The sequence below is a fragment of the Listeria weihenstephanensis genome, assembly GCF_003534205.1.
Taxonomy (GTDB): domain Bacteria; phylum Bacillota; class Bacilli; order Lactobacillales; family Listeriaceae; genus Listeria_A; species Listeria_A weihenstephanensis.
In genome coordinates this window covers 1,017,059-1,127,121 of record NZ_CP011102.1, presented here as the reverse complement: position 1 = coordinate 1,127,121, position 110,063 = coordinate 1,017,059, and the positions used below count along the sequence as shown (strand labels likewise).

The window sequence follows — 110,063 nt, the reverse complement described above, 5'->3', positions numbered from 1 at the left end:
ATGAAAATCGTGAATAAAGCCGCTGCCGCAACGATTTGCAATTGCGAAGATGTGAAGTAGGGGAATAAAATGAGTGCCACCGTCTGAATAATACCGCCACCGATCATCGATGTAATCGCATACTGTCCAATCGAAATCACAACCGAAAACAATAAAATCGTCTCATTCATCGGACGCATGAGCGGTAGATAGACATCCAATGCTAGCCGCAACCGCGTTCCACCCATCAAATAAACATACTGATTAATATCCTGATCAAGCGCCAAATAGGCATTCCGCGCAATCCTAATCGAATAAGGTAACGTCGGCAAAAGTTGAATCAAGACAACTCCTAACACTGTTTCCGTCAAATCCAAACGAATAAACCAAATATCCAGTCCCGCCGCAATAACAATGAGTGGCACAATCAGGGGTAGCTGCAAACAAACATCCAAAAACGCCAATTTCCGCCCCGTCGCCCGCGCTAAATAATACCCCACGTAATTTGCCACCAGCAAGTTAATCATCACAACAAAAATCGCGACCACAATCGTTGTTCCAATCGCCGACCTGAAATTCGAGTCCTCAAAAATACCAACTTCCCCGCCACGCCAAGCAACGATACCAAAAACAGCAATCATAATCACGTATTGTCCATAAATAAACTGCCTCATACTTGCCCACTTCCTTTACGCAAAAAGCTCCGATATCGTTGCACCGAAGCGAATAGAACAAACGCCAACAATAGTAAGAACACAGAAACCACAACCATCCAAAACATCGTTGCCACTTGCACACTCACATCCGTCGCGTAATATCCCTGATAAAATACCACACCTAGAAACGCCGGAAAACTGTTGCCCACCAAACTTGGAATTTCATACGCCGTCCAAATAAAAGCTAGCAAAATAATCATCAGTTCTGCCATTTGTGGCGCTATTTTTGGAAATTCAACATTCGCAAAAACGCGCCACGTCCCACCGCCAGACAATCGTACCAATTCCACCTCTGCAAAATCGATTTTTCGATATGTCGTCATCAGATAAAAAACAACAAATGGTACTTCTTTCAACAAATACGTGATCAAAATCTCCAGAGTCCCGTAAATTTTGTAATATTCGCCGATATACGGATAAATGAATGCAAAAACGAGATACACATAGAGCGCTACAACAAAATGTGGATAATAGAAACTCGTGTTTAACCGCGCCACGGATCGCATCACTTTAGGTTTGAGCAATACTTGCCGCACAATCAAGATACCAAGTCCAAGCGATAACAGTGTCGTAATCGCACTCACGCCCAACGAATACAAAACACTGGTGAAAATTCGCTTTTGACGGCTTACTTCCACAATTCCATCCCAATTTGCCCCTAAAAATCGCATTTTCCAAACGAGCAGTACAATCGCCATTAAGCTAACCGCGCCAAGCAACACCGGAATCAGCCACGCCACGCCTTTACGGATAGACATAATTGCTCCATTCCTTCTGAATCGCTTCTGCGGTCGTGTCTGGGAACTCATTCAACGCCTGCCAATCATTATAAAACTGATCTCCCGTCTCACCAGCCGTGTCAAATTTCGCCTGCCAGTCCTTTGTCATTTTATTCGTAAGTAGCGTCGTTCCATCGCCCCACACCGATGTTTTCAATTTCTCGGCTTGCGCTTCTTCCGACAATAAATAATTAATTACGACAAGCGATGCCGCTGGTTGTTGCGTATTAAAAGCTACCGAAAGATAATGCGCATTCGTCAAAGCCCCATTATCGAGTGAAAAAGTACGCGTCACAGCTGGAAATGTGCCATCTTCTATAAACGGCAACGCACGACGCTCATTAAAGCCCATCGTGAAATCAACCTGACCTTGCGCATACAACTGATCTAGCTCCTGCAACGTTTTCGGATACGTTTTCCCGTCACGCCACAAATATGGTCCAATCGATTCTAAATACGCATACGCCTTTTCACGATCCGCTTTTGTCGGCGCCTCAGTGAATTCTTTCCCTGGGTTTTGCGCGTAAATCACCTGTCTCACAAACGCATCTCCCGTGAAATCCGCCACATCTGGATACGTAAACCGTCCCGGATTCGCCTTCACCCAAGCCGTCAGTTCCGCCAAATTAAGTGGTGGTTTCGAAACTTTGTCCGCATTATATTGGAACACAAAAGACGTTTTTCCCCAAGGTGCTTCCATTTTATCGATCGCATTTCCCGCATCCTTTTCCGTCAAAAGTGGATCGACAAACTTCGCCACATTCGGAATCTGATCGGTAATTTCACCATAAAGCAGGCCACCATCCTTCGCCGTTTTGAAATTCTGACCATTAATCCAAACCACATCCACGCTACCATTTTTCTTCCCAGCCTGTTTCTCACTGCTCAGTTTCTGAATAAATTTCTCCGTATCCATCGGCACCCGTTTCAGCGTAATATCCTGCTCCTTTTTCAGTTTCGTCGCTACAAAATCATCGATGTAGGCGTTAATATTCTTGTCCCCGCCCCACATATAAAAATTCACCGTCTGACCTTTCGCGTCCTTTTTCAACTGCGCAAAATCCTGGCCCTTCACGCTGTCCGACGAACTATTATTCCCGCACGCCGCCAAAACTAACAATAATCCAAGCATTGCCATTAAGCCAAATCGCTTCATCCCAGTTCCCCTTCTTTCCAAATCGGTATCGCCAAAATAAACGTACTACCAACATTCAGCTCACTCTCCACACACAACGAACCACCGTGTAACTCTGCTAAATTTTTCGCAATATGAAGCCCAAGTCCTGAGCCACCATGCGCCAAATTCCGCGACTTCTCCACACGATACAACCGCTCAAAAATCCGCTCCTGCTCCGCCACTGAAATTCCCTGTCCATGATCCCGAATCCGAAACAAAATAGCGTCTTCCGTCCGCTTCACATCAATCTCAATCTCCGTTCCCACATCCGAAAACTTCAACGCGTTCTCCAGCAAATTATACAAAATCCGCGTCACAAACTTCTGATCCGCATACACAAACTGGCAGTCCGGCGCAATCGCCACATGCACGTCCCGATGCTCTCGCTTCAGTTGCACATCAAAAGCCCCCAAAACATCGACCAGCAACTGATCCAACCAAATCCGCGACCGCTCCAAAACTGGCTCCTTCTTATCAATTGCCGCGACATCCATCAACTCATCAACCAAATCCGTCAACCGCATCGTTTCCCGCTGAATTGTCCGCAAATATTGCTGCCTTTCCGCATCCGTTGCAATCATCCCATCTAAAAGTGCCTCCGAAAACGACCGAATCGATGCAATAGGCGTCTTAATATCATGCGACAAATTCGCAATTAACTCATTTCGCGCCATTTCCCCGTCCTTAATCTGCCGAAACATCTCGTCTAACCGCGCCGACATCTCATTAAAATCCTCCGCCAGCATCCGTGTTTCGAGTGGTCCCGTCACCTCGACCTTCCCAGAAAACTCACCTTGCGCGATTTTGCGACTTTCCTTTCCCAATTTATCAATCGACCGAAGTGCCGGCCGCATCAACAAATAATTAATCACAAAAGCAAGCGTACTCGCACCGAGCGTAATCAAAATCGTAAAAATCACGAACTGCGTGTTAAAAATCATCCGATATGCGCTAAACCCGAGCACAACCGTTACAATAATCACGCCAATCCCATAAGAAAGTAAAATAAGCGTCCGTAATTTCATGATTCCATCACCAACTCGAACTTGTAGCCAAGACCCCAAACAGTCTTAATAAAAACTGGTGCCTCGCCGTTCACCTGCAATTTCTCCCGTAAATGATGGATGTGCACATTAATTGTGTTCGCATCCCCATCGTACTCATAGCCCCAAACGCGCTCTAACAATTCCGATTTCGAGAAAACCCGTTTATTCTCACTCGCTAGAAGCCACAACAAATCGAATTCCTTAATCGTCAGCTCCAATTCCTGCCCAGAAACCGACGCCAATCGTTTCGCCTTATCCAGAAAAAGTGGTCCATGCGTCAGCGTCTCCGGTTCTACAAATTGCCGCGACCGCCGCAAAATATTTTTCACCCGAAGCACCAACTCGCGCGGGCTAAACGGTTTGGACATGTAATCATCCGCACCAAGCGTCAAGCCATACAATCGCTCTTTCTCCTGCGTTAAAGCACTCAAATACAAAAACGGCGTATCCTTTCCGCGCTCCTGCACCTCCATAATAAACGCATGCCCGTCCATTTTCGGCATCATAATATCCACGACCATCAAATCGACACGTTGCGCATCATACATCACAAGCGCCTCTTCGCCATTTTTCGCCGTCAAAACACGAAAGCCTTCCTTCTCCAAATAGCGCCGACACACATCAACTATCGTCTCCTCATCATCCACCAGTAAAATTGTGTTCATCCGCGCCTCACCTCACGTTTATTTTTTCTCAAATAGATACAAGAAATCCCCGTACCCCTTCTCTTTCATCTGTGCTTTCGGAATAAAATGGAGCGCCGCTGAGTTCATGCAATACCGCAAATGCGTTGGCTGCGGCCCGTCCGAAAAAACATGTCCCAAATGCGAATCCGCGTGCTTACTCCTGATCTCCGTCCGCTTTGTCACCAAGAAATTATCCTCTTTTTCATACACATTGTTCGGCACCAGAGGCTTTGTAAAACTCGGCCAACCCGTACCCGAATCAAATTTATCCGTCGAACTAAACAGCGGCTCACCAGAAACCAAATCTACATAAATTCCTTCCGCCTTATTCGCATCATATTTATTTTGGAAAGCCGTCTCTGTTTGACTTTCCTGCGTCACCCGGTACTGCTCGTCCGTCAACTTCGCCTTGATATCAGCCTTAGAATAACTCGCAGGATAGCTTGGCAAGTCCACTTCCTTATCCTTACCCCAATGTTTATTCAAAAAATCATCACGCCCAGAGCCATTTCGATAATACTCGTACCGTTTCGGATTTTTCTTATAATAATCTTGATGATACGTTTCCGCTTCATAAAAAGCGCCCGACGCTGCAATCGGCGTCACAACCTTACTAAATCGTCCAGTCTCCGCCAGCGCTTTCTTCGAGGCTTCCGCTTCCTTTTTCTGTTCGGCATTCACATAGAAAATCCCTGAACCATACTGCGTTCCACGATCAACAAACTGCCCCTGCGCATCCGTTGGGTCAATCTGATGCCAAAAGACGTCCAACAACTGCTCATACGAAATCAACTTCGGATCAAACTTAATCATCACCGCTTCCCGATGGCCCGTATTCCCACTTGAAACCTCATCATACGTCGGATTTAGCGTCTTGCCACCAGTATACCCCGAGATCACATCGTTGACCCCTTTTAACTTCTCGAATGGCGGTTCCATACACCAGAAACAACCACCCGCAAAAATCGCGATTTGCTGTCCTGAACCATCGTCCCCAATATTTTGATATAATATATTCTCGCTGCCATGCGATTTCGCGTCCTGATGCGAGACATACGCATAAACACCCCATGCGACGCCAAGCCCAGCGACCACAATAATTGTATTTCTCAACCATTTTTTCATTTTCGCCCGCCTCCAAATAATACGATAGTTTCCCAATAATATCTAATTCCCTGTTTTCGCTCATGAAAAACGATATTATCTCACAGCCCTATCATACTAAAAAGAAGTTTTAGAATACTTACCTAATTATTATGTAATTCTTAAGTTTAAAAACCACTTACCGATGAAGAAAATAGCTCACCTATATAATCCATTTCAAATGCTGACCAAAACCCCAACAAATTACCAGATATGTTATACTAATAATACTTTCTATATTAAAAGGAGGAACCTAATTATGGCGATTTTTTCAACGCAGTTTATGTCGCAATCGCTTGAATTGCGAACGTCTCTACAAGTTTTTATTCCAGACACAATCGATACAGAAAAGCCGCTGCGTTTACTCTATTTATTGCACGGTCTATCCGATGATGACTCCGCTTGGTTGCGCCAATCATCCATCGCTCGTTACGCCGAAAACCGCAATATCGCGATCGTGATGCCGCAAGTTCATCGCAGTTATTATACGGATATGCAAGTCGGTAACAACTATTGGACTTTTTTGAGTGAGGAGTTGCCGCGCCTTGTTCACAGCTGGTTCAAGTTGCCGACGGAGCCTGAAAATACATACGTTGCCGGACTTTCAATGGGTGGTTATGGCGCGCTGAAATGGGGGCTTCATTACCCTGAGAAATTTGCAGGCATGGCGTCCCTTTCTGGTGCGCTTGACATGGTCGCCTTGCGTGAAGCGAGACCAGAAATGGAGCCGGAGATGCTCGCCGTGTTTGGTCCAATTGCATCACATCGCGGTTCAGACAACGATTTGCTCGCTTTACTCGGCAAAGTCACCGCAAAACCACGCGTTTTACAACTTTGCGGCACGGAGGATTTCCTGTATGACAACAACCTCGGCTTTAAATCGCGGATGGAGCAGACAGATTTACCGTATATTTATAAAGAATCACCCGGCGAACATAACTGGGATTACTGGGATCGCGAAATTCAGACGGTACTCGACTGGATCGATCAAAAAGGAGATTTTGCATGACGAATACGAAAAAAAACGCCAGCATTTTATTTGGGCTTAGCGCTATCACGGCAATCGGTTTTATTGTGATGCTAATTGGTGTCGCAACGAACGCGAGCTTCATTAAAAACTTCGACAACTATTGGATCGACATTATCCGCGTCAACATCACGACGAGTAAGACGGATATCATTGCTTTCATTACCAACTTTGGCGGTGTTGCTGCGATTGTGATGATGACGATAGCACTTTTGCTGATATTCCTATTTCTAAAAAGGTACACGATCGCCATTTGGTTTGGCGGGGTTGTCCTCGTCGGCGGTGCGCTTTTACCGTGGATTATTAAACAAATCATTGCCCGTCCACGCCCAAGTGATATGCTGATTTCTCAAGGTGGTTGGAGTTTTCCAAGTGGTCACGCCACAGGTTCAACGGCGTTTTATGGTATGATCGCGGCACTTCTTATCATCACCGTATCAAAATTATGGCAGCGCATCCTGATTGGCCTTGTCGCCCTCGCGATCATTTTGACAATCATGTATACCCGCGTCTATCTCGGCGTCCATTACCCGTCCGACGTCACAGCTGGATTCTTGCTCGGCAGCACCGCCGTTCTTTGCGGGAGCGCGCTGTTCCTATTATATAGTCAATCTTGCCACCGCTATTTACTGGCGCGAAATTGGAAAGACGTTTACTTGAAAAAATAATCCGATTTATTCCTTTTTCACCGTTCGAAACTATGTAAAAATCGCCAAAATCATCTAAACAAAAAATTCTGGGAATCAATCTCCCAGAATTTTTTCATTTCTTCAAAGCCTCCAGTTTCTCACTAAGTTCATGCATTTCCTCTAAAAGCGGCTCCAATCGTTTCCCATAATCCGTCAGAGAATACTCCACACGTGGCGGAACCTCAGGATAAACCGTCCGCGACACAACCGATTCCTCTTCCAATTCCCGTAACTGCTTCGTCAAAACCTTCTGCGTAACCCCTGGAATCTCTCGCTTCAATTCACTGAACCGCAACGTCCCTTTATACATTAACTGCAAAATAATCGCGGTTTTCCATTTCCCCGTAAAAATCCCCATTGTACCATCCACTTTACATTTTTCCGGAATATTTCCCATCAAAAAAACCTCCTTAGTTTCCTCAAAGATACCATACCACCTCAAAGTGCGTACTTCACAATACTATTATATCACGTTATACTTACATTATATAAGTAACTAGCAAAGGAGAAGTTAAATATGAAATCATTCAGAATTAATCCAGATAACGGTATGGTAGTAGGTATCTTTACGCTCGGCGAACACGTATCCGATCCCCTCACTGGAAAAATAATTAGCGAGCAACAACGTATCTCAGAAATTATTGCAACCGCCAAAATGGCAGATCAGGCAGGACTCGACGTTTTTGGTCTCGGTGAAAGCCACCAAGCCAAATTCATCTCCTCCGCCAATCAAGTCATTCTAGGAGCGATTGCCCAAGCAACCAAAAATATCAAAATAACGAGTAGTGCAACTGTCCTAAGCACCGCCGATCCCGTTCGCGTTTACGAAGAATACGCCACACTCGATTTAATCTCAAGCGGACGCGCAGAAATCGTTGCTGGTCGCGCCTCACGTGTTGGCGCTTTCGAGTTACTCGGCTTCAACCTAAGAGACTACGAAGAACTTTTTGAAGAAAAAATGGAACTCCTCATCCAGTTAAACGAAGAAGAAAAGATCAACTGGAGCGGTCAATTCCGCGCACCACTAAACCAAGCAGAAATTTTTCCACAACCATTAAACGATAAAAAACTACCGATTTGGCGTGCTGTGGGTGGAGGTCCTGCTAGTGCCATTAAAGCCGCTAGACAAGGCGTACCAATGATGCTCTCGACGCTCGGTGGACCTGCCTATGCCTTTAGCCACGCGGTCAAAGCCTATCGCCAAACTCTAGCAGTATCCGGATTCGATCCGCTCGACTTCCCAATTGGAACGACCAGTTTAATGTACATCACCGAAAACTCCCAAGACGCGCTGCGAGAATTTTACCCTTACGCCAACCACATCATGGAGGAATTGCGCGGTACCGGCTACGCAAAATCACAATTTGCCGAATCGATCGACACCAAAAGCGCGATGCTACTCGGAAGTCCGCAACAACTCATCGAAAAAATACTGTACCAACACGAATTATACGGCCATCAACGCGTTCTAGGCCAAGTCGATATCGGCGGTATGCCACTCTCAAAAATCGAAAAAACGATCGACTTACTCGCGAATATCGTGGCTCCAGCTGTTAAAAAAGCTACGAAAATGGAGGTGAACAAAAAATGAAAATAGTTGGTATCTCAGGCGCCATTACCGGTTCAAAAACAAAAATCGCCGTCCAATTCGCGCTCGACCATATCCAAGCGAATCATCCAGGCGCCGAAACAGAGCTCATCGATCTAAGCCAAAACGAGATGATTTTCAGCGACGGTCGTGATTTTCGTGATTACACCGGTGACACCGCCAATGTGACTGCAACAATCATGGCCGCCGACGCGATTCTGATCGGCACACCAACCTATCAAGCATCCATTTCTGGCGCTTTAAAAAACGTCTTAGATTTACTTCCAGAACGCGCCTTCCAAGAAAAAAACGTTGCGATTATCACCACAGCTGGCTCACCAAAACATTACCTCGTCGCAGAACTGCAATTAAAACCAATCCTGGCCTATATGAAAGCTCGAATTGCGCAGAACTACGTGTTCATCGAAGAACGGCAATACGATCGCGGTCAAATTGTGGACGACGACGTAACACTCCGATTACAACGTTTGGCAGACGACCTCGTGTACGAAACCCAAGTACGCCAAGAAATCACCAAACAAAAAGACGCACGTTACGATTTTTAAATAAAAAGAGGCTATACAATCATATTCCACATCGGGATATAACTGTATAGCCTCGTTCTTTTCGTTATTTACGCTTATTTCTGGCACTCTGAATCAAGTTCCAGATAACTAAGATAAGAACGACTACCAATAAAATATTGATTAACGCTCCACCGATATGGAATATTAGTCCAATCACCCAAAAGGCGAAAAGAATAACAATGATTCCCCAAATAATACCTAACATCTATAAAACCTCCTTGCTTTGTGCTATCTATATCTTTACCACAATGAAAAAAGGTCAAACATCCGAGACTAGAAACTAATCACGATTTTCCCTTTAGCATGGTGTGTTTCGCTAAGAGCATGCGCGTCGTAAACACCTTGTGCGGAGAATGGGAATGTCGCGCCAACAATGGCCTTCACTTTGCCAGCTTCCATCAAACCAGCGAATGCTTGCAACTGCTCACCATTAGGCTCCAACCATATGCTCTTCGCAACCACATTTTTCGCTTTCGCAAGTTCTTGATCCGGTTCCGCAACGATCGAAATCAGACGTCCTGTGTTCTCTTTCAACACTTTGAAACTGTCCTTCTGAATGTCGCCACCCATCGTATCAAAAACCACATCCACATCCGTCAAAACATCCGCAAAATTTGTTGTTTTGTAGTCGATCACTTCATCCGCGCCAAGCTCTTTCAAAAAGTCCGCGTTTTTCTCGCTCGCCGTAGTAATAACATGCGCGCCTGCATTTTTAGCTAACTGAATCGCAAGCGTACCAACACCGCCAGCACCCGCATGAATCAGAACTTTTTCGCCTGCTTGCAAGTTCGCATGATCAAATAGCGCTTGCCAAGCCGTCAAACCGGCAAGTGGAATCGAAGCCGCTTCATCAAAGGACACATTGTCTGGAATTTTCGCAAGTAATGGCGCGTCAACTAATGCATATTCCGCGTACGTACCAAAGCGCGTCGTTTCAGGGCGCGCAAACACCTTGTCGCCAACTTTCCAATCCGTAACACCCTCGCCAACTTCCGAAATAACACCCGCTGCGTCCCATCCTAAAATAATCGGGAATGGCCAATCCATCATTTGTTTTAAGTATCCTTCGCGTAATTTCCAGTCAATCGGGTTAATCGAAGTCGCCTTCATTTCAACAACAACTTGATTTGCTTCCGGTTTTGGAGTCGCAACCTCTGCTTCTTTCAACATATCTTTACCACCATAATTTTCAATAATAACTGCTTTCATCATCCATTACCTCCTCTAAATTTAACGCGTAATATTCGCCGACATCCGTTCTAAAATATCCGCAAAACCCGCAAGTTCTTGTTTTGATAAATCCTCTAGTAACAGTCTCTGAAAAGCCTCTTTTTGCGCCGTTAGTTCAGTAAGCCTCGTTTCGCCAAGTGCCGTCAACCTGATAAAAGTTGCCCGACGATCTGGCGCCCGCTTCTCACGAATGAGCAAGCCATCCTCTTCCAGTTTGCGCAAATGCCTTGTAATCGCAGCAGCATCAAGATTTAGAGTCTGTTGCAGGGCCTGCTGATTTTGCTCGTTCTCACAAGATATTTGGTAAAGTAATTCCACTTTTGTCGCACTCATTCGCAATGTTGACTCGAATGTTTGGTTCATATTTTTGCATAAACTGTGCATTTTCGCGAGCAATATCGCGCGTTCCGAACAACCATCATCCATCTCAATCCCTCCGATCCACCAATTAATTGACCCATCAATTGATATATCAATTATCTTACTCTTTTAAATAAATTTGGCAAGGAATCTGCTCGAAAGGTATTTAGAACCGCATTATGGTATAATTTTTACAAAGTATGAGTTCAGAACAAAAAATGGGGGTGTGGGAAAATGACAACGCAAGATAAGACATTTATTTCACTTATTTCGACAATGGGACGCGTTTTGCTAACAGAGAGCGGCGAAGGCACCATTATGATAGAAGAACAGTTGCATCAAGTAGCCGCGCATTATGGCTATCACTTGAATATCTTATGCTTAAGTGAATATATCGAAATCACCATTTATCATGAGGAAGAGCATATTCACCATGCTATTATTCAAGCAACACCAGGAATCGCTTCTTTATCACGCATATCTTCCGTCAAAACATTGCTTCATGACATAGATAATGGCCTCACACTTGAAACGGCTGATGAAAAGATGCAAAAGATTTCGACGTCCCCGCCAATTTATCCTGATTGGTTACGCGTGATTGGCACCTCTTTTTTCGCGATGGGATTTGCGCCTCTTGTTATTGCAACATGGACAGAAGTCTGGATCAGTGGTGTTTTAGGCCTCATTTCGGGACTGATATGCGTCGTTTTAGAAAAAAATAGATTTGGCCTTTTCTTTCCACTTATCGCATCCTTTTTCGTAGGCGTTGTTAGTCTCACTGTTTTCCATGATACGGCGATTAGTTATGGACCAGTGTTTCTGATGATTCCAGCGCTGTTCATTTGTATTCCAGGAGATACGATGTCTGCTGCTGCCGGCGAGGTTTTTTATGGAAAATTAACAGCTGGGTCTGCTCGCTTAGTTTCTGCATTTATGTGCCTCCTCCAGATGGTGATTGGCATTTTGCTAGCGATTGAAGTGACTGGGGCAACCGTTCGAACGCTCGATAAAGGAGATATTTCAGGCACTTTTAATTCCTTCTATATTTTACTATTTGTCATCGTTTTCTGCCTAGGATTATGTTTAACATTTAACGTTCCAATGACCTATTTGAAGTGGTTATCGATTTTTGCAATCCTGACTCTTGTCATCCAATACGTCGTAGGTCAGTGGGCTGGTGATTTAATTGGCACCTTTGTTGCAGCGATTGCAGCTGGTGTTATGGCAAATATAGCCACAAAATCCCCTTCTCAACCGCCACGCGTCGTCCTTTTTATCAGTAGCTTCTTCATTTTAACAGTTGGAGCGAAAGGGATTGAAGGGCTATCAAGCATTATTGGCGGCTACGTCGTGGAAGGCTCGCGTGAAATTATGGCGATGATTATCCTCTTCCCGACCGTGACCATTGGCATAGCGATTGGCTACTTAATTTCGACACAAAAGAAACAATTACAACAAAAAAATTGAAAAACTGCTGTTCACCTGCCTTGTGATGATTATATAATGGAGATAGCTTCACAAAACAAGGTAAGAGGAGAGATTTAGAAAAATGAAAAAAGGCATCGGGATAATGCTTTTGGGCTTCGTACTACTTTTAGCTGCATGCGGAAGTAATGAAAAGCAAGCAGAAACCTCTGATAAATTAACGATTCAATTAGATGAGAAAAATGTAACGGCGGACGCAAATGATATTTTCACGGTTACAGGAAAAGCAACACCTGGCGCTACGATTAGTATCGGCGACGTTTCCGTGGATGCAAATAAAAAAGGCACATTCGAGTTAATGCACATCTATGAAAGCGATAAATCATATGAAATTGTGGCGAGTAAAAAAGACCTGACAGAGACCCGCGCAACCGTTCATGTGACGCAGCCGGCCGCAGTTAAAGAGGAGCAGAAAGAACAAGAGCAAGCCGCGAAAGACAAAGCTCAAAAAGAAGTAACGGAAAATGCGAAGCCAAACGCCGCCAAAATATCCTTTGCGATGTTGAACGGCAATCCTGATAAATACGCGCGAGAATCGTATTATTTAAAAGGACAAGTCGCAGAAGTCACTGATGGCGGCGCGACGAAATATTTGAAGGTAAATATGACGCAAGATGGTGGCACGTGGAAAGATACCGTGATGGTGATTTACACGGGGACTACAGAAGCTAAAAAAGGCGCTATCGTCGAGGTTTATGGGACGATTTATGGAACATATGCGTTTGATGACGCGAATGGTAAGACAATTGCGATGCCGGGGATTACGGCTAGTTCGATTAGTGTTTTAGAATAAGCACGTAGAAAAGGCATGTTCCCGATAAACGCGGAACATGCCTTTTCTATCAATTATGGAGCGTAGGGGGATCGAACCCCTGACCTCTACACTGCCAGAATTAAACATAGATATATTTTAGGAGGTTTTAGTAGCTTTTAATGTCTGTCTTATGCCATTTTCAATTTTACGATAGCTGTTAGTAATCGTTTAAAATCATTAAAAACTGTTTCGTTCTGCCCACGCTCTGCCCACGGAAAAGAGTAAAATAATGACCGCCAGCATTGGACGCTTGGCGGTCTTTCTTGTAGTTTAGATTAGCCGATTTCGATATCTAGAATGTCCCGAAATTCGATGACTTGCGAAACCCCATTTACATCTTTAAATTCTATCTCTTGTGTGGCTATTCTGATTTGTGTTGGTGATAAAATGCGCCATGCCTCTTCGCCCATTTCTGCAAAATAACGCGCATCCTCGAACGGCGCTAATGAATATAGCCCATGCCTGTACTGCTCAAAAACTTTGACTCGGCAAACCCAGTCACGTCTTAATGCATCTTTAATTGTCATCATGAAGTACTCTTTCTCTTGTATATCTATATCTCTTCTATGAACTAAATGTACAATATTCCTTGTTGCTGGCCTCGCCAACAACTGCTCTTGTAAATTCAATCTTTCCATAGTACTCACCTCTTGAAGCTATTATAGAACATTTGTTCGTATTTCGCAAATAAAAAAGACACCTAGCTAGCACTATAGGTGTCTTCTTGGAGTGTCTTCATGCAAAAGACCTTTCTATTATATCAAAAATAGACAAAATAAAAAAGCCCCTCAAATGAGAGGCTTTCGTCATATTATTTGATGTTAAACACTGAGGTTGTCAAGGTGCCTAACTTAGATGTATATGGGATTGGAAGGTTAGTCGCTTTATAAAACTCATAATAGATTCTATACTTTCCTGCCCCTTTCTTGAAGAAGTGCGTACTAAGAAGGAAATCCTCTACCCGCTCATGTGGCATGAGTCCGCCCTCGCTACCTTGTAGAACACAGGCGGTTTCCCAGATACCTTTCGTTTCGTTGAATTTCTCTGACTTGATTTTCGAATCGACGCCGAACGCGTTTTTGTTCTCAATGACGATCGTTACACCCCCATCAGTCTTTGGGAAATTATCTTTCGCTGGATTTACATAAATGTTCGATACGTTTTTACTTGCCATTTTACATTCCTCATTTCATTTGTTTTATTTATTTTTAAGCTCTACATATTTATCTGCTGCTGTGATGTAGAACGTTTTCCCCTTGCTGTTTTGAACCTTATACTGCGGGCTACCCGCAACATTGACTTTTGCCAATACAGTAGGGAATCCTAAGCCCTTACTAACTGTACCAACTACATCTCTGTCTGCCCAAGAGCCCTTACTGTAAAAGCGTAATTCACCAGTTTTGGAAACTAATTTTTTGCCTGTGTAAGAGGTAGCTCCTGGTGCTGTTGGTTTAGGTTTTACAGGAGCTGGACTAGGCTTATTTTGCGTCGTGTTCGGTAGCGCAATATTGAAGTAATCTAAAGCACCCCTTACGATAGCTTGAGCGATTAAGCTTTTCTTAGTGTTATATGCTGTCATGTCATCCTTGTTACTGATGAAGCACGTTTCTAAAAGCATAGCTGGAGCCTTCGTTTCTCGCAGAATACCGAGGCGGCCGTGCCTTGTTGATGTGTCTGGCTTGATTTCGCGGTCACGGAAGTAGTCATCTACGCGGTCATTGACTTTTTGGGCTAGACTCTTACTTGTTGGGCTGCCATCTGCGTAAAAACCTGTTGTTCCATTCGCTGTAGCCACCGCACTATCAAAATGAATCTCGATAACAGCATTGACCTTCTCATTATTTGCCTTCTTCGCATCTGCGCTGATATTACGCGCAACGTTCGAGGTGCGGTTATTGATGACCTTAATACCCAAAGAACGGGCGTATTTAGTCGCCTCAAGCATCAACTCCAGCGCCTTATCTGATTCCTTGCCATACGTGGAAGAAGCACCTGGATCAACCCCACCATGCCCTGCGAAAATTGCTAACTTCAATTCATTGATTTTCATATTTATTCGTCCTCCTTGCTATATTTTTTCTCGCGGTTCGTGAAGATTTCAAACACGCCTGTACCGCCCGCACCAGCTAACCCACCAGCCCAAGCCATTACGTAGGCGCTACCCGCCCCTGGTAAGCCGAGAGCGAGTAAGCCAAGGCCTACACCCAACACAATGGATGCGATAGGCAGCCACTTCTTGGGAATAACCCCCGTCTTCTTAATCGCCTGCACAACAAGCGGTACTACCATGGCCAAGAATGTCATATACGCTAAAAGCTCTTTTCCAAATTCCATTTTTCCATTCCTCATTTCTCTGCAATTTTTAGTAACACTTTATCGATTTTTCTGTCCATGTTCTCAACGGTTCGCCGATGAGCTTTGAGCCCTTCGATATAACGCTGCTGCTGTGCTGTTACTGTAACTAGGTTCTCATTGATGGTTTGACTTTTAGCCAGCGCAGTCTGCATACTTCGCATGTGCTCCTGGTGTTCAAGTCGCATATCCGCAATAAAAGCTTGCTGGCTTTCGATAATGGACTGTTTCGATTCTGCCCTTTCTTCTGCCTTAGTTAGCTGTCGTAGGAAGTGCCGAAACAGAATCCATAGGGCCCAGATAGATAGGACCATAAAAATTATCGTTAGGATATAGAACGCCCTATCATTCGTGACTGCCTCATCAACTAACTCCGTAACAATGTCCCCCAAGGTCCTCACCTCATCCCATAAAAAATAGCGCTATTCGGCGCTTTTGTTTTCTACCTCTTCCAATGAGGAGGCATGGTATTCGTCTAAGCCAGCCTGCACTTTGTCACGGAGCGACTTTGGCACGTCCTCAATTGTGCGACTGGATGCTTCATCGAGGATAGATTCAATAAACAGCTTCACAAGAGGGCTCATTCTAACTCACCTCCCAACCTTTCAATGATGATAGCCAGGTCCAGAATTGTGTCACGCAACTCCGCACTTTGTACCCTCATCGCCTCGTTCTCTAGCTTGAGTTTTTCAATATCAGTCTGTGAGTTTTTTTCATATTCCTTGATAACTAGCTGCCTTTGCCTCTCATCAACTAGAGCCTTGCCATCTACTATTTTCACAAAATCAAGCTTATTAAAATCCTCGGCCTTGGCTTCAATCTCCTGAAAGCCTTCCTGTTCTGATTGTGACCATGCCACTACATAACCTAGGCTATCCAGCAACACAAAATAAGAACTAAACATCACCCCACCCCCCAAATTTCTCTTAGACATTTCGACCTAAAATTAACGCCATCCAAAATACGCACATTATTCGAGCTACCCGATACAGCGTTTATCCCAACATAGATGTACTTATACATAACCTTTGTAGTATCCTCTACCGAAATAGTGACGGAATGCCCTTCGCCTGGATGGCTGATAATAAACTCCACTGGAATCGGATAAACCAGCCAACCCCAATTATCCGCCCCAGTCCCAACTGTGTAATGCGAAAACACTAAATACAGCATTTGATAATCATTTGTTTCCAAGTTTGGAAAGGTAAGCCTGTGCCCCTCATCCATATACATCCCGCCGCTCCAGAAACAGTCGGCACGCCTTGCTTTTTTCAGTACGTCAGTCAGACCCTTGCCCTCGTTCATGAGTCCAACACCTTTTTGATAAATTGGAACATGCTTCTTCACTGTGCCCATCGTTGTTGCATCGAGTACATTGACAGCTTTCAGCAGACACGTATATCCGTCTGTAATGGGCTGATATATTGTTTCAACAACAATATATTTCAGTGATGTGAGATCAAAGGTTTCATCCGATAAAACGCGTATGCACAGCCCTCCAGCAAAGACTACAGTGCCTGCTTTGACTGTGTAACTGTTTGTAGTACCCACTTGCGCTATCGTCCCGAAAAAGCCGTTTCCTGCGTTCCCGACCATCGCCCCTAGCTCGGAGCGCGTATCGATTGCCTCAATGTAGGCGTCGTTTGTATAATTGAATGTTTTAACTGCCATTTATTTATAACCTCCTTCTTTTAAATCCTTGAGCTTCGCTGTGAGCGAGCCCTTCTTTATGCCCGTTTCCAGATCGTACTTAGGTGATAGAATGCCCTTCTCTATGTTGACTGTATAGGCAGATACTAAGTCCTCTACAAGAGCGCCGTTCTGCATTCGGAAACTCACGTAATCTCCAACGTCATACTCCTCACCTAACTCTGCTACATGATTATCAAGTGTTGTGAACTTCACCGTATACTCAAATTGGAGCTCTTTCAGTTTTGCAATTGTACGCTGCACTAGCTCGGCATGGCTGATCGTCTCACGGATATCGTAGACGTAACAGCTCGCATAATCATTCGATACCCTGTTATCGATGAAATGGAAATCGCGAGCGTTGTCTTCACCTGCGCCAAGACCGAGTATCTGGTTGTATGCCTCTTTTGTACTCTTGATGACCTCGCCCTGCTTATGCGTGATGTCCGTGAGCAGCACAACGCTTTTTCTAAGGTCCCGCAAATACTTCCCCTCTATATAAACACGCCGATCCGATACGATGTAAATTTGATATGTCATATCATTAGAAATGCAATTCGCGCGATGGAAGGCGAAAGCGGTTTGCATCCGTGGCGATAGCGAGAATGTTGTCTTATCTGCGTCCAGCTTTGTGATGACCGTGGCAAGTGGGAAAGCCAGTTGTATCGTGTTTTTCAGGATAGCAAAAGAGCCGCCTGAGTAGACGGCCGAGCTCACCATATTGCGCTTGAGTAAATAGTTCATCTGCACTCTGTCCAACAAATAGCGGAGGTCGAAACCTGAATACGTGTAGGTGCCCTCTGACTCTTGCGTCTGTTTGACCACTCCGGAGAAAATAGGCTTTCGCTCATCCAGTATCGTGATGAAATCCTCTACCTCTACACTTGCCGATTTTGTTTTCAGATCGAACGCCTGCCAGTCCCAAACGTGAGCAGTGAATGAGCCAGCTGTAATACTAATGATGGTCTTCTGATTCAACATTTTATCGAATATCAGACATGTCAACATTAGGCGCTCACCCACGTTTCATATATCTCTACTTCAATAGAGCCCCGCAAGTTGGCGCTATCCACGCTAATCGTATACGGCGCACCTGGCATCAAATCAAAGAAAGGCGGGTCTGCTGTAAACAGGTCAAACAATGCAATTGCATTTACTCCATTCTTGCGGACGAACATATCAAAGTTGTCGATGACAAGCGTTTCACCTGTGTTGATATTGCCGTCGTATTTGATACGTTTCTGCTGTCCGGTCATCGTGTTTTTGATTGTCAGCGTGAAGGCTGATACTTCGCCGTTTATACGTATGATGAGCTTTGCAAAGTGGTTCCCACCGATGTTCGTTATCGTGCCGGAACCTGCTCTATAAGTCTGGCCATGTGTCCAAGGATGCGAATAAGGGTGCTTGTGTGATTGGTCAGAGCCTTCTAGGTTGATTCGCGTTGCCTTGGGCGCCATGGCAATCCAGGTCTTTGATATGCGGTCGAATGCAATTTTGATTTTCAACTCATCGCCATCCTCTTCAATCTCACCGAAATCGAACGACTTAATAAGCGCCCTGGAGAACATCTCTACATCCGAGGCATTCTTGTAAATGAGCATCCCATAGGCATCCACGCCTTGCTGCCGCATGAGCTGGTCGTAGTTCAAGATTCGCGTGACCTCTCGCTGATTCTCGTAGATGTCTCGATTGTTACCATGGATGCTCAATAGACTTAGCTCTCCCGAAAAATCAGGAATGACAAGCCTGGTATTTGTAACATATGTGTGGTCAGCGTAATTACTCTCTTCTATCGTGTTCTCATATGCAAACCCCATGCCCTCCAGGTTATAGAGGAACTGCTGGTACGGCATTGAGAAGTTGGCCTCTTCACCAGCGCTATTCCGATATGTGATTACTCGATACTCCGTCAATACCTATCACCTAGCCTTTCATCTACCACGTCGACGATTTTGTTGATGTCGGCCTCTTCGCGAATTGTCATCCCGAAAAATTGGAACTGGAGATAATTCTGAGTCGCATTGAAGTTCGTAGCCAACTCTTGCATTCTCTGCAATACAGGCATGCTTGGTGCACCGTTCACAGCATCAATCGCGTTCAGCGCCATATTGGCCGCATTGTCGATAGCTCCGTCTGCGTTGTCGTCGATACCGATTGCATAGCCATCTGAGAAATCCTTACCTTTTTTGATTAGCTCCTTGGCAGGTGAAGCTGATTTTTGTGCAGCCTTAACGGCAGAAATTGCATTGGTAACCATGTTGGCAGCTGTAGTTGCTGCTGCGCTTGCAACTGAATTTATCCCCGCTGAGAAACCCTGCCCGAAATTACGGCCTTCCTGTTCGGCCGACACTGAACCAGCACCAGATTTCGCATTACTTGCCAGCCCCTTACCTGCGGTATTGGCTGCACCTTTCTTAGAGTTTGCGCCATCAACAAAGGTCTGCGCATTACCTTTACCTTCGCCACTTAAGTTCGTCTTACTACCTTTTTTCTGCAACTCGCGCAAGCCAGTGAGGAACTGATTGACATTTATTTTTCCATTTTGGAAACCTGTGACAAGCCCATCAATGTTAGTCTTACCCACGCCTTTTATATCTACCTTAGTATCTGTTTTGATTTTTGATTTAAGCCCTGTAAGAAAAGTATTAACACCAGGAAGTCCTAAGTCCATCCCTTTTTTCAAAGTCCCTAAATCATCCTTACCAATTTTGCTAAGGTCCTTATCATAGATTTTATTCAGCTGTGTTTTGAATTTACCTTCAAGCTGGTTGATTGTAACTGCTCCTGAGTCCAATCCGTTTCTAAGCGTTGCGATATTGTCCTGGCCTATTTTGTTCAGGTCATTGCTATAGATGTTCAACATTGACGTTCCAAATTTTGCTTTTAGTTGGTCTAACGTGATGGCTCCAGCATCTAGCCCCTCGCGTAATGTGTCGACATCTTTCTTCCCTACATCCCCAAGGTCGTTAGTCGTTATGGCTTCCAGTTTGCTAGAAAAGAAATACTGGAGCATTGGAAGGGCATCCTCTCCGCCCTTCTTGATGGCTGCAAAAAACTCTTTCGCTGTCTTATTTCCATTCTTCCCGAGGTCGATTTTAGTATTGGATTCTAGGTCAAGCCCCCATTTTTTCGCAACTGCGGGAATATCTGCATTCTTCTCACTTAGCCCTTTTATGAACTTCTCACTAAGGCCCTTTGCTTGGACTGCAACCTGGTTTCCCGATGCGTCCACTGCGTCGACCATTCCCTGAGTATCGAGCTCAACCTGTTTTCTAGCCTGGTCTGCACTCAGCCCTGCCTCCATGTAGAACTTGATGAGGTTGTCCTTGAACTCCTTGATACTACCCTCCGCCTCTTTATTTCCCGAACTTAGACTCTTAATATATGTTTCATTTTTGCGTTTTATTTCTTCTTGCATGGAGACTTTTTCAACCCATGCTCTTTTTTCCTGAGACCACCATTTCCAGGTTCCATCAGCCTGTAGTTGTTTCATCCTGTCTATATCCATGCCAGATTCTAGGACTACCTCACCTGTGTTTTTAAAAGATTCCGCTAGACTTTTATTGGTATCAGAGAGTACTCTTTGAGATTTATAACTATTTTCTGCAAGAGTCTTTCCGTTCAGTGTCATGAGCTGATTATAGTTCTCCTGGCTTATGTGCCCCTCTGCCAGTGCTTTCTCTAAATCCTTCTTGGTGCTCTTGTAGTAATTTTCAGCCTCTTTAGTTGACTTATCGCGAGCTTTCTTTGCGGTCGCGAGCTGCTTATCATATGAAGACTTCGAAATAGTATCCTGATTTTGACTAGCTGCTTTGGCAATACGCTCTTGCTCTTTAACTGAGTTAGAAAATACTTTCAGTTGCTCATCAAGAAACAAGGTTGCTTCACTGTATCGCTTCTTATCTGCCTCTGTCATGCTGGCCAAGTTTCCATTGTATTTCGTTTTCAGGTCATTCATTGTTTGTACTGCGTCTTTGACTTTATTGATATTTTTATCAATCGAATCGTTGACCTCTTTTGTTGCCTTATCAGCTGTTTGCTTCCCGACTGCACCTGTCCCTTTGGTCAGAGTGTCAATCTCTGTATTCAGGCGGTTCTTATACTCTTCAAGGGCTACTATGGCCTTATCCGCCATACCTGAGTAAGCCTCAACTACTTCTGTAGACATCTGTTTCGCGTTCTCGACCGTGGCCGTTTTCATCAAAGCCATGTTGGTATGTGCGGTATCTTTCAACTTAACAAAAGACTCACCAGCTTTTCGAGTTCCAGCAGAAACACCCTCGCCGTACATAGCCGCGTTATCGATTGATTTCGTGAGCTCTGCGTCATGCCGTTTCTGTGCTGCGACCTGATATGCCCACGCGCCACCCAACGCTACAACACCCAATCCAATAGCTGCGATGGTTGCTGTTACAGGGTTTAGCGTCATCATCAATAAGCCCACACCAGCAACAACTGGCCCGATGGCTGCGGCGGTTCCTGCAATCCCCACAATGGCTTTTTTCGTACCATCGTCTAATGAAGTAAACCAGTCCGAAAATTCTTGTGACACCTCTGCAACATCCGATAACACAGGCCCCAACGCCGTTCCAATGTCTGCAATAGCATTCTCAAAGGCTCGCATAGCAACCTCTAGCTGATGATTGCTTTCGGCTGCGGAGTTTAATTTATCCAGCGCGCCCTTGGTGTCCATTAGCCCTGTTTGGGCGTCTGTCATGGCGTACACGGCTTTGTTTCCTAAGTCCTCGAACTTCGTACCGAATAGCGCTGTACCTAGCTGTGTGGCCTTTTGCTGGTCGTCCATGCCCTTCAAATCTTTACCTATGGCTTTGAACATTTCCGCAGCTGTCACTTTGCCGTTTTGGTACTCCTTAAACATCTTCTTGGTGGACCCTGACATCTGGCTCATTGCCTCAGTCGTTGATTTCGAACCGTCCTGAATACGGATGCCGAACTCTTTTACAAGGTCATTCACGTAATCCAGGTTATAGGCACCTTCTTTTGTACCAGCTTCCAAGATAGAAAACATCTCATCAATCGAAAAACCCGCTTGACTAAATAGCGGGGCATACTCGGAGATATTATCGAAAAGCTCATCGGAGAAATTGAGGCCATTCTGTGCACCCCAAGCAAGTTTCTGGAAGGCTTCTTCTGAGGATATTTTGAAGTTCTTCATCAAGCCATCGCCGCCACGTACAACCTCATTGACATCTGCGTCAAAGGTTGCTGCTAAGTTCATAGCTGTGACAGTTGCCTGCTTAAGTTCCTTGCCATCCAAGTCTCTCATTTTCAGCTTGACACGTGTCAGGGCGTCCGTGACTTCTTCTAATGATTCCCCATAGCCATCCACATAGATAGAGCGCGCTGTGGCCGATAGTCTGGCCGTTTCCTTCTCGGTAGTACCTAAGGAGCCTTTAATCTTACTTTGTGAATCTGCGACGTTCTGGGCTGCCTGAATCGATGCCGCACCCACGGCCAAAATCGGAACGGTAATCCCGGCAGTCATGCCCCCACCAACTTTAGCAACATTGGCGCCTGCCTCTTTTGTCTTCACGCCAAACACGCCTAAATCCTTATTGGTCTTCTCTAGCTCATTTCCAAAATTGGCATAGGCCGTTTTCGCTGACAGGAGTTCTTTCTCCAGCTCATCTACTTCCTGCGAGTTCTCACCGTATTCTTTTTTCGCGAGTTCCAGCTGGTGCTCTAGGTTCTTGACCTGGTCGGCTGTGTTGCCCATCTGACGGCCAAGAATAGCCTGGGATGCTTTCAACTTATCCGCCTCTTTGGCTCCATCGCCCATTGTGGCAATCTGTAACTCAAGCTCCTGGTCTAACCGTTCATTGGAACGCGTCAGCCTATCCTGCTCACCCTCCAACTTCGAAAGTTCTTGTCGACGTTTGGCCGAGGAGCTGTTCGCGTCGTTTTCCGACTGAGCCAACATATCCATTTTTCGGGCTGTATCTATTGTTTGATTAGCAAGTCGCTGCTCTGCAATCTGCAAATCTAGTAATTTCTTCTCTAAGTTTTGAGCCTCTTTGGAGTTCTCCCCGAAAGTCTGTTTTGCGTTATCGAGGTGCTGCTCTGTAGACTCAATTTTCTTGCCTGTCAGTTCTTGCTCTCTGGCCAGTTTGGCCATTTGGCTCTCTAGCTTCTCAGAAGCGGAGCCTGTCTCTTTTAGCTGTTCTTGTTCGAGTCGAAACTCTTTATTTAGTTTCGCAGTATCGGCGTTCATGGTTTTCATGGCTGCGCTATACTGCTGATTATCGACTTTAAATTTTATCTTCTTTTCGCTGTCTCTTGCCACTTATTTCGCCGCCTCTCTTTGCACATGCTGCTTCCACGCGTCTACTGCGATTTTATTTGCTACGTATCTAGGTAACGTAAAAAACGGACGGTTCCAGAAAATATCTTCGCTTATCCCAAAATAGTCAACGTAGTAACTGTACAAATCTTCTACGGTCTCAATCGTGACTTTTGGGAAAGCTACTTCCCCGAGCTAGTCCCTGTTTTCGGTATCTTCTTTATGAGTGTTTGTGAAAAAGCTCCGAACTCATCTACATTCTTTTTGACGATAGCCGCCCCAACAACAAGCGTAAGCTGTACATAATCAATCTGGTAGGACTTAATAAAAGTCTGATAATCTAAGTAATCTGTTTCGTTCGCCTCGCGATATGCGGCGTATAGGGTGTTTAGCTTAATTTTTAGCGGGATTTCACTCTCAACCGTTGCATTGATTATCTTGTCGAGAAAATCCTTATCCACAATGCCCTCGTCCTGCAATGTGAGGAATGTGGCAGCTGTGAGCTGTGTGTCAATATCAACCATGCCGTAGTTTTTCAATTCAATTTGAGCCATGTTGTTCTCCTCCTTTTCATAATAAAAGAGCCCCCAATTTTGAGGACTCTGATTTGCTATTCAGGTAAAAAATTCACGGGTACTTTAGCAGTCATCAAACTCTCACCTGATGCATTGAGCGCCGTTACTTGGTAGGTCCACGAGCTCCCTGCCGTTCCGGTTAAACTGTACGACGTGATAGATGTGGATTTCCATGGCACCATAGAACTATTTTGATAAAGCTTGTAGGATGTGGCCCCTGGAGAGGCTGCCCACGTTAGTTTTGCCGTGGTCTGTGTGATTTCACTAACCGCTAAATTCGTAGGTGTAACAGGCGCTCCTGCGGGTGCTGGTACGGTAACCGTAACGGAGCCGGGGTAGTAACTACCAACCTTCGACTCAACCAATACAATCGAACCCGAGATAATGCTGCTCGACGAAATAGAGAAGTACCCAGTTGCATCTGCCTGTGGTACAGAACGAGCGGTACCATCTACAGTTAGCCTCACATAACCACTTGGCTCGGTCATACCTGATACTATTCTGTCTACGCTGCTAATTGTGTTAAGTTCCAATCTGGGAAGTTCGATAGCCATAGGTGTTGGCATACCCTCGATAGTAGTAGGGTCTCCAGAGGATTTCCCATCCAGCGCTTTAAGTGTAAGCACGTTGTTGTACCCGCCTGTAATATAACTCGCCCCAACCTGGTACATATTTGCGTATGAGCCCGTTCGAGTCTCTGCACTTACTGCGGTTGTACCGATTAGAACATCCAGCGTCTCCATCACCGTTCCATTCCTGTTGTACAGAACAACCTTTACCACATCAGTTACTGCTTTTACAATATCTTTCGCGTAGTACCTGAAAGTGCCATCCTGATTCACTGGTACTTTTACTTTTTCAGTACCGTTCACAATGACGGATATTTGTTTTGCATAGTTTGTATTCATGATGCCTGGCATGTAGATACTGACTTCACCAGCTACAATCGTCCCTGTCGCTACATACTTATCACGATCATAAACGCGAACGTTTGTAACACTAGGTAGGCTCGGCCCTTTACCTTTTGCATTTGTTGTATCAGCCAAGTAGCGCTCCATCACCAGCATAGACAATCTTGTTTTTTGGCTAATTTCGTTAGATAGCTTACTCTCGACATTGTATTTCGAGACCGCTGTTACTCTAACTGTGTGGACCGTAGCCTCCAGCAATTTATCACTTGTAAATACGTTGCTTGTCGCTACCGCTGGAATTACTGCGCCATCTACATAGACATGATAAAAGGAAGCCCCTTGTACTAAGTCCCAGGTCCACGTGATAGTTTTATCCGTGAACTCCGAGACTTTTAAATTTTGGGGCTCAGCTGGGAAAGACGTAATCTTTTTTGACCATATCAGGGCTAAAGTCGGTATGCCATTTCTCGACTGTCTTCTTATCAATGACATCGTCAATCATCGCATCATAGCGAAGTTCTTTATTAGCATCTTTCATTGCCTTAACTGGGATTTCAATTTCCGCTACCTCCTCCGAGGCATTTTCTAGGCTCCATTTAATCCCACCAGTTACAGACATATTTGCAAAACCAAGCAATCGGCCGTTTCCATACATGTCTTGTTCCTCCGCAGTTAGCGCAAAATTCGCCGTTTTAGAGGACGATCCGTAAGCCCAAACGCCTTCCTTTAGGCCCTCCGTACTAAGGCCGTACAACTCACGTGCAGTCGCTAGATGAATATGCCCTGTGAGGGTCCCTTCCATCATTTCGGGCTTGCTAATCTCCTCTACTGGCACACCCTCAGATTTCCGTGTAATTGTTTTGATGGTTGCTTCACCTTCAAATTTCGAAAACTCACCGAAAAGTACACCAGGTGTTTTTACACCAGTCGCCGCGATGGGGTGCCAATGTACATTAGTAAAACCGTACGCAAAATATTCTTTTTTAGTTGTCATCTATTTTCGTCCTCCTTATAATTCGATTACCTCGTCTAGTGCTTCGCTTAGAGCATCTAATATGCGAGGGATTCGGTCGTCCATTCCATCATTAAAGAAATGATGAGCCAATGGGTTAGATGAGCCACGCCCCTCGTCAGGGAATGCAAGATATCCGAATGAGCCCTTCTTACCTGACGCGCCGCCTTTTGCTACAATTTCGAAGCCCAAGTTTTCCATACGCTTCATAAGCGGATTGGAATATCTGGCGTGCTTCTTCTCTCTGACGGCTTTTGCACCTCTTTGGCTCACAGGCATTCGCATGATGATCCCCTCAATAGCAAGGGCGGCTCCTTCCCTCTCCAATGACTGATTTATCGCTTTTTCAACATCCCCTGGAGACTCTGCTATCTTTTTCATCAGCAGCTCAAGATCCTTTGTATCTAGCTCAAACCTAACCATCGATAAAACTTCCTTTTTTGAAATACACTCTTGGTCTGGTAACCGTAATTTGATGTACCGTATACTCTTCCTTCGTGTCTTTGAACAGCAGTGTGTCCTCTGTTGCCTCTCTAATGTTTAGCTTCATCTCAATGAGCACATCCAAGATATCCTCTAATTCAGCTGCTGTCTCACTTGTACTAGGGAATACATAGGAGACAACCAACCGCTCGACGAAAGAAAAAGCACCTTCGCCTTTTTCCATCCCGTCGCGCTTGAACGCAAAAAAGTGGTATTTACTAGCCTTGATTTCCTCAACCGTTGGCCAGTTGCGAAATACCGCTACTCCTGCGCTTGCTAAGGTGTCATATATGAAATCGTCGGGTATGTTGGGTTTACGAAATGGCATTCTCAGCACCGCCTTTTTGCAGATACCAAAACAGCTTTGTTTTCTCCGCATCCCAGTCAAGGCTCACAACGTCGTACTCTTGCCCTTCGAGAATGACCTTCGCGGGTTTTGCTTTCCAAAAGTCAATCCCGTAAGGCGTTTTGATTTTTAAGTCGATAGATTCATTCTCACCCTCAGCTAGTGCGTAGTCGGAAGAGCGAGCCTCCATTAAAGCAAAGTAGCGAGTACCTACCTGCTTGAATACCTTCCCCACCACTTTCCCCTTGACGCGCTCCGTGATGATGTCTCCGTATGCCATGATGCCATCTTTATAAACTTCTGTCCTACTCTGATTTGCCATCGGCTACACCGCCTTTCAAACCCTCGGAAAGCTGGAATCGAAGCAAGCTGGATCTGTAATCCATCTCGAATAATGCAAGTGCCCCATTGCGATCATATCGAACTCGATTCTTTAACAGCGAGGTAGCCGTCCCTGGAGAATCGAAAGAAATAGACGTACCCGAGATATCTCTCAAATACGCCTTCGCTTCTTCTATTTGGCTATCCAGTGAAGGGTCATCCCAAGTTACAGCACACTCTTGCTTAACGTATGTTTTTAAATCAAACTCCGTCATTTTCAGCACCTTCAATCAGCGCAATCAGTTCCGCTTTCGTGGCCTTGACTGCGTAGGGGATTTCTCTCTCGTCCAGAATAGCTTTCAGTTCGCTATTTGTCATTGACTCTAAGCCAACCCCAGCTCTAAACGTCTGGGGTGCCTCAGGGTGTCTCTAATTCCTTGATTAGTGTTAGTAGAGGTTTCAAGTCTGTGATGTCAAATACTAGAAAAGATAAATTATCTTTAGGCCGTCCATTAGCCAGCTGACGCGCAGCGTATACTGTTTGGTCTTCTAAGAATCGATATTCTTTCGAAGACTCAATTTTTCCGGTTGTGCCAATTCCCATAAAGTAATCGGTCGGAACGCCGACAATCAGCTTGTTTTTATCCACATATCGGGATTGGATATCTGTGGCATTGATAGGCAGCGTTTGAACATACTGACCGTTTGCTGTCATGGTTGTAATCGCGCCGAAGAATTTCTCCCAGTACGTCAACGGATTCAATACAAACATGATGTTCGCCACTGCTCGCTTGCCGTCAAGTGTAAGGGGCGCCATGATTTTCTCACCCAGTGTTTGCGGTAGTAAATCGGTCAACGTAGTCGCGACCTTTTTCGGATATTCGCCTCCAACCACTGCACCGTCTAGGTTTCTATCCATACCGATAGGCATATCTTTTCCCGTACCTGTGACGATAGCCTTCTCCAAGCCAATCGCTAAAGACTCTGATAGTAGAGTGACGATAAACTTGTCAATCCATACAGGGCCAAGGTCTAGTGTAGAGTTGTATAACGGAACAAAGGCAGTTAGCTTTGCTTGCCCAACATCGATTTTATCGAATCCATTAGACAGCTCCTTCGTGATTGCAGCTGTTACATCAGACCACAAAGCGCCTTCCGCGTCTGCTTTGCGATACAGCCAGCGGGTAATACCTGTTGTGTTCACAAAATCGATAGCTGCAAGTAGTGGATGCTGCTCTTCTAGGTATTCAAAAATACGGTCATACACGGTTACCGGGATAACAACCTCCAGATTATCAAGAGCCTTGTTTTCAATAATTGTGTTGTAGAACTCTCGCTCTTGGGAGTTAAGCACTGTAAACCCTCGCTGCGCCATAACCTGGTCGTCAGTCATGCCTGCACGAGCCGCAGCTGCTGCTTCTGCTACAATTTGGTCTTGAAACCCTTGCGACCATTCGGCAAACGCCTCTGCTTGTGCCTTCGGGTCTTCCAGCGTCATGGCTCTATCGAGAACCGCTTGAAGCTTTTCCTTATTGTTTTTTACTTTATCTGGGTTTTTCATATTTTCATGTCCTCCTCATAGTAAAAAGGCAATCACTCAGACAATGCTTTGAGGGCATTGAAAAGCGGATTACCTTTTTCTTGTTTATTCGGTTGTTCTGGTTCAGGTGGTTCTGTCTTATTTTCTACGGGCTTCGGCTGCAATCTTGCAACTACTGCCTCCACAATTGCGTCAACATCTAACGCCTGCTGTTTTGATTCGGGTTTAGCAACAGCTGGCTCTAGTAATTGCTTAGGTACATTTCTGAATGTGTTTGTGATTGGGCTTCTGGCCATTGCTACCTGCTGGATTGGGTTAACTACATCAGTTATAAAGCCTTTTTCAAAAGCCTCTTGTCCTGTCATCCAGGTTTCTTCGGCCATCATTGCCGCAATCTCAGCCTCGTCCAAATTGGATTTAGATTTATAGGCGGCGATGATAGACTGCTTACTGGCATCTAGTGCTCGAATAGCGGATTCCAGGTCTGCCTTGTTTCCAAAAGCACCTCCAGCCGGGTCATGAATCATCATCTGAGCATTAGCAGGCATTTCGATTACATCACCTGCCATTGCAATCACCGAGGCAATAGAAGCAGCCATACCATCAATACGGACATGGATTTGCGCGCTGTGCCGTTTGAGCTGATTGTAAATTGCTTGGCCCTCGTATACGAACCCACCGTTTGAGTTGATATTGACATAAATTTTGTCTACATCACCCAGCGCATCTAGGTCCTTCTTAAAGTTGAAAGACGTAATATCCGAGTCAAACCAGTCATACCCATCCGCTACAATATCGCCGTAGATATCAATTTCGGCTGTATTATTTCCTTCGTCCTTCTTAAAGTTGAAACAAGAAAAAACGCGTTTTGTCATTCTTCATCACCTCCTTTCAGGTACTTCTCGATTTCAGCATAGTTCTTCGTGATGATATGCTCATCTGCCCAAGGCTCGTCGATGCGCTCTTTGCCAAGGAATTCCAGTACATCATTGACGCTAAACGCACCAATACGGACAAGAACCTCCATGCTGCCAGCGATATCTTTGTAATCAAAGGATTTAATTTTATCCGTTGATATCTTAATCCGGCTACCTGCCAGATACTCCTCTTTAGTGAACAGCTTACGGTTTAGCTCATTCTCAATCTGCTCTACAATCGGATTAATGCAGAACGTCAAAAAGTTATTTGTCAACTGCGAAATGTCCGCCACATCACCTTTTAACAAGCCACGAGGAATATGGAAAGCCATCGCTACTAAGTCAATGACATCATCAATGGCCGCCCTGATATCTCGGCTCGTAAATGCGTTCTTTGTGTCCGAGTTACTGAAATCATTTAAGGACAACCCTTCCTCCATCGTGACAACGGAATCGCCATCGGAGAAGAAGTTTTTAAAGCGGTTTGTCATGAGGTCATCGATTCGTTTATCACCCTCTGTAACGTCATTCTCCTCATCCTCTTCGTTTTCATACTTACTAAATTCCTGGTCAAAAAGTGCACTAATATTCAGCACTAGCTTTTTGGCGTTCTTGCGATTGTAGTTCTTAATGGAGCCAGATATGAGCTTGCCATAGCTATCATACAGCCCATCAATTGTTGTACGAATCTGCTTGTTATTGAGCTCTAAAAAAAGCACATCCTGCTCGTAGAAGGTGCGCTTAAAATTATAATTATTAGCCGCTACGTACTGGTAGCTGTTAGGTATTACAGCGTGCTTATTTCGCTGATATGAATCTGCTACAAGCATTTGCATATCGTCTGTTTGAATCACTAACGCGCCCTCATCGCTAAAGACAAGCTCGGAAACCAAGTCATTCAGAAAAGCCGTTTTTGACTGATTCTGGTTCGGTTGGATGTTGAGATTGTAGTACAGCTCACCCTTAATTGCCTTGCCTCTATCAAAGGTTTTGAACTCACAGCGTGCCAACGTCTTCGCGATTAGATTGACACTTGTTTGTACGGCTAGTTGTTTAAAAAAGATGTTTGCCGTAACTTCCTCGATTAAGTAATTCATCCGCTCTTTTTGCGCTGCTGCACTGTTCTTTTTACTTCCAGTACCTAGGCTTAGAAACATGTCTAATAGTCCCAATATCTCACCTCCTCACTAGTACGAATAACTGCGTGGCTTCCGCCTAATGCGCCGCACTTCTTTTAACTCACCATCTTGCGTTAGCGCGTGAATCAGCGCCATATACCCATCGTTCTTACGTTTCTCTGGGTCTATCTTTTCAAAGCTGACATTGCCTTTTGTGTCGATGTCTAGGTACGTGTTATTCGTGTACCAGCGCATCATCATGTCATCACCAAATACGAGCCGCTGCTTGGCAAAAAGCGAATCAACAAGCGGCAGAACTTTTGTATGAGTTGTCTTCCCATTTCGAACAATCCAAGGCTCAAATCCTCTCGACGAAATTTCTGGCTTGAGATATTGATACTTGTAATCATCCATACAAATCCGCTGAATGCGATACTTCTTAGCTTGGACCTCAAACCAATCTGCCACCACATCTGGCTCTATCGTCTCGCCGCGGATGATTGTGCATAATCCCTGCTCGACTGCTGCATCAATATCAAAGTTGAATTTCTGAACGACTAGCGCCGTCTCTGGGATGAACGTGTGGTGAATCCAGTAACGTTTATCGCCAACTTTGAACAATAGCCCCACTGCACAGAAATCACGAATACGAGCATAGTCAATCGCACCAATGCAGTTCATTCCGATAAGGTCTGGAAATTCTTGATTGGTTGCAAGTATATTCTCCCAAGTAGCAACCGCAGTCGCTAGGTTTTCGGTCGGACAGTTCATCCGCTTCGTCATAAACTCAACCATGAGCGAAGGCGTTACTTTTGCCGTCTCGTAATCTTGCTCTACTTGAGCTCGAAGGTCGCTGTTATAGCGCAACATCGGATTTGCCTTCTCCCAATTTTTCGGGTCATGCACTTCCTCAGGGTCATCAAGCCGACAAATGAAGGGGAAAAGTTTTGAGTTTGGAAGCTCCCCGCGAAGCACCATTCTAGCCCTGTCCTTGATATCGTCTAATACACTGCCTCGGACTTTCCCATCAGTCGTTAGGTAAAAGCGCCTAGCAAAAGGAACTTTCCCAAGCCCCGTTGTATGAACGTTAAAAGAGGCGTAGTTTTCGAAGGCATGTATCTCATCAAAGCCAACCGCGCCTGGCCGTCCTCCGTCCTTTGTTTTCGGATTAGAAGTTTTGAAGTTTATAGTAGAGCCGTTCTTTCTGTTCTGGATTTGCGTTTTACTCCACTCATACCGACTCTTCATAAAAGCTTTATTTTTATTTAGCATATGGCGGATATCTTCAAATGACGTCATCGCTTGTTTTTCCGATGTGGCTACGATATCAACATTGTAATTTTTCACACCATGATTCCCGGTTGTCAGCTCAAATGTGGCCTCCGATAGAATAGTGTTCTTCCCAAAGCCCCGCCCTGCATATATAAAAAACTCATTGAACATTAATTCCAAATTTCCATGCTCGTCTTTTTCAAACACATAAGTGATAAAAGCTAGCAGGAATTTCTGGAATGGTAGTTGTTTCAATTCAAAAAACCGCTCTGCATTTGCTAGGGCGGTGTCAATCCGTTTATTATCTACAAAAGCATTTGAGCTATCCAGTTTATTCCGCAAGAATGGCATGAGGTCTTTCATTTCCTGAGAGCTTAGAACTTCACCAGTGTCCACCATGGTCATCCATTCCGAAATGGCTGGATGGTACTTATACGGAATCATCTTCGTCGCCTCCAGCTGCCTCTGCATTTTCTGGATTCATCTGGAGGTATGCGAGAATACTAAGCAGCTGCTTGTTAACTTTCTGCTGTTCTGGAACAGAATCGTTTTTCTTCATGCCGTGCATTCCAGCAACTGCTACACCCCGGGCCGTGATATCCAGCTCCAGCTGAGAAGCCGTATCCCATAGTGCCATGTATTGCTCAACTATATCCAGGTAGGGCTCACGCTTAGCGTCCTGCTCCTCCAGATGTTTCAGGAGCGAGTTTCTAATTCGTCCGCGCCGCTGCTTGTAGCTCTGCGAATCTCTCAGTATTTCCCAGCTTTCAGTTTCTGCCATTTTTCTCACATCCTCTCACATGGAATCCTAGAAAGTTGGACACCCATGCCCCTTCCCCGTTGTTCGGTTTCCCAAAAACTTAGCCATCTGGTTTGACCGGGGGGTACCACCTAGCGCCAACCTACCAACGTTCTTCATTATCAAATTTCTTTTTCTGCTTCTGTAATTTTTCTGGATGCTCTCGGTTATGATGGACCTTGCAAACACAAAATAGATTGCTCAGTGTCAACGCTAGTTCTGGATAGTCACGCACTTCCTTGATGTGATGGACAGCTTCGCACTTACTGTGCTTACCTTCTGCCTTGCAAAGCTGGCACTCATTGTTGTCGCGTCGTCTAGCTTTTGCTCGTACATTCTTCCACGCCTTCGAGTTATAGAACCTAGTCATATCATCCAGCAATACCATCCGGATAATCTCAGCTGTTGTCATCTCATCACCTGCCCATAACAAAAGCCCAGCGCATAATTGCACCAGGCTTCTCACTTTGTTTTGTTTCGTTCTCTTATCTATCTCACCCTATCATAGTAACATGGATAGTGTCTCCAATTGGTCGCCAAAAAGTCGCATGGCTTATTTGCGTTGGAATATATCTTCTATCCCATCCATTCCAAACATAAGCACGCCCAACGTTTCACACGCCTTATTCACTTCCTTGTACACATAGCTTCGGTCTATATTGTACTTCTCACTGATTAATTCTACCGTAATCTTTTGGGGATTTAGATACATATCCTTAACTATCCGGATGCGTCGCATGTCTTCCTCGGTGCCTTCGTTGCAAGACTTCTCGTAGGTATACAGCACTGCATCCACGAACTTCATCATCGCCTCAGTCTTGACTTCTGTTTCAGTTAGCCCTTTGATGTCTAACGCTCTACCGCCTATGAGTTCCAGGAATGGCTCTAGGATATGCAGGTCCTTCTCAATTTCATCACAGTACAGTTTCAGGTTGCGGTAGTTCTTTAACAGCAACTTAATGTTTCGCAAGCGCCAGTTATGGTCTTTCTTCTTCTGCCCCTGCTGCATCTTGTTGTACTCTTCGGCCGCCGTCTTGGTTGCCATTGCCGTGATAATCTCTATCTGCTTTTTAGATAGCCCAACCGTTTTACCCACTCGCTCTCACTTCCTTCCTGTTACTGATTGCCCTCAACACGGTTGATGCTATCCTGTTCACTAAATCCGTTCGGGTATCTAAGTTTCAGCTTATCAAGATTCCGCTGCGCTATCTCTTCTAGGTCCACATCAATGCATACGGCCAGCTGTGACACATACCAAAGCACATCGCCTAGCTCTTTCGCTACTGCATCCTTATCCAACTTATGCCCATGAAACATATACTTCTTAACCAGGTCAGCCACTTCGCCAGCTTCACCCGTAACGCCTAGTGCAAAGTTTACCATCGCTGTATCATGGTGCCCCGTTGTCGTTCGCTTAGATAATTCCTGATATTCATTCAGACTCATTTGACTCATCCAACTCAATCCTTTCTTGTTCGGCTAATCGTTCCAACCACTTATTTATGGCGCTTTTATTTATGCTATAAAATTTCTGCACTTTTACACGGCTTGCGTTAAACGCTACTGCTATGTTTACCTGACTAAAGTCTAAGAACTTCAACTCCGCATAAATCTTACTGCTTAAATCCTTAATGCTATTGTGCCTGTGCCCAGCCTCATCGAGAAAGTACTCAGCTTTCAAATACGGATTCTTACTTACCCGTTCATCCTCCAGCTCCTTCAACTGCTCTCTCAACTCCTTACGCTCTGCTCTTGGCAACCTTGGGTCAAGCAACTGCTCAATCAGCTCTCTTTGACGCGCTTTATTCTCTGGTAGTATCAATGTTCCTAACCTCCTCTAAGCGGGCTTTGACCGCCTCGAGTAAGGCGTCTTGCCCTATTTTTTTATTACCTAATGCCAGAACCACTTTCTCGTCCAGTGTTCCTTTTGCAACGATGTGATGAATGATTACCGACTTATCCTGGCCTTGACGGAATAGCCGCGCATTGGCCTGCTGATATAGCTCTAAGCTCCACGTTAAGCCAAACCAGACGATAATATGCCCACCATCTTGCAAGTTGAGCCCATGCCCTGCACTTGCTGGATGTGCTAGCAAAACGCCAGTCTTGCCATCATTCCATTTCTTAATGCTCTTTGAATCTGTCAGCTTTTCAGGTTTATATTTTTTCAGGTACTTCATGATACGCGCCTCGTCATGCTTGTACGTGTAGAACACAAGAACGGGCTGCCCATTACTCTCCTCGATGATATCCGCTAAGGCTGCTAGCTTTCTGTCATGAATCTCTTGGTATTCTCCGAACTCGTCATAAATGGCGCCATTGCAAAGCTGTAACAGTTTATTGGACAATACAGCAGCCGAATCAGCCACTACATCCGCATGTTCTAACTCAATGATTAGCTCTTTTTCCAGCTCCGCATATTGCTGCTTTGCCTTCTTAGGTAGCTGAATAGCGATTGTATTATCTATCCGCTCCGGCATTTCCAGCCAATCCTCGGCTTTCATACTGACGCAAATATCGCTAATCCGTTTATGGATAGCAGCCTCTGCGCCTTCTCGCAATCGCCAGTCAAATATCACATGCCCATTCCGTGCACCCGGCGAAAAATAGCGGTCCTGATACATTCGCTTTGTTTTCCCTAATCGCTCGCCCTGGTCCAGTAGATACAGCTGTGGCCATAAATCAAGTAACGTGTTTGGTGCTGGTGTTCCAGTTAGCCCTACCAGCCGTTTAATCTTCGGCAGTACTTTGCGCAATGCCTTAAACCGTTGAGATTTATTATTTTTGAAGCTGGAAAACTCATCGACGACGACCATATCAAAATCCCAATGCTTTCCTAGTCGGTCCACTAACCAAGTAATATTTTCTCGATTTGTGACATAGATATCGGCTTGCTCGTCTAACGCTCGTTCTCGCTGCCTTTCCGTACCTAGAATCTTTGAAACTTGCAAGAACTGCGTATGAGCCCACTTTTCCGTTTCGCGGCTCCAGGTGTCTTCTGCAACGCGTAATGGCGCGATGACTAAGACCTTGCTGACCTCGAACTGGTTATACATCAATTCGACGATAGCTGTTAGGGTTGTGATAGTCTTCCCCATCCCCATATCGAGGAATAGGCCGCATTTGGGATGAATCAGCACATTTCGGATGGCAAAGTCCTGATAATCGTGCGCTACAAATATAATCGGCTTAAAGGGTACCATTATCAAATAGCTCCATCAGGTTATCGACTCGTTCTTTGCAATCTGCGACATAATGGAGTTGCCCTTTCTCGACAATCTGCTTCGTTCGCTTCTCTTGAAGTTTCCGCAGCTCCTTACCTGGCGCTTTCGTTTCGACAAATACGAGACGCCCGCCAAGCATCACAATCCTGTCTGGCACTCCGCGCGTTCCTGGACTTGTAAATTTCCAGCACAAGCCCTCTCGCTTTCGAACTTCTTTTCGAAGGTATTCCTCAATCTTTGACTCCCGCATCTTATCACCTCATTTTTCGATTTCACAATTCACAAGAGAAGTGTCAACAAAAAGCCCTCCGTTCTGCCTTATATACGCGTATAGGCGTACGCAGGCGTACATGTGCCTCGCGCATTACATAAATACACCTAAACTACTCTTATATATAGATATATTGTATCTTTGTTGACACTTAGGCTTGACACTTACGGGCTGTAGCCTTTTACCCGTCAACAAAAGGTGTCAACATAACGAAACTTTGTTGACAGTCAGATATTTCCTTATGTTGACACTTGGAGAGTTTGTTGACACCTTTGTTGACACCTAAATTTCACAATCTTCTTTAGTCAGTTAAAGGAATGCGGGTATAAGCTCGCTGCCTTCCGTACTGTTTTCCGAACCGTAAAAGGCCCTGATGGTCCTGCCAATTTTCGATATTTCGGAGTGCCTCATTGATTTCTCTGGCCTTCTGCTTGGTGAGCTGTTTGGCCTCACCGTCCATCATTTCGCACCATATTTCCATTGCACAGACCTTCTCACGTAGCACTAAATCCTCTCGCTCCACTTCGTCAAAGTCGTCTCCACGAAGGAAATTCTTGCGCTCTGCGATATTCTTGTCTGCCCAATCCGGCGGTATCGGTGTCTCCAGATATTCTCTGATAAGCCCCTCCAATATATTGGATTCTGTAAATTTGGCTTGCTGCGCTCTTGCTTGACTCTCTAACTCGCCCTGCAAATACAGCGTTTCGCCTTCCTGATATCGGACAAAAGCCTCTGCCCAAATCTGGTCCACCACGTCCTCTTTCAAGTCTGTAAAAACCGACTTTCTTCCATAGCCATATACCTCGATTGGCCAAAAACGTCTGTTTCCAGTTCCATCTCGCAAAAAGGTATTATCATTCGTCGTAGCTATGAAAATACACTGTCTAGGAAATCCCTGGACATTCTCACCATAGGCCACCCGGAAGCGGTCTTCCCTAGCCGATATAAACGCTTTGGCCTTTTCCACTTCCGTCTTATTCAAGGCGGATAATTCGCCTAACTCCATAATCCAGTAGCCTTGTAATAACTCATAGGCTGCTTTCCCATGTAAGTCCTCCAAACTGTCCGAATACCACTCTTTCCCTAACTTATCTAGCAATGTACTCTTACCAAGGCCTTGCTTTCCGGTCAATGTGAGAACCTGGTCGAATTTCGTACCCGGAACCACCACCCTGGCCACTGCGGCCGCAAACGTCTTCCTCGTCACAACCCTGGTATACTCGCTATCCTCCGCCCCTAGATAATCGATGATAACTGTATCAAGCCGCTCCTCACCATCCCATTCCAGCCCCTTCAAGTAATCCCTGACTGGGTGAAACCTTTGGCGATGCATCACTTCTCTTAGTGCATCCTTGATTTTATCCCGGCCACTTATGTCGTAGACCGTTTCTAGGTAGTTGCGTAGCGCGCTGTCATCTAAGTCCTTTTTCTCGTCTAGCTTCTTAATCTTGCGCCATGGCACATTGCCAAGTAGCGACATACGATAATTAAACTCGTTATAGCCGAATTTACCTTTGAGGTAAGGATCGTGCTCTAAGATCCGCAAAATATTAGGCGCAGATGATACCACTTTGCCGTTACGGTTGATACTGAGCTTTCGCATCCAGCTTTTATCGGCCTTTTCAGGCTCCTCTTCATCTTCGTCTAAGATGTCCGCGAAGTCTTCCAAAGCGCCTACTAGCGAGGTTTCGACTAAGTTCTCTTTGACGTTATCGTCATCTCGCGCAAAGTCCGCCATGGCCATAAAAGAAGGCAGCCGATTGACTGGCGTGTTTTCTGGGACATCGTCGTCCTGGGCACCAAATAAATGGATTCTCACCAGGTCAAATGCGTTCACCAGCTTTTCGGAAATCGGGTCCGTCCCATGATGTGAAAAGGCGAAAAGCCCATCTTCATATAGGACAAGGCCCCCGACAGTACTACCATCGACATAGGTGTAGCGCCCCTCCATAGCAGGCTCGTATTTGTCGGATAAAAAGGCCTCAATGGCATCCTGAATCATGTACGTCTTGCAGAAGGCCCCAACAATACCAGACTTGTCCAGCGGGTTTCCTTGCCTGTCAGCTAATCGCTTGCGTGACTTCTGCCGTCTGCTCGATTCTGGCCAAAATGACGGGTCAGTCCAGTCGTCGTACGTCGCCAGTACCTTGTCAGGGTCTAACCAAGCGCCATCTTGATACTGAAACTCGAAAGTGCCATCTTTGGACGTGCTCGGCCAGTACATCAGGCGGTGAGGCTGATAGGTCGTATCATCAAATACGTCGATATCCAAATCCGCCGCTATTCGTCTGCTCACTGCCTGGTACTCGTCAGGTGTTACCGCACGTAGCAAAGGAATGACAACCCGCAAACGAGGCTTATCTGGCGTGTGCTTATGCGTCGAATACACGGCACAGGCGAAATCATAGAACAGTTCAATCTCTTCCCATAAACCAGGTTTTGCGAAATCCGCGTCCAACGTTATCAGCTGCCGCCATTTCACATTTTCAGCTTTCCGCCTACCTTTCAGCAGCGTACCACCAACAAATCCGCCGATATCCTTAATCTTGGCTTGCTCCGTCTTCGGCATGTTCAGGTACTCGTCGAAGGTTTCGGCTGTCCTGGTTGTCTGGCTGATTTTCTCCAATACTTTGAACCATGATGTTTCTTTGTTCTTCCACGCTTTCTCTTTCCGACTTTTCCCAACGGCTAAAGTGAGCTTGCCATCCGTGGAGATAGCAATATCTTTCGCATTCAAGTGCTAACCTCCTTCCCTGTAAATTAACGTTGTTGTGTTATTTTGTTACTACTGCACTAGCACCTTGGATTTCCACCCAGCCATGTTTTTGGCGAGCTTCCATTTCCATCTGCTTCAATAGTTCAGGAGTGATTGATTTGGAAATTGTCTCATTAGCTTTCGCTTCGGCTTCTGCCTCAATTTGCTTTTTGTCGGCTTCCCCGTTTGCCTGAATGACTTTTCGCTCAGCGTCGATTTTGTCATTTTCCAGCTCCAGCTTTTTCTTCGAGTTTTCTTGGGACACTTTGACACGGTCGTCAATCGCCTCTTGTGTTTTCTTGTCTGCTTTCGGCGCTCCAAGTGTTGTATCAGATACCAAGAAGCCTAATTTTTCGACATTGGTTGCAAAGTCTTTTTGGATATTCTGCGAGGCTTCCGTTGCATCCTCCCCGTAGATATCTAATAGGTTGTATTTGCTCACAACCCGGCGCGTTGTTTCTAGTAGACGGCGCTCCATATAGCCTTTCTCCAGCTCCTCGACTGGAACGCTGCCGAATGTTTTATAAATATCAGTCGCTTGCGCTGCATCAATCTTGTAGCTGTATGACAGGTCCAAATTGATGTTTTTCCCATCTTTCGTTGATACCACCAGATTTTTCGCATCCACTGTACGCAGTTTCGTCGGGTACTCGTTGACCTTGTCCAGCAAACCGACCATATGCCAACCCTGGCCAAGTGCCTCCTCTTTAATCCCGCCATTTGGCGAGTAGACGATACCCACATTTCCGTTGTCCACTTTCGTCAAACACATCACCAAACCAATTGCCCCAACAACTACCACTACACCCGCAACAACCGCTCCTACTACACCTTTACTCATCAATACCAGTCCTCCTCATTATTTTCAATGTCGTCTTTCACTTTGTCTTTTCTCCCAATGACAAACTTGCCAATTTTACCGAACAGTGGACTTAGCAGCGACCAGATAAACACAAGCAGCCCTGCCGCAATTAGCCCGATATAAAACCACTTCATTTCGAGCCGCCAAGCCCAAGCAGGTCCTTATTGATGCTCGTGGTCGTTAGCTCATGCTTCACCTCTGGCTCAATGCCGGACAGGTCAAACCCGATTTCCTCCATGAGGACCATTGTCTTCTTGATAGAGGTAGATTGTTTCACCATCGATTCAACCTTTTCAAATTCTCCAATAATAAGGGAGTGCTCAGATTTGTAATCATGCTTCATTGCGTTTAGCTCCTCGAAATCTTGACCAATATAGCTAGAGAACTGGCGCACTTTCCAATCTTCAAAGTCCTCGACAATACTGTCATAGGAAGCATCTTTCAAATCACAATAATTTACTGGTATGACTTCCAGCACCTCAACTGCAAGCTGCCTATTTTCGAGCAAGTTGTCATGTATCGTGCCTAGCAACTCCTCCAGTTGATGCTCATCAATTATTTTCTGGAAGGCCTTGCGCTTCCTCTCATCGTAGGCTTTTTCAAATTCCGTAACTCGTGCGGCCCTAACTTTCGCAATCACGTCATACAGTTGCGATTTTTTAATTCCCGCCATTCTCCTCAATCCCTTCTAACTTAGTTGATTCCAGCCGTTCCAGCTCAGCGCGATAGTGGAAGGCCGCGCTATAAGACACAAGCGACCAGCCCTCACTCTCGTACTTCCGAATTTCCGCCCAGAACGCCTTATATTTTGCTTTCCGCTTCACCTTACTTAGCGGGATTCCTGCAACCATTGACACCTTGAGCGTTTTGTCCATTTAGCTCACCACTTCGTCTTCCTTGAATAGCTCATCTACATCCTTGCGCGCCACCTTAGTCGCATCGAAAGCCACATCATCAACGAACACGTCCCACTCTGGTGGTACGGCAACACGCTTGCCATCCGACACACGCTCAAACAGGTACATTGTAGGCGCCCAACCAGGCTCACTCCATATACACTCTTCTACAAATCGATATTTCCCTTTGATTGTCATAACTCGGGTTCCTCCTCATCATTTCTACTTTTTAACGCTGCCCCGCATTTAGGGCAGAAATTCATTTTCACAGCGGTCATCCCCCAGTCGCAGCTGACAACCAGGCTATCATCTCGAATAGCCACATAGCCCTCTACGTCCGGGCCCTCATCAAAAGTTGTGAGGATTTCCCAGTTATCTGTACAATATTCGCAGCCACTCACCTGTTATGCTCCTCTCTGAACAGCCGAACGCTATCACGACGCACCTCTCGCAATTTGGCCTTAAGTTCTGCCTTGCCATGCCCGTATTGGGTTTTACCATAGTTGTACTCAGGAAAATCCTTTACAATATCGTCCATCTCAAGAATCTCAATACAGCGTTTCATACTCAGAATAAGAGACAACTTTTTCTCCTGCTCGTTCATTTATGAGCACCTACTTCCAACTTGCCTAGCTTCTGCTCAAATTCCTTTTTTAGCAGTTTCAACCCCTGGCACTCAAGAGAAGTACGAAATACCAGCTCGCGCTTTGACGCCAGTAAGCTATCAATTCGCTCCAGCTCTTCTCTATAGTATTTTTTGGACATCTACTCCGCCTCCTTGGGTGAACGCATGAGCCCCTCCATATAGACCGTGCAAGCGATAGCTGCAATACTTTGATGAAATTTATAGGTGTGTCGTTTAGCCTCAACCACACCGATATCCGCCGCAATAGACTCATATAGTTCAAACGTGTCAATCTCAACACCGAAATACTGCTTATCAGTTTCCAAACGTTTCACGCCGTACTCGGACATTCCTCTGCGCAGCACTTCCACCAGCTCCGCGTTGCTTAAATCCGCAGATGGACCATAATTGACTGCAACAGTAGCAATCGCCACTTCCAGAGCTTCTACAATTTTACCTGCGGGCGCACCTGCCTCGAAGCCCACCGTTTCGCCTGCATGGTGTTTTAGTTTATAAATCATTTTTCCACCTCATTTTTCTTGAATGTTGGTATATACTAACTTGTAAATATTTGCTATGATATTACTAATACATAGCAAAGGAGTTTTTTTTATGTTCACTTCACTTAGAGTCCTTATTGGCTTGCATTTCCTAGTTGCTTCAATACTCACCGCTTTATATCTGATAAACACTCATCAGATAATCGCTTTTTTCACTACACTTCGGGAGTTTAGCCAAGAACAATACATAGGAATAGTTATTGTCATCCCTCTTTTTTACATAGGTATGTTTTTGCTTGCATATCCTAAATATGTGGACAATAATGCTTCAAAAGGTTACAAATTTGGCGAAATAAACTTAACAGTAATTATGCTAATCACTGTATTGATACTTTTGTTTTTTGCATCCACTTCACCAACATTTAAAATACAAGATTTAATCCCTGTACTAATTATGGCGACCACCTCACTTAGTATTATTACGCTACACATGGCTCTCGGAATTTCCAAATTTGCTTTCCAAGTATTTAGTAATTCCATAGATGACCCAAAAGACAGGTACACTATACTCCTCGGTATTTTCGCGACAATAATATCCCTTATAGCAATTTTCAAATAGCCTAATCTTTCATATAGAACACGGATGAAAAGCCATCGCCCTGTAAGGGCAAATCAGGCGCCCATGGAATCGGTTCAGCCAGTAAGGCGTTTAGCTTATCGACTGAACTTTCTTCCAGCGGTACCTCTGTGATGGCCTCATCGTGTACGTGCATAACCGTCTTGACACCAGCGTCCTCAATCCGCTGTAAGGCAATAGCAAGGCAGTCCCGAGCGATGGCTTGGACGATGTTCTCGACCAGCTTTCCGCCATACGTATGTTGTTTGTGCCAGCCTTTTTCGGAGGTTCCCATGTAGGCGATTTGGTCGCCATACTTGCCTGGAACTAACTGCGCTTTGAAGTAGGCGAGTCTTCGGCCTGACGGTAACTCAATAAACAAGATGCCAGCCTTATAATAGAAGGTAAGGCCTTTATAGTGCTGCGCTTTTCGTGTACCGATTGCAGCTTTAGCCTTGTTCTCTACGCCTCTCCAGAGCTTCGTAATCGCCGGACTGGCTTTCCGCCAAGCATCGACAATGCCTTGCAGCTCTTCCTCTTTCAGCCCCATATTTAGGGCACCCATGGCAATTAGTGCATTTACGCCGCCGTTATACCCTAGCGCCAATTCGGACACCTTGCCTTTTTGCCGTAGCTCTTTGTCCACCTCGTCCATCGGAATATGGAACATCTGCGAAGCCGAAGCCTCGTAGATTTTGCCATGCCCTCGAAATACATCTAGCCGCCATTGCTCACCTGCCAACCAGGCAATCACACGCGCCTCAATAGCGCTAAAGTCGGTAATATCGAATGTATGGCCATCTTCGGCAATAAACGCGGTACGGATGAGCTGAGAGAGTACATCGGGCACATTGCTGTATAGCATTCGGAACGTTGCATAATTGCCCATTTTCAAGTCTTCCCGTACCTCGGCTATATCTTTGATGTAGTTACGGGGTAGGTTCTGCACCTGTACCAGACGGCCAGCCCATCGGCCAGTACGATTCGCTCCATAGAACTGGAGCAAACCGCGTACCCGGCCATCTTTACACTGAGCATGTCGCATTTTCTCGTACTTTTTAACACTGGTTTTCGACATTTCCTGACGTAGCTTGAGCATTTCGCGCACTTCTGGCAGCAAAGACTTATCGGCTAACAGGTTGCTGATAGCTTCCTTATTAATACTCGTGACCTCGTAGCCTTTTTTGCCTAACCATTCTTTTAGCTGAGCAGGACTGTTCGGATTTGCAAGGCCTGTAAGCCTTTTTGCCTGGGCTACTAAAGTGCGCTGATACCACTCTTGGCAGGCAATCGCGTGATTGACCAGGTCAATATCGATTTTTACGCCTGCATCAACAATGCGCTGGTCCAGCTCCCAGTACTTTTGTTCATCGGGTGGGAACGGGAATCGCTCTAGCTTATTGCTGATAGCTCGCTCGACGACAACGTCTTGCACACAATACTCCATGAACATCTTCCACTTGTCTGGCGCATGTTCTGGATAGTTTCGGGTACGTCCCCCGTTTGCCTTCGTAGGCTTGCAAGGCATACAAAAGTAGCGGATGAGCGCCTTACCCTCTTTGTCCTTCCTTTGCTGTAAGTTGAGCGCCTCGGACATCGCGTCTAGACTGGCAGGCAATCCCAAAATGACTCCGTGAATCATCGTGCACCGCCATTGCTCCGGCGGCATTGCAACACCATAATACTTAGCCAGACAGGTTCGCTCAAAGTTGGCGTTTTGCGCTGTCTTGAGTACATCTGGATTCGTCAAATCGGCCAAGACTTCCTCTGGAATTTCGTCTATGGTGAGGTCAACAATTCCCACCTCGCCATCGTTATAGGCGTAACCTAGGAGAATGATTTCGAAATCCTCATCCTCCGTATAGGCATATACGCCGCAGTTGCGGATGTCCCGGCCTGAGTATGTTTCAATATCCAGTCTCAGGACTTTTCGACTCATAAGTCATCATCATCGTCAAAATCGTCGTCATCAATGAGGTCAGCAAAATCTTCTTTCGCACTAGTACGGGTACCACCAAGAGGTTCGCCGTCTTCTAGGAATAGAAGGTTATTCAAGCCTACTGCAATCCCTTTACTGCCATTGCTGTTATAAGCAAAAAGATTAACACTTGCACGACCGTAACAGCCAGAATAGAAATCCTCCTCATCCTCTAAAATCCTCCCTTGTTTGTTGATGACCTCAGGTGCTCGATTACTGTTTGCATTGAGGAAAAACGTATCTTCAAACTCTTCCTGTTCTTCGCGCTCGTCATCGCCATCACGCAGTGGCAGCTTCAAACTCTTAGGTGCTTTCTTACCGCCCCAGGTAGCAAGAGCGCGCTCGTCCTCTTTCAACTCTTCAATAGCCTTGTTGATAGCTTTGAGCGTCTTCTTGTCAGATTTATCAATGATGAGACAAACACTGTATTTCTTCGGCTGGCCCTCTTCACCGCTCCATGGTTCGAACACATGCGCATAACTAAATCTAACTTTCCCTGTTACTACTTTTGCCATTTCTTCATCGTCTCCTTTAGTTTTCTAAGTCGTCCGCAAAATCATCCGCTGCGGCTGACTTTAGACTGATTTCTCTTCTTTTATCTGATTCTACTGCGAGCGTTGGGCGACCTGGGGGCTTCACAATCAAGTCTCCCAGTATCATGACCACCCGCTTCTTGCCAACCATTTTCTCCAGGTCTCCGAGGCCTTTAAGTTTCTTGTTCATGAGGTCATCTTCGGAGTAACCTTCTAGCTCCAAGGCGCCCAGCACAGTCTCCTCATCCACGTATTTCCGGTTACTTTTGCCCTCTACTAACTTCCAGCCTGGGAATTTGATGCCTTTAGCCTCCGCCTCTTTTAGCGCGAACTTCTTGACATCATCCGCCCACTTACCCAGCTCTGCCGCTTGTTTCAGCACGGCCCCTATTTCTTCGGGCTGCATGAGTCGAGGGTCTTTGAAGTTGTACGTTGTAAAAGCAAGGTTAGCCTCCGCTCTGGCCTTGCAAATCGCTTTTGCCTTGCAGAAGGTACACCAGGAACCCGGTACCTGCTCGCCCTCGCCTTTATCGGCAAGTAGCGCGGCTGGTCTGACTACGTTATCCGCCCAATCGAGCAGGTCACTGACTTCCATCTCGAACTCGGTGATACTGTCCAGACGTGGCTGCACAATCGTCATTTTGACGGTATGCAAGTCATAGCCTAGCTCGAAAGCATTGTAGGCACCAAGCCCGTACAGCATGAGCTGGCTATTCTCCTCTGCGAAGACTGGGACACCCTTGCCATACTTCAAATCGACAATTTCCACAACGCCATTCCCGACGATGACCGCGTCACCTGTACCGAACCCCCCACGTGCCCAACCCGAATAGTCGAGACGCTGCTCAATGGAGAGTACAGCATCAGGGTCCGCAGCATGAGCCGCTTGGAACTTTTCAATCACAACAGTCGTATAGACTTCGACATGGTCAATCATCGTCTCGTCGTAGAGCTCGTGTTTTTTGAGCAGGTTCAGTTTCCGGATGTACTTCGCTTTGTCTATCTCACGGTTGAATCGTTGCAGAATGAGCTCACCGAAGCTATGCGCCAAGGTGCCCTCTCTTGCGAAGATACCGCCGCCCTCCTGCTCGGGGAACTTGGCTTCTAGGGATATGGAGGGCGTACAGTTTAGCCACCTGCTCGAGCCCGAGGCTGACAGCTTGGCGTGTACGTCTGGCATATTACAAGCCCAGTTCTTTGATTAGCGCTTTGATGTCATCAGCGAACGCTTCGTAATCGTCTTCGTCTAAGTCGCCCATTTTCTCAACGCCGTAGTTTTCGCGCAGGATGCCACGAATTTTACCACTTTGCTTCGCTCGGATGATAGGACGGGTTAAAGTACGGAGGGTATCTTCTGTATAGGCCTCGTCCTCATCATCGTCAGACTCGACTTTCGCTTTGTCCTTCTTTCCCGCAGCTTTGGATTTTGGTGGCGCTGCTTCCTCTACATCCTCATCCTCTGATTCAGCAGCGAGGCTTTCCAGCTTAGCGATGAACGGCGCATAGTCTTCTGGGTCAAGCTCTTTTAGCGTTTTTACCTTATACGACCGCATTGCTTTTTTAACGGCCGGATGCTTAGTGCCATTCTCAAACTCACGGATAGCGCGTTTCACGTCCACCAGCTCAAGCTCTTCCTGCTCGTCGTCCTCTTCGACTTCCTCCACGTCTGCCGTATCTGGCTCAGCGGAATCGGAAGCAGCCTCGGCCTTCTCGTATTCTACTTTCGCCTCCTCTGGCAAGGTTGGCGCTGTGCCCACTAGTACAGCTAGCGCTTTGTGGAATTCCTGTGCATCTTCTACCGACTCGATTTCAAAAAACATTTTCATTATTTCATTCCTCCATTTTTAATTAGTTTTACTTGATTTGCTGGGATATAGAACTCGTCGCCGCAAGGGTCTTGCAGTCGTAACAATATTGGTCTGTCTGACATTGGGGCCGTTGTAGTTTCAATAACGGTGCACTGCTGTCCTTCTGCGGTGTACTGCTCTGCTCCTGCGCGGTCTTGGATTTCGACGCTATCCCCTACTTTAATCGGCAAGTTTGTCACCTCGTTTTTCTACAGGGCAGATTAGTAAGGCCCTTTCTACCTCTTGGTCGTTCATATGCCCCATAGTTTCATAGATAGGCTGCATAAGACCTCTAAGGAGAACAATGTCGCCTACCTTGAAATCATTCAACCGGCGATTTTGACGACGAAAATGCATCGCCCGTTTATATAATTCAACCTCCCTAGATGTTGCGGGCTCAAGGGCTGCATCCACATTAGAATTGATATAGAACTGGTCATTGCTTACAAAATGGCGCTTCCCTCCATGAAAAACATCAGCTGCAATTCTACGACCCGCCACTTCGGTTATTAGGAAAATCCTTTTACCCGCTGAATAATACTGCCCAACCTCATATTTTGATTTAACGATGAAGTCTCCAGCTGCCAGCGCATAAATGTCTTTAGCAGTCAGGCCATTCGCCTCAAGCAGCTCCGACTCAATAAGTTTCGCTAAGATAGATACTTTTTCTAGCTCCGTTCCGCTAGTCCAGCCACCCCGCAGCGCCCAAATAATGCGCTCATTTAACTCTTGATTAATTTCTAATTTTTTCAAATCCTTCGCCTCCTCATCAAATTCAACTCTTTCACCGTCAACGTAAAACTCCATTTCAGGCGCTTCATATCCTTCGGGTATCAATCCCACCAACTCCTTTTCTCGGTTCATAATGGCGTATCGCAAGGCGTCTATAGCGTGGTCGCTTTCGGCTAGTGGGGATAACCCTGCTTGCCTCAACTTCTCTCGTTCTTCATTAGCCCACTTTCCATAAAACTGTACTTCGGCTGCGCTAAGTTTTAAATTAGCAAATGGATGGCCAACGATACGAGCTTTTATGGGGCTTGCTACTCCAAGGCTCGGGTCTGCTTTTTCCCAGCTAAGCGGTGGAAAAACCTCCTCATCTAGGGGGCATATCCTCTCGAAGTAGTCCGTATCGACAGTTACAGTTGGCTTACTTTCAGCAAAGTAGCGAGGCAGAATACTCTGACCAGGTCTATTCTCTATGTGAATATTAATAACGTCCCTAGCCATGCCTATCGCTCCTCTCCATACTCTTCCACAATACTGCCCCAATTTTCCGCAACGGTTTCCAGTAACGCCTTGTCTTTTGCACACTCGGCCTTGACCTCCTCCATCAGCCCTGTATCAATCAAAGGTTCGACGTGGCTGCGAATCAAAGCATCGATGACCTCAGGCTGTAAGGCATCAAGCTCCCAACTCTCATAGCCGAACTGTTTAATATACTCGCCAGCTCTTGAGTCGGTTAGCTTAGTTGGATTCGGTGGTGGGTTGTATAGCTCGATTTGATCCATGTTGAGCGCAATCCGCTTCACATCGGGATAGACTTCAAAGGTGTTAAGCCTGTCCTCGATATCTCGGCTCATGTCTTGCCCGCTGGGGTCATGATCTCCTAGGTGTAATATCGTGACATCTTTGCCCATCTTATAAGCATTACTTAAGCGCTGAGCTGCTTGCCACATAGCCGACTGGCTGACATAGCCCCGACATGAGAAGAAACGAACATCCATCTTATTCGCGATCTGGCCAACAATATCGACTAGTGCATCCTTCTCCACCCAAACCTCCACATGGTTGGGCTGGCCAACCCACGGATTCGTCTTATAGGAGTTAGATAAGGCATTCACGGAATCGTCTGGGCTGTGATCGTAGTTACGCCCCCTCAAGAATCGCGTTCGATCAACAATAGCGTACCAGTCAATTAAACCAGACAGTCGGGCGTTGCTGATTAGGGTCCCTAGGTTCTTATAGCTGCGCTCTTTGTTCTCGATAACATCACTTGCCACCAACTGATAATACACTTGGCGCAGCGTCAGCTCATAGCCTTTCTGGTGAAAATCCGCGATAATATGGTTGACCTTCTCAATCAGCGCCAGACTCTCAGGCTTGAACCGAGTTTCTTTGTACATGATTTTACTCATTTACTTCCCACCCCATTTCGTGTTAGAATGTGTTTAGGTATAGTTTTATGAGTGCTCGTTCTCGAAGTTGCCGCTTCGTGACGGGCTTTTTCTATGCTTTCAATTTGACCACCGCCCTTCATTTTCTTTCTTGCATCGTGGTAACCCACTTTATAACAGAATATTGCGAATACGGTTAACAGAAACCCCAAGAGCGCAAAGAACCGAACTACCTCAACATCACTCATTGCGGAACACCTCATTTTCGGATTGCTCCAGCTCGATTCCACCATCACTGATATGCCCAAACAAGAATTGTCGCGGCACACCCGTCTCCTTTGCAGCCCGTTCCAGCATATCGTGGAGCCCTGTTTCTAACGTGTCATGCTTCTCGACAATTTTGTCAATCTCCGCTCGGGACTTAAATGGAGTATTGGAGTCTAGTGCGATGAGGCGGTCAAGATACCACTGTGCTTTTTGCAAGTCCTCCAGTCCGTTCTTCATACCCTCCCGAGTAACATATTTGAAGATGTTGGCTTTAAGATAGCCACGGAACTCCTCCGGTGATAGCTTGGCCTGCATGAAATCGATGGTTTCAATGCCGCCTTGTTGATAATGTGCCGGATTAATGTTGTCCTTCATTGGTTTTTCGCTCCTCTCTTACTGCTTTGAACTGCGCAATGGCGTCTGAGTATTCTTTGAGAAATTGGGGGTTACATTTATGCACAACTTGCACGGTCTCCTCAAACTCCTCTAAGGTGCCCTCAAAGCAGCCACAACAAACCCTATTAGAGTAAGGGATATAAGTAGTTGTTCCGTTTCTGCTGCCTATCTCCTTAACCTGCACAAGGTCCAAATTTACAGCGCCCTCGATATCAGTGTCCCAGAATAATACATTGTCGCCAAAAGTCACTCCTGTAAAAATTGCACCAGTTAGAATTGAATCTGTAAAACTTACATTCTCAAGATGTCGATTGCTGAAATCTACCCCACTAAGGTCATAGCCATATAGGTCCCGGATTTGCATAAATCCCAATCCTAAGTCTAGCTTGAAATCAACTTCCTCTTGTGACAGTTTAATAGTACTCATACTCATTCTTCTCCTTTCCATACTTCGAGTTCTGCTTTTAGCGATTCATTTTGCAGCTCGAGCTCCAATATACGCGAACTTTGCTGGATGGCCAGCTCGGACATTGTGACTAACCAGGTCCCGTATTTTCGTGAAAACTCAACAGCCAACTCTTTTGTCATTGTCTTGCGGTTCCTTGTCTGAGAAGCAGAACGGAAAATTTGCAGTTCAAACTTAGCCTCTTTTAGTTTCTCAGACTGTACCTCCAACTCGATAATTCTTTCACCCGGTGAGTTCATTAGTCTCGTCCCCTATCTAGTAGTTTTACAGCAGTAGTTGGTATGGTCATAACCCCAGGAGCAAAAAGGTCTAATGGTCTAACAACAAGTGTATGCTCTCTGACCATCGCCACCTCTAACTCTGTGCCTTTTTCCACGGAGCGCCCTTTACCAAAGATTCGCTTCCCAACCGTGTCATGGGTCACTACAACATGGTCCTTGATTTTGATGTCTTCAAAAGTCGCCATATTAGCTCCCACCTTCCTGCAATAGTAGTAAGTTCTCCACATCACCGTCCCACTCCTCGAACTCACTGATGATTTGCTGATTGGTTCGGGCTTCCGCTGTGTATTTCTCGGCAACGGTCTCCTTGAAGTCTTGCACAGCCTCGGTGAGCGTTTCGAAAGTAGGCGAGTTGTCTATGTCTGCGTCACTTACTAGCGTATAACAGTAACCCTGCCCATCCTGCATAAATTCAACGGCAGTCCCTTCACTTAGCTCTTTTGTCATTATTGTCTTGAACAATCTTCTCACCTGCCTCACCCTTCACCCATTCATCAACTTGGGTTTTATTGAATAGCCGCAGTCTGCTGTTTATCTGCTTACTTGGCAATCCTGCGTAGTTCGCCCACTGGTAGATAGTAGCCCGCTTGACGCCTAGATAGTCGGCTACTTCTTGGGCTGACATGGTTTCTTTTACTTGGCTAGTTTCCATCTAGCTTCCCTCCTTCTGGTCAATTCCTAGCGCATTGGCCACTTGATTTTTGATTTCATCGGCTCGCTTGCCGCTTCGGTTGTCGTTCAAGATGTCGGATAAGTAAGCGGGTGAAATACCGATTGTTCGAGCGAGCTGTGCTTGACTAATTCCTCGCTGTACGAGTGCAATTGTTACTAGCTCCTTTAGTTGCTGGACTGGCATTTTAGAAGCACCTCCTTTCAGTTTGGTATTTGGCAATCCAGTACTACACTTCTTCTGAGCTCTTTTTAGTAGCATCTTCGGTAATCGAGCCAATACATCTCATGCCTTCCAGTCGAGCATATAAAGCGTGTGGGATTAATACTTTATTTTGCCTAATCCGTCCGCGGCTATTTTTGGTAGAGGTGAAGTAGACATGTACAGCATCATCGTACTTAACAATTTTTTCAACATCTTCCGCAAGTAAGTAGGTGTCCCAGTAATACCATGCATCATGTTCGAAAGTACCCGCCTCATTAAGTTCGTGTGTTTCTAAGTTAAGCACTTGGCTACCAACAATGTATTTACGAAATTCCTTATTGTATTTTGCTAATGGGATAAGATTGATTGTTTTAGTTGTCATATTAAAAACCTCCTACTTTCTATACTATCCGCTAATTTAATACGCTAATGTTGACTTTTTTTATTCTTTATTGTAGAATAAGTGCATAGCTAAAGAAGCCTACTACAATGCCGTCATTCGCTGGGGAGCGTGATTTTTGGCTGTTGTTTGTTGTGCCGTTAGCGTATTAAATCAGCTTATACGAGAATTATAGTATTCTTTATTGTAGAATGCAAGTGTTTTATCTACAAAAAAGAATAAAATTTTCTTTAAGCGTCCGAGGATGGTTGGTATGACTACATTTGAGCGCGTAAAAAAAATTTGTGAAGAACAAGGAATTTCGATATCTAGATTAGAGGAAGACCTAAATTTCGGTAAGAACTCCATGTATGCATGGAAGACAAAGACCCCTTCCGGTGAGAAACTAAGAAAAACAGCGGACTACCTGAATGTCTCGGTTGATTACCTATTAGGAAGAACAGACATAAAGAATCCGCTCCATGGACTAGAAGATGCTCAATTCCTTGATGTGGACGGACTAACGCCAGCTGACATCGCAAAAGTAGAGAGCATCGTGGAAGCATTAAAAGAAGCACAACGTAAAATAGATGAATTTGAGAAATGAGATGACTGAATGGGTATTGAAGAGCTTGACTATTTAAAGCACTACAAGCCTACCGAAACCGAGTTGCGCATGTCTGAGAGCCTAATCAGTCATGGTGTGACCAAGCCCGCGCATTTAGAAACAGAGAAGATTCAAATCGCATACAGGGTTTTAGTGATGGAGATGGACTTTCCATCCGCAAGTTTTGGAAGACTTGGGATTGTATTGAAGAAAGGCATCACGGGAGAACGATACAAAAATGATTTTTACCACGAGTTCGCGCATTGGCTTGGCCATAGCGGGAATCAATTACAGATGAGTAAACAGCAGAAGCTCGCACAGGAGATGCAGGCCGAGCAGATGAGCTTATACCTACGCATCCCTTATCATATGTTAAATTTGGTGGACTTTTCCTCTGAGGATTGTATAATAGAAATAGCTGACATTTTCGGTGTGCCTATCGAACTGGCAAAGCGGCGTTTGAAGAAGATAGAAGATAACGTGCTATGCCATTACGACAAGGACGCGGATTTGATACATGCGAATAAGATTATATGAGGGGGCGAATGAGGAATGAAAAAGGGAATTGGGGCATTGCTGTTAGGTTTGATTTTGTTACTAGCTGCTTGTGGGGATAACGAGGATGCGATTTCTGTAAAAGATACAGATATTAAAAATCCGTTCAAAAGTAGCACAGTGCAAGCTGACGAGTTTGGGAAATCTAGTTTAAAAGGAAATGTTTCCAGCGGGGCGAAAGTGACACTCGAGCGTAAGCCCGTTGAAGTGAACAAAGACGGGAGCTTTAAAGTAACCCTAGAAAACTATGAAGATGAGGAAGTTTACTACAGTGTGGAGGTTAATGAGGAGAACAGACACTGGAACTCTTTTTTAATTACTGTTGAGCCTAGTATCGCTAAAATAAAAGCGAACGATTCAGAGGAAGAAAAGGAACAGCAAGAGCTTGTTACAAAAGCCAAAGCCGCGCTAGCTAAGGCCGAGAAGTCTCTTAATCGTAATGACTTGGATAGTGCAACGTCCTTAGTTGACAAAATAGGTATGGGCTATTTGGATAATCTTTTGGAGCAAAGAGATGCCCTAGAGCTAAAAATCAAAGCAAAAGAAGACAAAGAGGCCAAGGCTAGCGAGATAGCCACTGCTAAAAATAATGCCTCAGAAATATCATATAATATGTTAAAGAAAAATGCTGATACCTATATGGGTAAACCATACTACGCTAAAGGTGAAGTCATCCAAGCCATTGAGGATGGGGGCACAACCCTGCTCCGTGTAAACATTACGCAGGGTGACTATGTTTGGGAGGACACTGTTGCGGTGATTTATGACGGCATCACAGACGCAGTAGAGGACGATATAATCGAAGTCTATGGTACTATCTACGGTAATTACTCGTATGATACTACAATAGGCGGCTCCGCTACTATACCAGGTATCACAGCAACATCGCTAACAGTGGTAAAATAACGCCAGAAAGCCCTTTTTCCTTGGGCTTTTGCGGTTTAATAACCGAACGTACGTACCCTTATTTGAAAGGAGGTGAAACAAAAATGACAAAGAAGCAACGATATTTTGGCAATATTGAGAAGCTAAAAACTGGTTGGAGGCTGAGCGTCACAGTCGGCTACAATGAGAATGGAAACCCTACCCGTGTACGACGTATGACAAAAACAAAGAGTGCTGTACAACGAGAAAAGGAACTAATGGCATTCATCGATGAGCTTGAAAATGGGGATTACGTACCACCTGCTACAATGACCTTTAAGCAGTTCATTGAGAATGAATATATTCCTAAACAAGCTACACAGCAGCAAGGAATCAAAACGCGCGAGATTAGAAATAGTCATTTCCAAAATCATATATTCCCAAGAATCGGGCATGTTCAGCTCTCCAAGCTGTCTACTTTGCAAATGGTGACTTTCCTGCATGACATACAACAAGAAGATGTTAGAGCAGATGAAGACGACAAGCGACCTCTCAGTACCAGCACTGTTTGCGATATTTTCAAGATGGTCAGAACAGCACTAGAAACAGCAAAGACCTGGGGTGTTATCAAGAGTAACCCCTGCACTGGCGTCCGACTCCCCTCAGAAAGAGCAAAAGCCCCTAGCTATTACACGCCGGAGGAGATTGATTTTATATATTCTAAGCTAGCAAAGGAGCCTTTAGATTTACAGGTAATGATTTGTATTGCGATATGTACAGGTTGCCGAGAGGGTGAGCTTGTAGCGCTGGAGCGAAAGCATCTATTGAAAGACAGACTTGCCATCAAATTCGAGAATAATATCATTGCACCTACTAAGTTGGGGGTACAGTTGAAAGAATCTACTAAGAACGAAATGACGGGTTCTGTGTCCATCCCTAAATGGCTCCTCGATATGATTACAGTATATTTATCCGACTATGATGATGTACGCGACGCTATCCAAATTGAAGAGAAATGGGCCTCGCATGAGTTCTTGTTTTATAATCACTTTAACGGGAAACCACTTCGACCCGATAGTGTCTATCAAAGATGGATTAGGTTCCTGGCAAGGTACAAAATTAGACATCTGAAATTCCATGCACTGCGGCATACTTCTGCTACACTACTCATAAAAGAAAATGTACATTTGAAAGTTATTCAGCAACGACTTCGGCACAAAAAACATGCTACAACTGCGGACATATATTCTCACGTTTTGGAGGAATCTGATGATAACGCAGCGAGCACCTTTAAAAAGCCTTTTTAGCATCTCTGCCCACGCTCTGCCCACGGAGCTAAATTCACTCCGTCAAGCGAAAATACTTAACAGCTACAAACCTCACTGTTGCAGCCTTTTATAAATGGAGCGTAGGGGGATCGAACCCCTGACCTCTACACTGCCAGCGTAGCGCTCTCCCAGCTGAGCTAACACCCCGTCACGATAGCAACATTGTATCACAGGGATTTTGAGAGTGTCAATTCTTTGCTCCATAGATTACATTTTTTTTGCCTTATGGACCATACTTCTCATTACAGAATTAAAACGCTTACTTTTACAGACAAAATTCATGCCCTCGATTAGTGCAATTCATTTTGTTAAGTTATATCAGAAAATGGTCGTGGCTATACGGGCAAAAAAGCTTAATCGCAACACCAATTTGGCATTTTGATTAAGCTTTGGATACCTATTAAATTCATTCTTTAAAAATAAGACCCTATTTATCATGCATCGCCTCATTTTTTATAGTAATACAATACGATTCGATTTTTTGAAGTAGGCCATTATCATTGAATGTATATATATCACACGCGTCAATAAAAGATACTTCATCCTTTTTTTCAAAAACCGCCAGTCCATTTATAACAACTTGATGATCTCCAATAATCCTATTTTTAACATTAAATGTTGTAGTGACTGAATTAAAATAGTTACTAGTTTCCTCACATTTTTGAATGACGCTTTCTATCCCTGTTATAGTGCTTTCACCGACAATATTCCATTCAATTGAATCAGACAAATATGAGTATGTTTCCTCGAAGCGCCCCATTGAAAATGATTCAGCAATTAATTCTTTATTCATCAGACACAACTCCTTTCTGCATTTGTTCTATACACTGGTTCCAATTTTTCCATTATGTTTCGAATTTACTTTTTTGATTATGAAAATAATGAAATACACTGCTACAAGAATCATGAAAAAGCTGTATAACATGGCTGACCAATGAATTGTAATACCTGTGTTCCCTTTGAAAGCTGCATCAATGAATCCACTTTTATTCTCAACATCATTACTCACCGTGATCCACCCCAAAGGCCCACCGAATTCATATAAGTAGCTTGCTCCTTTAGAACCATCGGCTATGGCATAAGTCACTGGAAAAATGAAGAGCGTTACTGGCATCAATATAAACGTTAGAAACAATACGTTGACAAATTTCTGGATTTTCTCCATACACATCCCCCTTAAATTCGATATTATTAATGCTATCATAGAAATCTAACTAAAACCACGAATCTTAGTCTTCTCACTTTTCTTCAGACTCATTTCAGCTCCAAATACAAAAAAGCTCGCAAACCTAGCGTAAACACCAGACTCACAAGCCTATTCAGACATTCTAATCGATTTCATATTCACACACGTTCACATGAATATCGGGGTTGCAACAATCCAAGATCGAACAACCCCAATGATGCGGCCGAGAGGACTTGAACCTCCACGGGTTTTACCCCACTAGGCCCTCAACCTGCTCTTTTTTTGAAATTAAGATACTGAGCTTATACCAATAGGTTTGGCTAAATGAGCTGAATTAGCAGTATAAGACTATATTAGATTGAGGTGGAGGTTTTGTCAACTTAACATTCACTAACTCCTGACATACAATACTAAACCAAGTTCATAATTCAAAAACATTACAGCCCAATTAAGTTCAAGCTTAGGAAATAGCTCGTTTATTGATTTCCTAAAAAATGCAAAGCCTAGATTAACTCACATACCATACAACGCCTTTGAGATTTAAAGGATATTATTCCAGCCGAAAACAAAAAAGTTATAAATTTGGTTCATTTTACTTGTATCTTGTCGAGCTAATACTATTCTATCTGAGCCCTAACATCATTTAATCTATCCCAAAGGAATGAAATTCTTCTCTCAGGCAGTTTCTCTGCAATATAATCAAAAAGCAAAGCGTCTTCTCTATGTTGATTTTTTTTATTTTTTTCTTGGCAAATACTATTTATATTTAAGAGCATTGCTCTAAATAAAAATTTTCCCTTTATTAATTTATGAAAATTAATTTCTCCTTCTTCACAAAATTTTTCTCGGAGTATACCAACTTCCTTATTATACTCAACCTTTTTATCAGCACATTTTTCCTGCACCTCTTTACACTTAGCATCTACCATAGCTAAATTAACTTTTGGCTCTAAGTTTTGAAAAAATCCATATGGATTTGAAGAACAATTTTCCGTTCCTAGATTATGTAGATGAGCTAGTCCAAAATTTAAAAATAATGGGGTCAAATCATCCACTACCTCCTGTAGCCAATCTTCCCAACGTAATTTATCCAAAATTTGTCTCTCTGTTAATTCTATTCTATATGTGTTTATTAAAGATATTGCAACTTCTTTATCTAAAAAATAATTCTCAATTGTATATCTAGTTAATTCTAATAAATTTAGGTTATCGACTAGTTTGCGCCCCTTTAAAAAATCGAAATCTCTATCAACAATAAATAAGCATTTATCCTTATATTGTTCACCTTCCTCATACCACTCCTTAAACTGTTTAATCACTGCACTTTTTGCACCTAATGGAAATACATATACATTCTCATTCTTAAACTTTCTTTTCACCAAGGTTCTATAAACATTTGGTGTCTTTTCATCCTCAACAAAAAGAGTGAAACTTGGGCGATTTGCGGTAGATCGTAAATAAAATTGAGCCAAATATGCACTGGGCTTTCTTACTGGAGGCGAATCACCCATGTTGAGATACCTCCATATTTGAGCATCTATCAGTGAAATTACCTATTATATCTGGGGAATGCGTAGCGACAATTATCTGCGTATCACTATTATATTTCATCAAGGACGGTAATAAATCTTCCTGCCACGAAATATGCATTGAAATCTCTGGTTCATCAACCAACAGAATATTACTTTCGTTTTTTTGTTGAATTACTATTAAAGCAAAGATGAAGAAAATAACTAACTGTTTTTCTCCCGAAGATAGGTGCTCTAATTCAAGCTTTTCTCCTGATTCATTACGAAACATAAGATGCTCCCCATCAAAAAATATTCTTTTATTAGTCTGCTTAAAAAATTGATTTATCACTTCTAATGTAGTTCTTTCCATTGCCTTCATATTCTCTATAGCAATTTTCATGCCCTTAACAGACTCAGCAACAGATTTAAGCCTTTCTATCTGCGTAAAAGCGACATAATGTAGTAGATATTCCTCTACATAACCCGAAGCCATAGTTTTATCTCTCGCAAATCTGCGGAAATATTCTCCTGTACGGTTATATGTTTCGAATAACTTATCTATGCTATGTCTCAAATTCTCAGATGGGCTCAGCTCTAGAATACTTTCTTTCAAATCGTCAATGTTATCTATAACTGGTATACTACTTAACTTAACACTGGTCAGTGGCTCAACTAAGCTAGCAAACATTTTATCTTCAATTTTCCTTTGGTTTCTCATTATGACCATTTGATTTCTTCTTTGAAATTTATCATAGTAGTCTTCGGCTAATATAACTGAATTTGAGATCTCACTACGATTTCTTCTTAAAGAATTTTCTCTACTTGGTCTGCGACGTAAGGTTTCACGCATCAAAATTTTTCTTGTTATAGGTATATATATGGAATTTAAATCCTTGCGCAAGATATCTAGAAAGTTATCATACGTCGATCCCCTATATGATAACTTTTCCTTCTCTATGTAGGAGTTTCGACCATAGTTTATTTCTAAATTATTATTTCCAGTTAAATCCTTTATAACCTCCACTGATTTCATTCTTTTTCCATCTTTTATAAATGTTAATTGAATGTCATCATAAATTACTACATATTCTAGTTCAAAAGACTGTATACTAAACTTTTTTAACTTCTCATACATTTGTATCTCAGCTTCAATTTTATCAAATTTATATTTAAAGATGCTTTCTAAATCACCACTTAATAGACAATGTATAATATCTAATATCGTCGTCTTTCCGCTACCATTTAACCCATACAAAATTGTTAAATCTGGCTTAAAGTTAATTAAATAATTTCTATTATATAAATTTCTAATTTCTAGTTTTTTTATAAACATTAGTATAACCTCCTATATATTCATTTCCATCAAGCAAACCTATATTATCCAGAACACATCTTAATTATCATATTTAATGTATTGCTTCATGTCCCTAAAATTATACTTACAAATAAACTTGCAACAACATACTTAATAGATAAATGTATATTTTGATTGTGCCTATATCCTATTCCAAATAATAATTATTTCTCACAACACCCGTAGTGCTTTCTTTACTTCATCTAGATTACCCTAATCTCTAAAAATTCCATTCCTGTCAAACGTTGTTTCTCAACTATTTCTTTAAATACTGCTGAAACAAACACAGGAATTTCCTGTCTGTTAGGTAGTTTAAATATGTTTTTCTCTACCAATCTATCACCATAAACAGCGTATTTTTGAATGGTGTAAACTGTTCCTGCTTTCTTCGTCACTGTCTCAAAATATTCTGATTCGGTAAGACATAATGCATCAACAGTCTCAATTATATTAGCAACATAATAGTTATTGAGTCTCGTACTAGTCGTTTTCTCTCTAATATTAACTGCAAAAAATTCCGCTTGAACCCCTAAATCTTCCATCACTTTTTTTAACTTACCAGAAACAACTAACCACCCCATATCATTAGCCAAATAATCCGTAGCTTGCTCTCCTTCCGTTACATCATAATAAAATTCAAAGTCTTCATTCCAACCATCAAATTTTTTCCCCATCTTCAAGTCATATTGCTGAATACCATAATCATTTTCATAATGGCAAACAATATCGTTGTCACCACTACTATCCATAAGTAATTTATAATATCTCACGTTTACTCCTCCTATTTTAAGTTCAACCAGTACTCTTTATATAGCATGTCTGGATTAACTCGAATCTTGAACTTCAATTCCTCATATAACTCTAAGAATAGCTCTCTATCACCTTGTGCGATTGCATCATACGTATTCAACTTATCTAGAACGTACTCATGATACGCGTTTGGATGCCTGCCCTGATGAGGTAATAATTCTTTATTCCAAGATTCATCTAAATCTAATCCATATTTTTTAGTCACATTTTCCATTTGATGAGTATAGGTCTTACTCTTATTTGTAGCATAATGATGCATCTGCATAGGCTTAACTTTAGGTATTAAATTAGCTTCAGCATTTTTTAAAACACCCTTCTCCTTTGATGCATACACATCAAAATTAGAACTCGCACGTGCTGCCTTGCTTGCCTCAATGTTCTTCAATACAACATCCTTATCAAACGATGCTGTTTTAACCGCTCCAAAACGCGTGGCAAAGCTCGAAACACCGAAAGCGCTACTTGCCAATACTAACAGATCAAAAGCTAACCTCGAGTCTGTCACGTGCTGGCCTGTTACCGCATCAATACCATACAACACGCGATATGATGAGCCCACAAGGAACAGCTCTCGGAAAGTCGATTCATTCTGCCAATAGATCATCTGCTCATTCACAAATCCAAGCGTAGCCGTCGTGTTCACTTGCCCATCATGCATTATAAATCCAGCACTATTCCCATTCGGAATCACAGGCGTCAAACCGATATCCTCGATTTCCTTTATTTTATCATCAATTGCTTGCTGACTGGCGTATAATCTAGAAAGTTCTTTAAAATTAGTTGGATTTAATTTATCCACACCATACGTTCCTGTCGCTCTATCAAAACGAATATTTTTCTGAATATCTCGCAAAGCTTGCTTAATATAATGCGCTAATTCTCCTAACTCTCTGAAAAAATTAGCATGGCTCCGCTCAAAATCAAGATATTTAGCCAAAATCTCCTCTTTTTTATGCGCTTCAAATATCTGCGTCGCGAGATAATTCAGCTCGGATGCTTTTTGCGTACCATTAATCGCGCTGAGTTCTGCGGTCAAATTCTCCATCCGATTCTCAAAACCATTAATTCTTTGATCTAAGTCATAAATACCGTCCGCGTCAAGCCTTGCGTTATGGGAAGTATCTACTTGGCTATGAAAATCCTGAATATACTGCTGTAGCTTGTCTTCACTCATTTTCAGCGCTTGTTTAATCGATCCACATAACTGGATATACGCGCCTGCATAATATTCTTTCGACGCCTGAATCGCTTCACCTGTTATCGATCCATCATTCAAATAGTTCGTCACCGCTTGTTTGACAGCCTCAATACGCGGTGTGATTTCTTGATTCGTTGCTCGGAGTTGGCTTCTGAAATGGGTTACTTCCGCAATATCAATACGCGTCATAGCAACAACTCCTTATGTATCCGTTTCTGCTCTTCCTCTAGCTGATAGACATTATTTTGTAGCCGTTGTTGTTCCTGCTGTAAAGCTTCTCGTGAGTCCTCCACCGTCCGCCGAAGTTGGCGCCAATTCTGATGCGCTATGTCTTCCGCTTCGTGCGCGACGCTTCTCCCGTGATTTCCTTGCCAAACTTCGTGAGCTTGCGCGACCAAATTCGACTTTTCTCGCTCCATATGAAATAATTCCGATTCCGCCGATTCTAACCGCACTTGTTTTTGCCGTATCGCATACAACGCATCTTCCTGTACTTCTTTCTCCCGCCTCATCCTTTGCAACTTCTGATGTAGCGCCTCCATTTTTTGATCCATCCTAGCGCACCTCCAAATGTAGCTTCTGCCCGACTTCTCTGTCTTTTTGCGCATAAGCCTCTCCAATTTGTTTAATACGCTTAGCATCCTCTTGCACAACGCTTTCAAAAGTCTCCACGCCATCCAGCAATTCTAGCAAACACTCCCGATATTGCAACATAGAATTACTCTGCGTGTAGCTCATATTACCATTTTTCATAGGGTGATATGCCATTCCCTGCACACTAGAACTCAAATCAGCCGCATGATTCATCATGGTATCTCTGTTCACACTAATTTTAGCCATTTCACTATCTCTCCTTTACCATATTAATATACCAAAAACAAACTAGGTATTTCTATTATAGCAAAAGTTCAAGAATACGTCAGGTAAATATTGATAAATCATACTAACAATTACATGATTATTTATATTCCTTTTGATTCACCTTGACCAACTAAATGAATTATCTCAACTATTCTCCAAATTTCTAGTTTATCTTGGTAAATGATCTGTTCATTCTTTGAATCAATACGCTGAATAATTTGTTTACCATCGTTATCCATATGCATGCAACCAATAATCATTTTATTATCAATAATAAACAAAGCTAGTTCATTGTTCAAAACACCTTGGAAAGGCTCCAATAATAGTAATGATATAGCTTTAAATGTATTTAATGTTGAATCAGACACTTCAAGCAACATAGCGTTCTTTGATACTGTATCCTGCTTGTACATTCGAAAATCGCTGGTTACTGCACTTAGTCTCATATCCACTATATTCTTATAGATAGGAACTTTAATTAGCGGGGCATCATCCTCGACAGATGGTAATGTAAAGTTTGCCAACTGCATTAATCTATCAAAATCTATATCATAACCCATAGCAATTCTTTTCAATGTCTCGACTGAAGGTTTAACATCTTTTTTCGTCTGTGGATCAAAGCCTTTTTCTAACTTACGTATGTAATTATGACTTAAGTCAATCTTTTTTCCTGCTTCTCTCAAAGATAAACCTAAGCTCTTTCTAACTTTAAATAACTCTGCCCCTAATTCAGTCATTTCGGCACCTCCGCTCACTTATCTTATGAATAAGTATAGCACATTATGTAACTCAGAGATTACATTTCATAAAAATATAATTGTAACCTATAGTTTACAAAAGGAATAATTTATCCTATAATTAAATAAGGGAGGGAGGGATTAGATGGATTCAAATATGAAAATACTACGAAAACAACTTGGATGGAGCCAGAGTCGTCTAGCAGAAGAATCAGGGGTTTCAAGAAGAACAATAAATTACATTGAAAATTACAAAATTAAGAATCCTAAAAAAGAAACGATGAGAGCAATATCGAATGCCCTTAAAGCTGACGTTGAAAAGTTATTTTTTGATAAATAATAAACTATAAAATTGCGGAAAGTAGGAGTTTATAAAATGGTTTTTATATTAAAATGTTTGGGAATTATTACTATAGGTTACAGTCTTTATTCGTTCTATAAAATATTGAAAGACAGAAATAAAAATATTAGCATAAAACAGCTTATACTAACATCGTGTATTCTTATTATTGGTATTTGGATCTTTCCTAGCATGAGTAATTCAGAAGCAAATGCTTGGTATTCAGAGAGTTTTTTTCCAGCCTATTCTGATTCTGTATCTGCGATGAAAAATTCACGTGATTCTGTTGCATCCTACGTTACATATACAGGCTGGGCTGATTCTGGCAAGTCAGAAGATCCTCTTTTTTCTAGTATCAGTTCTGAAAACTCTGTAACAATTGAGGCTAATTTAAAATCAAGTATGGCTAGTTTAAAGCAAAGCAAAAAACATCTAAAAAACATCAAAGCTCCTTGGTATCTTTCTAACCCCTATTTCAGTGGCGGAAACGCTATCATTAAGCAACAAATAAGAATATTAGATATCCAGATTAAAGATATCAAAAGTTATTTGAAAAAAGGAAATAATAATCTTGAGAATAGCTACGAACGAGGAGGTGAAATTGAGGAAATACAAAAAAATATTGATTCATTAATACTAGAGTATAATTTTCATTCTTAAGTGAAAAATTCTGGTAGACACCTTCAAAATGAGGTCAGCGTATCTCTAAGAGGGTGTTTTTTATCGTTCCCTAAAAACCATACTTAAGAACTATTCCGAGAAGTTTAGATCGAGTCAAAGTCGTTGTTGGAGTAATGAAAGTCAACAAAAATCATAAGTATAAAAACTTGAATTTTACCCACATTTATGGTATAATAGTCTCATTAGAAGTTTGAATATGAAGTCTTATTCCACCACCCTATAATTAATAATATTTAAGATATTAGGGTGGTAGAATAAAGGTAGATGTTACTTAATAAAGCTAAATAAATATGATTATAGAAAGAAGGTGATGCCTATGAGTAAATCATAGGAGGTATAAAAAGATGAATAACATGTTAAATATAATAATTGATAAGAAAAAGTATACTAATAAGCAAGAAGCAACCAAAGGTATTCCCGAACGCAGTAATAAAATGGTGAACTCCGATCCAGAATTTGTAACTATTCAAAATTTTTTTCAATTGGTGACTACCGGACATACATTTCTTCCATTCTTACTTAAAGAACGAGGAAGCAGAAAGTCAAATAACTTCTTATCAACAAAAATTATAGCTTTAGACTTTGATAATCCTGAAAAAGATGCTAATCTAACCAATAAATTAAAACAATTTGAGTTTACACAAAAAAACGCTTGTTTTATTTATTTTACTTTTAGTAGTACAGAAACGTGTCCAAGGGTAAGAATTATTTTCATTTTAGCTGACACTATACATTCAAAAGAAGACTATGAAAACATATATACAGAATTACTACATGAATATAAAATATTTTCTCCTGATAAATGTACTAATAATCTAACCCTTCCTTTTTTTGGCGGTTTATCTGGAACAGAAATAAATTTTGAAAATCTACTTGTACTCGATATTGCTAAAAATATAGAGGAAATAGCACCTAAAAGGGTGATCGTACACAAGATTACTTCCCCTCAGGCACACAGGGATGCCCCCTCTCTCAATCTATACACTGAAGAGTGCCAATTAATTAGAAATAATGACCCTAAAGCATTATTATTATTACTAGAAAAAAAGCATGGGCCTTTATATATTATCAACAAAGATTTAGATTCGAAAATAACTTTAGAGGAAAAGGTTGATTGTTTATCCATGTCACTATTACTAGGCATTAAAGACAATGAACGGAATAGCTTTATTGATATCTTACATGTTGAAAGTAATAAGAGTGCCTCAATTTTCAACCATAGCAACAATAATAGGCAGTTTTACAAGAGCTTTTCTTTAAACGAGACTCTTAATTTATTACAACTCATTAAACGTATAGGTGCTTTTAAAAATAAATCGGAGTTATTAAATTTTTTCGAAGAGATTACAAAAAAAGACATGAAAAATGCATATCAAAAAAAATTTATTACTCATATTGACAATATTTATAGTGATGTTAATAGCGAGTTGAATTCGACTGATTCTCAGTTAAATAAAATTTTTTCGAAACATAGACTTGAACCTCTTTTTCAATGCCTTATTGAGTTAGGATATGACTTCCTACCAGAGAAATCATTATGCCATAGTGGCTCAGAAACAGCAATATTCGCATCTACTCAGGTTATTCAAAAGAAAATGCGTGAATTAAATTTTTCAGGAGCAAATGATCCCAAAGGTATCAGGAAAAAAATAAATTTACTAGCTGAGTTGGGGCTAATTACAAAAAAATCATACTGTGATATGTCTGATCAGATAAGAGATCGCACTAAAAACACGGTTAAAGAGCAGTCCCATAATCTTAACAGAAGTGTCAGGCATAATAACCTCTTACAATTTAATACTTTTGATATAGAACGCATAAATTCTGGGATTAAGACTTATAATTCTAGAAAGAGCAAACATATTTCTTACAAAGAAAGTATATACTTGGAGGGCTCATTTTCGAATAAAGATATTTATCCACAGGAATATGACACTAAAAAAACGTCTAGTAATATCAAAATTATATTAGAAATCTTGATAAAGAAAAATAATGGATGTATGTTATTGAAAGATTTAGCTGTTGAATTAGCAATTCAGTCCAATAAAAACCCCCGCTCTTCCAAAGCAACAGAAAGAGTAAAATGCCTTGAATTACAACTTGCAAATGATTATGATGTTCATATCGATTATTTAAATGCTGATACAAAAGAAATGATATTAACAAGATTTAGAAAAAATTTCAATAGCACCCATCACAGAGTCGCAGTTATTTACAGCAATCAAGATAAATAAACTTTGGTAAAATAGTATCCATTCAGATCATCTCTAGCTTTGAATGGATACTATCTTTTATTTAACCCACCCCGTTGTTTCTCAACCGTATTTATCTGAATAATCCATGTTCATACTCCACCCCTTGTGTTTTTTTTACAGTAATTTTATAAAAGGCTTAGAATTAATTTGCATTTGAAATTCCACAAAAAAATCCCGTAAACCCTCTCATACCAGTAACTACAGGTGTTTCATTTAGTGATTTTTTCATCTTAACTACATTCTAATTATTCTAGTTTTTATACACTAACTAGTTTGAAAAAATATAAATGAAATAATTTGCTATCAATTCTAGATTATTTCATTTACTCACTAGCTAAATGAAACAGATATGTGATCTTTGTAACCAATATACTACAGCGCTATTTGCTCTCATTAAATTAATTATTTTTCTCCTTTAGGTTGGTTGTTTTTGAAAAAATATTTATAACCATGCAGTCTATATATCTTAAAATCGAGACACTAAATTTTATGTCACTAAATAGTCTGTTTTCCACTTGATATTGGTCTAATAGATAGTCTATAATAAAAGTATAGATTATTGTGTATTATAGACAGGAGATTGTTATTATGAAATTGGGTTACGCTCGGGTGAGCACTGTAGGACAAGATTTAGAAACTCAGAAAGAAAAATTGCTTAAACAGGGCATCGCTGAAGATTATTTATATATTGAAAAGAAAACAGGTACCACTACAAGAAACCGAGAAGCTTTAAAAGATTTAATCAAAAATTCACGTGAAGGCGATATTGTTTATATCACAAAAATAGACCGTTTAGCACGATCTATAATTGATTTAAATAATGTAATGAATGAATTTTTCGAAAAAGGAGTAACTGTTGTTTTTATAGATAATAATATGACCTTTAGTGCAGATGCTGAGAGCAATCCTATGCAGAAACTATTATTTAATGTTCTAGGTGCTTTTGCCGAATTTGAAAGAGATATGATTGTCAATCGGACGACTGAAGGGAAAATAAGAGCTCAACAAGCTGGGAAAAAGTTAGGTCGTAAAGGACAACCAGAAGAAAACATTAAACAAGCTTTACATTTGATGAATAATAGAGATTCAAACAACTTGTCTGTTTCAGATATTGTAAAGGCTACGGGTGTTCCTAAAGCTACTATATATAAAAAAATGTCTTCCAAATAATTCGTTAGAAAGCGCTTTATCATTGTGTATAAATATGGTATCATAGATTTATCACATATGGAGGTGGGACATTTATGAATTTTAAGATTTATGATTTGTATTCAGATTTAAAACCTAATGGAAAGGAAGAGCATCTTGTAAACCATTTAAACAAGTTAGATGTTTTTGATGCAGGTCATAATTTACGTTATTTAATCAACAATGATGTTTTTTATGAACGTGGAGTCTTGATGGGTAGCTTGGGTCAGGAATATGTAGCTTCATCAAATACAATTAAAAATAAGCAGTGGGTTCCTATAGATGGCATTGAACCCTTTGAAAGAACTATTTTTGCACTAGATTTTTCGTCGAATACTTTGCTTATACAAAATAGAAACTATTCTCAAAAAAATTTGAACACTGGTATTGCATACAGTAGAATTAACACTATCCTTACTGAAGCATGTAAAACTATCTTTAAAACCGACTTCATACCAATTGTTGTAAATATACCTGCTGGGAACGAAGTTTTCCTAAAATTCTTTGAACATTCTCGTGTTCTTGAACTGAAAGTTAGTAACTTAAATACTCGTCATGTACTACAAGGTGACAAGATTTCAAAAGATAAACAGTTCAATTCAGATCTTCTAAACTATTGGAATACTGAGGACAAAAACACTAACTTCCTCCATATCAAAGCTAGTGATGATGGTGAGTTAAATAATAATCCTTTTGCCTTACTTGCATCAAACTCACCTAATGCAAAAATTGACCGCATCAGTTATTACAATGAGAATGAGGGGAAAAGTATTCTTGTAGAACGAAATAAATTTGATAAGTTTGAAGTCCCTAAAGTTACAAAAGACGAGGAGTCAATAACGGTTTATGAAGCTACCATTGATGAAATAAATAACAGACGTGGATTTCTTCGTGCCGTGAAACAGGTTATTAAAGAATAGACATAATAAAAATAAGCAGAAATCTTTGTATACACCATTTTTATGGCTATATAAAAATTTCTGCTTTTCCATTTTGGATAAACTTAAAATAAATTACTGTAATCCTTTTTTAGTTTGGACTGTCCTTTCAGATCATTTCCCCATATCTGAACATATCGTTTCGTAACCTCTAAGGAGGAGTGCCCTAATAAAGTAGCTAGTGAAAAAGCATCCATACCTGCTAAAATTGCATTTTTTGCGTAAGTCCTCCTACAAACGTGAGGGCTTACTTGTTTTTGTATACCACAGAATCTTCCAGCGCCTCTCAAATTCTGCTGAAACGTATTTTTACTATATGGAAGCTGATCTCTATTAATAAAGACTCTGGTATGTGAAATATCTCCTCGTATTTTTAAATAGGAGTCTAATTTCCCCTTCATTCCCTTCGAAATATACACTATTCTCTGCTTAAGATTTTTTGATTCGACAACAACGATATAATCATTATGAATATCTTGTATATTAATACCAACTGCTTCCGAAATACGCACTCCCGTATCTAATAACAATTGGAAAATAACCAAATCTCGATAAGAACTAAACGTTTCTTTTTTCTTGAAATGGTTAGCTATTTTCTTAATTTCATCAGAATTTAAAGTCTCTCTTATTTCTTCTCTGACTCTTAATAAACTAAAATTTTCACAGGGGTTTACCTTTATAAAACCTTGCTGATAAAGATAGTTATAATACGCCTTAATAGCCTTTATTTTGCTATTAATTGTATTAATCCTCATAAACCCTTTCCAATACATAATCATGTCCTCAAGGTCTCTCTGCGACAGATGCATGATAGCCTTCTCAACATGAATATTACTTCTATCTCTTTTGAGAACATTAATTGCATCCACATAGTACTTAATAGTCGTTTCCCGTACATTTCTAATCCTTCTTGATCGTATAAATTCCTCTAATACAAAATTATCGTCAGGCACAATCGTTTGATAAACGATTGCCTTCTCTTCTGCACTTAATCGATTACTTCTTCTCATAAAAAAAATGACCTCCCCACTAGACTTACCCACTAGGTCAGAGACTCATTTAGCCTATCAAAAAAGCTTGCGGTCGTGGCGGAATTGGTATACGCGCAGGACTCACAAACTTATTGATATTACAGTATTCTTAATCCAAAATGATGCGGCCGAGAGGACTTGAACCTCCACGGGTTTTACCCCACTAGGCCCTCAACCTAGCGCGTCTGCCGATTCCGCCACGACCGCTCTATAACACGTTTATCTAGCGCTTATACACCTTATCTAAATTTCACGCGTAAGGCTATTATACCTAACGTGATTACCTACTGTCAAGCCTCTATTTTACAAATATAAGATGTTTCTCCACACCAAAATACGCAAGCGGAAAAACATCTTACATCAACGAACTTTTCTGTATCTTACTGCTTACTAATATCAAGAAACATCGGTTGTAGCCACTGTGGTCCATTAAATAATTCGCCATACTTCATAAATCCAAATGATTCATATTTCTCTATCACCTTATCAACATTAACGCTATCCAATATAACTATCTTTCCACCAACTATACCGCGAGCATTGTCAATCTCTTGTATCGCGTGGGTCAGCATATCGCTTGCACAGAATTCCTCCATACTACAACTATCATTCTTGGCTACTTGTGCTACTAGATAAGCAGGTATTTCTGTGGTATTCTTCGGACTTTTACTACTTGCAATTAATTTCTTCTTCACTGCTAATTCCAGTGCACCTATTTGAAGGACTTTTAAGGATATCGTTGAAAATCCCAGCCATTCTTCATTCAGCGTGTAAAGGTATGTCCTCGTCAGGTGGTGTAACTCACTATCAAAAGCCTTATCTCTTAAAAAAATGACCACATCTGTGTTCTTAATACAATTAAAAGAAGAATCAACCCTATTGATAAAGCGACGTTTAGCTTCTTTTTTAACGGCTTTACCATTTATTTCAGGTGATTCCTCTTTTATTACGTTCATTAGATCCATAATTATCTTAGTCAAGGGCTCTGTCCCATACTGCTTGTCTATGCTTTTCTCATCCAACTCGCCACAACTCTTTCTGTAGTTTTTCTTTTGGCCATTGCGGACTTGCTCTCAGGACTCAACGCCTGCTTTAATTTATTGGTAGGGACTGCTTTATCTAGCTTCTCTATATCGTCAGCTGTCAAAGTGATTTGCCTATCAATACTAACTGTTGCCATGTCAGTCACTCCTCTCTTTACTCCACCTATATCATACCATGTTTCACCTGTTCCCAGCAATAAAATTCATTGTGACCAACCGGATAGTACGACCTGAAATGCCACTAATTCCAAATAAAAAAACCATAGAAAAATCTATAGTTCAAAAAATGACCCGTACGGGAATCGAACCCGTGATACCGCCGTGAAAGGGCGGTGTCTTAACCGCTTGACCAACGGGCCTTTATGTTATTTTCTTTACAGTTGCTCTAAGTCAACTTTTTTATTATAGCATACTCTGTGAAAGATGCAATGCTTATTTCGACATTTCTAAAAAAAGTCCCTGCTTACTCCTAAACAGGGACGCTACTTATCACGCTAAGCTTGTTTTCTTCTCCAACGAATCAACATGAGAACGCCAGTTGCGCTCAGAATGAATCCAAAAACAATGACTAAATCCATGGAGGTATCACCAGTTGTTGGCAGTGCTCCTAGATCTTTTTTAACAACCGATTTTGACGCTGGTTCTTCTGTCACTTTTTCAACTTCTGGTGCTTTTTCTGCTGGTTTATTTGGCTTTACTTCTGGCTTCGGTGGTGTCACAATAATTTCTTCTGGGTCTGTTGGTGCAACCTCATCCGCCTCTTTTTCATAGCTCACAATGATCGTCTGCGCTTTATCTGTGAACGTGCCGGAAGCTTGCATACCTCTCTCTTTATACCCCGCAACGGCCTTTATTTCAATCGCAAAATTCTCGCCAATATTCCCCCGCAATATCTCAGTTGGCGCGATTTCTTTTCCGTCTTCATCTTGATACAAAACGGTTACATCCGCACCCGCTATTTGGGCGATAGCTGGTGTTGATTCATTGCTAGCGGCGTCGAGTGCTGTCACAACGTATGTGCCTGGCTTGGTAATCGGAAGGCTAAATTCTAGGGCTTCACCGCGCCAAACTCGCGTCACAATATTCGCTGGATTTGCTATGATTTCCTCCGCGGTTCCGGTTCCTTTATACACGACGTAATGACGCGCAGAATTCGCTGTTGTATCTGCCCAAGTTAACGTATCCGCCGTTTGCTTGACCTGAATTGGTGCAGCAATTTCCTGATGCGCTAGCCACGGTTTACTTGGAACGAGTGATGGAATCGCAAAATAATCCTTTTTCAAAAGATCAATCGCGTCATTTTTCGCTTGGTTCTGAGGTTTTTGCGCTTCTGGAAGGCTCGCAATATCGCTCTTTTTGATATCATTATAACTAAACAAAACGCTACCTGAAATCTTGTCTTGCAGCTGGTTGAAACGCATCTGATTCGGAATTTCCTCGGGGTTCATCCAAGCCGCTTCCCAACCGCCGTTTCCGACATGTTTATAATTTGCATGGCCAACGTAGATTTGAACGCGTGTCCCTTCTGCCGCCCTGCTCCACCACCTTGCAAGCTCCCCGTAAGGCGCTGCACCTTGGTCAAAACTCCAGTAAATTTGTGGTGTCATATAATCGATTTTCTCATCTTTAATCCACTGATATGTATCAGCAAAAATGCTTTGAGAGAACGACTGAGAAGAACTGGTTGGCGTGTTCGAACCTAGCGGATTATTGGCTTTATGTTCCCATATTCCGAATGGACTGATGCCGAATTGTACGGCGGTTTTCTTGGCTTCATTATGCGTATCGATCGTATTTTTCACCTTATCGATCAACGTTGTAATGTTGTCGCGGCGCCAATCGTCAATGCCTTCTTTCGTGTCTGGATAGCCATTTGGAATACCGTATGTCGCGAATGTTTGCGCATCTTCATCCAAATCACCAAACAAGACATTTTTGCCATCGACTGTAATGCGATATGGATAGAAATAGTCGTCAAAATGGATCGCATCGACATCATAATTCGTCACAACTTCCTTAATCGTTTCTGCCACATTATCCTGCACTTCTGGAATGCCCGGATTCAAGAAAAGTTTCTCGTCAAAACGCAACACGTTCTGAGGATGCAACACAGCGTAATTATTATCCGCCAAAATTCCCGCTTTGTTCCACGCAGCAATCTGTTCTGGAATTGTCATCGCAAGCGCTTCCTCTTTTGTCGCACCTATTTTTGCCAAAATGCTTGGCGTCGTCATTTTTGTATTCGTCACGCGGTATGGATTGAACCAAGCGTGATATTCCATGCCTCTTTTGTGCGTTTCTTCTACCATAATGGCAAGTGGATCGTAACCTGGATTTGCGCCCTGTATACCACTTGTAATAAATTCCGACCATGGATTTAGTTTGGATGGATAGTAAGCATCAAGCAACGGTCGAATTTGAAAAATAACCGCATTCATATTCCACGTTTCAAAATCATTTAACACCGTATCATATTGTGCGCGAAATGCCTCTTCAGATCCCGCCTTTGCGAAATTCAGATTACTGATCGTAGCTACCCATGAGCTTTTGAACTGCTCTTTTTCTTGCGTATACGTTGTTGGAATCATGACTTGTTCGCTTGAACCGTTAGAGTAAAACACTGGTGTATTCGTGTCATAGCCAAATGTTCCATCTCCCTTTTTCACAAATTTGTAAAGCCCTTCTGTCGTTTGCTCTGCCTGTACAGCGATCCCAAAAACCGATACACTAAGTACAAGCAGGAGTAACGTCGACACCCATTTTTTCATCTTCATCCTCCTCTTTTATATCGCCAATTTCTATAAAATTTTCCAAATGACGATTACGGATTCAATATATCATCTTCAAAACACGATTTCAACTTAATTTATTAGAAAAATTAATTATATCAGGTTATTTTACACTCGCTAAACATCGGCTAAACGATTGTGCCGCAACGCCTTTCATGTTTCAAAAGCGTTGAAATAAATTTTTAAATATATTTTGCAAACGTTGACATTTTATTTCAAATGAACTAAAATACATTTTGTGAACTATTTTAATAAAGGAGGTATTTATTATACAGCGAGATTCTACATAACAATCAAACAAAAGGGAGAGTCATTATGCAGAGATTTATGGATTTTTTAGAGAAATACTTGTCGATACCGATGGCGAAGCTTTCTGAACAACGTCATTTACGCGCGATTCGAGACGGAGTCGTTTCCTCGCTACCATTTATTATTGTTGGTAGTATGTTCTTAATCGTCGCTTTTCCACCTGTACCTGAGAGCACAGCGCTTTATCAGTGGGCCCAGGAACACGCTTTTGAAATATTGATTCCGTATCGGATGACGATGTTTATTATGTCGCTTTACATTACTTTTGGAATCGGTTACAATCTGGCAAAAAGTTATAAACTTGATCCACTTTCGGGCGGACAAATTGCGGTGGCTTCCTTTTTACTAACGTTGACCCCGATCGTACTTGATAAAGTCGGCTTTGTATTGCCAATGGCCAATCTCGGCGGTCACGGTTTATTCATGGCGATGATTGTATCCATTTTTTCAGTTGAAGTCATGCGTTTATGTAAGAAGTACAAAATTACGATTAAAATGCCTGAACAGGTGCCGCCAAGTGTTGCGCGGTCGTTCGAAGCACTTATTCCTGTCGCTTTCGTTATTTTATTTATGACATGTATCACGGTTGTTCTTGGTATTGATGTGCATTCGCTCGTTGATAAAGCGGTTGCACCAATTGTTAAAGCTGGAGATAGTTTGCTCGGCGTTCTGATTCCAGTATTTTTGATCACGTTCTTCTGGTCATTTGGGATTCACGGAATTTCCGTTATTGGTGCGATTGCCAGACCAGTTTGGGAAGTTTATCTTGCTTCTAACGCCGAGGCTGTCGCTGCTGGAACGCCAATCCCACATATTGCGCCGGAAACATTTTTCCAATGGTTCGTCTGGATCGGTGGCTCTGGGGCAACGCTTGGCTTAGTTCTGGCGATGCTATTTTTCTCGAAATCAAGCTATACAAAAGCGCTTGGTAAAACAACGCTCATTCCGAGTCTATTCAACATCAACGAACCCGTTATTTTCGGTGTACCAATCGTGCTGAATCCGATGTTAATTATCCCGTTCATCACGATTCCACTAATTACAACGACGATCTCATATTTCGCGACAACACTCGGATTTATCACCCCAACCTATGTCATGGCACCTTGGACGTTACCTGCCCCAATTGGTGCGTACTTAGCTACAGGCGGTGATTGGCGAGCCGTTCTACTCGTCTTCATCAACATCGGAATATCGTTCTTAATCTACATTCCGTTCTTCAAAATGTACGATCAAAAATTACTAGATGAAGAACAAGCACAAGCAAAAGAAAACGAAGAAACACACAGTAACGAACCAAATATGGCTTAAAAATGGATTAGCCTGGGATTTACCCCTGATAAACCGGCAACAAGCGTTTGCATTCTAAAAGTTTGCTTTATCTTGAGTTTTATCCCAGTCTCGTCTTTTTAGGAAAGGAGGTTATTAGAAATGGAAACAAATAGTAAATGGATCAAATTCAATTATAAAAGTGCCCTCTTATTTTTTGCGATTACGATTTTGACGAACTTGATCTTCCTTCCCGTCCTCACTAGTTTCGGGATTTCGCGCCCTTTCGGCTTATTTTTACTTACGAGTATTGGCAGTAGCGCTGGTTTATCGTTTATTTTGCTCGCGAAACACGGTTTTTATAAGACGAAGAAGCAAGCTACTATTTTCACGGCTGTTGTGACGCTTGTTTGTACAGCAAGTTGTTATTTTTTGATGTATCTTAGTTAGGGAGGTTGGAAAAATGACGTATGTAGTTGGACTTATGTCGGGCACTTCGCTCGATGGTGTGGACATTGCTTTGCTTGATATCACAGAACCGGATGGCCACGTGTCGACAAAATTGATTGATTTTGAAACGGTTTCTTTTCAAGCAAGTATCGTGGATGAAATTCGCCAAAGCTTAAGTATGGAGCGTTCGGATTCCAGACTTATTTGTAGTTTGAATTTTAAACTAGGTGTGCTTTTCGCAGAATGTGTCAAAATGATTTGTAGCAAAAATGGGATTTCCGCGTCGGAACTCGGTGTTATTGGCTCGCACGGGCAAACGATTTTTCATCAGCCAGAACAGGTGGGAGATTTCGCCGCTTCGACATTACAAATTGGTGAACCCGCTGTCATTGCTTATGAGACTGGCGCGACGGTCGTTTCGAATTTCCGAACAATGGATATGGCTGCTGGTGGACAAGGCGCGCCGCTCGTTCCCTTCACGGAATTGCTGTTATATCGCGATCCAAAGAAAAACCGTTTATTGCAAAATATCGGTGGGATTGGAAATGTGACAGTGTTACCTCATGCCGCAACGCTCGATCAGGTTTTTGCGTTTGATACTGGGCCTGGAAACATGATTATTGATGACTTGATGCAGCGCCTTTTTAATCGAGGATATGACGAAAGTGGTGAAATCGCAGAGAGTGGCACGGTGAATCAGGCTTTGCTCGCAGAATGTATGAAAAATCCGTTTATCAAGGCGCCTATTCCTAAATCGACTGGACGCGAACTTTTTGGCAAGGAATATACGGATCATATTTTTACTACATATAGCCATTTGCCTGCGGAGGATCTAATCGCAACGATGACGATGTTCACCGCAAGAACAATCGTTTCTAATTACGAACAATTTGTGTTTCCAAAAATGACGATTGATGAAGTGATTGTGAGTGGCGGCGGGAGTTATAATAAAACCTTACTTCGCTATTTAGCGGAACTTTTAGATGGAAAATGTGCGGTATTAACACAAGAGGATATCGGCTACTCCTCTGATGCCAAGGAAGCTGTGGCGTTCGGATTACTCGGTTATGAGACACTTCATCGCAGACCCTCCAACGTTCCAAATGCAACTGGTGCGCGGGAACATGTGATTCTCGGCAACGTAACTTATCCACCATTAAAATATTAGAAAGAAGGTATCATTCATGCATAAACTTGGCATTTCAATTTATCCGGAACACACAACTCCCGAAAAAGACAAAGCTTACATCAGTTTAGCTCATAAATATGGTTTTACACGCGTTTTTACGTGTTTATTATCGGTTAGTGGTGATAAAGATCAGATTTTACAGGAATTTAAAGAAACGATTGGTCACGCCAATTCGCTTGGCATGGAAGTCCTCGTTGACATTTCGCCACGTATTTTCAAAGCGCTCGGTATTTCTTATGATGACCTTTCCTTTTTCCACGAGCTTGGCGCTTACGGAATTCGCTTAGATATGGGCTTTACAGGCAGTGAAGAAGCCGCGATGACCTTCAATCCATACGGTCTCAAAATTGAGATTAATATGAGTAACGACACGAATTACCTGAATAACATCATTGATTTCCAGCCAAATCGCGATAATTTAATCGGATCGCATAATTTCTATCCGCATCGTTATGCCGGGCTTTCCTATGATTATTTCGTGAAATGTAGCGAACGATTCCGCCAGTTTCAAATCCAAACAGCGGCTTTTGTACACTCAAATGACGCGACTTACGGACCTTGGCCTGTGACAGAAGGCTTATGTACGCTCGAGATGCACCGTGGTTTACCAATTGATACCCAGGCAAAACACCTCCTTGCAACAAAGCTCATCGACGACATTATTGTAGCAAACGCCTACGCTTCCGAGGCAGAACTGGCACAACTTAGCGCTCTCCTCCGAGCAGAGAAATTCGGCTTGAAAATCACATTAAATGATACAATAACCCCTCTAGAACGCAAAATTGTAACAGAAGAACCCCACTTCTATCGCGGTGATGTATCAGATTATTTCATTCGTTCCACACAATCCCGTGTGAAATATCGCGAAGAAGAGTTCAAACCAACGTACACGCCAAACATTAAGCGCGGCGATATTCTAATTGAAAATGAACTATACGGACAATATAAAGGCGAATTACAAATTGCTTTGAAAGACATGGAGAATCGCGGGAAAACGAACGTGGTTGGTCGCATTCTAGAAGAAGAAATTTTCTTACTAGATTACATGGAGCCATGGACAAAATTCGAGTTTTTCGTAGAGTAACCAAAAAAGAAACCGCTCAGAAATAGAACGGTTTCTTTTTTTCATGCCTTGCTTGCTTTTTTGCTATGTAAATAATATCGGATCGATTTCACAATAAAAGTAGCTAAATTTAGCCAAAATATTCCTATTATAAAAAAATTATTTTCTTAAAAAAAACGATGCAACTACAGCATCGTTTTGGATTTATAAATATGGCGGAGAAGGAGGGATTTGAACCCTCGCGCCGCGTTAACGACCTATACCCTTAGCAGGGGCACCTCTTCAGCCACTTGAGTACTTCCCCATATTTAATTCATCAGCATACATAAGGCATGCGCATAAAAAGAACTCCACAGGCAAGACTCGAACTTGCGACCGATCGGTTAACAGCCGATTGCTCTACCAACTGAGCTACTGTGGAATAGCGTCATTTTGTTTCTGCTGACTCTTTACATTATAAGCAGGTAAACACAAAAAATCAAGCTTTATCTGATCATTTGGCCAAAACAATTTTTTACCTGTTCACAATTTCTTCTTTTGTATAGGCAAGCCGTCCATTACAACGACCACAACGATACTTGTTCACATCGAAACGGCGCTTACGCAAGAATTCCGTTTGACATGATAAACACGTGTAACGATGCATTTTCTGTGCGGTTGGAATCGCATGGCAAAACCGCGGGGCGTCTACTTTGGCAAGCAATTCCCGAAAATCCGCATCACGGTGCTGGTAGCCTTTTCCCTCAAGGTGAAGGTGGTAATGGCAAAGTTCGTGTTTCATAATCCCGATAAAGTAATCGAGTCCGAAATTCTCCAAATAACGCGGGTTCATTTCAATATCATGACTCTGCAACAAATAACGCCCACCAGTCGTGCGCAGACGATTATTAAACTTGGCTTGGTGTTGGAACGTTTTCTGAAAAAATTGCAACGACACGCTCTCCATATGCCGCTGCAGCTCCTGTTCTGTCATCATTGCCTTACTTCCCTTGTTCTGGGCTTAGCATCGTTAGTGAAATACGTCCTTTTTTCTTATCGACGTCATCGACCCAAACCGTTACAATATCGCCGACCGACACAACGTCCATCGGTTTACGAACGAAAGAATTGCTCAACTTCGAAATATGCACTAAGCCATCTTGTTTCACGCCAATATCCACAAACGCTCCGAAATCAACGACATTCCGCACAGTTCCTTGCAGTTCCATCCCCGCTTTTAAATCTTCCATCGAAATAACATCTTGCTTCAAAAGTGGTGCATCCAACTCATCACGCAAATCGCGTCCTGGCGCCACGAGGGAATCCACAATATCTTGCAATGTTTCTTTCCCGACTTCAAGCTCCTCTGCCATTTCCGTTAAGCTAAACTTCTCCAATGCTGTTTTGAGTTCCTGTGAACCAAGATCCGTTAATTTGAATCCTGCCGATACGACAATCTTCTCCGCAGTCGCATAGCTTTCTGGATGAATTGCAGTGGCGTCAAGTGGATGTTTCCCTTCTAAAATACGCAAAAATCCGATACTTTGTTCATAGGATTTCGCACCGAGACGAGGTACTTTTTTCAATTCTTTACGCGTTGCAAACGGCCCATTTTCTTCGCGGTATTTGCGAATGTTTCCAGCAACTGTTTTGTTTAACCCCGCGACATATTGCAAAAGGGACGCCGAAGCTGTGTTCACATTGACACCAACTTGGTTAACCGCTGTTTCCACGACAAACGTCAAGGTATCATTCAATTGTTTTTGCGCAACATCATGTTGATACTGACCAACCCCCACAGATTTAGGATCAATTTTTACAAGTTCTGCCAATGGATCTTGCAAACGACGACCGATCGAAACGGCACTACGCTGCTCCACTTGGAAATCTGGGAATTCTTCACGCGCGGTATCACTAGCCGAGTAAACACTAGCTCCTGCCTCATTAACGATACAATAATACGCAGGCAAGCTTTCCTCTTTGATCAGTTCGGCAATAAATTGTTCCGACTCACGCGATGCCGTCCCATTTCCAATCGCTACAACTTCAACATTATATTCTTTCATTAATTTCAATACTTTTTGTTTCGCATCGTCCTTCTTATTTTGCGGCGGATGCGGGTAAATTATATCAATCGTCAACACTTTTCCCGTTTCATCGAGCAAGGCTAACTTACAACCTGTTCGGTATGCTGGATCAAGTCCTAGTATTATTTTTCCTTTTAACGGCGGTTGCAAAAGTAATTTACGCAAGTTTTCCGCGAAAATATGAATCGCTTGTTCCTCGGCCGATTCTGTTAATTCCGCGCGAATCTCACGCTCGATAGCTGGACCAATAAATCGTTTATAAGCGTCTTCCATAGCTGTTACAACATAGGATTCCGCGATAGACCCTGATTTTTGGATGACTTGTTTACGCAGATACTCGCTGATTTTAGTCGAATCAACAACTACGCTAACACGTAAAATGTCCTCTTTTTCACCACGGTTAAAGGCAAGTACGCGGTGACTCGCAACTTTCCCGATCAATTCTTGGTAATCATAGTACATTTCGTAGACCGATTTTTCATCCAATTCGACCTTTTTGCCGACAGATTGCATCATGCCGAATTTACGTGTGAATTCGCGAATCCACTTACGGTAAGTCGGTTCATCGGAAATAACCTCCGCGATGATTTCATGAGCGCCGAGTAGAACATCCTCAGTCGTTGCAACGTCATGTTCTGCCGAGATATATTTTGCCGCTTCTGCAATAACGTCGCCTGATTGCGGGAATCCAAGCAACCACGTCGCAAACGGTTCTAATCCTTTTTCTTTAGCGATCGTAGCTTTGGTCCGTTTCTTCTGTTTGTACGGGCGATATAAGTCCTCTAGCGCCTGGTGTTTCTCTGCTTTTGTGATCGCTGCCGCTAGTTCTTCGGTTAGTTTGCCTTGTTCTTCTATCAATCGTAAAATTTCTTCTTTTCGCTGCTCCAATTTTTCCACATACCCGTAACGTTCCTCGATATTACGAATCTCGACCTCATCCAAGCTACCAGTCATTTCCTTCCGATAACGTGCGATAAATGGTACTGTGTTTCCTTCGTTTAATAAGTTGATTACCGCGTTGATCTGATTCGGGCGGTATGGTAGGGATTTATGTACTTGCTTTAATATTTCTTCCATGTTTATCTTTGCCTCCATAAAATTCATCTTTTATTAGTGTAACATAGAATGTAGTGGGATTTCATGTTTGAGTGGGGATTGGATGGTTTTTGGGAGATTAGAAAAGCTCTAGAGAATCACTTGTGGGATTCTTTAGAGCTTTGGGGTTGGTTTGTTGTTCAGCAAAGGATGATATCTCTTGGTTGGTGGTTGTTCGAGATTTCTAGAAGACGTTTGGGATATCTAGTAGTGTGGAATCTTTTGGTTTGGTAGGTTGGCGGGTTTCTCGCCTTTGGATCCAGCTTCAACGGCTAGCTCCTCGAAAACTTCTCGTCCTCCTTAAAAATCAAAAGCGGATTTTTACTGCGGGCGCTCCAGTTTTTTTCGGAGCTGTACGAGCCGTTTCAGCTTTTCAATCGATCCAGCTTCTAAAGCCAGCCTCTCGAAATTTTCGGTGCCTCCGAAAAATCCAAAAGAGGGTTTTCACTGCGCCCCCTAACAATTTCTGTCGAGGCTAACTGGCTTTTTCAGCTTTTCAATCGATCCAGCTTCAAAAGCCAGCCTCTCGGAAATTTCGGTGCCTCCGAAAAATCCAAAAGAGGGATTTGTCTGCGCCCCCTAACAATTTCTGTCGAGGCTAACGGGCTTTTTCAGCTTTTCAATTTCCCCACCAAAAATGTCACATCGTCTTCTGGTATGTCTTCCACGTTACTCTCTATCATGTGGCCGGTTGTCTCAATTGAGGTAATCGCGCGGAGATATTTCTTTACTCCTGCAAGTACTAAACCGTCGGAATGCATCAAAAATGTCGTTCCTGGTTTGTACGTGAATTCTTGTATTCGAATCTTTTGCTTCCGGCCAGACAAGAAGCCTGTTGATGAAATTGGATAGACTAGTTTGTCATCAAGGCCTAGTAAATAAAATCGAATGTTTCCAATTCCGCAATAGGTAATTGTCTGTTTGGCCCAGTCGGTTCGCCAAATGGCTATGGCTGCGCCTCTTAATCCGCCTAAAGCAGCGTTAGAGCGTGCTACGATGTCCTCTAAAGCGACGTTTGAGCTATTAGCATCAATTGTCTCCACTACTGCTTTAGCGGCCCTCTCAGCCTCTTTCCCGCTTCCAAGTCCATCCACTAAAGCACATAGTAGTCCGAATTCATCTTCTTTTATAAAAATTTGATCGCCGCAATGGCGCTGTAAATGTTTCGCGCGTTGGAAAATGTAGAGTTGGGTATCCATATCTGATTGCCCCATCGCTACCATGTTACTCCAAATCCTCATCTTGCAAGGCTGCGCGTAATTTCTTAATTGCCTGGCGCTGGATTCGAGACACGTGCATCTGCGAAATATCCAACAAATCGCCAGTCTCTTTTTGACTGCGGTTCTCAATAAATGTATATTGCAAAATTTTCTGTTCGCGTTCGTCCAAAGCTGGTAACACTTTTTCAAGTAGCATCCGCTGATTCACGCGTTCAAAACCATCATCATCACCGCCAACGACGTCAAGAAGTGTAATCGTACTTCCATCAGAATCGGCCTCAATGGAATGATCCACCGACAAGGCTTGATAGCTTTTCCCCATCTCCATCGCTTCTAGAATTTCTTCCTCCGTTGCACCGATAAATTCTGCGATATCACTAATTTGCGGAGAGCATTGCAATTCGCGCGTCAGTTCCTCCACAGCATTCTTAATCTTCGGTCCAAGCTCTTTGATCCGGCGAGGAACGTGGACGCTCCACGTTTTATCGCGCAAGAAACGCTTGATTTCTCCAACAATCGTCGGTACCGCAAAAGCTTCGAAACTCTTGCCAAAAGTAGCATCATAACGACGAATAGCACCAAGCAAGCCAATATTGCCGACCTGCACTAAATCTTCATGAAATGATTTACCTTGAGAATACTTGCGGGCAATGGATTCCACCAAATTTTTATAGTGAACTACAAGCTCATACTGCGCTTCCTCATCGCCGGTTTCTTGGTAATCACTAATCCACTTGTAGACCTTCACTTTGGCCTTTTCACGGGCTTCTTCTCTTGCCGCTAGTTCCTCAGGTCGAGATAATTTTGGCATTCCCCTCCACCTGCTTTTCCTCTTTATATTTAGTCATCACAACCGAAACACCATTGTCGTAGTGAAGTTCCACGTCGTCCATCAATGCTTCGATTAAAAATAGTCCTAAGCCTCCAACGCGTAACATATCTGCGTCTGTTTCTTCTTCATATGGTCCGATTTCAGCCTTGCGCTTCTCTAAATCAAAGCTCTTACCTTCATCTGCCACACGAACTTCTAACTTATCTTCATATACGGAGAAAGTGATCTGAATTTCGCCAGTATCGCCTTCTTTAAAAGCATGTTTTACCGCATTCGTAATCGCTTCACTAATCGCAATTTTTAAATCTTCAATTGCTTCAAATGAAAAACCGCTCCGACTTGCAATGCCTGAAATTGCTAATCTACCTAAGCTAACAAACTCAGGTTTTGCTGGGATTTTAAGTTCAATCGTGTCATACATTGTTGCCATTCATTTCACCCTCTACATTTTTGATTTCGATAATATCAGTCAAACCAGTAATCTCAAACAATCGGAAAATTCGGTCTGAACATCCTACTAATTCTAATTCACTATTTTTGGCACGCAAACTCTTGAATAAACCAACAAATACGCCTAAACCTGTACTGTCCATGTAACTCACACCTGCTAAGTCAATCTGGACGCGGAAATTTTCTTTTTCCATATATTCGCCAAACGCCTCTTTTAATTTTGGTGCCGTATAAGCATCAATTTCGCCAGCAACAACGACCTTTGCATGATTACTATCAGTTTCTCTGATCTCTACTTTGATATTCATCATTTCACCTCACCTATTTTGTATATCCAGGGTATATTCCCTAAATACCGCCAACCTAAACCCTCTTCAAACAAATTAATGTAAAATCATCACGTAACTCATAATCCTGCAGTTTACAAAGACGATCATACACTTCCTTCACTAACTTTTGTGGTGCCAAGCCAATACTATCTTTGAAAACGGTAATTAAATCCTCGCGCTCAATAAAACCGTCCGCCGTTCTCGTTTCTGTCACACCATCTGACATAATAAAAATCATATCATCCTTGGCAACTTGTTTTTCAAAAGCGCGATATGTAGCATTGCGATCAATTCCAAGCGGTAAGCCTCGCGCATATAAATCCGTAAAACTCTGCGTCTGCGCATCAAAATAAAGTCCCACTTCATGACCCGCTGATGCAAATTCAAACAAATGATTTGTCGTGTCGTACAAGCCATAAAACATCGTAATAAACATGTTATCATCAATATTCGTCTCCGCAACCTCGTTCAAGTTCTGCAGCATCTCACTCGGCGTTTTCGCATCACCTCCGTAGTTATCTGAAGCATATTTTAGCATCGACATACTAAACGCTGCCGGAATCCCTTTTCCAATCACATCCGCAAGCGTGACGCTAATCTTATTTTCCCCTTCATTCGTAAAGCTGTAAAAATCACCGCTCATTTGGCGCATCGGAACGCTAACTGCTCCAACCTCAAGCCCGGCAACATTCGGAATATCAGATTTCATCATTGTTTTTTGCATATCCTCTGCTTGCGCAATCTCACGACGTAATGCTTGCTGTTCTGTCCGCAAACTTAAATGTTCCATATGCGCCATACCATAACCCATCATCATTTCAAGCAAGACATCAAATGAGGACGAAACATGCGTTGGTAAATTGGCATCGTACTCTTCCAATATAGCGCGGTGCAAATTCACGATTTCCTCTGGTGACACACCGTTTTCCATACCTTCGCGCGTCAATTTTTCACATGAATAAAGTATTTCTTCGTCTTGACTTTCTAAGTATCCCAAAATAATATCTCTATATTTCTCTTTAAATTCGTTAATCTCCCTTGACTCCATCTTGCGTCCTCCCTATCGGACCCATTTCTGTGTAGTAATAATGGTTCCTCGTTTCCCTTCCTCTACGCTCGATACTAAATCAAACGTATCCATTAACCTTTTCACACCTGGCAAACCTGCGCCAAGACCTCCCGAAGTTGTGTAGCCATCTTGCATGACTTGTCTCACATCAACGATTCCCGGGCCTTTATCTCTAGCGATGATTTTAAGTCCATCTTTTCCTGTTCCTGTCATTTTTTCGATACAAATTTCTCCAGTTCCCGCGTAAAGAAAAATGTTCCTCGCAAGCTCACTTATGGCCGTGGTTATTCTCGCTTGATCCACTGTACCGAAGCCCGTTTCTTTAGAAATTTTTCTTCCCAACTGGCGAGCGGCGACAATGTCCCACTCATTTATTATTCTGACACAGGATTGGAACTCCATCTCTATTCCCCCAATTCCTGTTTTAATTTGTCCAAACCACTTTCTAGATCCATCGCGGAAAGGACACCTTCAAATGTAATTCCAAGCTCAATCAACGTAATCGCAACTGCTGGCTGAATTCCCGTTACAACCACTGTCGCGCCCATCAATCTGGACATGCTGACAACATCTCCAAGAATTTTTGCAATAAAAGAATCAATGAAATCAATCGAGGTAATATCGATCACAACACCCCGTGATGAAGTCTCATGAATTTTAGCAAGTAGATCCTCTTGAAATTCTATCGCCGTCTGATCATCTAGTTCACTCTGGATGGAAATTAATAAACATTCTCCCAATTTTAATATCGGAATTCCCATTCTTTCACCCCTTCTTCTCCACTATCTCTCTATGTGTCATCGCGAGCGCTTTTTCCATACCCTTCTTCATCGTGCTTGTCGTGATAACTTGATCAAGCTCGATTCCAAGGTTTACAATCGTCTGTGCGATCTCTGGACGAATTCCAACCAGCATGGCTTGGCAACCAACCAGTCTCACTGCGTCCGATGCTTGGATAATGTGATGCGCCACCATTGTATCAACGATTGGGACACCAGTTATATCAATCAAAACAACGTCCGAACGATTTTTCACGACACCAATCAATAAATTCTCCATGATGAGTTTCGCGCGTTCCGTATCAATCGTTCCAATCAACGGCATCACCGAAATACCATCAAATATCGGTAACAATGGGGCCGATAACTCTTGTAACGCCGTTCTTTGTACTAAAGCCGTCTTTTCCCAAGAATCCGCGTAGGCATTCACGACAACACTGTACATCGTCGATAACCATTTTTCAAAAGTATAGTAAATATCTTCGTCCGCATTTTCTTTTTTTGTCGTGAATAGTCCTTGTTGCTTCATTTCGGTATACACGAGAAGTCCGAACAATCGCAGCCCTGTTGTTATGAAACGGATCGTCCAACCAAGTTGCACCACTTTTTCAGCAAAATTATCTAGCTTCTCATCGAAAGAACCATCCTTTGTTCCAAGGACATTGCCCACCATTAAATCTAAAAATTCACGACTCGTATCCTCATAAAAGATATCACTTGTTACTTGAAGTATATCTGGATCCGCCTGTTTCTTCATTTCATCCATCCATTTATGAAGCAACACGTCTTTGTTCGTGTGGATAAAATTTGAAAAATCTCTATACATATCTCTCTTTCCAACCTTTCTTTCTCTTGCCATTTGAGGCCCATCTGTCTATCTCTAAAAAAAGAGACATGAGAAAAGCAAGGGGGGGAGCAAAATGGGGTTTGCCACAGCCTAAGAAGCTTTTCTCATGTCGGTTACTTAAAAGTCAGACATTTATATTCTAAACTCAAGTATTGTATATATGTAATCTTTTAGTCTTTCCTGAATCTTCACGAAACTTACACGTACCGTTCCTCTTCATTCCTTCGTAAAGCCATATTCACTAATTAATTATGTAAGAGATACATCGGCTCTACTCAAAAATATTTGCAATTTTAAAAATCTACTAAGCCCATACTGATTTCTAACGCCTGATTTACTTTGTTCATAAGATTATCATCTAAATGCGTAATCTTATCCGTCAAGCGTTGTTTATCAATCGTTCGAACCTGCTCAAGTAATATAACAGAATCGCGATCAAAACCATGTTTCCGAGCTGCCTCAACGTGAGTCGGCAATTTGGCTTTAGAAATCTTTGCCGTAATTGCCGCCACGATGACAGTAGGACTAAATCGATTGCCAATATCATTTTGAATGATGAGAACAGGCCGTATTCCCCCTTGTTCACTTCCAACAACAGGAGACAAGTCCGCGTAGTAAACATCCCCACGCTTCACCATCGGCTCATTCACCCTCCTAAAACTTGTATATTTTTATCCTCAGCTTCCGATTCGACATGCGTACATTCACACGCAATCGAAAAATTAATCGAAGCCATTTCTGTGTACCCACGTTCCATTTCGTCATGCAAATCGCGTGCTTTTCTTTGACGTAAAAATTGCTGCGTTGCTTCCATAATCATTTCACTCCGCCCCATTTTATCCTTTGCCCGAGCCTCATCTAAGTCGTCTAATACTTGCTGCGTCATTTCTACCCAGATTTCTGTCGTGTCTGTCTTTTCTAACACGCGTCACACCCCCAGCTGTGTATTACTCTATAACATGTATATCGTAACACTATAGACGCGCGATTGAAAGGCTTTTCGAGGTGATTTTCTACAAAAATACGCTATTAGACCCGATTTCCTACTTAGTATGCTAGTCATAATACCTAAGCGTTAGGAAATACGATGTGTACTTTCTCATTATAATTCCTAATCAAAAACTATGCACGTAAAAAACCTCAGCGAATGTATTTTTTTGGTACGCGTTCTGAAATCAAACACGTAATTTCATAATTAATCGTGTTTAAATGGCGCGCTGCAACGTCCGCCGAGTTCGGTCCACCAATCAGGGTTACTTTTGTCCCAACAGGATATTTATAAGGTAATTTGATGATGCACTGATCCATGCAAACTCGACCAATAACTGGCATCAAAATACCGTCCACCGATACTTGGAATCCAGAATAAGCGCGAATAAATCCGTCCGCATACCCGACTGGCAACGTTGCAACCCATTCCTGTTCTGTCGCCTCATACGTTGCACCATAGCTTACGTGATCGCCTGGCGCCAACTCTTTGACCTGTACCATTTCCGTGTAAAACGAGAGCGCAGACTGCAATTCGAACGGCAAAACTGGCAAAATTTCTGGTGATGGCGTCAAACCATACATCGAAATGCCAAAACGAACCGCATCGAAACCAGATTGATCTTGAAGCATGCCCGCAGCGCTATTCGCACAATGGACTATCGCTGGACGCGTGTCAAGTGCCTCCACTACTTCACGAAAACAGCCTAATTGCTTTTCAAAATACGCCTTGTCCAACTGATCGGCCGTCGCAAAATGCGTGAAAACACCTTCAAAAACGACATCATCACGTGACGCGATCGCTCGCTCCATTTCCCGTACAGCTTCCATCGAACGCAAGCCAAGTCGACCCATACCCGTATCCACTTTGACATGCACTTGAAGCGCTGGCACCATTTTTTCAAGCCCCACGAGCCATTCTACATCAAATAACGTAATCGAAATCCGCTGACTCGCCACAAGCTTGGCAAACTTGCGAGATACCGCTCCCATCACAAGAATGAAATCATCGAATCCTGCTTCTCGAAGCGCCAAAGCCTCATCCAAAATCGCAACACAAAATCCTTTTGCACCAGCTTCTTTCGCGGCTTTTGCAACCTCAATAATACCGTGTCCATAAGCATTCGCCTTCACGACCGCGAGTAAAGAAACATCATTTGGCAAGTTCGCGCGTTCCTTTTCAATATTAGCCTTAATCGCTCTCAGGTCAATTTCCACCCACGTCGGGCGGTGCCAACCAACTACTGCCATTCCTTTCTCCCCCGATCCACATCTTCTATAATCACTTGCGCCGCAGCACTTCTACCAGTATGCGTAATGCTCACAAAAACCTGTTCATCGAGCCGTTTCGGTTTCGTTAAAATCGGGCGACCATTCGGCAACGTCAGAATCTCGACATCCGTGAAGCTAAGCTCCTTGCCAAAACCAGTCCCGTTCGCCTTTGCATACGCCTCTTTCGCCGAAAAACGCCCAGCTAAAAATTCGACTTTTCGTGAACCGCTATATTTTGCGAGTAGCACCTGCTCTTCTTCCGTCAAAATACGTTCCACAAACCGCGGATTATGCTCCAAAACTTGCTTGACCCGCTCCAAATCAATCATATCAAGACCAATCCCTTTAATCATGATCTCACCTTTTCAAGCAAAGCAAGCGCCTCATTTGCCGCTTCTTTCCCGCCATCAATACAATCAGGAATTCCAACACCACGATAAGACATTCCTGCCAAAAACACCGTTGGATGACTTTCCCTCAAGTCCGCCTCCACTTTCTTCAAGCGTTCTTGATGCCCAACCGTATATTGTGGCATTGCCTCCTTCATCCGACTTACTTCATAAAATAACGGTTTTCCGCGCAAGCCAATCATTTCCTTTAAATCCGCCTGCACCTTATCCGCCATTTCCTGATCCGTCTGATCTAGCAGTCCAACTTGACCCGCTTTCCCAAGAAAACCACGCAACAAAATTTTCCCATCTGGTACCATGTGTGGCCATTTTTCATGCACCCACGTACACGCCGTAATATGATAATCACCCGTTCGCGCAACTAAGAAACCCGTTCCCTCAGGAATTTCCGGTACCGCCTCTTTATCAAAAGCTAGCGAAATTGTCGCCAAACTCGTCATCGGTTGCGCCTTTAATGGTTGCAAGGCTGGCACGTCCAAAAGAGACAAAACAACATCATGCGTCGCAGCAATAATGATCGCATCCGCCACAATCCGTTCCCCACTCTCCAAAACGACCGTTGTGCTCTCAATCGATTTTACCTTTGTACACGCGTGTAATCGTTCTGCTGGAAGAGACGCCACGAGAGCATCCGTCAAAGTCGACAGTCCACCATCAAGCGTCCGAAAGGCACCAACCGTTTTCGCCGTTCCCGTCGTATTAACCGTTGCCGGCCGATGACTTTTGAGTCCGTACATCAAACTCCGATGCTCTTTTGCCGTCTGCTCGAATTGTGGAAAAGTCGCACGCAAGCTCATTTCATAAATGTTACCTGCATAAATTCCCGCAAGCAGTGGCTCAATCAAGCGCACCACCATCTCCTTGCCAAAGCGATACTCGAAGAAGTCCCCAATCGACTGATCAGCATCCGTCACGTTTGACTCCAACATTAACTCCTCAAGCGCGCGAATTTTCCCATCCTCCGTCAACAAATCGCTCTCAAGTAATGCACGAATATCTGTCGGGATTCCCATAACCGAACCCTCAGGAATCGGATGAAGCGCTTTTTCATGATAAATATACGATTTTCCCGTCGCGTTCGTTATTAACTGATCGGTAAGTCCCAGCTCCTCGACAAGTGCCATTCCCGCAGGTTTACGCGCTAAAAAAGAGTCCGGACCCTTCTCAATAATAAAGCCATCGCGATGCACCGTATTGAATTTCCCACCGAAATGATCATCCGCCTCAAAAAGCTGCCAATCCACCGCTTCACCATCCACTTGTTTATTCAGATAATGCGCTGCTGATAATCCCGTTAAGCCGCCGCCAATAATTACGATTTTTTTCATTGGAATCCTTCTTTCTCTGATTAATTAATCACTTATTTGATGGTTGGTACCAACGATAGAGTTCATTCGCATCGCGCTCGGCAATGTACCTAACATAAGACTGCAAATGCGTTTGTCCCGATTTCAACAATACAGAAAAATGAACCACTTGCCCTTTTCTCATCCAAATACTCTGCGAATGCGTCACAGATTGCACTCGGCGCTTCAACATGAAATCCGTCCGCTTAGAAATAAATCCACGTCCTTGCAAAACAAGCTCCGTCTCCGTCGTTCCAAATCCAGTTGCCCGATACGCAGCATATGCTTTCCCTGCAAAAATCGGCAATAACAACAAGCTAAAAAGCCCCCACGGGAAATATAAAATAGTCAAAACTAGAATCACCGGCAACGTCCAAATCATATTAATGAAGAAGAACCGTCGCAAACTCGTTTTCGGCGCACGTTCCAATTGCTCCACAGGAAATTCATAATCCTCTAAAAACTGCGGCAGAATCTCCAATGCCTTCGCTTTTTTCACAATCGGTAAAATTAAAATGTCTCCCGAATGCTCCTCATCACCAGAGCTCCCAGCTGTCACCACACGTACCGAAGCCAATTTCAGCATTTGACGTAGCGGTGATTCAATCAATTTTATCGACTGAATTCGCTCAAAAGAAATCGAGGTGTGTTGTCTTTGTAATAAGCCTTTTTCAATCACGATATGATCCTCAAACTTCATCAATTTAAACTGGAAGTACTTAAATAAGGTGGCGACAATCGCTGCGCCCCAAAGGATTAGCAATACAATGATGGCGATAATGACAATAATCAGCACGCCATAATGCACGAGTGCGTTGAATTGTTCTTGTACGAAATCTTCTGGAATAAGGTCACGAAACTGCTGTCCGAACGCCAAAATAATTAATAAAATCCCAAAAACACCGCCCGATGTGACTGCCATAAGCAATAATTCCTTCACTTCGAGTCCGAAAGTGAGCAATGGTTTCTCGTCCAACGTCGCTTTTATCGCGGGCATATCGACCTTTTCGCCGTCTTCTTCCGCGATTTCCTCTATCTTACCAGCACGCAAATCCTTCAATTCCTGCGCCACACTTGCTGGAACCGCGCTTAAATCCGCCTCGGCCTTTCCACCACCCGCCGTCTCAATCAAGATTTGAACGACATGAAATGGCATATAAAAGAACCATTGTTTTTGCTGTACCGTCTGAATTCGCTCATACGGAATGTAAATATTTTTCTTAAAAAACAGCCCGTACTTCACGCTGATCCCTTTATCATCCATACGATAACGGTACGTAAAATATTTGATCAAAGCAGGCGCTAGCAAAATCACAATTAAAGCGAGAACAAGCAGCGGATACATCCACCACGATAAAATTCCTTTTCCATTAAGGTTTCGAAATACCGTGAAAATGACGACTGCAATAGGAATAATGCTTTGCCTAATATTCGTAATCAGTTCTTTAATCAGCGCGATTGGATGTAAACGTCTATCTTCATACATCTTCCTTCGCCACCTTTACAAGCTCTAAAATGTGATGGCGCAACGTATCCGACTCCTCCGCCCGCACCGCTTCAATATGATGCACAGTCGCAGCCGTTGAGATCGACACCCGAACCAATTTTTGTCGACGAAGCAATGGTCCTTGATCTGTCTCTACATGCTGCACACGAATCATTGGAATCAACACCCGACTTCTAAAAATAATTCCGTGCTGAATCTCAATCTCATCATGTCTAATTTGATAACTCCACCTCGCCCAACGAAACGGTACGATAACTAAGAATGTTAGGATAAAATATAGAATCGTCACGCCATAGCCAATCGCACTCCACCACAATGAAACATCCAAGAAATAAAACATAATTGCCAATCCTGTAGAAACGAGTAAAAACAATGTAAGCGTAATCGCGTACGTTTGACGCCAAACTGTTTTGATCTCCTCAGGTAACTTCTTTTCTAAACTCTCGAGCTCCACAAAACGTCCCCCTTTTTCTTTTAATGATACTTGAAAAACCTTGAAAGATAAAGCCCCATCTATCTGCTTTCATCTGGTCAAGAAAGCAAAATGTTATCCAGATTACTCCTACATGTGTATAATATAACATCTAGCAAACATTTCTTATTCTTTTCGCCCTTTATTCACAATTTGTTCATTTTTACGTTTTATACTAGAGAAAAGAAAGGCGGTAATCCGTATGAAAAAACGATTTTTAGGACTATTACTATTCACTTTATTCTTCTCAACAAACATGCATTTACCCGCCAGCGCAGCGACGACTTCACCCGTAACCTCCAGTAAAACGGCCAATGAATTTGTGGAAATGTTTGAAATAGATAGCTATACAGCGTCAAACCCTTATATTTTAGTATCAGGAAACACAGCAACGATTATGTTCTCAACAGACGAAGATGCCAAAGTAAGCGTTCGCGGTAGTTCAACCTATGACAAGTCAACCGAGTACACAACCGTTCAAGAACTCACTGTCAACAACCTAAACCCAACGAACCAACTTATACTTACTGTGACAAACAAATCAGGCGTGAGCAAATCCTATCCAATAACGATCAAAACCACATCAGAACCCAAGCAAAAAGTAATGCCAATGATCGCTGAAACGGCCATCACAAACGTTAGAAGAAGCGATTCTTAGAAAACTCTTCTCGATTTTTCATATTCATTTCACTTTCCTACTATAGTATGTAACTTAACAACTGCTGAAGGGAATGCTTGCATGAAGAAGAAAATCGGATTTGGCGTACTGTGCTTCCTGATTGCACTAGGCGTAAGCATCGTACTAACGATACCTGATGTAAAAGATACGGCGGATTATTTAAAAACGAATTATATCGAAGCTACAACCGTAAACAAAGTAACCGATCCCTTCACCAATCTGATAGAAGAGAAGAAAGATTGGCTAGTTCAAACACTAGAAGGATCATAAAAAGCATGATAACAGTCGATTTTTTTGCGACCTGTCATCATGCTTTTTTACGTGTTAATTAATAATTTTTTTGAAATCGATACGTTTGTTGATATAGTACATAATCGGTGCACCAATGGCTAGCACGATGAATTCGCTGATAGCCAGTGTTAACCAGGTATACAAAAACGGCCATTTTAATACTACAGCCAATTCCCAAGCAATGATAAACATTGTCGCAGAGAACACGAGCGTCGTCAAAACCATTCTGACCTTCACATTCGCAACATAGCGACTCAGCAAAATAACAATGGCTAACGAGATGGCGGACTGCCCTACCCCAAACACCCAGTCATACCAACCCAGTGGCGAGAAGAAGTTCGCAATTAACACCCCGATCACAATTCCAAAAAAGTACTTCTTATCGAACACGATTAAGTGGTTGAACATTTCAGACAAACGAAATTGAATATTCGTAAACCCAAAAGGCGCTACAACCAGCGTCACGACAACATAAAGTGCCGCAACGATCGCATTTACCGTTAGCGTTTTAATTTTCATTATATAATTGCTCCCTTAGTTTTTTAACGTAGGATGGTTTCGAACTACGTTTTCTCATTCATGTTACCTTAAAAAGTCCCCTACATCAACCCCATATCGCTTCATAATACGTACTTTTCAACTTTTTTTATGAAGTAAACGGTTTCTTTGAAAAAAGTGCTTGCTTTTTTTCGTAAATGGGTGTAAATTCAATTATAGACTTTAATTGTCCACGATGAAGTTTTTTCTTTAACTTCAATCATCGACAAAGAATATCCACAATGAAATCGAGGTGAATTTAACATATGCAGTTAACCAAAGGCGTTGAGCAAGCCATTTGCATTATCGTCCTATTATCCACACAAGATAATAACAACCCACTAGCATCCGACACGATTAGTGAGCATTTGCAAGTGTCTCCTTCTTATTTAAAAAAGATTATGCGCAAACTCGTTGTCCAGAATATTATCCGATCCGTGCCTGGCAATAACGGCGGTTTTTCACTGGCGAAAAGTCCGGAGCAGATTACGTTGCTAGAAGTCGTGGAATCGATGGAAGGCCCGATATCTATTTATCCAGACACAGGCTTGATTAACAAAGTTTTCCGCGATGGCGAGCACACTTCTAAAGGGGAAGCAGTGTTACACGATGTTTTTAACGGCGCCAATGACCTTATTCGCGACTACTTATCCAAACAAACAGCCGCAGACCTACTGAAACGCACGATGGAACAATCTGAAATACCAGTACTTAACTGGAACACAATGAATTTAAGCAATCAAAAGGAGAAAGAGTGAGTTTTATGAATATGTTAAAAAAAGAATGGAAACGACTTTTAAACAACAAAATCCTGCTCGTTTCGACGATCGTTATTATGTTTATCCCGATTTTATACGGTGGCGTTTTCCTAAAATCCGTTTGGGACCCGTATGGCAAAACAAGTGAGCTTCCTGTTGCTGTCGTCAATGAGGACCAAGCGGCTAATTACGAAGGCCAAGAGCTCGATGTCGGGAATGAACTCGTCAAAGAACTGAAGAAAAATAACGATTTAGGCTGGAATTTCCTTGATGCGAAGACTGCCAATGAAGGTTTGAAAGACGGCAAGTACTATATGGTCATCACGATTCCGAAAGACTTTTCCAAAAATGCCTCTACCGTTCTTGATGCAACGCCTAAAAAAATGAATCTTTCTTATGAAATCAACCCCGCGCAAAACTATATCGGGGAAGTCGTAACCGGCCAAGGCGCATCAGCAGTCAACGCCAAAATTTCAAAAAAAGTAACGGAAAGCTATGCCAAAGCGATTTTTTCACAAATTTCAAAAGTTGGCAATGGCATGGAAACAGCCGCTGACGGTTCTAAGAAAATCGATGACGGTACGATTCAGTTGAAAGACGGCAGTAAAACGCTGACCGAAAAACTCAATGAACTCGCGAAAAGCACGCCGAAACTCGCAGATGGCGCGAATAAAATCAATGTAGCGCTAAGTACGACCGTTTCAGATGGCGTGAGCAAATTAAATGATGGCGCTGGAAAACTAAACAGTTCCCTCGGTCAATACACAGCAGGCGTTTCCCAAGTCCAATCAGGTCTTGGCAAATTGCAAGACGGAACAGCGAAACTAAATGCGAATTCTCCCGCCTTACTTGATGGCAGTAGTAAACTCGCAGATGGCCTTAGCACGCTAAACGCTAGCACAGGAACGCTCGCCGCTAAAGTCCCTGAATTAAACAGCGGACAACAATCTTTGAACAGCGGTTTACAAAAATTACAAGCAGGCAGCACAAAACTGGATGCTGGTCTCAATAAGCTAGCAGACGGACTTCCAACCGCTTCTAACGTCAAAGAACTAACCACTGGACTAAACGCCATGAAAGATGGTATCAGCACGATTAACTCCTCTGTACAAGCAGGCGGAGATCTAAGCGCTTCGATGAAAACACTGCAAACGAACCTACAAACAATGGAATCCGCCATCACAGATCTAGGAAAATCAATCCAAACAAATGGCAAAAACACAACCACAGCTGTCGCTAGTACAACGGCATTCCAAACCCTGACACCAGCACAGCAAAAAGAAATTACCGACGCGCTTAGCAAAGAACTGACACAACAAGCTAGCCAACAAGTCGCAATCGCTCAAAAACTCGGTAACAATCTATCGAGTACAGCAGACATTTTACAAAACAAATTACAACCAGTCGCTGGAAGCTTAGGTACACTAAAAGCTGGCGTTGCAGAACTCAATAGCAAAGCATCTACCGGCCTACCAGTTGCAGTGAAAGCAATTCAAGGCTACGACACGATCCGAGGTGCATTTACAGCGCCAAACAACGGAATTTTAGCAGGATCAGCACAATTAAAAGCAGGTCTTGATTCAGCCGTATCTGGGAGCAATCAATTAGCATCTGGAACAGCTACCTTAAACAACAGCGTTCCTGCCTTAGTCGGTGGCGTATCGCAACTTGCAGAAGGATCTACCGCTTTAAACAGTGGCCTACAAACATATACAAATGGCGTAGGTACAGTGAATAATGGCATCAACCAAGCCAACAACGGTGCCACACAATTAACACAAAACAACCCGGCCCTACTTGCAGGCTCATCCGCACTAGCAGCTGGCACAAATACACTTGCAGGTGGCTTACCAGAACTTGTGAACGGTACAAACGCACTTGCAACTGGCGCAACACAAGTCAGCGATGGCTCTGGCAAACTAGCAACAGGCTCTGGAACAATCGCTTCCAACCTCGTGAAATTAAACGACGGTACAAGCGAACTGGCAACCAAACTAAAAGACGGTGCAGCAGAAGTTGGCAAAATCGATCCTTCATCAAAAACGTACGATATGATCGCACAACCAACCGATCTCACCGAGAAAAAACTAAGCAACGTACCAAACTACGGTCACGGTCTAGCACCTTACGTACTATCACTTGGCTTATACGTCGGCGCATTGGTATTCAACTTTATCTTCCCAATCCGTCGCCCATCCATGACACCGACGTCTGGCGTATCATGGTGGCTAAGTAAATTCTCGATCGGCTTCGTTGCCGCGATTTTACAAGCATTGATTCTTGATTTCGTCATGTTAGCGCTAGGCTTAGAAGTGGCACATATGGGAGACTTCTTCTTAATCTCCATTTTAACATCGCTCACCTTCATGTTCCTCGTTATGCTCTTGGCAACGGCACTCGGAAATCCTGGTCGCTTCATTGCGATGGTTATCCTCGTCTTGCAACTCGGAGCAAGTGGCGGTACATTCCCAATGCCATTAACAGACGGATTCTTCAATGCACTAAATCCATTCCTACCGATGACACATTCCGTTTACGGCTTCCGTCAAGCGATCTCATCTGGACTTGGAAACCAGCTTTTCGTCGTCAGTGCATGGGTTTTAGTCGGCTTGATTATTCTTTTCAACGCCCTGCTCATCCTGACGCTAACGATCAGAAAAAACAAACGCTTCCCAGTGACAACACTACATGAACAAACTGTATAAATAAAAACACCGCGAAATCCGGCCGTCATGGCTTCAGATTTCGCGGTATTTTTTATTCTAATTCCAGCTCGATTTCCTCTTTAAAAATTCGTTTCCCCTGCTCCGTCAAAAGCGGATAAACAATGCCCCACAAACTATTCAGCGGACTTTCCTTCATCGCCGAACTATTGTAAAGATCACTCGCTGGCATCCAATAAACCTTTACCATGTTTATCAGCTCAACCACGCCATCGATTTGGCCCGGCAACTGTTCTTTCTCCATATTACCCGCGCTTTCCAATATTGCAAAACTCTCCTGCAACATCTCAAAACGCGTTTTTAAAACCCGAACTTGCAACTGATAAATCTCATCGCTCACTTGCGCCAGCTGATCCGAATACCGGAAGAAATAATCATTCTTCTTCTGATGCACGATCCCCTGAATGAAAAATTGATGCAATTCCAGCAATGTCCGCGGTGTCTCTGGAAGCTGATATCCCTTACTTTGCTCCAAAATAACCGCCTCAATCAGATCTTCTTTTCGCTTAAAATAATACGTCAAATTACCAACACTAATTTGGAGGGCATCCGCCACATTTCGCATCGATACATCATTATAACCATTCTCACTAAACAATTCCTGAGCCATATCTAAAATAGCTTCTCGCCTATCCTTCTTCACGGGCATTCCTCTTTTCTTAAAAGTATCTCTATTGACATTCTAGTACATACGTGCTAACGTGTCAACACCACTAGTACACTTGTGCTAAAATAACGAATGGAGGTCATTACAATGACAAACGAAATAAACATATCACGATTAGGACTAGGACTAGGCTGGAGCCGCATGACCAATAAAACCGATAGCGCTAGCCGAGCAGAAAGCATCAAAACAATCCATACAGCCCTAGATGCTGGCATTAATCTCATCCATACCGCAGATTTTCACGGCGCAGGATATAGCGAAATGCTCGTTGGTGAAGCACTCCAAGGTTCCCGCCGCGACCAAGCTTTCGTATCTCTTAAATTTGGCGCATTAATGGCTTCCCGCATAACCAGTGGTAAAATAATACTTGTGATAAAATAGGCAACAAGTCCTAAGAAAGCTCCTCCAATGAGTGAACGATATAGTGCTCTTCTTTTGAAACTTCGGAATTCCTCTGCATCGTTAAACTCCGTAACATTCAATCCTTGGCGCCCAATTTGGATATAGAAGTAAATCGGTATCGTCACATTAATGATGAACAAACCTATTGTACCAGCGCTTGTTTCATGATTGACTTGGTCTAAAATCATCAGAATAAATTGTAGAATCATGATACTCATCCACAAAACTAGCGCCATATTCGCTAAGATACGTCTAATTTCTTGCGATTGATATTCATCACGTTTCGTATCGATACCGATAAAATAATTGAACCACTTTTCTTTAGAATTCATGTCTCACTGACCTCCTCAAGCCAAAATAATGTATTTAAATCTGTGTTCAAAGCTTTGGCGAGCCTGATACATAAATCAAGCGACGGATTATATTTATCATTTTCAATCAAGTTAATCGTCTGCCTCGCAACACCTATTTGCTTCGCCAAATCAAGCTGCGATAGCTTTTCCCGTTTTCGATGTTCCTTTACATGATTCATATCAGCCGTTCCTTTCTGTCTTGTATATATGACATATTACAGGTCACCCCCCAGAATGTCAACTATATATGATATATTTATATTTTCTCTTGCCTTGGTGCTAACTCCAAGGTTTATAATAAAATAGAACATTAGATGGAGGTGACGAAGGATGAATATTAAACAAGCCGCCGACAAGTTTGACTTAACTGTAGATACATTGCGTTATTACGAAAGAGTTGGCGTTATCCCACCTGTTCGCCGCAATGCAAGTGGTTATCGAGATTATTCGACAGGCGATTTAAATTGGATTTACCTCGCGAAAAATTTACGCAAAGCTGGGTTATCCGTGGAGTCTCTCATCGAATTTGCCACGCTCGCTCAATTACGGGAAACGCAAAATGTCGAGGAAGCTCAAAAACAAGTTTTGCGAGATCAGCTGAAAGAGCTCGACGGTAAATTAGCGGACATGAACGAAGTACGTGATCTACTCGTCTATAAAATCGAAACGTACGACGAACATATCGCGAAGTTTAAAACGGGCGAAATAAATGCCGAGAACATCGAAAAACTATGGGAAAGAAAACATGATTAACTATTTTTAGGAGGAATTATGTATGAAAATGGTCAGATTGAATAACGGTGTGGAAATACCAATTCTAGGATTTGGAACGTATCAAATTACGGACCCAGAACAAGCAGAAACCGCTGTACAAGAAGCGATCAGAGCAGGCTATCGCCACATTGACACCGCACAAAGCTACATGAACGAAGAAGCGGTTGGTCGTGGCATCGCTAAATCTGGCGTCGCGCGCAAAGAACTATTTATCACAACAAAAATTTGGGTTGAAAACGTTAGCTACGAAGGTGTTCTATCCTCATTTGAGCGTTCACTAACACGCCTTGGTCTAGACTACATCGATTTGCTACTAATTCACCAACCTTATAGCGATGTTTACGGTGCTTGGCGTGCTATGGAAGAATTGCAAGTACAAGGGAAAATTCGAGCAATCGGGGTCTCCAATTTTGCAGTAGATCAGGCCGTCGACTTAGCTGAATTCAATACGGTGACACCGCAAGTCAACCAAATCGAAATCAATCCATTCCAACAACAAACGAAAAACATCGCGGCGCTAAAAGCAGAAGGAATCATGCCAGAAGCCTGGGCGCCATTCGCGGAAGGAAAAAATGATATATTTCATAATCCAATACTAGTCAAAATCGGTGAAAAATACGGCAAATCTGTCGCACAAGTCATTACGCGCTGGTTGCTGGAACAAGGTATTATTGTCCTCGCAAAATCGGTGAAACCAGAACGAATGCAGGAAAATCTCGATGTCTTTGATTTTGAGCTAACAGACGCGGATAAAGAGAAAATCGCAACGTTAAATGAGGGAGAAAGCCAGTTCTTCTCTCACGCTGATCCAGAAATGATTCGCTGGATGGCAAGCCGGAAACTGGAAATTTAAACTACGAAAAAAGCTTAGTATCTTGTGATGAGAGCAGGTTTCTATCATCTCTCATTCATCATACTAAGCTCTTTTTTTATTTTTCAATTGCTTCTAATTCCGCCTCATTCACAGCAATAGCACTATTATCAACCTGCATTGGTGCCACATACTCACCGTTTTCCTCTACGTATAACCCTTGCGTTGGATTAATAATACTTGAGGGCGTCCCTTCATAATCTTGCAGAAAAAGTAAATACTCTTTGTCTGTCTCAAGAAGTACTTCGCCAGCTTCCGAATAATCTACGCCATTTTTCTTACCATGAGTTTGCTTCACTTCCACAATATCCCCAACCTCATGATTTCCCTTAAAATCTGTTATTACTCTAACTCGGAATACACGACATGGAGAGGTTCCATCATCAGCATTCTGATTTAAACTTACAGCGGCTCGCTCCTCCATCGTCAATTCTTTAAGATTCCATTTCGCCGTTGTATCAATTAATTTGTCTTCGTAAGATTCTACTTTACCTTTAAAAATAGTATCTGCATGGTTTACTAATTCCTTAAAATTAGCGTATATCGGATATTCTCTATTTATAACGGCCCTCACAACCTCATTATTGTTCACCGATTCTTGTTCTGCAATAGCGTCAACTTTATTATCTGTTTTTCCTATTATAAGAAATACACTAGTCACTAATAAAAGTATCGTAGCGCTTACATATAAAATTGTTTTACGCCTCATCTATCATCTCTCCCATCTATTTATATTTCGCATTGATACCAGTTAAATACTCACTTATTGGAGTAAAGGTTATCACTCTATTCCAAAAAGTATATCATATAACTTTTACAAAAGATAATATTTCTAAACATAAATATATCGATTCCAAATATTATGCTTCATATTTCATCTAATCTCTAACTCAAAATCTCTATTTTAGAATGAAACATAACAAAAAGCTCCGAATCAGTTAGTAACAACCAATTCGGAACTTGATATTTATTATTTAGCGCTGCCGCCTTTGTTTCCGCCGCCGCCAGAGCTTGGTTTACGATCGTTGCTGTAACGACGTCCGCCGCCGCCATTTCCAGCGCCTGAACCGCCTTTGCCTCGATAACCGCCGCCTCCGCCTTTGCGATCTCCACCGCCGCCAGAGCCACCACGATAGCCGCCTTTACCGCCTCCGCGATAGCCGCCGCCACCTTTGCCTTTTCCGCCGCCGCCTTTGCCTCCACGATGAGGTAATGGACGTTCTTCGGAAATATGGACTGGTGTTTGGTCTGGTTCTTTAGATAACAGTTTCAACATTGCTGCTGCGATATCTGTTGGATCGTATTCTTCTAGTAATTTCGTTGCTACTACTTTATAGTCAGCTAGGCTGTCTTCGCGAACGATATCGCTAATTTTTTCAGTAGCTACGCGCAATTGACCTTCGAATGCTTCGTCCCATGTTGGTGGTTGAAGTGGTGTCATGCGTTTTTTCGTAGTATCTTCCACGATTTTTAGGTAACCCATTTCACGTGGTGATACGAATGTTACTGCCATACCTTCTTTACCGGCACGACCAGTACGTCCAACACGATGGACATATGACTCTGGATCTTGCGGAATATCGAAGTTATAAACGTGTGTTACACCAGAAATATCTAGACCACGTGCTGCTACGTCTGTTGCAACAAGGATATCGATTTTTCCTTCTTTAAACTTACGCAATACGCTCATACGTTTCGCTTGGGTCAAATCACCATGAATACCTTCCGCAACATAGCCACGCATGTCAAGCGCGCGAGATACTTCGTCAACACGGCGTTTTGTACGACCAAATACGATCGCAAGTTCAGGTGCTTGTACGTCTAAAAGTCTAGAAAGAACATCAAATTTCTCTCTTTCGTTCACTTTCACAAAGAATTGCTCGATCAATAGAGCTGTCATTTCTTTTGTTTTTACTTGTACCAATTCTGGGTTTTTCATGAAACGTTCTGCGATGCGTTGGATTGGTTTTGGCATTGTTGCTGAGAATAGCAACGTTTGGCGATCGTCTGGAACTGTTTTTAGGATCGACTCGATATCATCGATGAATCCCATGTTTAGCATTTCATCCGCTTCATCCAATACTAAAGTTTCCACGTTTTCTAGACGCAACGTTTTACGGTTGATGTGATCTAGAATACGTCCTGGCGTACCAACAACGATTTGTGGATTTTTCTTTAATGAACGGATTTGACGACTGATGTCAGAACCGCCGTATACTGCTAAAACGTGAAGGCGTTTGTCAGATGCTAAACGATATAGCTCTTCTGAAACTTGAATCGCAAGCTCACGTGTTGGCGCGATAATTAGCGATTGTACACCTGTTTTTTTAGTGTCAATTTTGTTGATAAGTGGCAAACCAAATGCTGCCGTCTTACCTGTACCTGTTTGTGCTTGTCCAATAATATCTTTACCTAAAAGACCTAGTGGAATTGTTTTTTCTTGGATTGGGGTAGCTTCCTCAAATCCCATTCTGTTTACTGATTTAACAATTAGCGGATCTAAACCGAACTCCGAAAACTTTGTCAATGTCATTTCTCCTTTAAAAATAAGTTTTTTTGGGAGAGCACTTTCTCATTTTCATCATCTTTACTCATCGTTTTAATTCATCTGGTTAATGCAAGCTCGTTCTTTTCTTCATTCGAAATAACGCCCGCATTTTTCATTTTTCTGCAATAGAAAAGCTTGGATATACCAAGCATATGATTCACGACATAATGGAGGCTGGGAGCAAACACCTAAAGCCGACAAGCTATCGGTTCAGTCCACAGTCTCTTACGCAAAAAATAAAAAAGCCCTCTAATAATAATGTAGGCTTATACTAAAAACCTAATTAACTTCCACAAATCATCATAACATGAATCCCTTGTGTTTTCAATGAATATACTCGATTTAAGTGTGATATTTTTGTTTTATTTCCGAGTATGCGCATACATATGAAGTGGGTACGCAATTTACCATTTATAAAAAAGCAGCTTGCAACAACTTAAATTGCCGAAAGCTACTTTTAGATTAGTTTGTAGTGTATTTTTTGATCCATTTTACGAGAACAATAATGAGAAGTATGAAAGTCATGATGATGAGTGATTGTACTGCACCTAGGAATAGGGCTCCCAGTATATCTGAAAAGCTAGTATCCATTAATAACATAATATCGAAAAAGCTACATGCTGCGAAAAGCGAAATCCAGGTTATCCATAGCATTTTTTTCATGTTAATCCTCCTATATTGTTGTTAACCCTGCTACGATGTCTTTTAATCCCATACCATAAGAGCCTTTTACCATAATGTATTCGTCTCCGGTAACTTGCGATAATAGTTCGTTTTTAAGGGCTTCTCTCGTCTCGAAGTAGAATACGTTTTCCTCACCAATTTTTTCTGTGGCAGCTTTTGCGAAAGCTTCGATATGATTTCCGTATGCAAAAACTTTATCGATGCTTCCTTTTTCGATGGATTTTCCGACGTTATAGTGAAACGTATCTGCATCTTCGCCAAGTTCTAGCATATCTGCTACCACGACGAATTTCTTTTTATTCGGCGCTTCTAGATGCATAAACGTCTTCAAAACAGCCATTAACGCAGTTGGACTCGAATTGTATGCATCGTTTAAGATATCGCTACCTTTTGTTCCGACCAGCCATTCTAAGCGGCTATTGGAGCGTTCCATATTCGCTAAGGCTTCTTTTACATCAAGTGCTGAGATGCCGAGTTCGTTCGCCGCTAACATCGCTGCCATTGTATTGAAAACGTTATGCTCCCCAACGATTGGCACGAAAATTTCGACCTCTGGTGCCACATTTGTCGTGAAGGACGTGCCTTCCATTTCTGTACGCATCATTAGCGGGTGTAAATCACCTTTTTCACCAAAAGTTGCGACGCGATATTGGTCGGTTATTAGTGGTTTCAGAAGTTCCTCTTCACTTGGATAAATTAATAAACTAGTGGACGCCAAGCCTGCTGTTATCTCCATTTTGGCTTTGGCGATCTCTTCACGTGATCCTAAATGCTCCAAATGAGCCTCACCAACGTTAGTAATTAGCGCGATATCTGGATTCACAATTTTTGTAAGGACTTCGATTTCGTGGCGATGATTCATGCCCATCTCAAGTACTGCAACTTCTGTATCCCTAGGCATGCTAAGAATCGTGAACGGTAAACCGATATGATTATTAAAATTCCCACCGGTTTTATGTACGCGATATTTCGATGCTGCGATTGCTGCCATAATGTCTTTCGTCGTTGTTTTACCATTGCTTCCCGTAATCGCGATTGTTTTTGGATTCACCTCTTGTAAATATGCTTTTGCCAGGTCTTGCAGTGCCGTCAACGTATCTTCCACCATCAAAACTGGAACGCCAGCAGGAGGATTCGGCACATCTTTTTGCCAGAATGCCGCACTTGCTCCCGCCTCATGTGCATCTTTCACAAATGCGTGCCCGTCACGGGATTCACCGATGAACGGAACAAATAAGTCCCCCGCCTTGATTTGACGCGTATCAAAACACACTCCAGTTAAGGCTACGTCGCCCCACTCGCTTATGTCATTTAAAACTGGGATCATGTCTGCAATTTCTGCTATCGTTTTTTTCAATTTTTCACCCTCCAAAATTCCGAGAAAAAAGCAGTCCGCATTTGGCACTGCTTTCCTAACTCGATTAATCTTCTAATGTATATTTCAATTTATTTTTCGCATCATGACGTTCTTTTGCAAGCTCAACCAATTTCACAATCAGCTCCGAATATGGCAAACCTGTTTCCTGCCAAAGTAGCGGATACATGCTGTATGGCGTGAATCCTGGCATTGTGTTGACTTCATTTAAGAAAATCTGGTTATCCTGCGTTACAAAAAAGTCAGCGCGTACGAGCCCACTACCAGCGAGACCGATAAAAGCGCGCTTAGCATAATCTACCAATTGTTCATAAATCGCGGGATCAAGCTCTGCTGGAATCGCCATCACCGTATCGTTATCTTGATACTTCGCCCGATAATCATAGAAAACCGCTTCGGCACCTTTTGGAATAATTTCGCCAGCAACCGAACAAGCAGGTACATCATTACCAAGCACTGCAATCTCGATCTCACGTGCTACAACGCCTTGTTCCACCACAATTCGGCGGTCATAACGAAGCGCTTCGACCATGGCTGCAATCAGCGTTTCACGGTCTGTCGCTTTACTAATACCAACACTCGAACCAAGATTCGCAGGTTTTACAAAAACGGGATATTCCAATTTCGCCTCGATTTTTTCAACGATCGCGTCCTCAGTTTCTTGCCATTCAATCGCGCGAACCGAAACATCAGGAACTTGCGGAATACCAGCGTCTGCGAATACCATTTTCATCACGATTTTATCCATCGCTGCGGCCGAAGCCAAAACGCCAGCTCCAACGTAAGGAAGGTTAAGAACTTCAAGCAAGCCCTGAACTGTGCCATCTTCGCCGTTTGGTCCATGCAATAATGGGAACACAACCATAGAGTCCATGTCGCCTTCTTCACGCAATGCCGCTGGACTAACTGCCAAGCCGTGCGATGCCGAACCTTTCGTGTCTGTCAGCTTCAAAGCATTTTTAGATTCGAAACGTAATTGCTCTACAAAATCAAGTTTTCCAGTTAAATCCGGGCCTTGCACCCAGTCACCCTCGTTCGTTATGTAAATGGGCTTTACCTCAAATTTATTAAATTCTAATGCGTTTATCACTGAAAAAGCCGTCTGTAAAGAAATCTCATGTTCTGCCGACTTTCCGCCATATAAAACTACTAATTTCGTTTTCATGTTACCCCTCCGTTATAACTTACCTAAATCAATACAATCTATTTTAACATGTTTTTGCGCGAAAGAAAGAAAAAGCACTGAAAAATTTCTCAGTGCTCTAGAATCAAACGCCACTTGTCAACTTCAAGCCAATAACACCAGCGATGATCAGCGTGATGAACAAGAGTTTAAGCGCGCTTTTCTTCTCTTTAAAAAGTAGCATCCCCATGACAACGGAACCGACAGCGCCAATCCCTGTCCAAATCGCGTAGCCTGTTCCGATTGGAATCGTTTTTAGTGCCATCGAAAGCAAGAAGAAACTCGCGATCATAAATATAATCGTCAACAATGAATAATTTAATTTCTTAAAGCCTTCGGAAAGCTTCATCATGACTACAAATGCCATTTCACACAAGCCGGCAATTAATAAGAATATCCATGCCATCACGATTCACCCGCCTTTTCATCCGACTTAGAACCGCCATCGACCAATTTCAACCCGATAATTCCCGTCAACAACACGATCAGCGAAACAATTTTCCAGATATTCGTCGTTTCATTTAAGAATAACATCCCGATAATCGCCGTCCCTGCCGCACCAATCCCCGTAAAGACCGCGTACGCCGTTCCAATTGGAATATTGCGCATCGCTCGTGCAAACAGATAGAAACTGACAATCAAAAAGGCAATCGTGAGTAAACTCCATCCTAACCTACTAAAACCATGTGCTTCCTTCAAGCCAAACGCCCAAACAATTTCAGACAGGCCAGCGAGCACCAAATAAATCCATGCCATCACTTTTTCCTCCTCATTTGTATTGGGCTGTCCCAAAAATATAGAAAATACGCAAAACACGTATCCGAAAGGTCATCCTCTCTAAGCGAGTAAAGCTTCTAAAGCGCTCCATGCTGCGTCTCGCCGTTTTTCAAAATCTTCTTTGCTGTATATTTCATGCTCCAGACTAAGTCCATCGAGCAAGCAGTAAAATACATAAATCCAATTTTCCTGTTGCGCTTTGTCCAACGTTTGAACTAAAATCGCGCCGATCGATTGCGACGTTAGCGCCTCATAGGTCGTCATCTCTTCACGCATTTGTTTGGCCAAGGCTTGCGGCGGAAAGAAAATCGCCCGTTGAAAAAATCGCTTCACCTGCGGGTCCACATTGAAATCCGTGACTTTATAGAAAAACGCATGCAACGCCTCACGCACCGTACTGTGTGTCTCTTTTACAACTTCATCAAGCATCACTAGTTCGTGCTTCATAACATCGCGGTATATCTCCATAAATAAGGCTTCCTTCGACGCAAAATGGGCATAAATCGACGGCGTCTTAATTCCAACTGCCTTCGCAATCTCCGATAAAGCCGTGCCCTCATAGCCCTGCTCCGCAAATAACGGTAATGCCGCCTCTTTCAACTGTGATTTCGACATCCAACCACTCCTAACTAACGATCATTAGTTTATTCTATCAAAAAAATCACCAAACGTAAAGCCCTAGTTTCGTGATTTTTAAAGTTTAGCAGTCAACCATCAATAACAGACCATTCATTTTGCCTTATATCATAGATCAAATGTGCAACTACGTGCTCATAATCAATCAGTTCATTCGAGCGAAGCAGCTCCTGCATATCATCTTTTAAATTAAGCCCGATCGGAACTTCAATCTGATTACGCGTTTTCACAGCATCATCAAAAGAAATACAAGCGCCCTCTTTAAAGTAAATAGCGAACTTCTTGAGCAAATCTGTTGGTATATCCGCAATTTTCTTGCGCTTCATAAATGGAAGTACAATTTTCTCGTTTGTCATTTGATTCATATTCTTCCAAATCGCATAACCTAATACATTATAAAATTGATCCAGGTTGCGATAATAAACCTTGTTATAGCGACCATCATTCTTCGTTAAATAGACAAAATTATTTTGGAGTTTATAATAAAACGGCGAGCGTAAATGCCGTCCAGTATGCGATAAATAAAGTAATTCAGCGACTTCTTGCGGTGTGAGCTGATTCACTAAATCAAGATCTTCAAAATCCACCCAACAAAAATCGTCATACTGCGAAACAGGCGCTTTTTGGAGTTCAGGCAACTCTTTCACATCGGTATAATGAAAAGACGTATGGGCATTAAAAGAAGCTTCTGGAAATTGGTGCTTTAACAATAAAATATTTTGAGGTGGCGACATCACACCATTCATAAAATCGCAAAAAGTAATACCGCTTGTCACAACATTATTTATCACATTATCCATATGTACATAAATCGTTTGCTGCTTCAAAATCTCTTTTTTCATTGCTCGCACTCACCCAATTCCTATGATTTCTCTTCATCTACACATCTATCTTTCTATCATACACCAGTTAGCTCAAAATGTGTGTGTCAATTGGCTCAAAAATTAATTACTAATTCATGACAAACTAGCTCTATTTCCTAAATCCTGTCTTATTCGGACTATTTTTTGACATTTATAAATAAAAAAACACCAATACCCATAAGTATCAGTGCTCAGAAGCAAATCTATGTAGTTAACGTACGCCTAATTTCACAACGCTTAAGTGGTTTTTTTGTAAGTTGCTCCAAATGTCATTTCTGGATTTGGTCTTCTCGACAAAAATACCTTTTTTCTCTAATTGTTTGATTACCTTATTTAATACATCTTTATTCTCTTGCAAATGGTATCACTCCAATCGCTTTTTAAGAAACAACCCGTTTTTTTATTTTTCTCTATAGGTTCACTTTAACACAAATCATCTGACAAAAATACCCCTTTTTCCAAAAAAAGTTGTTATTTACGAATTATTTTTTCATTTTGAGGCATGAAAACGGTTTAGACCCGAATAATTATCTAAAAAAAGCGTATTTCAGGGATTTTGTGTATAATAGAGAATGAGGTGATACAATATGGCAAAATCAAATGCCCAAAAACAACGTGAGAAATGGATTCGGGAAGGAAAACTCGATCCGCGTGTGAAAAGAAGCCCTTTTGCAAGTTTTGATTTAAGATCGAAAACAACGAAAACAAAGCAGGAGCGTATAAACCAAAAGAAATATAAGCATTCTTATTCCAATGAGGAACGAGAGAATGCTTATATTTTTTATTTATACGGGATATAATCGGCCGTCTTCAATGCGAATGACGCGATCAACTAGATCTAGAACACGTTCGTCATGCGTCACCATGATCGCTGCCTTATTTTTCCGTTTCACCTCATCGGCGATCATTTGGACAACGGCATGTCCTCGCTCTTTATCAAGACTCGCCGTCGGTTCATCCGCTAGAATAACATCTGGATTATTCATCAGCGCTCTGGCAATCGCCACGCGTTGTTTCTCACCGCCCGATAAGCTTTCTGGATAATTTTTTTTGCGCGCACCCAAACCTAGTTCTTCAAGTAATTCATCCGCCGCAGCCTTTTTAGTTTTTGATTTTTCCCCAGCAAGTTCACTGATGACCAACAACTGGTCGCGAACGTTCAAATACGGAATCAAGTTCGCGCCTTGAAAAATAAAGCCGATTTTCTGAAGCCTCGCATCTGCTAACTCTTTCTTGGATAGCGAGCTAAGTCGTTCATCACCAATCGTGATCTCACCGGATGTCGGCGAAAGTAATGCACCCGCGATAGATAGGAATGTACTTTTCCCAGCGCCTGATGGGCCAACGATCGCAACGAATTCACCGCGTGCCACCTCAAGTGATACGTCTTTTAGAACCTCAATTTCTTTGTCACCATCTTGATATGATTTATAAATATGTTCCATTTTCAGTGTCATTAGTTTGCCCTCCCAATTGCTTCTAGTGCATCTATTTTAGCTACGCGATAAAGTGATAGCAACGAACCAAGAACGGTTACGATCAAAAATAAAACAGAACAACCGATAGCAAGTAATGGACTAAGCGCAAATGGCATGCTTGCAGGTAATATCGCGGCAAGTCCAAAGGTTAGCGCGTTTCCGATCAATAGGCTCACGATGGATAATAAGATGACTTGGCTCACAATGCTGCGACCGAGATATGCCGTCCTTGCTCCAACTGCCTTTAAAATACCGAATTGGTTTATTTTTTGAATCGTGATGACATAGAAAAATGCGGCTAACACGAAGGCGGCAATGACGAACAAGAAGGCGATCATCATGAGTAGCGATCCTTGTTCTTCTGAATAACCAGGAATGCCCTGTAGAACTTCTTTGCTCGT

At 42.6% G+C, this 110,063-nt stretch carries 137 protein-coding genes, 5 tRNA genes, 1 pseudogene and 1 riboswitch (2 of these 144 running past the window's edge); of the genes and pseudogenes, 28 read left to right on the top strand and 115 right to left on the bottom strand.

Annotation, left to right across the window (positions count from 1 at the left end):
• The 6 genes in view from UE46_RS05510 to msrA are tightly spaced (at most 18 nt apart) and all read right to left on the bottom strand, a layout consistent with a single transcriptional unit that may run on beyond the window.
• Positions 1–653 carry the 5' portion of an ABC transporter permease gene (locus UE46_RS05510; RefSeq protein ID WP_036058667.1) on the bottom strand. It extends 73 nt beyond the left edge of the window, so only the first 653 of its 726 coding nucleotides appear in the window; the start codon lies at positions 651–653; the stop codon falls past the left edge of the window.
• Positions 650–1,453: an ABC transporter permease subunit gene (locus tag UE46_RS05505; RefSeq protein ID WP_036058665.1), complete on the bottom strand. Its 804-nt coding sequence runs from the start codon at positions 1,451–1,453 to the stop codon at positions 650–652. The genes UE46_RS05510 and UE46_RS05505 overlap by 4 nt, the downstream gene beginning before the upstream one ends.
• Positions 1,440–2,630: an ABC transporter substrate-binding protein gene (locus tag UE46_RS05500; RefSeq protein WP_036058662.1), complete on the bottom strand. Its 1,191-nt coding sequence runs from the start codon at positions 2,628–2,630 to the stop codon at positions 1,440–1,442. The genes UE46_RS05505 and UE46_RS05500 overlap by 14 nt, the downstream gene beginning before the upstream one ends.
• Positions 2,627–3,676 carry a sensor histidine kinase gene (locus tag UE46_RS05495; RefSeq protein WP_036058661.1) on the bottom strand — a complete coding sequence of 350 codons (1,050 nt, stop codon included), beginning with the start codon at positions 3,674–3,676 and terminating at the stop codon, positions 2,627–2,629. The genes UE46_RS05500 and UE46_RS05495 overlap by 4 nt, the downstream gene beginning before the upstream one ends.
• On the bottom strand, positions 3,673–4,362 hold the full coding sequence (locus UE46_RS05490) for a response regulator transcription factor (protein WP_118907463.1): 690 nt from the start codon (positions 4,360–4,362) through the stop codon (positions 3,673–3,675). Before UE46_RS05490 ends, UE46_RS05495 begins: the two co-directional genes overlap by 4 nt.
• Before the next feature lie 18 nt (positions 4,363–4,380).
• Positions 4,381–5,508: a peptide-methionine (S)-S-oxide reductase MsrA gene (msrA, locus tag UE46_RS05485; RefSeq protein WP_036058660.1), complete on the bottom strand. Its 1,128-nt coding sequence runs from the start codon at positions 5,506–5,508 to the stop codon at positions 4,381–4,383.
• Between the two features lie 277 nt (positions 5,509–5,785).
• Here msrA and UE46_RS05480 point away from each other — a divergent pair, with 277 nt between their 5' ends.
• A complete protein-coding gene (locus UE46_RS05480) occupies positions 5,786–6,535 on the top strand; it encodes an alpha/beta hydrolase (RefSeq protein WP_036058659.1) in 750 nt (249 codons plus the stop codon).
• A complete protein-coding gene (locus UE46_RS05475) occupies positions 6,532–7,221 on the top strand; it encodes a phosphatase PAP2 family protein (RefSeq protein WP_118907462.1) in 690 nt (229 codons plus the stop codon). Before UE46_RS05480 ends, UE46_RS05475 begins: the two co-directional genes overlap by 4 nt.
• 94 nt (positions 7,222–7,315) lie before the next feature.
• Here UE46_RS05475 and UE46_RS05470 read toward each other — a convergent pair whose 3' ends face one another.
• Entirely contained in the window at positions 7,316–7,639 is a 324-nt protein-coding gene (locus UE46_RS05470; protein ID WP_036058658.1) for a winged helix-turn-helix transcriptional regulator, read from the bottom strand.
• 120 nt (positions 7,640–7,759) lie between these two features.
• Here UE46_RS05470 and UE46_RS05465 point away from each other — a divergent pair, with 120 nt between their 5' ends.
• Positions 7,760–8,833 carry an LLM class flavin-dependent oxidoreductase gene (locus UE46_RS05465; RefSeq protein ID WP_036058657.1) on the top strand — a complete coding sequence of 358 codons (1,074 nt, stop codon included), beginning with the start codon at positions 7,760–7,762 and terminating at the stop codon, positions 8,831–8,833.
• Positions 8,830–9,396, top strand: a complete 567-nt coding sequence (locus tag UE46_RS05460) for an NADPH-dependent FMN reductase (RefSeq protein ID WP_036058656.1) — start codon at positions 8,830–8,832, stop codon at positions 9,394–9,396. The genes UE46_RS05465 and UE46_RS05460 overlap by 4 nt, the downstream gene beginning before the upstream one ends.
• A 64-nt stretch (positions 9,397–9,460) precedes the next feature.
• Here UE46_RS05460 and UE46_RS05455 read toward each other — a convergent pair whose 3' ends face one another.
• From UE46_RS05455 to UE46_RS05445, 3 genes are all read right to left on the bottom strand, one after another.
• Positions 9,461–9,622 (bottom strand): lmo0937 family membrane protein, encoded by a 162-nt coding sequence (locus tag UE46_RS05455; protein ID WP_118907461.1) that lies wholly within the window; start codon positions 9,620–9,622, stop codon positions 9,461–9,463.
• Between the two features lie 68 nt (positions 9,623–9,690).
• Positions 9,691–10,626, bottom strand: a complete 936-nt coding sequence (locus UE46_RS05450; protein ID WP_036058714.1) for an NADP-dependent oxidoreductase — start codon at positions 10,624–10,626, stop codon at positions 9,691–9,693.
• Positions 10,627–10,647: 21 nt separating this feature from the next.
• Positions 10,648–11,073 (bottom strand): MarR family winged helix-turn-helix transcriptional regulator, encoded by a 426-nt coding sequence (locus UE46_RS05445; RefSeq protein ID WP_036058653.1) that lies wholly within the window; start codon positions 11,071–11,073, stop codon positions 10,648–10,650.
• Positions 11,074–11,241: 168 nt separating this feature from the next.
• On the opposite strand from UE46_RS05445, the gene UE46_RS05440 reads away from it, so the two are divergent.
• Together UE46_RS05440 and UE46_RS05435 are read left to right on the top strand one after the other, a co-directional pair.
• A complete protein-coding gene (locus UE46_RS05440; RefSeq protein ID WP_036058650.1) occupies positions 11,242–12,474 on the top strand; it encodes a threonine/serine exporter family protein in 1,233 nt (410 codons plus the stop codon).
• Positions 12,475–12,556: 82 nt separating this feature from the next.
• Positions 12,557–13,285 carry a hypothetical protein gene (locus UE46_RS05435; protein ID WP_036058649.1) on the top strand — a complete coding sequence of 243 codons (729 nt, stop codon included), beginning with the start codon at positions 12,557–12,559 and terminating at the stop codon, positions 13,283–13,285.
• A 296-nt stretch (positions 13,286–13,581) separates the two neighbouring features.
• Here the strand turns inward: UE46_RS05435 and UE46_RS05430 are convergent, their stop codons facing one another.
• From UE46_RS05430 to UE46_RS05250, 38 genes are all read right to left on the bottom strand, one after another.
• Entirely contained in the window at positions 13,582–13,944 is a 363-nt protein-coding gene (locus UE46_RS05430) for a hypothetical protein (RefSeq protein WP_051492758.1), read from the bottom strand.
• A gap of 173 nt (positions 13,945–14,117) precedes the next feature.
• Positions 14,118–14,480 (bottom strand): hypothetical protein, encoded by a 363-nt coding sequence (locus tag UE46_RS05425; protein WP_036058647.1) that lies wholly within the window; start codon positions 14,478–14,480, stop codon positions 14,118–14,120.
• Between the two features lie 24 nt (positions 14,481–14,504).
• Positions 14,505–15,356: an N-acetylmuramoyl-L-alanine amidase gene (locus tag UE46_RS16285; RefSeq protein WP_036058646.1), complete on the bottom strand. Its 852-nt coding sequence runs from the start codon at positions 15,354–15,356 to the stop codon at positions 14,505–14,507.
• A gap of 2 nt (positions 15,357–15,358) precedes the next feature.
• Positions 15,359–15,640 (bottom strand): holin, encoded by a 282-nt coding sequence (locus UE46_RS05410; RefSeq protein WP_036058645.1) that lies wholly within the window; start codon positions 15,638–15,640, stop codon positions 15,359–15,361.
• 11 nt (positions 15,641–15,651) lie between these two features.
• Positions 15,652–16,050, bottom strand: coding sequence for a hypothetical protein (locus tag UE46_RS05405; protein ID WP_036058644.1), 399 nt, complete (start codon positions 16,048–16,050; stop codon positions 15,652–15,654).
• A 188-nt stretch (positions 16,051–16,238) separates the two neighbouring features.
• A complete protein-coding gene (locus UE46_RS05400) occupies positions 16,239–16,562 on the bottom strand; it encodes a hypothetical protein (RefSeq protein WP_036058641.1) in 324 nt (107 codons plus the stop codon).
• Entirely contained in the window at positions 16,562–17,329 is a 768-nt protein-coding gene (locus UE46_RS05395; protein WP_036058639.1) for a hypothetical protein, read from the bottom strand. Before UE46_RS05395 ends, UE46_RS05400 begins: the two co-directional genes overlap by 1 nt.
• A complete protein-coding gene (locus UE46_RS05390; protein ID WP_233230991.1) occupies positions 17,330–18,328 on the bottom strand; it encodes a siphovirus ReqiPepy6 Gp37-like family protein in 999 nt (332 codons plus the stop codon).
• 26 nt (positions 18,329–18,354) lie between these two features.
• Positions 18,355–19,200, bottom strand: coding sequence for a phage tail family protein (locus tag UE46_RS05385; protein ID WP_233230990.1), 846 nt, complete (start codon positions 19,198–19,200; stop codon positions 18,355–18,357).
• Between the two features lie 56 nt (positions 19,201–19,256).
• On the bottom strand, positions 19,257–23,651 hold the full coding sequence (locus UE46_RS05380; protein ID WP_036058633.1) for a phage tail tape measure protein: 4,395 nt from the start codon (positions 23,649–23,651) through the stop codon (positions 19,257–19,259).
• Positions 23,652–23,830: 179 nt separating this feature from the next.
• The gene (locus tag UE46_RS05375; RefSeq protein WP_036058631.1) at positions 23,831–24,202 is read right to left on the bottom strand and encodes a hypothetical protein; all 372 of its coding nucleotides are present in this window, start codon (positions 24,200–24,202) and stop codon (positions 23,831–23,833) included.
• Positions 24,203–24,258: 56 nt separating this feature from the next.
• Positions 24,259–25,626, bottom strand: coding sequence for a fibronectin type III domain-containing protein (locus tag UE46_RS05370; protein WP_143812871.1), 1,368 nt, complete (start codon positions 25,624–25,626; stop codon positions 24,259–24,261).
• Complete coding sequence (locus UE46_RS05365; RefSeq protein WP_036058627.1) at positions 25,541–26,128, bottom strand: hypothetical protein; 588 nt, start codon at positions 26,126–26,128, stop codon at positions 25,541–25,543. Before UE46_RS05365 ends, UE46_RS05370 begins: the two co-directional genes overlap by 86 nt.
• A gap of 15 nt (positions 26,129–26,143) precedes the next feature.
• Positions 26,144–26,569: a hypothetical protein gene (locus tag UE46_RS05360; RefSeq protein ID WP_036058626.1), complete on the bottom strand. Its 426-nt coding sequence runs from the start codon at positions 26,567–26,569 to the stop codon at positions 26,144–26,146.
• The gene (locus tag UE46_RS05355; protein WP_036058625.1) at positions 26,562–26,957 is read right to left on the bottom strand and encodes a hypothetical protein; all 396 of its coding nucleotides are present in this window, start codon (positions 26,955–26,957) and stop codon (positions 26,562–26,564) included. The genes UE46_RS05360 and UE46_RS05355 overlap by 8 nt, the downstream gene beginning before the upstream one ends.
• Positions 26,944–27,297 carry a hypothetical protein gene (locus tag UE46_RS05350; RefSeq protein ID WP_036058624.1) on the bottom strand — a complete coding sequence of 118 codons (354 nt, stop codon included), beginning with the start codon at positions 27,295–27,297 and terminating at the stop codon, positions 26,944–26,946. Before UE46_RS05350 ends, UE46_RS05355 begins: the two co-directional genes overlap by 14 nt.
• Complete coding sequence (locus UE46_RS05345; protein ID WP_036058622.1) at positions 27,281–27,571, bottom strand: hypothetical protein; 291 nt, start codon at positions 27,569–27,571, stop codon at positions 27,281–27,283. The genes UE46_RS05350 and UE46_RS05345 overlap by 17 nt, the downstream gene beginning before the upstream one ends.
• Positions 27,558–27,674 carry a HeH/LEM domain-containing protein gene (locus UE46_RS05340; protein ID WP_118907460.1) on the bottom strand — a complete coding sequence of 39 codons (117 nt, stop codon included), beginning with the start codon at positions 27,672–27,674 and terminating at the stop codon, positions 27,558–27,560. Before UE46_RS05340 ends, UE46_RS05345 begins: the two co-directional genes overlap by 14 nt.
• A gap of 40 nt (positions 27,675–27,714) precedes the next feature.
• A complete protein-coding gene (locus tag UE46_RS05335; protein ID WP_036058620.1) occupies positions 27,715–28,857 on the bottom strand; it encodes a phage major capsid protein in 1,143 nt (380 codons plus the stop codon).
• Between the two features lie 32 nt (positions 28,858–28,889).
• Positions 28,890–29,711, bottom strand: coding sequence for a head maturation protease, ClpP-related (locus tag UE46_RS05330; RefSeq protein ID WP_036058619.1), 822 nt, complete (start codon positions 29,709–29,711; stop codon positions 28,890–28,892).
• The gene (locus UE46_RS05325) at positions 29,708–30,925 is read right to left on the bottom strand and encodes a phage portal protein (RefSeq protein WP_036058618.1); all 1,218 of its coding nucleotides are present in this window, start codon (positions 30,923–30,925) and stop codon (positions 29,708–29,710) included. The genes UE46_RS05330 and UE46_RS05325 overlap by 4 nt, the downstream gene beginning before the upstream one ends.
• A gap of 15 nt (positions 30,926–30,940) precedes the next feature.
• Positions 30,941–32,587: a terminase TerL endonuclease subunit gene (locus UE46_RS05320; protein ID WP_036058616.1), complete on the bottom strand. Its 1,647-nt coding sequence runs from the start codon at positions 32,585–32,587 to the stop codon at positions 30,941–30,943.
• Positions 32,574–32,924, bottom strand: a complete 351-nt coding sequence (locus UE46_RS05315; protein ID WP_036058615.1) for a P27 family phage terminase small subunit — start codon at positions 32,922–32,924, stop codon at positions 32,574–32,576. The genes UE46_RS05320 and UE46_RS05315 overlap by 14 nt, the downstream gene beginning before the upstream one ends.
• A gap of 121 nt (positions 32,925–33,045) precedes the next feature.
• A complete protein-coding gene (locus tag UE46_RS05310; RefSeq protein WP_233230989.1) occupies positions 33,046–33,408 on the bottom strand; it encodes an HNH endonuclease in 363 nt (120 codons plus the stop codon).
• Positions 33,409–33,495: 87 nt separating this feature from the next.
• On the bottom strand, positions 33,496–34,038 hold the full coding sequence (locus tag UE46_RS05305; protein ID WP_036058614.1) for a hypothetical protein: 543 nt from the start codon (positions 34,036–34,038) through the stop codon (positions 33,496–33,498).
• 20 nt (positions 34,039–34,058) lie between these two features.
• A complete protein-coding gene (locus UE46_RS05300) occupies positions 34,059–34,388 on the bottom strand; it encodes a nucleoside triphosphate pyrophosphohydrolase family protein (RefSeq protein ID WP_036058612.1) in 330 nt (109 codons plus the stop codon).
• Positions 34,375–34,764 (bottom strand): hypothetical protein, encoded by a 390-nt coding sequence (locus UE46_RS05295; RefSeq protein ID WP_036058610.1) that lies wholly within the window; start codon positions 34,762–34,764, stop codon positions 34,375–34,377. The genes UE46_RS05300 and UE46_RS05295 overlap by 14 nt, the downstream gene beginning before the upstream one ends.
• Positions 34,745–36,145, bottom strand: a complete 1,401-nt coding sequence (locus UE46_RS05290; protein ID WP_051492757.1) for a DEAD/DEAH box helicase — start codon at positions 36,143–36,145, stop codon at positions 34,745–34,747. Before UE46_RS05290 ends, UE46_RS05295 begins: the two co-directional genes overlap by 20 nt.
• Complete coding sequence (locus UE46_RS05285; RefSeq protein WP_233230988.1) at positions 36,132–36,323, bottom strand: VRR-NUC domain-containing protein; 192 nt, start codon at positions 36,321–36,323, stop codon at positions 36,132–36,134. The genes UE46_RS05290 and UE46_RS05285 overlap by 14 nt, the downstream gene beginning before the upstream one ends.
• 415 nt (positions 36,324–36,738) lie before the next feature.
• The gene (locus UE46_RS05280) at positions 36,739–39,174 is read right to left on the bottom strand and encodes a virulence-associated E family protein (protein WP_118907459.1); all 2,436 of its coding nucleotides are present in this window, start codon (positions 39,172–39,174) and stop codon (positions 36,739–36,741) included.
• A gap of 37 nt (positions 39,175–39,211) precedes the next feature.
• A complete protein-coding gene (locus UE46_RS05275; protein ID WP_036058605.1) occupies positions 39,212–40,033 on the bottom strand; it encodes a prohibitin family protein in 822 nt (273 codons plus the stop codon).
• Entirely contained in the window at positions 40,033–40,188 is a 156-nt protein-coding gene (locus UE46_RS16280; RefSeq protein ID WP_159103073.1) for a hypothetical protein, read from the bottom strand. The genes UE46_RS05275 and UE46_RS16280 overlap by 1 nt, the downstream gene beginning before the upstream one ends.
• The gene (locus tag UE46_RS05270; RefSeq protein WP_036058602.1) at positions 40,185–40,727 is read right to left on the bottom strand and encodes a hypothetical protein; all 543 of its coding nucleotides are present in this window, start codon (positions 40,725–40,727) and stop codon (positions 40,185–40,187) included. The genes UE46_RS16280 and UE46_RS05270 overlap by 4 nt, the downstream gene beginning before the upstream one ends.
• On the bottom strand, positions 40,714–40,929 hold the full coding sequence (locus UE46_RS05265) for a hypothetical protein (protein WP_036058600.1): 216 nt from the start codon (positions 40,927–40,929) through the stop codon (positions 40,714–40,716). The genes UE46_RS05270 and UE46_RS05265 overlap by 14 nt, the downstream gene beginning before the upstream one ends.
• A complete protein-coding gene (locus UE46_RS05260; RefSeq protein WP_036058597.1) occupies positions 40,930–41,148 on the bottom strand; it encodes a hypothetical protein in 219 nt (72 codons plus the stop codon).
• 199 nt (positions 41,149–41,347) lie between these two features.
• Positions 41,348–41,554, bottom strand: a complete 207-nt coding sequence (locus tag UE46_RS05255) for a hypothetical protein (RefSeq protein ID WP_036058594.1) — start codon at positions 41,552–41,554, stop codon at positions 41,348–41,350.
• Positions 41,551–41,715, bottom strand: coding sequence for a hypothetical protein (locus UE46_RS16275; RefSeq protein ID WP_159103072.1), 165 nt, complete (start codon positions 41,713–41,715; stop codon positions 41,551–41,553). Before UE46_RS16275 ends, UE46_RS05255 begins: the two co-directional genes overlap by 4 nt.
• Complete coding sequence (locus UE46_RS05250; RefSeq protein WP_036058592.1) at positions 41,716–42,096, bottom strand: hypothetical protein; 381 nt, start codon at positions 42,094–42,096, stop codon at positions 41,716–41,718.
• Between the two features lie 91 nt (positions 42,097–42,187).
• On the opposite strand from UE46_RS05250, the gene UE46_RS05245 reads away from it, so the two are divergent.
• Positions 42,188–42,694: a hypothetical protein gene (locus UE46_RS05245; RefSeq protein WP_036058591.1), complete on the top strand. Its 507-nt coding sequence runs from the start codon at positions 42,188–42,190 to the stop codon at positions 42,692–42,694.
• 1 nt (position 42,695) lies between these two features.
• On the opposite strand, the gene UE46_RS05240 is transcribed toward UE46_RS05245, so the two are convergent.
• Genes UE46_RS05240 through UE46_RS05165 form a run of 16 tightly spaced genes read right to left on the bottom strand, consistent with a single transcriptional unit; the run spans position 42,696 to position 51,829 of the window.
• Positions 42,696–44,630, bottom strand: a complete 1,935-nt coding sequence (locus UE46_RS05240; protein WP_036058588.1) for a DNA polymerase — start codon at positions 44,628–44,630, stop codon at positions 42,696–42,698.
• Positions 44,627–45,184 carry a DUF2815 family protein gene (locus UE46_RS05235; protein ID WP_036058584.1) on the bottom strand — a complete coding sequence of 186 codons (558 nt, stop codon included), beginning with the start codon at positions 45,182–45,184 and terminating at the stop codon, positions 44,627–44,629. Before UE46_RS05235 ends, UE46_RS05240 begins: the two co-directional genes overlap by 4 nt.
• A 16-nt stretch (positions 45,185–45,200) precedes the next feature.
• On the bottom strand, positions 45,201–46,382 hold the full coding sequence (locus tag UE46_RS05230) for a DUF2800 domain-containing protein (RefSeq protein WP_036058581.1): 1,182 nt from the start codon (positions 46,380–46,382) through the stop codon (positions 45,201–45,203).
• Between the two features lies 1 nt (position 46,383).
• The gene (locus UE46_RS05225) at positions 46,384–47,028 is read right to left on the bottom strand and encodes a hypothetical protein (protein WP_036058580.1); all 645 of its coding nucleotides are present in this window, start codon (positions 47,026–47,028) and stop codon (positions 46,384–46,386) included.
• Positions 47,028–47,240, bottom strand: coding sequence for a hypothetical protein (locus tag UE46_RS05220; RefSeq protein WP_051492756.1), 213 nt, complete (start codon positions 47,238–47,240; stop codon positions 47,028–47,030). Before UE46_RS05220 ends, UE46_RS05225 begins: the two co-directional genes overlap by 1 nt.
• Positions 47,230–48,276: a hypothetical protein gene (locus UE46_RS05215; RefSeq protein ID WP_036058579.1), complete on the bottom strand. Its 1,047-nt coding sequence runs from the start codon at positions 48,274–48,276 to the stop codon at positions 47,230–47,232. Before UE46_RS05215 ends, UE46_RS05220 begins: the two co-directional genes overlap by 11 nt.
• Positions 48,277–48,278: 2 nt before the next feature.
• Entirely contained in the window at positions 48,279–49,184 is a 906-nt protein-coding gene (locus UE46_RS05210) for a hypothetical protein (protein ID WP_036058578.1), read from the bottom strand.
• A complete protein-coding gene (locus UE46_RS05205) occupies positions 49,181–49,411 on the bottom strand; it encodes a hypothetical protein (RefSeq protein ID WP_036058576.1) in 231 nt (76 codons plus the stop codon). Before UE46_RS05205 ends, UE46_RS05210 begins: the two co-directional genes overlap by 4 nt.
• Positions 49,404–49,805, bottom strand: coding sequence for a DUF3310 domain-containing protein (locus UE46_RS05200; RefSeq protein WP_077912418.1), 402 nt, complete (start codon positions 49,803–49,805; stop codon positions 49,404–49,406). Before UE46_RS05200 ends, UE46_RS05205 begins: the two co-directional genes overlap by 8 nt.
• Positions 49,789–50,253, bottom strand: coding sequence for a pentapeptide repeat-containing protein (locus UE46_RS05195; protein ID WP_036058575.1), 465 nt, complete (start codon positions 50,251–50,253; stop codon positions 49,789–49,791). The genes UE46_RS05200 and UE46_RS05195 overlap by 17 nt, the downstream gene beginning before the upstream one ends.
• A 2-nt stretch (positions 50,254–50,255) precedes the next feature.
• Positions 50,256–50,531, bottom strand: coding sequence for a hypothetical protein (locus tag UE46_RS05190; RefSeq protein WP_036058574.1), 276 nt, complete (start codon positions 50,529–50,531; stop codon positions 50,256–50,258).
• Positions 50,531–50,758 (bottom strand): hypothetical protein, encoded by a 228-nt coding sequence (locus tag UE46_RS05185; protein ID WP_036058573.1) that lies wholly within the window; start codon positions 50,756–50,758, stop codon positions 50,531–50,533. The genes UE46_RS05190 and UE46_RS05185 overlap by 1 nt, the downstream gene beginning before the upstream one ends.
• Position 50,759: 1 nt before the next feature.
• Positions 50,760–51,020: a hypothetical protein gene (locus UE46_RS05180; protein ID WP_036058572.1), complete on the bottom strand. Its 261-nt coding sequence runs from the start codon at positions 51,018–51,020 to the stop codon at positions 50,760–50,762.
• Complete coding sequence (locus UE46_RS05175; RefSeq protein WP_036058570.1) at positions 51,001–51,225, bottom strand: excisionase family DNA-binding protein; 225 nt, start codon at positions 51,223–51,225, stop codon at positions 51,001–51,003. The genes UE46_RS05180 and UE46_RS05175 overlap by 20 nt, the downstream gene beginning before the upstream one ends.
• Complete coding sequence (locus UE46_RS05170) at positions 51,226–51,429, bottom strand: helix-turn-helix domain-containing protein (protein ID WP_036058569.1); 204 nt, start codon at positions 51,427–51,429, stop codon at positions 51,226–51,228.
• Between the two features lie 43 nt (positions 51,430–51,472).
• Positions 51,473–51,829: a hypothetical protein gene (locus UE46_RS05165; RefSeq protein ID WP_036058568.1), complete on the bottom strand. Its 357-nt coding sequence runs from the start codon at positions 51,827–51,829 to the stop codon at positions 51,473–51,475.
• A 271-nt stretch (positions 51,830–52,100) separates the two neighbouring features.
• Here UE46_RS05165 and UE46_RS05160 point away from each other — a divergent pair, with 271 nt between their 5' ends.
• The 4 genes from UE46_RS05160 to UE46_RS05145 all read left to right on the top strand — a co-directional run bounded on the left by UE46_RS05160 (position 52,101) and on the right by UE46_RS05145 (position 55,159).
• Positions 52,101–52,433, top strand: a complete 333-nt coding sequence (locus tag UE46_RS05160; RefSeq protein WP_036058567.1) for a helix-turn-helix domain-containing protein — start codon at positions 52,101–52,103, stop codon at positions 52,431–52,433.
• A gap of 9 nt (positions 52,434–52,442) precedes the next feature.
• Entirely contained in the window at positions 52,443–52,970 is a 528-nt protein-coding gene (locus UE46_RS05155) for an ImmA/IrrE family metallo-endopeptidase (protein WP_036058566.1), read from the top strand.
• 15 nt (positions 52,971–52,985) lie between these two features.
• Positions 52,986–53,894: a hypothetical protein gene (locus UE46_RS05150; protein ID WP_036058565.1), complete on the top strand. Its 909-nt coding sequence runs from the start codon at positions 52,986–52,988 to the stop codon at positions 53,892–53,894.
• 83 nt (positions 53,895–53,977) lie between these two features.
• On the top strand, positions 53,978–55,159 hold the full coding sequence (locus UE46_RS05145; RefSeq protein ID WP_036058563.1) for a tyrosine-type recombinase/integrase: 1,182 nt from the start codon (positions 53,978–53,980) through the stop codon (positions 55,157–55,159).
• Between the two features lie 95 nt (positions 55,160–55,254).
• Here the strand turns inward: UE46_RS05145 and UE46_RS05140 are convergent.
• The 10 genes from UE46_RS05140 to UE46_RS05095 all read right to left on the bottom strand — a co-directional run bounded on the left by UE46_RS05140 (position 55,255) and on the right by UE46_RS05095 (position 62,837).
• Positions 55,255–55,327: transfer RNA gene (locus UE46_RS05140), tRNA-Ala, on the bottom strand.
• Between the two features lie 280 nt (positions 55,328–55,607).
• Positions 55,608–55,973: a hypothetical protein gene (locus UE46_RS05135; RefSeq protein ID WP_036058561.1), complete on the bottom strand. Its 366-nt coding sequence runs from the start codon at positions 55,971–55,973 to the stop codon at positions 55,608–55,610.
• A gap of 27 nt (positions 55,974–56,000) precedes the next feature.
• Positions 56,001–56,345, bottom strand: coding sequence for a hypothetical protein (locus UE46_RS05130; protein WP_036058558.1), 345 nt, complete (start codon positions 56,343–56,345; stop codon positions 56,001–56,003).
• A 638-nt stretch (positions 56,346–56,983) separates the two neighbouring features.
• Complete coding sequence (locus UE46_RS05125) at positions 56,984–57,877, bottom strand: DUF4435 domain-containing protein (protein ID WP_118907457.1); 894 nt, start codon at positions 57,875–57,877, stop codon at positions 56,984–56,986.
• Entirely contained in the window at positions 57,870–59,210 is a 1,341-nt protein-coding gene (locus tag UE46_RS05120) for an AAA family ATPase (RefSeq protein ID WP_118907456.1), read from the bottom strand. Before UE46_RS05120 ends, UE46_RS05125 begins: the two co-directional genes overlap by 8 nt.
• A gap of 224 nt (positions 59,211–59,434) precedes the next feature.
• Entirely contained in the window at positions 59,435–60,001 is a 567-nt protein-coding gene (locus tag UE46_RS05115; protein ID WP_036058555.1) for an imm11 family protein, read from the bottom strand.
• 11 nt (positions 60,002–60,012) lie between these two features.
• A complete protein-coding gene (locus UE46_RS05110) occupies positions 60,013–61,428 on the bottom strand; it encodes a T7SS effector LXG polymorphic toxin (protein WP_051492754.1) in 1,416 nt (471 codons plus the stop codon).
• Positions 61,425–61,793 carry a hypothetical protein gene (locus tag UE46_RS05105; RefSeq protein ID WP_036058553.1) on the bottom strand — a complete coding sequence of 123 codons (369 nt, stop codon included), beginning with the start codon at positions 61,791–61,793 and terminating at the stop codon, positions 61,425–61,427. Before UE46_RS05105 ends, UE46_RS05110 begins: the two co-directional genes overlap by 4 nt.
• A gap of 1 nt (position 61,794) precedes the next feature.
• The gene (locus tag UE46_RS05100) at positions 61,795–62,079 is read right to left on the bottom strand and encodes a DUF3130 family protein (protein WP_036058552.1); all 285 of its coding nucleotides are present in this window, start codon (positions 62,077–62,079) and stop codon (positions 61,795–61,797) included.
• A gap of 122 nt (positions 62,080–62,201) precedes the next feature.
• Positions 62,202–62,837 carry a helix-turn-helix domain-containing protein gene (locus UE46_RS05095; RefSeq protein WP_118907455.1) on the bottom strand — a complete coding sequence of 212 codons (636 nt, stop codon included), beginning with the start codon at positions 62,835–62,837 and terminating at the stop codon, positions 62,202–62,204.
• A 145-nt stretch (positions 62,838–62,982) separates the two neighbouring features.
• Between UE46_RS05095 and UE46_RS05090 the strand changes: the two genes are divergently transcribed.
• From UE46_RS05090 to UE46_RS05070, 5 genes are all read left to right on the top strand, one after another.
• The gene (locus UE46_RS05090; RefSeq protein WP_036058551.1) at positions 62,983–63,177 is read left to right on the top strand and encodes a helix-turn-helix transcriptional regulator; all 195 of its coding nucleotides are present in this window, start codon (positions 62,983–62,985) and stop codon (positions 63,175–63,177) included.
• A 36-nt stretch (positions 63,178–63,213) separates the two neighbouring features.
• Positions 63,214–63,837, top strand: coding sequence for a hypothetical protein (locus UE46_RS05085; RefSeq protein ID WP_036058549.1), 624 nt, complete (start codon positions 63,214–63,216; stop codon positions 63,835–63,837).
• A gap of 365 nt (positions 63,838–64,202) precedes the next feature.
• Positions 64,203–66,092 carry a hypothetical protein gene (locus UE46_RS05080; RefSeq protein WP_118907454.1) on the top strand — a complete coding sequence of 630 codons (1,890 nt, stop codon included), beginning with the start codon at positions 64,203–64,205 and terminating at the stop codon, positions 66,090–66,092.
• Between the two features lie 609 nt (positions 66,093–66,701).
• A complete protein-coding gene (locus UE46_RS05075) occupies positions 66,702–67,283 on the top strand; it encodes a recombinase family protein (protein WP_036058542.1) in 582 nt (193 codons plus the stop codon).
• Positions 67,284–67,357: 74 nt separating this feature from the next.
• Positions 67,358–68,221, top strand: a complete 864-nt coding sequence (locus tag UE46_RS05070; RefSeq protein ID WP_118907453.1) for a hypothetical protein — start codon at positions 67,358–67,360, stop codon at positions 68,219–68,221.
• An 83-nt stretch (positions 68,222–68,304) separates the two neighbouring features.
• On the opposite strand, the gene UE46_RS05065 is transcribed toward UE46_RS05070, so the two are convergent.
• From UE46_RS05065 to UE46_RS05045, 6 genes are all read right to left on the bottom strand, one after another.
• Complete coding sequence (locus UE46_RS05065) at positions 68,305–69,249, bottom strand: tyrosine-type recombinase/integrase (protein WP_036058535.1); 945 nt, start codon at positions 69,247–69,249, stop codon at positions 68,305–68,307.
• A 144-nt stretch (positions 69,250–69,393) separates the two neighbouring features.
• A tRNA-Leu gene (locus UE46_RS05060) sits at positions 69,394–69,477 on the bottom strand.
• A gap of 173 nt (positions 69,478–69,650) precedes the next feature.
• On the bottom strand, positions 69,651–70,292 hold the full coding sequence (locus UE46_RS05055) for a hypothetical protein (protein ID WP_118907452.1): 642 nt from the start codon (positions 70,290–70,292) through the stop codon (positions 69,651–69,653).
• Positions 70,274–70,450, bottom strand: coding sequence for a hypothetical protein (locus UE46_RS16270; RefSeq protein WP_159103071.1), 177 nt, complete (start codon positions 70,448–70,450; stop codon positions 70,274–70,276). Before UE46_RS16270 ends, UE46_RS05055 begins: the two co-directional genes overlap by 19 nt.
• Before the next feature lie 150 nt (positions 70,451–70,600).
• Positions 70,601–70,672: transfer RNA gene (locus UE46_RS05050), tRNA-Glu, on the bottom strand.
• Between the two features lie 135 nt (positions 70,673–70,807).
• Positions 70,808–73,081, bottom strand: coding sequence for a family 10 glycosylhydrolase (locus UE46_RS05045; RefSeq protein ID WP_036058532.1), 2,274 nt, complete (start codon positions 73,079–73,081; stop codon positions 70,808–70,810).
• Positions 73,082–73,417: 336 nt separating this feature from the next.
• Here UE46_RS05045 and UE46_RS05040 point away from each other — a divergent pair, with 336 nt between their 5' ends.
• The 4 genes from UE46_RS05040 to UE46_RS05025 all read left to right on the top strand — a co-directional run bounded on the left by UE46_RS05040 (position 73,418) and on the right by UE46_RS05025 (position 77,403).
• A complete protein-coding gene (locus tag UE46_RS05040; protein WP_036058530.1) occupies positions 73,418–74,722 on the top strand; it encodes a PTS sugar transporter subunit IIC in 1,305 nt (434 codons plus the stop codon).
• A 120-nt stretch (positions 74,723–74,842) separates the two neighbouring features.
• Entirely contained in the window at positions 74,843–75,130 is a 288-nt protein-coding gene (locus tag UE46_RS05035) for a hypothetical protein (RefSeq protein WP_036058528.1), read from the top strand.
• Positions 75,131–75,143: 13 nt separating this feature from the next.
• The gene (anmK, locus tag UE46_RS05030; RefSeq protein ID WP_036058526.1) at positions 75,144–76,298 is read left to right on the top strand and encodes an anhydro-N-acetylmuramic acid kinase AnmK; all 1,155 of its coding nucleotides are present in this window, start codon (positions 75,144–75,146) and stop codon (positions 76,296–76,298) included.
• Between the two features lie 16 nt (positions 76,299–76,314).
• The gene (locus UE46_RS05025) at positions 76,315–77,403 is read left to right on the top strand and encodes a DUF871 domain-containing protein (RefSeq protein ID WP_036058525.1); all 1,089 of its coding nucleotides are present in this window, start codon (positions 76,315–76,317) and stop codon (positions 77,401–77,403) included.
• A 192-nt stretch (positions 77,404–77,595) separates the two neighbouring features.
• Here the strand turns inward: UE46_RS05025 and UE46_RS05020 are convergent.
• The 19 genes from UE46_RS05020 to UE46_RS04930 all read right to left on the bottom strand — a co-directional run bounded on the left by UE46_RS05020 (position 77,596) and on the right by UE46_RS04930 (position 92,045).
• Positions 77,596–77,686 (bottom strand) — tRNA-Ser (locus tag UE46_RS05020).
• A gap of 44 nt (positions 77,687–77,730) precedes the next feature.
• A tRNA-Asn gene (locus tag UE46_RS05015) sits at positions 77,731–77,803 on the bottom strand.
• 93 nt (positions 77,804–77,896) lie between these two features.
• Entirely contained in the window at positions 77,897–78,355 is a 459-nt protein-coding gene (locus UE46_RS05010) for a SprT family protein (RefSeq protein ID WP_036058693.1), read from the bottom strand.
• Between the two features lie 7 nt (positions 78,356–78,362).
• Positions 78,363–80,525, bottom strand: coding sequence for a Tex family protein (locus UE46_RS05005; protein WP_233230987.1), 2,163 nt, complete (start codon positions 80,523–80,525; stop codon positions 78,363–78,365).
• Between the two features lie 629 nt (positions 80,526–81,154).
• Entirely contained in the window at positions 81,155–81,757 is a 603-nt protein-coding gene (locus UE46_RS05000) for a PP2C family serine/threonine-protein phosphatase (RefSeq protein WP_036058690.1), read from the bottom strand.
• A gap of 10 nt (positions 81,758–81,767) precedes the next feature.
• A complete protein-coding gene (sigB, locus tag UE46_RS04995; RefSeq protein WP_036058522.1) occupies positions 81,768–82,574 on the bottom strand; it encodes an RNA polymerase sigma factor SigB in 807 nt (268 codons plus the stop codon).
• A complete protein-coding gene (gene rsbW / locus UE46_RS04990) occupies positions 82,552–83,025 on the bottom strand; it encodes an anti-sigma B factor RsbW (protein WP_036058521.1) in 474 nt (157 codons plus the stop codon). Before rsbW ends, sigB begins: the two co-directional genes overlap by 23 nt.
• Positions 83,009–83,353, bottom strand: coding sequence for an STAS domain-containing protein (locus UE46_RS04985; protein ID WP_036058520.1), 345 nt, complete (start codon positions 83,351–83,353; stop codon positions 83,009–83,011). Before UE46_RS04985 ends, rsbW begins: the two co-directional genes overlap by 17 nt.
• Positions 83,354–83,408: 55 nt before the next feature.
• Complete coding sequence (locus tag UE46_RS04980) at positions 83,409–84,422, bottom strand: PP2C family protein-serine/threonine phosphatase (protein WP_036058519.1); 1,014 nt, start codon at positions 84,420–84,422, stop codon at positions 83,409–83,411.
• A 12-nt stretch (positions 84,423–84,434) separates the two neighbouring features.
• Positions 84,435–84,845, bottom strand: coding sequence for an anti-sigma regulatory factor (locus tag UE46_RS04975; RefSeq protein WP_036058517.1), 411 nt, complete (start codon positions 84,843–84,845; stop codon positions 84,435–84,437).
• A gap of 2 nt (positions 84,846–84,847) precedes the next feature.
• Entirely contained in the window at positions 84,848–85,204 is a 357-nt protein-coding gene (locus UE46_RS04970; RefSeq protein WP_036058516.1) for an STAS domain-containing protein, read from the bottom strand.
• A 4-nt stretch (positions 85,205–85,208) separates the two neighbouring features.
• The gene (locus UE46_RS04965) at positions 85,209–86,048 is read right to left on the bottom strand and encodes an RsbT co-antagonist protein RsbRA (protein WP_118907809.1); all 840 of its coding nucleotides are present in this window, start codon (positions 86,046–86,048) and stop codon (positions 85,209–85,211) included.
• Positions 86,049–86,362: 314 nt separating this feature from the next.
• Complete coding sequence (locus tag UE46_RS04960) at positions 86,363–86,707, bottom strand: type II toxin-antitoxin system PemK/MazF family toxin (RefSeq protein ID WP_036058515.1); 345 nt, start codon at positions 86,705–86,707, stop codon at positions 86,363–86,365.
• 8 nt (positions 86,708–86,715) lie between these two features.
• On the bottom strand, positions 86,716–86,994 hold the full coding sequence (locus UE46_RS04955) for a CopG family transcriptional regulator (RefSeq protein ID WP_036058513.1): 279 nt from the start codon (positions 86,992–86,994) through the stop codon (positions 86,716–86,718).
• A 215-nt stretch (positions 86,995–87,209) separates the two neighbouring features.
• The gene (gene alr, locus UE46_RS04950) at positions 87,210–88,307 is read right to left on the bottom strand and encodes an alanine racemase (RefSeq protein WP_036058511.1); all 1,098 of its coding nucleotides are present in this window, start codon (positions 88,305–88,307) and stop codon (positions 87,210–87,212) included.
• Positions 88,298–88,681 carry a holo-ACP synthase gene (acpS, locus tag UE46_RS04945; RefSeq protein ID WP_036058509.1) on the bottom strand — a complete coding sequence of 128 codons (384 nt, stop codon included), beginning with the start codon at positions 88,679–88,681 and terminating at the stop codon, positions 88,298–88,300. The genes alr and acpS overlap by 10 nt, the downstream gene beginning before the upstream one ends.
• Positions 88,678–90,066, bottom strand: a complete 1,389-nt coding sequence (gene hemG / locus UE46_RS04940) for a protoporphyrinogen oxidase (RefSeq protein ID WP_036058507.1) — start codon at positions 90,064–90,066, stop codon at positions 88,678–88,680. The genes acpS and hemG overlap by 4 nt, the downstream gene beginning before the upstream one ends.
• A gap of 28 nt (positions 90,067–90,094) precedes the next feature.
• Positions 90,095–91,570: a PH domain-containing protein gene (locus UE46_RS04935; protein ID WP_036058506.1), complete on the bottom strand. Its 1,476-nt coding sequence runs from the start codon at positions 91,568–91,570 to the stop codon at positions 90,095–90,097.
• Positions 91,563–92,045: a PH domain-containing protein gene (locus UE46_RS04930; RefSeq protein WP_036058505.1), complete on the bottom strand. Its 483-nt coding sequence runs from the start codon at positions 92,043–92,045 to the stop codon at positions 91,563–91,565. Before UE46_RS04930 ends, UE46_RS04935 begins: the two co-directional genes overlap by 8 nt.
• A 220-nt stretch (positions 92,046–92,265) precedes the next feature.
• Here UE46_RS04930 and UE46_RS04925 point away from each other — a divergent pair, with 220 nt between their 5' ends.
• A complete protein-coding gene (locus UE46_RS04925) occupies positions 92,266–92,721 on the top strand; it encodes a hypothetical protein (RefSeq protein ID WP_036058504.1) in 456 nt (151 codons plus the stop codon).
• Positions 92,722–92,802: 81 nt separating this feature from the next.
• The gene (locus UE46_RS04920) at positions 92,803–93,012 is read left to right on the top strand and encodes a hypothetical protein (protein WP_036058502.1); all 210 of its coding nucleotides are present in this window, start codon (positions 92,803–92,805) and stop codon (positions 93,010–93,012) included.
• 54 nt (positions 93,013–93,066) lie between these two features.
• Here the strand turns inward: UE46_RS04920 and UE46_RS04915 are convergent, their stop codons facing one another.
• A complete protein-coding gene (locus UE46_RS04915; RefSeq protein ID WP_036058500.1) occupies positions 93,067–93,552 on the bottom strand; it encodes a QueT transporter family protein in 486 nt (161 codons plus the stop codon).
• Between the two features lie 9 nt (positions 93,553–93,561).
• A riboswitch (PreQ1 riboswitch) is annotated at positions 93,562–93,606 on the bottom strand.
• 230 nt (positions 93,607–93,836) lie between these two features.
• On the opposite strand from UE46_RS04915, the gene UE46_RS04910 reads away from it, so the two are divergent.
• Together UE46_RS04910 and UE46_RS04905 are read left to right on the top strand one after the other, a co-directional pair.
• On the top strand, positions 93,837–94,328 hold the full coding sequence (locus UE46_RS04910; protein WP_036058499.1) for an RrF2 family transcriptional regulator: 492 nt from the start codon (positions 93,837–93,839) through the stop codon (positions 94,326–94,328).
• A gap of 5 nt (positions 94,329–94,333) precedes the next feature.
• Positions 94,334–97,033, top strand: coding sequence for a YhgE/Pip domain-containing protein (locus UE46_RS04905; RefSeq protein ID WP_036058496.1), 2,700 nt, complete (start codon positions 94,334–94,336; stop codon positions 97,031–97,033).
• Positions 97,034–97,085: 52 nt separating this feature from the next.
• On the opposite strand, the gene UE46_RS04900 is transcribed toward UE46_RS04905, so the two are convergent.
• Complete coding sequence (locus tag UE46_RS04900; RefSeq protein ID WP_036058494.1) at positions 97,086–97,694, bottom strand: TetR/AcrR family transcriptional regulator; 609 nt, start codon at positions 97,692–97,694, stop codon at positions 97,086–97,088.
• 96 nt (positions 97,695–97,790) lie between these two features.
• Here UE46_RS04900 and UE46_RS04895 point away from each other — a divergent pair, with 96 nt between their 5' ends.
• A complete protein-coding gene (locus tag UE46_RS04895) occupies positions 97,791–98,099 on the top strand; it encodes an aldo/keto reductase (protein WP_324604064.1) in 309 nt (102 codons plus the stop codon).
• Here the strand turns inward: UE46_RS04895 and UE46_RS16265 are convergent.
• Together UE46_RS16265 and UE46_RS04885 are read right to left on the bottom strand one after the other, a co-directional pair.
• Positions 98,099–98,452, bottom strand: a pseudogene (locus UE46_RS16265) (DUF3278 domain-containing protein); the annotation flags it as partial. The gene UE46_RS04895 and the pseudogene UE46_RS16265 sit on opposite strands and share 1 nt — an antisense overlap.
• Entirely contained in the window at positions 98,449–98,652 is a 204-nt protein-coding gene (locus UE46_RS04885; RefSeq protein ID WP_036058490.1) for a helix-turn-helix transcriptional regulator, read from the bottom strand. The gene UE46_RS04885 and the pseudogene UE46_RS16265, both read right to left, overlap by 4 nt.
• Before the next feature lie 151 nt (positions 98,653–98,803).
• Here UE46_RS04885 and UE46_RS04880 point away from each other — a divergent pair, with 151 nt between their 5' ends.
• Together UE46_RS04880 and UE46_RS04875 are read left to right on the top strand one after the other, a co-directional pair.
• Positions 98,804–99,226, top strand: coding sequence for a MerR family transcriptional regulator (locus UE46_RS04880; RefSeq protein WP_036058488.1), 423 nt, complete (start codon positions 98,804–98,806; stop codon positions 99,224–99,226).
• 22 nt (positions 99,227–99,248) lie between these two features.
• Positions 99,249–100,100: an aldo/keto reductase gene (locus UE46_RS04875; RefSeq protein ID WP_118907450.1), complete on the top strand. Its 852-nt coding sequence runs from the start codon at positions 99,249–99,251 to the stop codon at positions 100,098–100,100.
• Positions 100,101–100,176: 76 nt separating this feature from the next.
• On the opposite strand, the gene UE46_RS04870 is transcribed toward UE46_RS04875, so the two are convergent.
• The 10 genes from UE46_RS04870 to UE46_RS16395 form a co-directional block, all read right to left on the bottom strand.
• The gene (locus UE46_RS04870; protein WP_036058486.1) at positions 100,177–100,827 is read right to left on the bottom strand and encodes a hypothetical protein; all 651 of its coding nucleotides are present in this window, start codon (positions 100,825–100,827) and stop codon (positions 100,177–100,179) included.
• 261 nt (positions 100,828–101,088) lie between these two features.
• Complete coding sequence (cshA, locus tag UE46_RS04865; RefSeq protein ID WP_118907449.1) at positions 101,089–102,645, bottom strand: degradosome RNA helicase CshA; 1,557 nt, start codon at positions 102,643–102,645, stop codon at positions 101,089–101,091.
• Positions 102,646–103,128: 483 nt separating this feature from the next.
• Entirely contained in the window at positions 103,129–103,329 is a 201-nt protein-coding gene (locus UE46_RS04860; protein WP_036058485.1) for a hypothetical protein, read from the bottom strand.
• Positions 103,330–103,339: 10 nt separating this feature from the next.
• Entirely contained in the window at positions 103,340–104,707 is a 1,368-nt protein-coding gene (locus UE46_RS04855) for a UDP-N-acetylmuramoyl-tripeptide--D-alanyl-D-alanine ligase (RefSeq protein ID WP_036058483.1), read from the bottom strand.
• Between the two features lie 64 nt (positions 104,708–104,771).
• The gene (locus UE46_RS04850) at positions 104,772–105,890 is read right to left on the bottom strand and encodes a D-alanine--D-alanine ligase (RefSeq protein ID WP_036058482.1); all 1,119 of its coding nucleotides are present in this window, start codon (positions 105,888–105,890) and stop codon (positions 104,772–104,774) included.
• A gap of 103 nt (positions 105,891–105,993) precedes the next feature.
• Complete coding sequence (locus tag UE46_RS04845) at positions 105,994–106,314, bottom strand: DMT family transporter (RefSeq protein WP_036058480.1); 321 nt, start codon at positions 106,312–106,314, stop codon at positions 105,994–105,996.
• Positions 106,314–106,664: a DMT family transporter gene (locus UE46_RS04840; RefSeq protein ID WP_036058477.1), complete on the bottom strand. Its 351-nt coding sequence runs from the start codon at positions 106,662–106,664 to the stop codon at positions 106,314–106,316. The genes UE46_RS04845 and UE46_RS04840 overlap by 1 nt, the downstream gene beginning before the upstream one ends.
• Positions 106,665–106,745: 81 nt before the next feature.
• Positions 106,746–107,300 (bottom strand): TetR/AcrR family transcriptional regulator, encoded by a 555-nt coding sequence (locus UE46_RS04835; protein WP_036058475.1) that lies wholly within the window; start codon positions 107,298–107,300, stop codon positions 106,746–106,748.
• Positions 107,301–107,392: 92 nt separating this feature from the next.
• The gene (locus tag UE46_RS04830) at positions 107,393–108,163 is read right to left on the bottom strand and encodes a hypothetical protein (protein WP_036058474.1); all 771 of its coding nucleotides are present in this window, start codon (positions 108,161–108,163) and stop codon (positions 107,393–107,395) included.
• A 232-nt stretch (positions 108,164–108,395) separates the two neighbouring features.
• On the bottom strand, positions 108,396–108,542 hold the full coding sequence (locus tag UE46_RS16395; protein ID WP_249037288.1) for an Lmo0850 family protein: 147 nt from the start codon (positions 108,540–108,542) through the stop codon (positions 108,396–108,398).
• Positions 108,543–108,771: 229 nt separating this feature from the next.
• Between UE46_RS16395 and UE46_RS04825 the strand changes: the two genes are divergently transcribed.
• Positions 108,772–108,984 (top strand): hypothetical protein, encoded by a 213-nt coding sequence (locus tag UE46_RS04825; RefSeq protein ID WP_036058472.1) that lies wholly within the window; start codon positions 108,772–108,774, stop codon positions 108,982–108,984.
• Here UE46_RS04825 and UE46_RS04820 read toward each other — a convergent pair.
• Together UE46_RS04820 and UE46_RS04815 are read right to left on the bottom strand one after the other, a co-directional pair.
• On the bottom strand, positions 108,970–109,641 hold the full coding sequence (locus UE46_RS04820) for an ABC transporter ATP-binding protein (RefSeq protein WP_036058471.1): 672 nt from the start codon (positions 109,639–109,641) through the stop codon (positions 108,970–108,972). The two genes, UE46_RS04825 and UE46_RS04820, sit on opposite strands and share 15 nt — an antisense overlap.
• Positions 109,641–110,063, bottom strand: the 3' portion of a protein-coding gene (locus tag UE46_RS04815; RefSeq protein ID WP_036058467.1) for an ABC transporter permease. Its footprint extends 666 nt past the window's final position; the window shows 423 of its 1,089 coding nt (coding positions 667–1,089); its start codon lies off the right edge, out of view; its stop codon occupies positions 109,641–109,643. Before UE46_RS04815 ends, UE46_RS04820 begins: the two co-directional genes overlap by 1 nt.

Excerpts from the sequence above, each read along its gene's own strand:
- UE46_RS05505 (WP_036058665.1), bottom strand. The coding sequence starts at position 1,453 with ATGTCTATCCGTAAAGGCGTGGCGTGGCTGATTCCGGTGTTGCTTGGC.
- UE46_RS05500 (WP_036058662.1), bottom strand. The coding sequence starts at position 2,630 with ATGAAGCGATTTGGCTTAATGGCAATGCTTGGATTATTGTTAGTTTTG.
- UE46_RS05495 (WP_036058661.1), bottom strand. The coding sequence starts at position 3,676 with ATGAAATTACGGACGCTTATTTTACTTTCTTATGGGATTGGCGTGATT.
- UE46_RS05490 (WP_118907463.1), bottom strand. The coding sequence starts at position 4,362 with ATGAACACAATTTTACTGGTGGATGATGAGGAGACGATAGTTGATGTG.
- msrA (WP_036058660.1), bottom strand. The coding sequence starts at position 5,508 with ATGAAAAAATGGTTGAGAAATACAATTATTGTGGTCGCTGGGCTTGGC.
- UE46_RS05480 (WP_036058659.1), top strand. The coding sequence starts at position 5,786 with ATGGCGATTTTTTCAACGCAGTTTATGTCGCAATCGCTTGAATTGCGA.
- UE46_RS05475 (WP_118907462.1), top strand. The coding sequence starts at position 6,532 with ATGACGAATACGAAAAAAAACGCCAGCATTTTATTTGGGCTTAGCGCT.
- UE46_RS05470 (WP_036058658.1), bottom strand. The coding sequence starts at position 7,639 with ATGGGAAATATTCCGGAAAAATGTAAAGTGGATGGTACAATGGGGATT.
- UE46_RS05465 (WP_036058657.1), top strand. The coding sequence starts at position 7,760 with ATGAAATCATTCAGAATTAATCCAGATAACGGTATGGTAGTAGGTATC.
- UE46_RS05460 (WP_036058656.1), top strand. The coding sequence starts at position 8,830 with ATGAAAATAGTTGGTATCTCAGGCGCCATTACCGGTTCAAAAACAAAA.
- UE46_RS05455 (WP_118907461.1), bottom strand. The coding sequence starts at position 9,622 with ATGTTAGGTATTATTTGGGGAATCATTGTTATTCTTTTCGCCTTTTGG.
- UE46_RS05450 (WP_036058714.1), bottom strand. The coding sequence starts at position 10,626 with ATGAAAGCAGTTATTATTGAAAATTATGGTGGTAAAGATATGTTGAAA.
- UE46_RS05445 (WP_036058653.1), bottom strand. The coding sequence starts at position 11,073 with ATGGATGATGGTTGTTCGGAACGCGCGATATTGCTCGCGAAAATGCAC.
- UE46_RS05440 (WP_036058650.1), top strand. The coding sequence starts at position 11,242 with ATGACAACGCAAGATAAGACATTTATTTCACTTATTTCGACAATGGGA.
- UE46_RS05435 (WP_036058649.1), top strand. The coding sequence starts at position 12,557 with ATGAAAAAAGGCATCGGGATAATGCTTTTGGGCTTCGTACTACTTTTA.
- UE46_RS05430 (WP_051492758.1), bottom strand. The coding sequence starts at position 13,944 with ATGGAAAGATTGAATTTACAAGAGCAGTTGTTGGCGAGGCCAGCAACA.
- UE46_RS05425 (WP_036058647.1), bottom strand. The coding sequence starts at position 14,480 with ATGGCAAGTAAAAACGTATCGAACATTTATGTAAATCCAGCGAAAGAT.
- UE46_RS16285 (WP_036058646.1), bottom strand. The coding sequence starts at position 15,356 with ATGAAAATCAATGAATTGAAGTTAGCAATTTTCGCAGGGCATGGTGGG.
- UE46_RS05410 (WP_036058645.1), bottom strand. The coding sequence starts at position 15,640 with ATGGAATTTGGAAAAGAGCTTTTAGCGTATATGACATTCTTGGCCATG.
- UE46_RS05400 (WP_036058641.1), bottom strand. The coding sequence starts at position 16,562 with ATGTTTAGTTCTTATTTTGTGTTGCTGGATAGCCTAGGTTATGTAGTG.
- UE46_RS05395 (WP_036058639.1), bottom strand. The coding sequence starts at position 17,329 with ATGGCAGTTAAAACATTCAATTATACAAACGACGCCTACATTGAGGCA.
- UE46_RS05390 (WP_233230991.1), bottom strand. The coding sequence starts at position 18,328 with ATGTTGAATCAGAAGACCATCATTAGTATTACAGCTGGCTCATTCACT.
- UE46_RS05385 (WP_233230990.1), bottom strand. The coding sequence starts at position 19,200 with ATGCCGTACCAGCAGTTCCTCTATAACCTGGAGGGCATGGGGTTTGCA.
- UE46_RS05375 (WP_036058631.1), bottom strand. The coding sequence starts at position 24,202 with ATGGCTCAAATTGAATTGAAAAACTACGGCATGGTTGATATTGACACA.
- UE46_RS05370 (WP_143812871.1), bottom strand. The coding sequence starts at position 25,626 with ATGTCATTGATAAGAAGACAGTCGAGAAATGGCATACCGACTTTAGCC.
- UE46_RS05365 (WP_036058627.1), bottom strand. The coding sequence starts at position 26,128 with ATGACAACTAAAAAAGAATATTTTGCGTACGGTTTTACTAATGTACAT.
- UE46_RS05360 (WP_036058626.1), bottom strand. The coding sequence starts at position 26,569 with ATGGTTAGGTTTGAGCTAGATACAAAGGATCTTGAGCTGCTGATGAAA.
- UE46_RS05355 (WP_036058625.1), bottom strand. The coding sequence starts at position 26,957 with ATGCCATTTCGTAAACCCAACATACCCGACGATTTCATATATGACACC.
- UE46_RS05350 (WP_036058624.1), bottom strand. The coding sequence starts at position 27,297 with ATGGCAAATCAGAGTAGGACAGAAGTTTATAAAGATGGCATCATGGCA.
- UE46_RS05345 (WP_036058622.1), bottom strand. The coding sequence starts at position 27,571 with ATGACGGAGTTTGATTTAAAAACATACGTTAAGCAAGAGTGTGCTGTA.
- UE46_RS05340 (WP_118907460.1), bottom strand. The coding sequence starts at position 27,674 with ATGACAAATAGCGAACTGAAAGCTATTCTGGACGAGAGAGAAATCCCC.
- UE46_RS05335 (WP_036058620.1), bottom strand. The coding sequence starts at position 28,857 with ATGAAAAACCCAGATAAAGTAAAAAACAATAAGGAAAAGCTTCAAGCG.
- UE46_RS05330 (WP_036058619.1), bottom strand. The coding sequence starts at position 29,711 with ATGACAAAACGCGTTTTTTCTTGTTTCAACTTTAAGAAGGACGAAGGA.
- UE46_RS05320 (WP_036058616.1), bottom strand. The coding sequence starts at position 32,587 with ATGATTCCGTATAAGTACCATCCAGCCATTTCGGAATGGATGACCATG.
- UE46_RS05315 (WP_036058615.1), bottom strand. The coding sequence starts at position 32,924 with ATGGCAGAAACTGAAAGCTGGGAAATACTGAGAGATTCGCAGAGCTAC.
- UE46_RS05300 (WP_036058612.1), bottom strand. The coding sequence starts at position 34,388 with ATGAGTCTGAATGAATATCAGGAATTATCTAAGCGAACGACAACGGGG.
- UE46_RS05290 (WP_051492757.1), bottom strand. The coding sequence starts at position 36,145 with ATGGTACCCTTTAAGCCGATTATATTTGTAGCGCACGATTATCAGGAC.
- UE46_RS05275 (WP_036058605.1), bottom strand. The coding sequence starts at position 40,033 with ATGAGTAAAGGTGTAGTAGGAGCGGTTGTTGCGGGTGTAGTGGTAGTT.
- UE46_RS16280 (WP_159103073.1), bottom strand. The coding sequence starts at position 40,188 with ATGAAGTGGTTTTATATCGGGCTAATTGCGGCAGGGCTGCTTGTGTTT.
- UE46_RS05270 (WP_036058602.1), bottom strand. The coding sequence starts at position 40,727 with ATGGCGGGAATTAAAAAATCGCAACTGTATGACGTGATTGCGAAAGTT.
- UE46_RS05265 (WP_036058600.1), bottom strand. The coding sequence starts at position 40,929 with ATGGACAAAACGCTCAAGGTGTCAATGGTTGCAGGAATCCCGCTAAGT.
- UE46_RS05260 (WP_036058597.1), bottom strand. The coding sequence starts at position 41,148 with ATGACAATCAAAGGGAAATATCGATTTGTAGAAGAGTGTATATGGAGT.
- UE46_RS05255 (WP_036058594.1), bottom strand. The coding sequence starts at position 41,554 with ATGAACGAGCAGGAGAAAAAGTTGTCTCTTATTCTGAGTATGAAACGC.
- UE46_RS16275 (WP_159103072.1), bottom strand. The coding sequence starts at position 41,715 with ATGTCCAAAAAATACTATAGAGAAGAGCTGGAGCGAATTGATAGCTTA.
- UE46_RS05250 (WP_036058592.1), bottom strand. The coding sequence starts at position 42,096 with ATGATTTATAAACTAAAACACCATGCAGGCGAAACGGTGGGCTTCGAG.
- UE46_RS05245 (WP_036058591.1), top strand. The coding sequence starts at position 42,188 with ATGTTCACTTCACTTAGAGTCCTTATTGGCTTGCATTTCCTAGTTGCT.
- UE46_RS05240 (WP_036058588.1), bottom strand. The coding sequence starts at position 44,630 with ATGAGTCGAAAAGTCCTGAGACTGGATATTGAAACATACTCAGGCCGG.
- UE46_RS05235 (WP_036058584.1), bottom strand. The coding sequence starts at position 45,184 with ATGGCAAAAGTAGTAACAGGGAAAGTTAGATTTAGTTATGCGCATGTG.
- UE46_RS05230 (WP_036058581.1), bottom strand. The coding sequence starts at position 46,382 with ATGCCAGACGTACACGCCAAGCTGTCAGCCTCGGGCTCGAGCAGGTGG.
- UE46_RS05225 (WP_036058580.1), bottom strand. The coding sequence starts at position 47,028 with ATGAAAATGTTTTTTGAAATCGAGTCGGTAGAAGATGCACAGGAATTC.
- UE46_RS05215 (WP_036058579.1), bottom strand. The coding sequence starts at position 48,276 with ATGGCTAGGGACGTTATTAATATTCACATAGAGAATAGACCTGGTCAG.
- UE46_RS05210 (WP_036058578.1), bottom strand. The coding sequence starts at position 49,184 with ATGAGTAAAATCATGTACAAAGAAACTCGGTTCAAGCCTGAGAGTCTG.
- UE46_RS05205 (WP_036058576.1), bottom strand. The coding sequence starts at position 49,411 with ATGAGTGATGTTGAGGTAGTTCGGTTCTTTGCGCTCTTGGGGTTTCTG.
- UE46_RS05200 (WP_077912418.1), bottom strand. The coding sequence starts at position 49,805 with ATGAAGGACAACATTAATCCGGCACATTATCAACAAGGCGGCATTGAA.
- UE46_RS05195 (WP_036058575.1), bottom strand. The coding sequence starts at position 50,253 with ATGAGTACTATTAAACTGTCACAAGAGGAAGTTGATTTCAAGCTAGAC.
- UE46_RS05190 (WP_036058574.1), bottom strand. The coding sequence starts at position 50,531 with ATGAACTCACCGGGTGAAAGAATTATCGAGTTGGAGGTACAGTCTGAG.
- UE46_RS05185 (WP_036058573.1), bottom strand. The coding sequence starts at position 50,758 with ATGGCGACTTTTGAAGACATCAAAATCAAGGACCATGTTGTAGTGACC.
- UE46_RS05180 (WP_036058572.1), bottom strand. The coding sequence starts at position 51,020 with ATGACAAAAGAGCTAAGTGAAGGGACTGCCGTTGAATTTATGCAGGAT.
- UE46_RS05175 (WP_036058570.1), bottom strand. The coding sequence starts at position 51,225 with ATGGAAACTAGCCAAGTAAAAGAAACCATGTCAGCCCAAGAAGTAGCC.
- UE46_RS05170 (WP_036058569.1), bottom strand. The coding sequence starts at position 51,429 with ATGCCAGTCCAGCAACTAAAGGAGCTAGTAACAATTGCACTCGTACAG.
- UE46_RS05165 (WP_036058568.1), bottom strand. The coding sequence starts at position 51,829 with ATGACAACTAAAACAATCAATCTTATCCCATTAGCAAAATACAATAAG.
- UE46_RS05160 (WP_036058567.1), top strand. The coding sequence starts at position 52,101 with ATGACTACATTTGAGCGCGTAAAAAAAATTTGTGAAGAACAAGGAATT.
- UE46_RS05155 (WP_036058566.1), top strand. The coding sequence starts at position 52,443 with ATGGGTATTGAAGAGCTTGACTATTTAAAGCACTACAAGCCTACCGAA.
- UE46_RS05150 (WP_036058565.1), top strand. The coding sequence starts at position 52,986 with ATGAAAAAGGGAATTGGGGCATTGCTGTTAGGTTTGATTTTGTTACTA.
- UE46_RS05145 (WP_036058563.1), top strand. The coding sequence starts at position 53,978 with ATGACAAAGAAGCAACGATATTTTGGCAATATTGAGAAGCTAAAAACT.
- UE46_RS05135 (WP_036058561.1), bottom strand. The coding sequence starts at position 55,973 with ATGAATAAAGAATTAATTGCTGAATCATTTTCAATGGGGCGCTTCGAG.
- UE46_RS05130 (WP_036058558.1), bottom strand. The coding sequence starts at position 56,345 with ATGGAGAAAATCCAGAAATTTGTCAACGTATTGTTTCTAACGTTTATA.
- UE46_RS05125 (WP_118907457.1), bottom strand. The coding sequence starts at position 57,877 with ATGGGTGATTCGCCTCCAGTAAGAAAGCCCAGTGCATATTTGGCTCAA.
- UE46_RS05120 (WP_118907456.1), bottom strand. The coding sequence starts at position 59,210 with ATGTTTATAAAAAAACTAGAAATTAGAAATTTATATAATAGAAATTAT.
- UE46_RS05110 (WP_051492754.1), bottom strand. The coding sequence starts at position 61,428 with ATGACGCGTATTGATATTGCGGAAGTAACCCATTTCAGAAGCCAACTC.
- UE46_RS05105 (WP_036058553.1), bottom strand. The coding sequence starts at position 61,793 with ATGGATCAAAAAATGGAGGCGCTACATCAGAAGTTGCAAAGGATGAGG.
- UE46_RS05100 (WP_036058552.1), bottom strand. The coding sequence starts at position 62,079 with ATGGCTAAAATTAGTGTGAACAGAGATACCATGATGAATCATGCGGCT.
- UE46_RS05095 (WP_118907455.1), bottom strand. The coding sequence starts at position 62,837 with ATGACTGAATTAGGGGCAGAGTTATTTAAAGTTAGAAAGAGCTTAGGT.
- UE46_RS05090 (WP_036058551.1), top strand. The coding sequence starts at position 62,983 with ATGGATTCAAATATGAAAATACTACGAAAACAACTTGGATGGAGCCAG.
- UE46_RS05085 (WP_036058549.1), top strand. The coding sequence starts at position 63,214 with ATGGTTTTTATATTAAAATGTTTGGGAATTATTACTATAGGTTACAGT.
- UE46_RS05080 (WP_118907454.1), top strand. The coding sequence starts at position 64,203 with ATGAATAACATGTTAAATATAATAATTGATAAGAAAAAGTATACTAAT.
- UE46_RS05075 (WP_036058542.1), top strand. The coding sequence starts at position 66,702 with ATGAAATTGGGTTACGCTCGGGTGAGCACTGTAGGACAAGATTTAGAA.
- UE46_RS05070 (WP_118907453.1), top strand. The coding sequence starts at position 67,358 with ATGAATTTTAAGATTTATGATTTGTATTCAGATTTAAAACCTAATGGA.
- UE46_RS05065 (WP_036058535.1), bottom strand. The coding sequence starts at position 69,249 with ATGAGAAGAAGTAATCGATTAAGTGCAGAAGAGAAGGCAATCGTTTAT.
- UE46_RS16270 (WP_159103071.1), bottom strand. The coding sequence starts at position 70,450 with ATGGCAACAGTTAGTATTGATAGGCAAATCACTTTGACAGCTGACGAT.
- UE46_RS05045 (WP_036058532.1), bottom strand. The coding sequence starts at position 73,081 with ATGAAAAAATGGGTGTCGACGTTACTCCTGCTTGTACTTAGTGTATCG.
- UE46_RS05040 (WP_036058530.1), top strand. The coding sequence starts at position 73,418 with ATGCAGAGATTTATGGATTTTTTAGAGAAATACTTGTCGATACCGATG.
- UE46_RS05035 (WP_036058528.1), top strand. The coding sequence starts at position 74,843 with ATGGAAACAAATAGTAAATGGATCAAATTCAATTATAAAAGTGCCCTC.
- anmK (WP_036058526.1), top strand. The coding sequence starts at position 75,144 with ATGACGTATGTAGTTGGACTTATGTCGGGCACTTCGCTCGATGGTGTG.
- UE46_RS05025 (WP_036058525.1), top strand. The coding sequence starts at position 76,315 with ATGCATAAACTTGGCATTTCAATTTATCCGGAACACACAACTCCCGAA.
- UE46_RS05010 (WP_036058693.1), bottom strand. The coding sequence starts at position 78,355 with ATGACAGAACAGGAGCTGCAGCGGCATATGGAGAGCGTGTCGTTGCAA.
- UE46_RS05005 (WP_233230987.1), bottom strand. The coding sequence starts at position 80,525 with ATGGAAGAAATATTAAAGCAAGTACATAAATCCCTACCATACCGCCCG.
- UE46_RS05000 (WP_036058690.1), bottom strand. The coding sequence starts at position 81,757 with ATGGGGCAATCAGATATGGATACCCAACTCTACATTTTCCAACGCGCG.
- sigB (WP_036058522.1), bottom strand. The coding sequence starts at position 82,574 with ATGCCAAAATTATCTCGACCTGAGGAACTAGCGGCAAGAGAAGAAGCC.
- rsbW (WP_036058521.1), bottom strand. The coding sequence starts at position 83,025 with ATGGCAACAATGTATGACACGATTGAACTTAAAATCCCAGCAAAACCT.
- UE46_RS04985 (WP_036058520.1), bottom strand. The coding sequence starts at position 83,353 with ATGAATATCAAAGTAGAGATCAGAGAAACTGATAGTAATCATGCAAAG.
- UE46_RS04980 (WP_036058519.1), bottom strand. The coding sequence starts at position 84,422 with ATGGAGTCAAGGGAGATTAACGAATTTAAAGAGAAATATAGAGATATT.
- UE46_RS04975 (WP_036058517.1), bottom strand. The coding sequence starts at position 84,845 with ATGGAGTTCCAATCCTGTGTCAGAATAATAAATGAGTGGGACATTGTC.
- UE46_RS04970 (WP_036058516.1), bottom strand. The coding sequence starts at position 85,204 with ATGGGAATTCCGATATTAAAATTGGGAGAATGTTTATTAATTTCCATC.
- UE46_RS04965 (WP_118907809.1), bottom strand. The coding sequence starts at position 86,048 with ATGTATAGAGATTTTTCAAATTTTATCCACACGAACAAAGACGTGTTG.
- UE46_RS04960 (WP_036058515.1), bottom strand. The coding sequence starts at position 86,707 with ATGGTGAAGCGTGGGGATGTTTACTACGCGGACTTGTCTCCTGTTGTT.
- alr (WP_036058511.1), bottom strand. The coding sequence starts at position 88,307 with ATGGCAGTAGTTGGTTGGCACCGCCCGACGTGGGTGGAAATTGACCTG.
- acpS (WP_036058509.1), bottom strand. The coding sequence starts at position 88,681 with ATGATTAAAGGGATTGGTCTTGATATGATTGATTTGGAGCGGGTCAAG.
- hemG (WP_036058507.1), bottom strand. The coding sequence starts at position 90,066 with ATGAAAAAAATCGTAATTATTGGCGGCGGCTTAACGGGATTATCAGCA.
- UE46_RS04935 (WP_036058506.1), bottom strand. The coding sequence starts at position 91,570 with ATGTATGAAGATAGACGTTTACATCCAATCGCGCTGATTAAAGAACTG.
- UE46_RS04925 (WP_036058504.1), top strand. The coding sequence starts at position 92,266 with ATGAAAAAACGATTTTTAGGACTATTACTATTCACTTTATTCTTCTCA.
- UE46_RS04920 (WP_036058502.1), top strand. The coding sequence starts at position 92,803 with ATGAAGAAGAAAATCGGATTTGGCGTACTGTGCTTCCTGATTGCACTA.
- UE46_RS04915 (WP_036058500.1), bottom strand. The coding sequence starts at position 93,552 with ATGAAAATTAAAACGCTAACGGTAAATGCGATCGTTGCGGCACTTTAT.
- UE46_RS04910 (WP_036058499.1), top strand. The coding sequence starts at position 93,837 with ATGCAGTTAACCAAAGGCGTTGAGCAAGCCATTTGCATTATCGTCCTA.
- UE46_RS04905 (WP_036058496.1), top strand. The coding sequence starts at position 94,334 with ATGAATATGTTAAAAAAAGAATGGAAACGACTTTTAAACAACAAAATC.
- UE46_RS04895 (WP_324604064.1), top strand. The coding sequence starts at position 97,791 with ATGGAGGTCATTACAATGACAAACGAAATAAACATATCACGATTAGGA.
- UE46_RS04885 (WP_036058490.1), bottom strand. The coding sequence starts at position 98,652 with ATGAATCATGTAAAGGAACATCGAAAACGGGAAAAGCTATCGCAGCTT.
- UE46_RS04880 (WP_036058488.1), top strand. The coding sequence starts at position 98,804 with ATGAATATTAAACAAGCCGCCGACAAGTTTGACTTAACTGTAGATACA.
- UE46_RS04875 (WP_118907450.1), top strand. The coding sequence starts at position 99,249 with ATGAAAATGGTCAGATTGAATAACGGTGTGGAAATACCAATTCTAGGA.
- UE46_RS04870 (WP_036058486.1), bottom strand. The coding sequence starts at position 100,827 with ATGAGGCGTAAAACAATTTTATATGTAAGCGCTACGATACTTTTATTA.
- UE46_RS04860 (WP_036058485.1), bottom strand. The coding sequence starts at position 103,329 with ATGAAAAAAATGCTATGGATAACCTGGATTTCGCTTTTCGCAGCATGT.
- UE46_RS04850 (WP_036058482.1), bottom strand. The coding sequence starts at position 105,890 with ATGAAAACGAAATTAGTAGTTTTATATGGCGGAAAGTCGGCAGAACAT.
- UE46_RS04845 (WP_036058480.1), bottom strand. The coding sequence starts at position 106,314 with ATGGCATGGATATTCTTATTAATTGCCGGCTTGTGTGAAATGGCATTT.
- UE46_RS04840 (WP_036058477.1), bottom strand. The coding sequence starts at position 106,664 with ATGGCATGGATTTATTTGGTGCTCGCTGGCCTGTCTGAAATTGTTTGG.
- UE46_RS04835 (WP_036058475.1), bottom strand. The coding sequence starts at position 107,300 with ATGTCGAAATCACAGTTGAAAGAGGCGGCATTACCGTTATTTGCGGAG.
- UE46_RS04830 (WP_036058474.1), bottom strand. The coding sequence starts at position 108,163 with ATGAAAAAAGAGATTTTGAAGCAGCAAACGATTTATGTACATATGGAT.
- UE46_RS04825 (WP_036058472.1), top strand. The coding sequence starts at position 108,772 with ATGGCAAAATCAAATGCCCAAAAACAACGTGAGAAATGGATTCGGGAA.
- UE46_RS04820 (WP_036058471.1), bottom strand. The coding sequence starts at position 109,641 with ATGACACTGAAAATGGAACATATTTATAAATCATATCAAGATGGTGAC.